This window comes from Paenibacillus sp. J22R67, from assembly GCF_059692175.1.
Genome location: NZ_JCAUAX010000011.1, coordinates 111,746 through 227,088 on the forward strand (window position 1 = coordinate 111,746; position 115,343 = coordinate 227,088).

The 115,343-nt window shown below is 47.0% G+C and carries 96 protein-coding genes and 1 riboswitch (2 of these 97 running past the window's edge); of the genes, 73 read left to right on the forward strand and 23 right to left on the reverse strand.

The window, feature by feature from the left end:
* From ureB to AC58VC_RS30850, 7 genes are all read left to right on the forward strand, one after another.
* Window positions 1–92, forward strand: partial view of an urease subunit beta gene (gene ureB / locus AC58VC_RS30820; protein ID WP_497374726.1) — the 3' portion only. The gene continues 277 nt to the left of window position 1, outside the view; the window shows 92 of its 369 coding nt (coding positions 278–369); its start codon lies beyond the left edge, outside the window; the stop codon is at window positions 90–92.
* Window positions 89–1,804: an urease subunit alpha gene (ureC, locus tag AC58VC_RS30825; protein WP_497374543.1), complete on the forward strand. Its 1,716-nt coding sequence runs from the start codon at window positions 89–91 to the stop codon at window positions 1,802–1,804. Before ureB ends, ureC begins: the two co-directional genes overlap by 4 nt.
* Window positions 1,805–1,816: 12 nt before the next feature.
* Complete coding sequence (locus tag AC58VC_RS30830) at window positions 1,817–2,557, forward strand: urease accessory protein UreF (RefSeq protein ID WP_497374545.1); 741 nt, start codon at window positions 1,817–1,819, stop codon at window positions 2,555–2,557.
* A gap of 23 nt (window positions 2,558–2,580) precedes the next feature.
* Window positions 2,581–3,240, forward strand: coding sequence for an urease accessory protein UreG (gene ureG, locus AC58VC_RS30835; protein ID WP_161408661.1), 660 nt, complete (start codon window positions 2,581–2,583; stop codon window positions 3,238–3,240).
* On the forward strand, window positions 3,233–4,087 hold the full coding sequence (locus tag AC58VC_RS30840; RefSeq protein ID WP_497374548.1) for an urease accessory protein UreD: 855 nt from the start codon (window positions 3,233–3,235) through the stop codon (window positions 4,085–4,087). Before ureG ends, AC58VC_RS30840 begins: the two co-directional genes overlap by 8 nt.
* Window positions 4,088–4,749: 662 nt before the next feature.
* Entirely contained in the window at window positions 4,750–5,700 is a 951-nt protein-coding gene (gene cyoE / locus AC58VC_RS30845) for a heme o synthase (protein WP_497374728.1), read from the forward strand.
* A gap of 21 nt (window positions 5,701–5,721) precedes the next feature.
* Window positions 5,722–6,354, forward strand: a complete 633-nt coding sequence (locus AC58VC_RS30850) for an SCO family protein (RefSeq protein WP_497374550.1) — start codon at window positions 5,722–5,724, stop codon at window positions 6,352–6,354.
* 14 nt (window positions 6,355–6,368) lie between these two features.
* On the opposite strand, the gene AC58VC_RS30855 is transcribed toward AC58VC_RS30850, so the two are convergent.
* Together AC58VC_RS30855 and AC58VC_RS30860 are read right to left on the reverse strand one after the other, a co-directional pair.
* The gene (locus AC58VC_RS30855; protein WP_497374552.1) at window positions 6,369–6,722 is read right to left on the reverse strand and encodes a toprim domain-containing protein; all 354 of its coding nucleotides are present in this window, start codon (window positions 6,720–6,722) and stop codon (window positions 6,369–6,371) included.
* Window positions 6,723–6,889: 167 nt separating this feature from the next.
* Window positions 6,890–8,056, reverse strand: coding sequence for an MFS transporter (locus AC58VC_RS30860; protein WP_497374554.1), 1,167 nt, complete (start codon window positions 8,054–8,056; stop codon window positions 6,890–6,892).
* Between the two features lie 104 nt (window positions 8,057–8,160).
* Here AC58VC_RS30860 and AC58VC_RS30865 point away from each other — a divergent pair, with 104 nt between their 5' ends.
* The 6 genes from AC58VC_RS30865 to AC58VC_RS30890 all read left to right on the forward strand — a co-directional run bounded on the left by AC58VC_RS30865 (window position 8,161) and on the right by AC58VC_RS30890 (window position 15,180).
* A complete protein-coding gene (locus AC58VC_RS30865) occupies window positions 8,161–8,316 on the forward strand; it encodes a hypothetical protein (RefSeq protein ID WP_497374556.1) in 156 nt (51 codons plus the stop codon).
* Between the two features lie 55 nt (window positions 8,317–8,371).
* Window positions 8,372–8,803 (forward strand): hypothetical protein, encoded by a 432-nt coding sequence (locus AC58VC_RS30870; RefSeq protein WP_497374558.1) that lies wholly within the window; start codon window positions 8,372–8,374, stop codon window positions 8,801–8,803.
* Window positions 8,804–8,833: 30 nt separating this feature from the next.
* Window positions 8,834–9,982, forward strand: coding sequence for a transglutaminase domain-containing protein (locus AC58VC_RS30875; RefSeq protein ID WP_497374560.1), 1,149 nt, complete (start codon window positions 8,834–8,836; stop codon window positions 9,980–9,982).
* A gap of 138 nt (window positions 9,983–10,120) precedes the next feature.
* Window positions 10,121–10,846, forward strand: a complete 726-nt coding sequence (locus tag AC58VC_RS30880; RefSeq protein ID WP_497374562.1) for an HAD-IA family hydrolase — start codon at window positions 10,121–10,123, stop codon at window positions 10,844–10,846.
* A 17-nt stretch (window positions 10,847–10,863) separates the two neighbouring features.
* Window positions 10,864–12,942 carry a peptidoglycan D,D-transpeptidase FtsI family protein gene (locus AC58VC_RS30885; RefSeq protein WP_497374564.1) on the forward strand — a complete coding sequence of 693 codons (2,079 nt, stop codon included), beginning with the start codon at window positions 10,864–10,866 and terminating at the stop codon, window positions 12,940–12,942.
* A 171-nt stretch (window positions 12,943–13,113) separates the two neighbouring features.
* Window positions 13,114–15,180, forward strand: coding sequence for a peptidoglycan D,D-transpeptidase FtsI family protein (locus AC58VC_RS30890; RefSeq protein ID WP_497374730.1), 2,067 nt, complete (start codon window positions 13,114–13,116; stop codon window positions 15,178–15,180).
* A gap of 92 nt (window positions 15,181–15,272) precedes the next feature.
* On the opposite strand, the gene AC58VC_RS30895 is transcribed toward AC58VC_RS30890, so the two are convergent.
* Window positions 15,273–17,273, reverse strand: a complete 2,001-nt coding sequence (locus tag AC58VC_RS30895) for a glycoside hydrolase family 127 protein (protein WP_497374566.1) — start codon at window positions 17,271–17,273, stop codon at window positions 15,273–15,275.
* Window positions 17,274–17,407: 134 nt separating this feature from the next.
* Between AC58VC_RS30895 and AC58VC_RS30900 the strand changes: the two genes are divergently transcribed.
* The 5 genes from AC58VC_RS30900 to AC58VC_RS30920 all read left to right on the forward strand — a co-directional run bounded on the left by AC58VC_RS30900 (window position 17,408) and on the right by AC58VC_RS30920 (window position 23,456).
* On the forward strand, window positions 17,408–18,274 hold the full coding sequence (locus tag AC58VC_RS30900) for a helix-turn-helix transcriptional regulator (RefSeq protein WP_497374568.1): 867 nt from the start codon (window positions 17,408–17,410) through the stop codon (window positions 18,272–18,274).
* Between the two features lie 276 nt (window positions 18,275–18,550).
* Window positions 18,551–20,425, forward strand: a complete 1,875-nt coding sequence (asnB, locus tag AC58VC_RS30905) for an asparagine synthase (glutamine-hydrolyzing) (protein WP_497374570.1) — start codon at window positions 18,551–18,553, stop codon at window positions 20,423–20,425.
* 27 nt (window positions 20,426–20,452) lie between these two features.
* A complete protein-coding gene (locus AC58VC_RS30910) occupies window positions 20,453–21,190 on the forward strand; it encodes a Cof-type HAD-IIB family hydrolase (RefSeq protein WP_497374572.1) in 738 nt (245 codons plus the stop codon).
* A 47-nt stretch (window positions 21,191–21,237) separates the two neighbouring features.
* Window positions 21,238–21,717: a DUF456 domain-containing protein gene (locus AC58VC_RS30915; protein ID WP_497374574.1), complete on the forward strand. Its 480-nt coding sequence runs from the start codon at window positions 21,238–21,240 to the stop codon at window positions 21,715–21,717.
* A gap of 47 nt (window positions 21,718–21,764) precedes the next feature.
* Window positions 21,765–23,456, forward strand: a complete 1,692-nt coding sequence (locus tag AC58VC_RS30920; RefSeq protein ID WP_497374576.1) for a putative polysaccharide biosynthesis protein — start codon at window positions 21,765–21,767, stop codon at window positions 23,454–23,456.
* Here the strand turns inward: AC58VC_RS30920 and AC58VC_RS30925 are convergent.
* The gene (locus tag AC58VC_RS30925; protein WP_497374578.1) at window positions 23,437–24,609 is read right to left on the reverse strand and encodes a DUF2515 domain-containing protein; all 1,173 of its coding nucleotides are present in this window, start codon (window positions 24,607–24,609) and stop codon (window positions 23,437–23,439) included. The two genes, AC58VC_RS30920 and AC58VC_RS30925, sit on opposite strands and share 20 nt — an antisense overlap.
* A 301-nt stretch (window positions 24,610–24,910) precedes the next feature.
* Between AC58VC_RS30925 and AC58VC_RS30930 the strand changes: the two genes are divergently transcribed.
* Together AC58VC_RS30930 and AC58VC_RS30935 are read left to right on the forward strand one after the other, a co-directional pair.
* Complete coding sequence (locus AC58VC_RS30930) at window positions 24,911–25,168, forward strand: DUF4183 domain-containing protein (protein ID WP_497374580.1); 258 nt, start codon at window positions 24,911–24,913, stop codon at window positions 25,166–25,168.
* 30 nt (window positions 25,169–25,198) lie between these two features.
* Window positions 25,199–25,615, forward strand: coding sequence for a DUF4183 domain-containing protein (locus AC58VC_RS30935; RefSeq protein WP_497374582.1), 417 nt, complete (start codon window positions 25,199–25,201; stop codon window positions 25,613–25,615).
* Between the two features lie 53 nt (window positions 25,616–25,668).
* On the opposite strand, the gene AC58VC_RS30940 is transcribed toward AC58VC_RS30935, so the two are convergent.
* Together AC58VC_RS30940 and AC58VC_RS30945 are read right to left on the reverse strand one after the other, a co-directional pair.
* On the reverse strand, window positions 25,669–25,857 hold the full coding sequence (locus tag AC58VC_RS30940; protein ID WP_497374584.1) for a type II toxin-antitoxin system antitoxin: 189 nt from the start codon (window positions 25,855–25,857) through the stop codon (window positions 25,669–25,671).
* 12 nt (window positions 25,858–25,869) lie between these two features.
* Window positions 25,870–26,709, reverse strand: coding sequence for an SPFH domain-containing protein (locus tag AC58VC_RS30945; protein WP_161408681.1), 840 nt, complete (start codon window positions 26,707–26,709; stop codon window positions 25,870–25,872).
* A gap of 186 nt (window positions 26,710–26,895) precedes the next feature.
* On the opposite strand from AC58VC_RS30945, the gene AC58VC_RS30950 reads away from it, so the two are divergent.
* From AC58VC_RS30950 to AC58VC_RS30965, 4 genes are all read left to right on the forward strand, one after another.
* On the forward strand, window positions 26,896–27,240 hold the full coding sequence (locus AC58VC_RS30950; RefSeq protein WP_497374586.1) for a thioredoxin family protein: 345 nt from the start codon (window positions 26,896–26,898) through the stop codon (window positions 27,238–27,240).
* Window positions 27,241–27,480: 240 nt separating this feature from the next.
* Window positions 27,481–28,380 carry a COX15/CtaA family protein gene (locus AC58VC_RS30955; protein WP_497374588.1) on the forward strand — a complete coding sequence of 300 codons (900 nt, stop codon included), beginning with the start codon at window positions 27,481–27,483 and terminating at the stop codon, window positions 28,378–28,380.
* 156 nt (window positions 28,381–28,536) lie between these two features.
* On the forward strand, window positions 28,537–29,247 hold the full coding sequence (locus AC58VC_RS30960; RefSeq protein WP_497374590.1) for a Cthe_2314 family HEPN domain-containing protein: 711 nt from the start codon (window positions 28,537–28,539) through the stop codon (window positions 29,245–29,247).
* Window positions 29,248–29,254: 7 nt separating this feature from the next.
* Window positions 29,255–30,043, forward strand: a complete 789-nt coding sequence (locus AC58VC_RS30965; RefSeq protein ID WP_497374592.1) for an SDR family oxidoreductase — start codon at window positions 29,255–29,257, stop codon at window positions 30,041–30,043.
* 54 nt (window positions 30,044–30,097) lie between these two features.
* Here the strand turns inward: AC58VC_RS30965 and AC58VC_RS30970 are convergent, their stop codons facing one another.
* Window positions 30,098–30,343 carry a NifU family protein gene (locus tag AC58VC_RS30970; protein WP_161408686.1) on the reverse strand — a complete coding sequence of 82 codons (246 nt, stop codon included), beginning with the start codon at window positions 30,341–30,343 and terminating at the stop codon, window positions 30,098–30,100.
* Window positions 30,344–30,440: 97 nt separating this feature from the next.
* Here AC58VC_RS30970 and AC58VC_RS30975 point away from each other — a divergent pair, with 97 nt between their 5' ends.
* Window positions 30,441–30,695 carry a YuzB family protein gene (locus tag AC58VC_RS30975; protein ID WP_497374594.1) on the forward strand — a complete coding sequence of 85 codons (255 nt, stop codon included), beginning with the start codon at window positions 30,441–30,443 and terminating at the stop codon, window positions 30,693–30,695.
* Between the two features lie 8 nt (window positions 30,696–30,703).
* Here the strand turns inward: AC58VC_RS30975 and AC58VC_RS30980 are convergent, their stop codons facing one another.
* Together AC58VC_RS30980 and mqnE are read right to left on the reverse strand one after the other, a co-directional pair.
* Entirely contained in the window at window positions 30,704–31,768 is a 1,065-nt protein-coding gene (locus tag AC58VC_RS30980) for an NAD(P)/FAD-dependent oxidoreductase (RefSeq protein WP_497374597.1), read from the reverse strand.
* Window positions 31,769–31,813: 45 nt separating this feature from the next.
* Window positions 31,814–32,914, reverse strand: coding sequence for an aminofutalosine synthase MqnE (gene mqnE / locus AC58VC_RS30985; RefSeq protein WP_497374603.1), 1,101 nt, complete (start codon window positions 32,912–32,914; stop codon window positions 31,814–31,816).
* 389 nt (window positions 32,915–33,303) lie between these two features.
* Here mqnE and AC58VC_RS30990 point away from each other — a divergent pair, with 389 nt between their 5' ends.
* The gene (locus AC58VC_RS30990; protein WP_497374732.1) at window positions 33,304–33,468 is read left to right on the forward strand and encodes an aspartyl-phosphate phosphatase Spo0E family protein; all 165 of its coding nucleotides are present in this window, start codon (window positions 33,304–33,306) and stop codon (window positions 33,466–33,468) included.
* A 145-nt stretch (window positions 33,469–33,613) separates the two neighbouring features.
* Window positions 33,614–33,985 carry an iron-sulfur cluster insertion protein ErpA gene (erpA, locus tag AC58VC_RS30995; RefSeq protein ID WP_145666784.1) on the forward strand — a complete coding sequence of 124 codons (372 nt, stop codon included), beginning with the start codon at window positions 33,614–33,616 and terminating at the stop codon, window positions 33,983–33,985.
* 554 nt (window positions 33,986–34,539) lie between these two features.
* Here erpA and AC58VC_RS31000 read toward each other — a convergent pair.
* Both AC58VC_RS31000 and AC58VC_RS31005 read right to left on the reverse strand, forming a co-directional pair.
* On the reverse strand, window positions 34,540–35,223 hold the full coding sequence (locus AC58VC_RS31000; protein ID WP_497374605.1) for a class I SAM-dependent methyltransferase: 684 nt from the start codon (window positions 35,221–35,223) through the stop codon (window positions 34,540–34,542).
* A gap of 74 nt (window positions 35,224–35,297) precedes the next feature.
* Window positions 35,298–36,344 (reverse strand): methyltransferase domain-containing protein, encoded by a 1,047-nt coding sequence (locus AC58VC_RS31005; RefSeq protein ID WP_497374607.1) that lies wholly within the window; start codon window positions 36,342–36,344, stop codon window positions 35,298–35,300.
* A 149-nt stretch (window positions 36,345–36,493) separates the two neighbouring features.
* Between AC58VC_RS31005 and AC58VC_RS31010 the strand changes: the two genes are divergently transcribed.
* Entirely contained in the window at window positions 36,494–37,174 is a 681-nt protein-coding gene (locus tag AC58VC_RS31010; RefSeq protein ID WP_497374609.1) for a glucosaminidase domain-containing protein, read from the forward strand.
* A 46-nt stretch (window positions 37,175–37,220) separates the two neighbouring features.
* Here AC58VC_RS31010 and AC58VC_RS31015 read toward each other — a convergent pair whose 3' ends face one another.
* Complete coding sequence (locus tag AC58VC_RS31015) at window positions 37,221–37,382, reverse strand: mechanosensitive ion channel protein MscL (RefSeq protein ID WP_497374611.1); 162 nt, start codon at window positions 37,380–37,382, stop codon at window positions 37,221–37,223.
* 340 nt (window positions 37,383–37,722) lie between these two features.
* Between AC58VC_RS31015 and AC58VC_RS31020 the strand changes: the two genes are divergently transcribed.
* Entirely contained in the window at window positions 37,723–37,878 is a 156-nt protein-coding gene (locus tag AC58VC_RS31020) for a sporulation histidine kinase inhibitor Sda (RefSeq protein WP_145666794.1), read from the forward strand.
* A 355-nt stretch (window positions 37,879–38,233) separates the two neighbouring features.
* Here AC58VC_RS31020 and AC58VC_RS31025 read toward each other — a convergent pair whose 3' ends face one another.
* Window positions 38,234–39,235, reverse strand: coding sequence for an NAD(P)/FAD-dependent oxidoreductase (locus tag AC58VC_RS31025; RefSeq protein WP_497374613.1), 1,002 nt, complete (start codon window positions 39,233–39,235; stop codon window positions 38,234–38,236).
* 429 nt (window positions 39,236–39,664) lie between these two features.
* Here AC58VC_RS31025 and AC58VC_RS31030 point away from each other — a divergent pair, with 429 nt between their 5' ends.
* Together AC58VC_RS31030 and AC58VC_RS31035 are read left to right on the forward strand one after the other, a co-directional pair.
* On the forward strand, window positions 39,665–40,855 hold the full coding sequence (locus tag AC58VC_RS31030) for an NAD(P)/FAD-dependent oxidoreductase (RefSeq protein ID WP_497374615.1): 1,191 nt from the start codon (window positions 39,665–39,667) through the stop codon (window positions 40,853–40,855).
* Window positions 40,856–40,882: 27 nt separating this feature from the next.
* A complete protein-coding gene (locus tag AC58VC_RS31035) occupies window positions 40,883–41,164 on the forward strand; it encodes a hypothetical protein (RefSeq protein WP_145666801.1) in 282 nt (93 codons plus the stop codon).
* 91 nt (window positions 41,165–41,255) lie between these two features.
* Here AC58VC_RS31035 and hemQ read toward each other — a convergent pair whose 3' ends face one another.
* Window positions 41,256–42,002, reverse strand: coding sequence for a hydrogen peroxide-dependent heme synthase (hemQ, locus tag AC58VC_RS31040; protein WP_497374617.1), 747 nt, complete (start codon window positions 42,000–42,002; stop codon window positions 41,256–41,258).
* 179 nt (window positions 42,003–42,181) lie between these two features.
* On the opposite strand from hemQ, the gene AC58VC_RS31045 reads away from it, so the two are divergent.
* Together AC58VC_RS31045 and AC58VC_RS31050 are read left to right on the forward strand one after the other, a co-directional pair.
* A complete protein-coding gene (locus tag AC58VC_RS31045) occupies window positions 42,182–42,466 on the forward strand; it encodes a YuiB family protein (RefSeq protein WP_161408695.1) in 285 nt (94 codons plus the stop codon).
* A 72-nt stretch (window positions 42,467–42,538) separates the two neighbouring features.
* A complete protein-coding gene (locus AC58VC_RS31050) occupies window positions 42,539–43,423 on the forward strand; it encodes an alpha/beta fold hydrolase (protein WP_497374620.1) in 885 nt (294 codons plus the stop codon).
* Window positions 43,424–43,510: 87 nt separating this feature from the next.
* Here the strand turns inward: AC58VC_RS31050 and AC58VC_RS31055 are convergent, their stop codons facing one another.
* The gene (locus AC58VC_RS31055) at window positions 43,511–44,548 is read right to left on the reverse strand and encodes a zinc-binding alcohol dehydrogenase family protein (RefSeq protein ID WP_497374622.1); all 1,038 of its coding nucleotides are present in this window, start codon (window positions 44,546–44,548) and stop codon (window positions 43,511–43,513) included.
* A gap of 124 nt (window positions 44,549–44,672) precedes the next feature.
* Here AC58VC_RS31055 and AC58VC_RS31060 point away from each other — a divergent pair, with 124 nt between their 5' ends.
* The 3 genes from AC58VC_RS31060 (at window position 44,673) to dnaI (ending at window position 47,740) form a co-directional block, all read left to right on the forward strand.
* Complete coding sequence (locus AC58VC_RS31060) at window positions 44,673–45,035, forward strand: winged helix-turn-helix transcriptional regulator (RefSeq protein ID WP_497374624.1); 363 nt, start codon at window positions 44,673–44,675, stop codon at window positions 45,033–45,035.
* Between the two features lie 182 nt (window positions 45,036–45,217).
* The gene (locus AC58VC_RS31065) at window positions 45,218–46,726 is read left to right on the forward strand and encodes a replication initiation and membrane attachment family protein (protein WP_497374626.1); all 1,509 of its coding nucleotides are present in this window, start codon (window positions 45,218–45,220) and stop codon (window positions 46,724–46,726) included.
* Window positions 46,727–46,786: 60 nt separating this feature from the next.
* A complete protein-coding gene (dnaI, locus tag AC58VC_RS31070; RefSeq protein WP_497374628.1) occupies window positions 46,787–47,740 on the forward strand; it encodes a primosomal protein DnaI in 954 nt (317 codons plus the stop codon).
* Between the two features lie 301 nt (window positions 47,741–48,041).
* Here the strand turns inward: dnaI and AC58VC_RS31075 are convergent, their stop codons facing one another.
* Both AC58VC_RS31075 and AC58VC_RS31080 read right to left on the reverse strand, forming a co-directional pair.
* Window positions 48,042–49,046 carry a protoglobin domain-containing protein gene (locus tag AC58VC_RS31075; protein WP_497374630.1) on the reverse strand — a complete coding sequence of 335 codons (1,005 nt, stop codon included), beginning with the start codon at window positions 49,044–49,046 and terminating at the stop codon, window positions 48,042–48,044.
* A gap of 116 nt (window positions 49,047–49,162) precedes the next feature.
* Window positions 49,163–49,306 carry a YqzM family protein gene (locus tag AC58VC_RS31080; protein ID WP_161408702.1) on the reverse strand — a complete coding sequence of 48 codons (144 nt, stop codon included), beginning with the start codon at window positions 49,304–49,306 and terminating at the stop codon, window positions 49,163–49,165.
* Window positions 49,307–49,516: 210 nt separating this feature from the next.
* On the opposite strand from AC58VC_RS31080, the gene AC58VC_RS31085 reads away from it, so the two are divergent.
* The 3 genes from AC58VC_RS31085 (at window position 49,517) to uvrC (ending at window position 52,379) form a co-directional block, all read left to right on the forward strand.
* Window positions 49,517–49,900, forward strand: coding sequence for a MerR family transcriptional regulator (locus tag AC58VC_RS31085; protein WP_497374734.1), 384 nt, complete (start codon window positions 49,517–49,519; stop codon window positions 49,898–49,900).
* 137 nt (window positions 49,901–50,037) lie between these two features.
* Entirely contained in the window at window positions 50,038–50,352 is a 315-nt protein-coding gene (gene trxA / locus AC58VC_RS31090; RefSeq protein ID WP_161408703.1) for a thioredoxin, read from the forward strand.
* A gap of 95 nt (window positions 50,353–50,447) precedes the next feature.
* Window positions 50,448–52,379, forward strand: a complete 1,932-nt coding sequence (gene uvrC, locus AC58VC_RS31095) for an excinuclease ABC subunit UvrC (protein WP_497374633.1) — start codon at window positions 50,448–50,450, stop codon at window positions 52,377–52,379.
* Here the strand turns inward: uvrC and AC58VC_RS31100 are convergent.
* The gene (locus AC58VC_RS31100; protein ID WP_497374635.1) at window positions 52,339–54,003 is read right to left on the reverse strand and encodes a CPBP family intramembrane glutamic endopeptidase; all 1,665 of its coding nucleotides are present in this window, start codon (window positions 54,001–54,003) and stop codon (window positions 52,339–52,341) included. The two genes, uvrC and AC58VC_RS31100, sit on opposite strands and share 41 nt — an antisense overlap.
* Window positions 54,004–54,204: 201 nt before the next feature.
* Between AC58VC_RS31100 and AC58VC_RS31105 the strand changes: the two genes are divergently transcribed.
* Genes AC58VC_RS31105 through AC58VC_RS31120 form a run of 4 tightly spaced genes read left to right on the forward strand, consistent with a single transcriptional unit; the run spans window position 54,205 to window position 58,273 of the window.
* Window positions 54,205–55,557 (forward strand): TrkH family potassium uptake protein, encoded by a 1,353-nt coding sequence (locus AC58VC_RS31105; RefSeq protein WP_497374637.1) that lies wholly within the window; start codon window positions 54,205–54,207, stop codon window positions 55,555–55,557.
* Window positions 55,558–55,571: 14 nt separating this feature from the next.
* A complete protein-coding gene (locus AC58VC_RS31110) occupies window positions 55,572–56,234 on the forward strand; it encodes a potassium channel family protein (protein ID WP_497374639.1) in 663 nt (220 codons plus the stop codon).
* Window positions 56,235–57,482 carry a cation:proton antiporter gene (locus AC58VC_RS31115; protein WP_497374641.1) on the forward strand — a complete coding sequence of 416 codons (1,248 nt, stop codon included), beginning with the start codon at window positions 56,235–56,237 and terminating at the stop codon, window positions 57,480–57,482.
* A 53-nt stretch (window positions 57,483–57,535) separates the two neighbouring features.
* Window positions 57,536–58,273 carry a response regulator transcription factor gene (locus tag AC58VC_RS31120; RefSeq protein WP_497374643.1) on the forward strand — a complete coding sequence of 246 codons (738 nt, stop codon included), beginning with the start codon at window positions 57,536–57,538 and terminating at the stop codon, window positions 58,271–58,273.
* 49 nt (window positions 58,274–58,322) lie between these two features.
* Here AC58VC_RS31120 and AC58VC_RS31125 read toward each other — a convergent pair whose 3' ends face one another.
* Window positions 58,323–59,219, reverse strand: coding sequence for a LysR family transcriptional regulator (locus AC58VC_RS31125; protein ID WP_497374645.1), 897 nt, complete (start codon window positions 59,217–59,219; stop codon window positions 58,323–58,325).
* 285 nt (window positions 59,220–59,504) lie between these two features.
* Here AC58VC_RS31125 and AC58VC_RS31130 point away from each other — a divergent pair, with 285 nt between their 5' ends.
* Genes AC58VC_RS31130 through sdhB form a run of 3 tightly spaced genes read left to right on the forward strand, consistent with a single transcriptional unit; the run spans window position 59,505 to window position 62,708 of the window.
* Window positions 59,505–60,161, forward strand: a complete 657-nt coding sequence (locus AC58VC_RS31130) for a succinate dehydrogenase cytochrome b558 subunit (RefSeq protein WP_497374736.1) — start codon at window positions 59,505–59,507, stop codon at window positions 60,159–60,161.
* 16 nt (window positions 60,162–60,177) lie between these two features.
* A complete protein-coding gene (gene sdhA / locus AC58VC_RS31135) occupies window positions 60,178–61,941 on the forward strand; it encodes a succinate dehydrogenase flavoprotein subunit (protein ID WP_497374647.1) in 1,764 nt (587 codons plus the stop codon).
* A 2-nt stretch (window positions 61,942–61,943) separates the two neighbouring features.
* Window positions 61,944–62,708, forward strand: coding sequence for a succinate dehydrogenase iron-sulfur subunit (sdhB, locus tag AC58VC_RS31140; protein ID WP_145666837.1), 765 nt, complete (start codon window positions 61,944–61,946; stop codon window positions 62,706–62,708).
* Window positions 62,709–62,769: 61 nt separating this feature from the next.
* Here sdhB and AC58VC_RS31145 read toward each other — a convergent pair whose 3' ends face one another.
* Window positions 62,770–62,952 (reverse strand): hypothetical protein, encoded by a 183-nt coding sequence (locus tag AC58VC_RS31145; protein WP_497374649.1) that lies wholly within the window; start codon window positions 62,950–62,952, stop codon window positions 62,770–62,772.
* A gap of 156 nt (window positions 62,953–63,108) precedes the next feature.
* A riboswitch (guanidine-I (ykkC/yxkD leader) is annotated at window positions 63,109–63,216 on the forward strand.
* 65 nt (window positions 63,217–63,281) lie between these two features.
* Here AC58VC_RS31145 and AC58VC_RS31150 point away from each other — a divergent pair.
* From AC58VC_RS31150 to AC58VC_RS31165, 4 genes are all read left to right on the forward strand, one after another.
* On the forward strand, window positions 63,282–64,304 hold the full coding sequence (locus AC58VC_RS31150) for an ABC transporter substrate-binding protein (RefSeq protein ID WP_497374651.1): 1,023 nt from the start codon (window positions 63,282–63,284) through the stop codon (window positions 64,302–64,304).
* Window positions 64,305–64,337: 33 nt separating this feature from the next.
* Window positions 64,338–65,144, forward strand: coding sequence for an ABC transporter permease (locus AC58VC_RS31155; protein ID WP_497374653.1), 807 nt, complete (start codon window positions 64,338–64,340; stop codon window positions 65,142–65,144).
* 3 nt (window positions 65,145–65,147) lie between these two features.
* Entirely contained in the window at window positions 65,148–65,966 is an 819-nt protein-coding gene (locus tag AC58VC_RS31160) for an ABC transporter ATP-binding protein (protein ID WP_497374655.1), read from the forward strand.
* 149 nt (window positions 65,967–66,115) lie between these two features.
* The gene (locus tag AC58VC_RS31165; RefSeq protein WP_497374657.1) at window positions 66,116–67,174 is read left to right on the forward strand and encodes a LacI family DNA-binding transcriptional regulator; all 1,059 of its coding nucleotides are present in this window, start codon (window positions 66,116–66,118) and stop codon (window positions 67,172–67,174) included.
* 59 nt (window positions 67,175–67,233) lie between these two features.
* On the opposite strand, the gene AC58VC_RS31170 is transcribed toward AC58VC_RS31165, so the two are convergent.
* Window positions 67,234–68,208 carry a cation diffusion facilitator family transporter gene (locus AC58VC_RS31170; RefSeq protein WP_497374659.1) on the reverse strand — a complete coding sequence of 325 codons (975 nt, stop codon included), beginning with the start codon at window positions 68,206–68,208 and terminating at the stop codon, window positions 67,234–67,236.
* A gap of 560 nt (window positions 68,209–68,768) precedes the next feature.
* Between AC58VC_RS31170 and AC58VC_RS31175 the strand changes: the two genes are divergently transcribed.
* The 3 genes from AC58VC_RS31175 to AC58VC_RS31185 all read left to right on the forward strand — a co-directional run bounded on the left by AC58VC_RS31175 (window position 68,769) and on the right by AC58VC_RS31185 (window position 73,321).
* Entirely contained in the window at window positions 68,769–72,224 is a 3,456-nt protein-coding gene (locus tag AC58VC_RS31175) for an S-layer homology domain-containing protein (RefSeq protein ID WP_497374661.1), read from the forward strand.
* A 169-nt stretch (window positions 72,225–72,393) separates the two neighbouring features.
* Window positions 72,394–72,810 carry a hypothetical protein gene (locus tag AC58VC_RS31180; RefSeq protein ID WP_497374663.1) on the forward strand — a complete coding sequence of 139 codons (417 nt, stop codon included), beginning with the start codon at window positions 72,394–72,396 and terminating at the stop codon, window positions 72,808–72,810.
* A 34-nt stretch (window positions 72,811–72,844) separates the two neighbouring features.
* A complete protein-coding gene (locus AC58VC_RS31185; protein WP_497374665.1) occupies window positions 72,845–73,321 on the forward strand; it encodes an NUDIX domain-containing protein in 477 nt (158 codons plus the stop codon).
* Between the two features lie 437 nt (window positions 73,322–73,758).
* Here the strand turns inward: AC58VC_RS31185 and AC58VC_RS31190 are convergent, their stop codons facing one another.
* Window positions 73,759–74,808, reverse strand: a complete 1,050-nt coding sequence (locus AC58VC_RS31190; protein ID WP_497374667.1) for a LacI family DNA-binding transcriptional regulator — start codon at window positions 74,806–74,808, stop codon at window positions 73,759–73,761.
* A 141-nt stretch (window positions 74,809–74,949) separates the two neighbouring features.
* Between AC58VC_RS31190 and AC58VC_RS31195 the strand changes: the two genes are divergently transcribed.
* The 8 genes from AC58VC_RS31195 to AC58VC_RS31230 all read left to right on the forward strand — a co-directional run bounded on the left by AC58VC_RS31195 (window position 74,950) and on the right by AC58VC_RS31230 (window position 85,318).
* Window positions 74,950–76,353: an FAD-dependent oxidoreductase gene (locus tag AC58VC_RS31195; RefSeq protein ID WP_497374669.1), complete on the forward strand. Its 1,404-nt coding sequence runs from the start codon at window positions 74,950–74,952 to the stop codon at window positions 76,351–76,353.
* 138 nt (window positions 76,354–76,491) lie between these two features.
* Entirely contained in the window at window positions 76,492–78,108 is a 1,617-nt protein-coding gene (locus AC58VC_RS31200; RefSeq protein ID WP_497374671.1) for a response regulator, read from the forward strand.
* 15 nt (window positions 78,109–78,123) lie between these two features.
* Window positions 78,124–79,944 carry a cache domain-containing sensor histidine kinase gene (locus AC58VC_RS31205; RefSeq protein WP_497374673.1) on the forward strand — a complete coding sequence of 607 codons (1,821 nt, stop codon included), beginning with the start codon at window positions 78,124–78,126 and terminating at the stop codon, window positions 79,942–79,944.
* Between the two features lie 144 nt (window positions 79,945–80,088).
* On the forward strand, window positions 80,089–81,054 hold the full coding sequence (locus tag AC58VC_RS31210) for an ABC transporter permease (protein ID WP_497374675.1): 966 nt from the start codon (window positions 80,089–80,091) through the stop codon (window positions 81,052–81,054).
* Between the two features lie 15 nt (window positions 81,055–81,069).
* Complete coding sequence (locus AC58VC_RS31215; protein WP_497374677.1) at window positions 81,070–81,945, forward strand: carbohydrate ABC transporter permease; 876 nt, start codon at window positions 81,070–81,072, stop codon at window positions 81,943–81,945.
* A 76-nt stretch (window positions 81,946–82,021) separates the two neighbouring features.
* Window positions 82,022–83,575, forward strand: a complete 1,554-nt coding sequence (locus AC58VC_RS31220) for an extracellular solute-binding protein (RefSeq protein ID WP_497374679.1) — start codon at window positions 82,022–82,024, stop codon at window positions 83,573–83,575.
* Between the two features lie 88 nt (window positions 83,576–83,663).
* Window positions 83,664–84,659, forward strand: a complete 996-nt coding sequence (locus AC58VC_RS31225) for a glycoside hydrolase family 130 protein (RefSeq protein ID WP_497374681.1) — start codon at window positions 83,664–83,666, stop codon at window positions 84,657–84,659.
* 35 nt (window positions 84,660–84,694) lie between these two features.
* Window positions 84,695–85,318 (forward strand): SGNH/GDSL hydrolase family protein, encoded by a 624-nt coding sequence (locus AC58VC_RS31230; protein WP_497374683.1) that lies wholly within the window; start codon window positions 84,695–84,697, stop codon window positions 85,316–85,318.
* A gap of 259 nt (window positions 85,319–85,577) precedes the next feature.
* Here the strand turns inward: AC58VC_RS31230 and AC58VC_RS31235 are convergent, their stop codons facing one another.
* A complete protein-coding gene (locus AC58VC_RS31235) occupies window positions 85,578–87,035 on the reverse strand; it encodes an S-layer homology domain-containing protein (RefSeq protein WP_497374685.1) in 1,458 nt (485 codons plus the stop codon).
* 207 nt (window positions 87,036–87,242) lie between these two features.
* Between AC58VC_RS31235 and AC58VC_RS31240 the strand changes: the two genes are divergently transcribed.
* From AC58VC_RS31240 to AC58VC_RS31295, 12 genes are all read left to right on the forward strand, one after another.
* Complete coding sequence (locus tag AC58VC_RS31240; RefSeq protein WP_497374687.1) at window positions 87,243–89,252, forward strand: response regulator transcription factor; 2,010 nt, start codon at window positions 87,243–87,245, stop codon at window positions 89,250–89,252.
* Between the two features lie 165 nt (window positions 89,253–89,417).
* The gene (locus AC58VC_RS31245; protein ID WP_497374689.1) at window positions 89,418–91,232 is read left to right on the forward strand and encodes a cache domain-containing sensor histidine kinase; all 1,815 of its coding nucleotides are present in this window, start codon (window positions 89,418–89,420) and stop codon (window positions 91,230–91,232) included.
* Window positions 91,216–92,838, forward strand: coding sequence for a response regulator (locus AC58VC_RS31250; protein ID WP_497374691.1), 1,623 nt, complete (start codon window positions 91,216–91,218; stop codon window positions 92,836–92,838). The genes AC58VC_RS31245 and AC58VC_RS31250 overlap by 17 nt, the downstream gene beginning before the upstream one ends.
* Window positions 92,839–93,696: 858 nt before the next feature.
* On the forward strand, window positions 93,697–95,091 hold the full coding sequence (locus AC58VC_RS31255; protein WP_497374693.1) for an ABC transporter substrate-binding protein: 1,395 nt from the start codon (window positions 93,697–93,699) through the stop codon (window positions 95,089–95,091).
* Between the two features lie 79 nt (window positions 95,092–95,170).
* Complete coding sequence (locus tag AC58VC_RS31260; RefSeq protein ID WP_497374695.1) at window positions 95,171–96,067, forward strand: carbohydrate ABC transporter permease; 897 nt, start codon at window positions 95,171–95,173, stop codon at window positions 96,065–96,067.
* Window positions 96,068–96,085: 18 nt separating this feature from the next.
* The gene (locus tag AC58VC_RS31265) at window positions 96,086–96,976 is read left to right on the forward strand and encodes a carbohydrate ABC transporter permease (protein ID WP_497374697.1); all 891 of its coding nucleotides are present in this window, start codon (window positions 96,086–96,088) and stop codon (window positions 96,974–96,976) included.
* Window positions 96,977–96,991: 15 nt separating this feature from the next.
* Window positions 96,992–99,097 carry a heparinase II/III domain-containing protein gene (locus AC58VC_RS31270; protein WP_497374699.1) on the forward strand — a complete coding sequence of 702 codons (2,106 nt, stop codon included), beginning with the start codon at window positions 96,992–96,994 and terminating at the stop codon, window positions 99,095–99,097.
* Between the two features lie 335 nt (window positions 99,098–99,432).
* Window positions 99,433–101,853: a hypothetical protein gene (locus AC58VC_RS31275; protein WP_497374701.1), complete on the forward strand. Its 2,421-nt coding sequence runs from the start codon at window positions 99,433–99,435 to the stop codon at window positions 101,851–101,853.
* A 567-nt stretch (window positions 101,854–102,420) separates the two neighbouring features.
* The gene (locus AC58VC_RS31280; protein ID WP_497374703.1) at window positions 102,421–103,263 is read left to right on the forward strand and encodes an ABC transporter ATP-binding protein; all 843 of its coding nucleotides are present in this window, start codon (window positions 102,421–102,423) and stop codon (window positions 103,261–103,263) included.
* A 212-nt stretch (window positions 103,264–103,475) separates the two neighbouring features.
* Window positions 103,476–108,578: an Ig-like domain repeat protein gene (locus AC58VC_RS31285; protein WP_497374705.1), complete on the forward strand. Its 5,103-nt coding sequence runs from the start codon at window positions 103,476–103,478 to the stop codon at window positions 108,576–108,578.
* Between the two features lie 66 nt (window positions 108,579–108,644).
* Window positions 108,645–115,022 (forward strand): S-layer homology domain-containing protein, encoded by a 6,378-nt coding sequence (locus AC58VC_RS31290; RefSeq protein ID WP_497374707.1) that lies wholly within the window; start codon window positions 108,645–108,647, stop codon window positions 115,020–115,022.
* 125 nt (window positions 115,023–115,147) lie between these two features.
* Window positions 115,148–115,343, forward strand: the 5' portion of a protein-coding gene (locus AC58VC_RS31295) for a protein kinase domain-containing protein (protein ID WP_497374709.1). The gene runs 1,565 nt beyond the window's last position; 196 of the gene's 1,761 nt are visible here — the first part of the coding sequence; its start codon is at window positions 115,148–115,150; its stop codon lies off the right edge, out of view.

Sequence of the window (115,343 nt, forward strand, 5' to 3'; positions counted from 1 at the left end):
TCAATAATTTGAGCGAAGGATCGGCAGTTAAAGACCAGATGTCCGACGAGACGAGAGCAAGATGGCAGGCATGGGAGGGGAAACGCGTGTGAGTCAAATAGATCGTAAGAGCTACGCGCTGATGTTCGGGCCTACGACTGGCGATGCTATTCGTTTGGCGGATACGGAATTATGGGCGCAAATTGAGCATGATTACACCGTCTATGGAGACGAGTGCAAATTTGGCGGAGGGAAAGTAATCCGGGACGGCATGGGACAGTCCAGTGGTGCCACCCGGGATCAAGGCGTACTCGATACGTTGATCACGAATGCTGTCGTTATCGATCATTGGGGAATTGTGAAAGGCGATATTGGCATCAAGGATGGACATATCGTCGGAATTGGCAAAGCCGGCAACCCCGATATTATGGATGGCGTGCATCCGAATTTAATTGTCGGAGCAAGCACAGAAGTCATCGCTGGCGAAGGTAAAATCGTGACAGCTGGGGGAATTGATGCCCACATTCATTATATATGCCCTCAGCAGATCGAAACGGCGCTATCCTCCGGAGTGACAACAATGATCGGCGGCGGTACAGGACCGGCGACTGGCACGAATGCGACAACATGCACACCTGGCGCATGGCATATGCGGAGGATGTTAGAATCCGCGGAAGCGTTCCCGATGAACCTGGGGTTCACAGGGAAAGGGAATTCCTCATTCTTGGCGCCATTAGTTGAACAAATTGAAGCAGGCGCCATCGGTTTGAAGCTGCATGAAGATTGGGGAACGACACCGGCGGCTATCGACACATGCTTGACAGCAGCCGATCAATTTGACGTTCAGGTCGCCATTCATACAGATACATTAAATGAAGCGGGATTTTTGGAGGATACGCTCGCAGCCATCAAAGGCCGTACCATACACACGTATCATACGGAAGGAGCAGGCGGAGGACATGCGCCGGATATCATTCGGGCCGCTGCAGAATTGAATATCCTGCCGTCTTCGACAAATCCGACACGTCCTTACACGATCAATACAATTGAAGAGCATCTGGATATGCTTATGGTTTGCCATCACTTGGACAGCCGAATCCCTGAGGATGTGGCATTTGCCGACTCGCGGATACGCCCGGAAACGATTGCTGCGGAGGATATTCTGCATGATCTTGGGGTGTTCAGTATGCTGAGCTCGGATTCGCAGGCGATGGGCCGGGTTGGAGAGGTCATCATCCGCACCTGGCAAACGGCGGATAAGATGAAGAAACAGCGGGGACCACTCGCTCCGGATACAGAGGATGGGGACAACTTCCGCATCAAGCGTTACATTGCGAAGTATACGATTAACCCTGCGATTACGCATGGTGTTTCGCACTTGGTTGGTTCTATCGAGCCGGGTAAATTCGCGGATCTAGTGGTTTGGAGCCCGATGTTCTTCGGGGTTAAACCTGATCTGGTACTCAAGGGCGGCAGCATTGCCTACGCACAAATGGGAGATCCGAATGCGTCCATTCCAACACCGCAGCCCGTGTTCGGAAGGCCGATGTTTGCCGCTTTCGGCAAGGCTTTGACACAAAGCTCGATAACGTTCGTTTCTCAAACGGCTTATGACAATGGCATTGCGCAGAGGCTCGGTTTACAGAAGAGAATTGAGCCAGTGAAAGGCTGTCGTGAGATCTCGAAGAAAGACATGATTCATAACAATGGCACTCCTTCTATAGAAGTGAACCCGGAAACGTATGAAGTCAAAGTAGATGGGGAAGCCATCACTTGTGAACCAGCGACGAAGCTTCCGATGGCGCAATTATATTTCCTATTTTAGAAAATGCGGGTGATGCTCATGGATGGGATGCAGCGGGCAGCGGCCACGCAACAAGAAGCAATAGGCCCAAAGTTTCACTGGCTTGCCTACCAGCAGCTTCTAGATTCAGCACTTCCGATTGGGGGCTTCTCACACTCCTTCGGCTTGGAAACGTTGGTTCAGCAAGGACGTTTGGAAACCGTCGATGAGCTTGAGGCTTATATCAGCACCATGCTCCTCCACAACTGGTCATCGTCTGATGCGATGGTGATCAAAGCAGCCTACACTCATATTCCCAAAGGGGATTGGGATCAGCTTTGGGCAGTCGACCACATGCTGCATGTGCAGCGGGTATCAAGTGAGGCGAGAAGCGGCGTTCAAAAGATGGGACGCAGGCTGTTGCAGTTATCCCGAGCTATGTATCCCGAGCTGGATTGGAGGTCCTTAGAGGAAGCCGTGAAGGATGGGCGCTGCAGTGCCAACCATCCGGTTGTGCATGGATGGGTAAGTTATCACCTTGGCGTGCCGCTGGAACAAGCGGTGGAAGGATATCTGTACAGCTGTGTGATGACCTGTATCAATAGTGCTTTAAGGCTCATGTCCATGGGGCAGACGCAGGGCCAAACGCTGCTTTCTAAGGTGATTCCGTTGATCGGAAGGCAGTGGCAGCGCGTAGCTCATTTAGATCCCATGGATGCTTATACGAATTCACCCTCGGCTGATCTAGCGATGATGCAGCACGAGACCTTATATTCGCGATTGTTCATGTCTTAACTCAAATACAAGGAGGAATGACTATGTGTCAAGGACAAGGTCATCATCATCATCAATGGGAGAAACCATCTGTCGATCGGAGCCGCCCGATGCGCATCGGTATCGGAGGGCCTGTTGGCTCCGGCAAAACAGCTTTAGTGGAGCGTCTAGCTCGGAAGCTGAAAGACCGTCTCAGTATCGCGGTAATTACGAATGATATCTACACGAAGGAAGATGCTCGTATTCTGATCAGCTCGGAGGCATTGCCCGAAGAGCGCATTATCGGAGTGGAGACAGGCGGATGTCCACATACGGCGATTCGAGAAGATGCCTCTATGAATTTCGAAGCGATTGAAGAGTTGGAGCAGCGGTTTGAGCATCTAGATATCATTTTCATCGAGAGCGGCGGCGATAATTTGGCTGCAGCATTCAGTCCGGAATTAGTGGATCGCTTCATCTATATTATCGATGTTGCCCAAGGGGAGAAAATTCCGCGTAAAGGCGGCCCTGGTATTATGAGATCCGATATGCTGATCATTAACAAAATCGATTTGGCTCCGTATGTCGGCGCCAGCTTAGAAGTCATGGATTCGGATACGAAGAAAATGCGCGGCGACCGTCCGTACATTTTCTCCAACCTGATGGGCGGCACAGGACTTGATGATATTGTGACATGGGTGGAGCAGGAGTTCAGCCATGCCTAAGGTGACCGGGGAGATCAAGGCAGCATTTGCGGTGCGCAGCGGCGTCACGCAGCTGGTTCACAAATATCACGCCTCCCCGCTCAAAATCGCCAAGACGTTCCGCTATGAGAACGAATCGTTCACCGGAGACCAGCCCGTGGAGCAACTGGGTGTATATATGATGGACTGCTCCCCGGGATTGATGTCAGGGGATCATTACGAAATTAACGTGCGCCTTGCAGAGGGTGCACGTGTTTTTCTAACGAACCAATCGTTCACGAAGGTTCATCCTTCCTTGGGAGATCAAGGAAGCACGCAGCACCAGTCGCTGCATGTGGAGGCGGATGCGCTGCTGGAATACATCCCGGAGCCGCTCATGTTGTACAAAGATGCCCGTTTATTCTCCGAGACGGAAGTGTATCTTGCCCCAGGTGCTGCGTGTATATTCTCTGATATTCTCTGTCCGGGACGAACGCAGAGGGGAGAGATCTTTCAGTACTCGCGTTATACCAATCGCATGAAGGTTTGGTACGGCACGGAACTGATTTATTATCAGAACCAGAGAATTGAGCCCCAAGATATGCTGCTCACAGCTCCTGGGAGTTGGGAGCAGGAGACGCATCTGGGGAATTTGTATATCTTCTCAGATCGGCTTGGGCAGCGGCATCTAGATGGCCTGATGGCTTGTCTGGAGAAGATTAATGGCATTGAACAAGTACGTATCGGAGCTAGTCTCTCGTATAAACACGGGATAATCGTCACCGTAATGGGACGACATGCCTGGCAATTGCAGCATGTCCTTACCCAAGCCTGGCATGAACTGCGCCGAAGCTTACTTGCCTTAACCCCATTAATGGTTAATAAATAGGATGGAAGGAGCCCTGAGGGCTCCTTTTTTGATGCGCCAGAATTTATATGTTTTGGGGGTAAGCTTCGCTTACCCTTATTGATGTTCGTTAGCGGAGTAACTGGTCAAAGTCGAAGTCGAAGGCTTGTGCTGCATTTTATACAACGTAATGGCGTAGTCTGACCACGAATGCAGTCTTTCGTTGCACAATATACATCCATTTGTTGCAAAAGGGTAGATGTAAGCGGTTTAGTGTCATGAATCGTTGTATGAAGTACAATATAGAGGTGATCTGAGGTCCAATCCAGCCTAATGGTTGCACAAAGTACAACATAGAATGCTGTTGCAGTCGCAACTTGGTGTTGAGTGATAAATGGTGTGAGGTGACGAAGGGACGTCTGAGCAACAAAGTCGAAGTTGAAGTCGAAGACTATCGTTGCATTTTATACAACATAATGGCGTGGTCTGATCACGAATGCGGTCCTTTTTTGCGTTGGGAGAGAATGGTAAGTTTATTTTCCACGCATACTGGTAGGAGAATCGACAATATCATGACAACTGCCCCGACTTCATTGTCAAACTGTGTAGGGGTTGGTATGATAAATGAGATTATAAATAAGTTAGCTCGGAAGTTCGATATAGAGGAGGGCAATGACGTGGAAAATCAAGCTAGCTACGAAAGCATTTCTAACGATTCGACACAAGGTTCCGCTCGGAACGAAGCCATAGATGCAGTCAATAAGTCAACATCTGCAGAGCCTGTGACGTTAAAAGATTTCTATCGCTTGGTGAAGCCGGGGATTATTTATTCAAACCTAATGACGGCTTTCGCTGGATATTGGATGGCCGCACGCTGGGACGTAAGTTGGGCCCACTTATTTTTTACAATGCTCGGAACAGCTCTTGTCATGGCTGGCGGTACGGTGCTGAACAATTACCTAGACCGTGAGATGGATGCCAAAATGGAACGGACGCAGAACAGAGCGCTGCCTAGTGGAAGACTCGGTCCCAATGTCGTTTTATGGTACGGCATTATTCTAGGAACGATCGGACTAGCTGTCCTCTATTTTGGAGCAGCTTCCCCGCTTGCAACGTTGATTGGGTTAATTGGATTGTTCTTGTATGTATGGCTCTATACGGCATGGTTCAAAAGAACCTCAGTCTGGAGCACATTCGTAGGCGCATTCTCTGGAGCGACGCCACCGGTCATCGGGTATTGTGCAGTTAGCGGGACGGTCGATTTAGGAGCTATCCTGGTATTCCTTTTCTTATTCCTATGGCAGCCGCCGCATTTCTGGGCACTTGGCATTCGCCGCATGGAAGAATATCGCGCAGCTGGATTCCCGCTTTTACCAGTGGTCAAAGGATCTTACGTGACTAAGATTTCCATGGTCCGTTATGTCGTATTGCTTGTTCCGGTTACCGTTATGTTGACAGCTTACGGATATGTAGGTTACCTCTTTTTGATCGGCTCCACGATTCTCGGATTAATCTGGATGTTCATGAGCGTGAAGGGTTTCAAAGCAACAGGTGAGGCAGAAGTCGTATGGGCGAAACGCATGTTTCTTTTCTCGATTATGTATCTAACCCTCTTATCGATCCTCATGGTCATTGATACGGTGAAGATTAGCTAAAATGAAGGACGGATGACGAAGATGAGCACATTTTTTGAAAAAAATTGGTTCAAGCTGGCGCTGGGCGCTATCTTGATTGCGATGATTGCTTCTTTTGCCTATAAGCTTTGGGTCAACAGCAGTGAACCGGATCAACGCTTAACGGCGATGAAGCAGTCTCCGTCTTTTCAACTGCAAGACTTGGATGGGAAGACAGTTGCTTCTGCGGATACAGATGGCAAAGTAAGACTCGTTTATTTCTTCTATTCTTTTTGTCCGGACGTCTGTCTGCCGACAACATTTTTGTTGACACAAGTGCAAGATGAATTGAAGAAAAAAGAACTGTTCGGTACAAAATCCGAAATTATCTCCATCACCGTTGATCCAAACCGGGATACACCGGCTGTACTTAAGGAGTTCGGAACCAAGTTTGAGTCCAAGCCTGATCCAACCGGATGGATGTTCCTCCGTGGTGAAGAAGCGAAGATTCACAAGCTTGCCGAGGATTTCGGCATCATGGTCATTAAGGAGAAAGACGGAAACTTCTCTCACTCCAATGCTATTTTACTTGTTGATAAAAAGGGTAAGTTGCGGAATTATTATGATGCGAGCAATCCGGAACTGGACGCCGACCATATTGTCAAAGATGTGGTGACTTTGTCCAAAGAGAAATAAGTTAACTACATAAACTAATCAAGAGCAGGATCTGGTGAAGGGTAGATAATATACTCCTCCAGACCTGCTTTTTCTAATTGCTGAATAAGGTATTCCTCAGGTGTTCCCTCAACCCCGGCATACCCTCTGCGCGTATAAATTTGCTCGGCATCCGGGAAAGTGTCCCGCAACAGAAAACGTATCCTTTTTCCGGAAGAATCATTATCTGTAAACAAATAGACTTGCTTGTCTCCTGCCTTTTTCTGTAGTTCCTCCAAGGTTTGTGAGCTAGGTGTTCCGAAGGTGCAGAGAATCTGAACGCTATCATCAACGACGCGCTTTAAGCGGCTTTTGTCGTTTTTGCCTTCTACAATGATTGTGATCGACATGGGCTGGCCTCCATCAGGTTTTTTTGTAGTATAACCTGTTTTTGTAAGCGATCCAAGGATTCCATTCGACGTTTGCTCAAATAATACGCTGCCATTTCCCGGGAAATGACAGAGATTGACAGCACAAAGACGGCTTGAACATCTCAAGCCGCCTTGAGTAGAAGGCGTTATGTCGTAACAGGCGTTTTAAACGTACGCAATGGTAAAAGCGAAAGTGCCAGCATGAGGACGAAAAAGGCGATGAAATAAGAGGAAATATGGTCACGAAGCTGTCCAGCCATCATAGGGCCGATAAAAGCGCCAATGGAGTAAGAAATCGAGAGTAAAGAGAAGACTCGTCCGTAACGATTGCTGCTGGTAATGCTGGCAAGCAGTGCAGCTAAAGCGGGATAGATGATACCTTTAGCCATTCCGATCAGGAAGAGGGAAACAGACAAGGGGATGGGCCACTGGATGGCTAGGCCAAAGAAAACAACGGCTAACGACAAGCTCCCGCAGACTGTTCGGATAAATGGCGGCACTTTATTAAGGAACCAGAGCGAGATACTTAGCAAAGCACCCAAGCTGATCAATGTGAAAAATACGCCAGAGGTGAGTATGGATTCTCGAGCAGATTTCATAAGCGGCAGTTCAAAGAATAAAATGCCTTGAGAGCAGGAAAGCGCCATGGGGATAAGGAAAAATAGCCAAGGGACTGACACGCCGACAGGCAAACCCGATTCCTCGTCTGGCATCCCGTGGCCGTGATGATCCAGGGCTTGAAGTTTGCCAGCGGATTGGCCCAGCAACTGTTTTTCTTTGACACCAAAAATAGCCAGAAATCCCGTTACAATCAGAATCCAGCCGAGCACGGAAAAAGCGGTTGTAAAGCCGATTTTGGCAACTAAGATGGCTCCAGCTGCAGGAGAAACCACAGACGCTAGCGTGTGGATTAGGCCGTTCCCCGCCATCAGTTTACTCTGCTGGATGCGGTCTTTCGCGATGCGAGCCAGCAGTGACAAGCAGGCCGGAGATAAGAAGGCAAGGACAAATCCGCTTATGGAACGAATGTAGAGCAGATGCCATGGATCTGTGACATTAGATTGAAAAAGTAAGATGATCCCTGCTACAATCAGGCTAAAGACAATGAAAAATTTGCTGCCGTATTTGTCCACACCATAACCAGCGATGAGATTGCCTGGCAAGTGCGTAATCGAGTATACGCCCATGATTAGCCCTATAAAGGAAGGAGCGGCCCCTAAGGATAAGGCGAAAGGTGACAGAATCGGGTACTGTGCGTGCAAATCAAAAAAAGCCACAAACATAAATAAGTACAGCCAAAGGGCTGTTCGCATGTGCTCACCACCTTGATTAGACTTGTCTCTTCTTAAGATGTACGCCGCTCGTCCGATGGATATGACCTTTCTGTATAATTGACACAATTCTGATGGAGGAAGCTATGGATGCTTATGTGATTCTTTTGCTTGCTTGTGTCGCTGTTTTTCTAGTATTCCGGCTCAGGCAGTCCTTTCGCAAAACGAGAGGCAAAGCCGATCAAACGGATGAAATTCAACGAAAACTAGCGTTGTTAAAGAAAAAAAGGGATGAAGACTAAGGATTCCCTGTAGTATGATAGGGATGGACTTTTAGATAAACAGGAGGGGTTCTTTTTGGATCAGTGGATTTCATTTGCACAGGACCGTTGGTATTTACTAGTTGCTGCTATTATTATTTTATTTATTGTCATTGGGATTGTGAAAACAGTCATTAAATGGCTTGTTGTCATTGTAGTTGTCGGTGCGCTCATCGTTTATGGAGCAAGTTATAAGGATAAAATAAAGGATATTGGGACAAGCGTGGTAACCCAGGTTGGCGATGAGGTCAAAGACAAAGCAATCAGCACGTTGACTGCGGAAGCGAAAGAAGCCCAATTCAAGGCCAATCCTGACGGGTCCTTTATCGTTTCTACGAAGAGTCTGAAAGTGGAAGGCAAAGCAGGAACGGATGAAGTTCAGGTTACTTTTCTTGGCAAAACTTTTAAAATGAGTGCGAATGCCGCAGTGAATGCTTTCATTGAGCAAGCGAAGAAAAACGCAGGCTAGTAGAAATATGAGTAAGGATGGTGAGCAGTCATGACGGATATTACCTGGTTCAAAGCCAATTCAATTAATTTCATATCCATTGTGATTGTACTCACTTTCGCAGGCTCTGTCCTTCAAGGATTTTTCCGAGGCGGCTCTGGGTCCGCGAAACATCTTCTGTCCATGCTCGTGGAAGCGGTCGTCGTCATTGTGTCCATGTTCATAGCGTGGAAGGGTGTGCAGCTCATTTCGCCTTTGATTCAAACCTGGCTGAAAGGTCAGAATCTGCAAGTGCCATCCGTAGAGATTACTGCTCTTAAGCAAGCGTATTATACAGCTTTAACTAGCATTCGGGATTTCCCGCTGCTGCGTTTCGGCGTGTTGTTTCTGCTAGGCTATATGATTGTGAAGCAGCTCTTGAACCTGCTGATTGACCCGTTGATCGGACATTGGCTGGCGCATCGCGACCCTTATAGGGAACGCAGCAAATCGTTGATCTCTTCGGTTTCTGGAGGGGCTATCGGCTCTGTAGCCGGTTTTGCGCGAGCGCTCATTCTTATTGCCGTTTTGTTCATTTATGTAACTTTATTCCCGCATTCCATGGTAACCCCGTATATCGAGTCCTCTCAGATGTATCAAAAAGGGGCGAAGGAAGTCATTTCCCCGTTCACTGGAGATTTCATAGCCGATAAGGTGCCGGTGTTTACCCGGGCGGTGGAGCAGGAATTTACGAACATTTTACAACGAAAATATGAAGTTCTGGATGCGAAGGTCCCTGGCAACATCGTAGATGCAGCCAAAGAGGTAACCGCCAGTGGAACGACAGACGAAGAGAAAGCGAAACTGCTGTACAAATGGGTGGGGAGCCGGATCGAATACGATTGGGATAAAGTGAAGTTGTACGAAGAACAGCGTATCTGGAAGGAACAGACACCGGAGGATACGTTCAACACTCGAGAAGGGGTGTGCATCGATTATTCAAGATTATACGCTCAAATGGCTAGAGCTGTAGGTCTGGATGTTAAGGTTGTAACTGGCCTTGGATATGACGGCCAGGGCAGCTACGGGCCTCATGCTTGGAACGAAGTGTATCTGAAAGAGTCCAAAATTTGGGTGCCTTTGGATTCTACTTGGGTAGCCAGCGGGGGCAACTGGTTCAATCCGCCAAACTTTGACCAAACGCATATTAGAGATGTTTAATCAGGTTTAAAGTTAATAAAAGGAAGTAAAGTGCCTTCACTCGGAGATCCGGGGGGAGGCTTTTTTGTGATTTTTCTCATCCATTCGTAAATGTGGTAAACTAATAAGGTGCTATTTTGAGAACATGAAGGAGTCCGTATGTCGAAATCCATTCAGGAATATCCAATGATTTACTTAGATGCCGGAGATACGCTGCTAACGATTCCGGCAGCCCAAACGATTTTGAAACAGTACCTGGAGCTGCGCTCCGTGGAGCGGGACGAGGCTCATATTAGTGAACTGTTTACAGAGGCTTTTCGTCTATTTTATTATGTGAATAAACAAGATAACTTCATTGTGTGTTCGCCAGAGTCAGATCGTGAATTCTGGGTCAACCTATATAAATATGTGCTGCATAAACTGGGTATCCATGAGGAATGGACGGAGGAAGAGATTTTCAAGTGCTGTCACGAGCTTTACGACATCTATACGGCACCTGAGTACTATGAATTGTTTGATGATGTTAAGCCTTTTCTCGAACGTCTTCAGGCTCAGGGCTTTAGAATCGGGATTATTAGCAATTTTGCACCAACGTTGAAAGCAATTTTAGAAGATAAAGGGATTCTTCATTATTTTGATCCTGTCCTTGTGTCGACAGAGGTCGGTCTTGAGAAGCCGGATCCGGCAATTTTTCAGCTAGCCTTAGAGCGTGCAGGTGTAGCTGCCAAAGATGTGCTTTACATCGGCGATCACGAAACGAACGACGTTTGGGCGCCGAGTCAAGTCGGCATCGATGCGGTTCGCATTATCCGTTACGACTACCATACCGGGGAGGGTATTCGATCCCTGCTTGAGCTTTTTGATGATCAGCAAGCTATTGTGTAAGAAAGGATCTGAGTGTGATGAAACCATCCATAATGGATGATCCAAAGAAAAGAGAAATTACCAAGAAGCGGCATTTTTCGTTTCGGATCAATATCTTTTTCTTTATAACGTTCTTATTATTTTCCGTACTTATCGTACGTTTGGCCATTTTACAATTCGTTCAAGCCAAAGATTTGAAGGCAGCAGAGAATACGAATACGAATCAGACGAATAAAATTGCTCCGATCCGAGGCAACATTTATGACTCTACGAAATCACCTCTTGCCTATACCATCCCAGTGCAGTCCTTATTTTTCCGGATTGAGCCTTCCCAGCAGGATAAAGATGAAGTCATTCGCATGGCGAATAAGCTTAAGACAGACGTTTTTGATAAATACGGCAAACCGGATTCCAAGAAGCTGGAGCCCGCGGATATCGTGCTAGCCATGGACTTAGGCTATGATATCAATAAAAACAAAGTAAAAGACCCGAGTTATTACTGGGTTCCGCGTAAAATCAAAACCGATTTGTCCAATAAAGAAATCGCTTATTTATTAGAGCACAGGGATGAGTTCAAGTGGCTGGAAGTTACAGAAGAGAGCATCCGGACTTACGAATTGGACGATATGGACACAGACGGAATACCGTCAACGATCGCTCCGCAATTAATTGGTTACCTCAAAAGCTATTCGACAGAAAAAGCCAAGGAGATGTACCAAGATAATGAAAACAGTAAGGAATATCTCGATACCGAAAATGTCGGTTTCGATGGCATCGAGCGAATGTATCAGGACGAGCTTCGAGGGAAAAATGGGTATAAAATTTACCCCGTAAATGCCGCAATGAAAATTATCGGCCGCGCGACAGTAACGAAGCCGACTAAGGGTAACAACTTGTATCTGTCGATCAATAAAGATATTCAGAAAACGGCTGAAAAGGCGATCGCCGATCAGATTGCTTTTTTACATACCCCCTATGCGCGGAATGATGCCTTTATCAAATATGGGGCGAATGCGCAGGCCGGTTATGCGGTTGCTATGGAAGTAGACACGGGGCGCGTCGTAACGATGGCGAATTACCCTGACTACAATTCCAATGAATGGACAGGCGGCATCTCGCAAGCGACATTAGATGAAGTGGGTTCCTATATTGCTAATGGTTCGATTACAACTGCGTACCCAAAATACACTGATAAGGAGCGACCAAAACATCCGTCTTCGATCGTGTTCATGGGTTCCACAATCAAACCATTGTCCGTTCTGATTGGTTTAACTGAGAAATTGATTACACCTTCCAATCAATACTATTACGATTCGGGTACCTTCACGTTCGGTAAGGCGAATTCTACAAGTTCAATTTCCAATTCAGGGAGAACGGCTTATGGAAACTTGGATGCCTCCAGCTCTATCGAACACTCGTCTAATACGTATATGTCGGCGAAAGTCGGGATTCCGTTTTATCAGAAATATGGCGGCGAAAATCCCGTCGTAACGGACAAATGGGCGGAATATTTGGCGAAGTTCGGCTTAGGCGTCAAAACGGGAAGCGGCTTACCTGGCGAAATTGCAGGTTCGAATGACTTTAGTAAGAACGCCAAAAAAGATAGTTATCAATCTGCCATGGTGTATGCTTCATGGGGACAGAACGAGAAAACGACAACGCTGCAGCTCGCGCAATTCGCTGCCACACTGGGGAGCCGCGGTAAACGGATGAAGCCGTTGTACGTAGATGAGATTCGAAGCTTTGAAGGTGAACTAGTCAAAAAAGTGGAGCCTGAAGTGCTGGAAGATTCGAGCGCTTTGTTCGCCAAAAATGACTGGAACACCATCATCCATGGGATGAAGAGTGGCGCGGAAGGCATTGATGAGCTTCCGTATAACGTAGCTCGGAAGACAGGGACTTCGACGCAAGCCGTCGCAGGCGGAACCATCGACAACGCTGTGTTCATCGCCTTCGCGCCGGTCGAGAATCCGAAGCTCGCTATTGCGGTCGTCGTGCCGGAAGGCGGCTACGGGCGTTATGGCGCATCCCCGATTGCTGCCAAAATCTTTCAGGCTTACGATGCAGCCAACGAAGGTATATTGACCAAGCTTGGCGGCGGAAAGAGGCCTTGGTAGAAGTAGTAAAGCGTAAAAAACCTTCAAATCCACTTCACAAGTGGGCTTGAAGGTTTTTTTATATGCTTGTTTTGAGAAGTGAACCAAGTTTTCCAAAATTTAGTGAACTAAGTTGATGGCCACTCCGTCTGTATCAGGATACATCCTGATACAGAAGGGGGCTTTACAGTGATGAAATCGCCGATTGCGGATGATCCGAAGAAAAAAGAGTTGGCTCAAAAGAGGCATTTTTCGCTGCGGATCAATCTTTTTTTCTTTGTAACCTTTGTCTTATTTTCCATACTGATCGTGCGACTGGCTATGCTGCAGTTTGTTGAAACCAAAATACATAAGGCCGCAGAGAATAGAAATGGCACACAAACGATTCAAATTGCTCCCATCCGAGGCAACATCTATGATTCCTCGAAGTCTCCGCTTGCATATACCATTCCTATGCAATCCTTATTTTTTCGAATTGATCCCAGCGCGCAAAAGTTAGATGACTTAATTGCAATAGCGGATCGTCTTAAGTCCGATGTTTTCGACAAGTATGCCAAACCCAACTCGAAAAGCCCGACCCCGGAAGAAATCATTCTAGCCATGGACATTGGCTACAACTACCATAAGGTTGAAATCAAAAAACCGAGCTATTACTGGGTTCCACGAAGAATAAAGGCAGATTTGTCTAGCGATGAGATCGCCTATATTTTAGAGCACAGGGATGAATTCAAATGGTTAGACGTAACGGAGGAAAGCATTCGCACTTATGAAATGGATGATGACGGTAAGACTACAATTGCTACGCATTTAGTGGGGTATACGAACTCTTTTACTTCACCGACAGCCAAAGAAATCTACAAAGACAGCCCTATGGTTCAGGAATATTTGAGCTCAGAAAATGTGGGATTCGATGGCATTGAACGCATGTATCAGGATGAGCTGCGCGGCAGAAACGGCACTAAGACATACCCTGTTGACGCCGTTAACAAAATAATTGGGAGAGCCGATGTTACGGCTCCGGTTAAAGGAAATAATTTATATTTGACCCTACATAAAGATATCCAGAAAGCGACAGAACGAATGCTGGAGGAGCACATTAGTTACTTGCGCAGCCCATCGCATGCCAATGATTTGTATTTGAGTCTTGGGATGCAAGCAGCTTCCGGGTTTGCCGTTGCTATGGAGGTGGATACGGGACGCGTGGTTACGATGGCGAACTATCCAGATTACGATGCAAATGCGTGGACCGGTGGTATGTCGGCAAACGTCTATAAAGAAATCGAAACCTTTATTCCCAATGGCAGCATTCGAACGGCTAAAGCTAAGTATCCAGATGAAAAAGAAAATGCGAAACATCCATCATCCATTGTGTTCATGGGGTCCACGATCAAGCCTATGTCCGTGTTGATAGGGCTTAAAGAGAAATTTTTCAGCAGGTCTGGCAAGATTTATTACGATACGGGGTCGTTTAGCTTTGGAAAAGGAGGCAATAGCACCATCACCAATTCGGGGAAAGCGGCTTACGGGGATATGGATGCTGCAGGGGCCATTGAACATTCCTCTAACACGTTCATGTCTGAAAAAGTCGGTATTCCTTTCTGGGCCAAATTCGGCAGAGAAGATCCTGCTGTGACTGCCAAATGGGCAGCGTACATGGCGAAATTCGGAATGGGGATCAAAACAGGAAGCGGGCTGCCAGGCGAGCTTGCAGGATCGAATGATTTTATCAAAAATGCTGTAAAAGACAGTTATCAATCCGCAATGGTCTACGCATCATGGGGACAAAATGAGAAAACGACAACCTTGCAGCTTGCTCAGTACACAGCTACTTTGGCTAGTCGCGGGAAGCGGATGAAGCCGTTGTTCGTAGATGAAATTCGCGACTACCAGGGCCAATTGGTTAGGAAAGTAGAGTCTGAGATCCTGGAAGATTCCTCCTCAGAGTTTGCCAAAGAGGATTGGAACACCATTATCCATGGGATGAAAAGCGGCGCAGAAGGGATTGAAGAGTTACCGTTTAATGTGGCACGCAAAACAGGAACGTCCACCCAAAGTGTATCGGGAGGTTCGGTTGAAAACGCGGTCTTCATCGCCTTCGCACCCGCCGAGAACCCGAAGCTTGCTGTCGCGGTAGTTGTGCCGGAAGGCGGCTTTGGGCGCTATGGGGCAGCCCCGATTGCCGCCAAGATCTTTCAAGCTTACGATGCTGCCAATGACGGCGTTTTGACGAAGCTTGGCGGCGGAAAGCGGCCTTGGTAGTCTGCCGAAATAGCGGTCCATAGTTCCGTTAACCGCACGAAAAAGCAAGAAGAGAGAGGCTGCCTCAGACAGCAGCCTCTCTCCTCATGCTTTTACTGGCGTACTCGAATCCACACCGCCATCTCACCAACCCCACGATTTCCCCATTGGAAATAGGGAACAGCGTGTAAGGCGACTGGCTCAGCCGATGGCGCCCAACGGCGGTACGGCTCAGCCGAATCCGAATCTGAATCCGAAGCCCATGCCTCAGGTGTGGCATCTCGAAAGCCCTCGGCTTCAATCCTCACTGTGCCGCCAAGCACATCTGCGTCAGCCTCGACCTTCAGCCTCGTTCCGCTCTGGAGACTAAGGCTAGCCAGTGGAGTCCCATTGTCGGCCTGCTCAACGCAGTACACAAGCGGCCCCCTTTGGATCGCGGCTTTCCCGGCATTGCTGCGGATGAGCGGATTAGCTTGGATGAGATGTGCCTCCATCGGAAGCAGCCAAGTGACGATGTCACCGTCTGTCCAAATTCGCTCGATAATGGCGTAGCCATTCTGAGCCGTGTACGTATCCTCTTTCTCACCGTTGATGAGCAATTGTGGTTGGCCGTCGCACCAGTAGGGTACGCGCAACGCAAGTGTGAACGAACGCGGTTGAGCCAAGCTTAACGCAAGCGAGGCCTCCCCTTTCCAAGGCAACGAGCATACCTGCTTCAGTCCAACTTGTATCGCATCATCCAACATAATCGTGCTTTCGCTGCCGATAAACAAATGGCAATTGATTCGTCCTGCTTCTGTCGTATAAATGTACTCTCCAAGCGAGGAGAGAATCCGTGCCAAGTTAGGAGGGCAGCAAGCGCACCCAAACCATTTCTGGCGCTCAGCTTTGACATGACGTTTACCGGGATTCTCCGCTGAAGCTTGAGGCCAAACCTCGAGCGGATTCACATAAAAGAAGCGTTTGCCATCTTGACTCATACTGCCGATGATAATGTTATATAGCGCTCGTTCGATCACGTCGGCATACTCACTTCGTGTTTCAATACGCAGCATACGCTGTGCAAAAAACACTAAGCCGATGGAAGCGCAAGTCTCGGCATACACCGTATCATTCGGCAGATCATAGTCGAACGAGAACGCCTCCCCATGGTGCGTCGAACCGATGCCGCCAGTTATGTACATTTGCTTCTGCGTCATGTTCGCCCACAGCTTCTTGCAAGCAGCAAGCAGCTTCTCGTCCCCAGTCAGCCTAGCCAAATCAGCCATTGCCGTGTACATATATACGGCTCTAACCGAATGTCCGATTGCTGTATCTTGTTCACGAACAGGCAGATGGCTTTGATTATATATACTGCTCAGACTCGGCGCTGGGGTTTGACCAGCGCGATAGATTGAGGTTTTGCCCCGGCGCTCCCATTCGCCATCGAAATAATCAGGTTGCTGTCCTCGCTCATCGATGAAATAGCAGGCAAGCTGGAGATATTTCTCCTGCTTCGTTACCGTATACAATTTGATCAGGGCGAGTTCAATTTCTTGATGCCCGTCATAACCTCTTAGCTTCCCGTCCTGGGGTCCGAAAACATCATCAATATAATCCGCAAAACGGCACATCGCATCAAGCAGCTTCCTTTTCCCTGTAGCCTCAAAGTAAGCAACTGCAGCTTCAATCATATGGCCTGCGCAATACAATTCATGGCATTCATACAAGTTTGTCCAGCGCTTGCCGGGTTCCTTGATCGTATAGTAGGTATTCAAATAACCATCACTTTGCTGTGCCTGGACGATGAGGTCGATTGTCTCATCAGCTGTCTGCTCCAAAGCTGCATCAGGGTGCTGTTGAAGAGAATAGGCGACGGCTTCGAGCCATTTGGCGAGATCGGAGTCTTGGAACACCCAGCCATGGTATTCCCCTGTTTCCAAGCCTGCGGCAATTCGGAAATTATGGATCGCATGGCTTGGTTCAGCGTCCGGAACGCGATCATTCAGCGCTTCCCATTGATACGGAATGACGGTATTTCGAACTAGGCTGACGTAGTGATTCCAGAAGTCGTCGTTGATTTGGACTTGATTCAGAGACAATTTGTGTTTTTCAGGCAGCAGTGTATTTGACATGAAGCAACCTCCCGAATTTGCGAATAGGCTTTACTTACTCCAATTATATGAGGGATAATGGGGAAGAAATAGGTGGGAATGCAACTAATTATTTATAAAATTTCACACAATTTATTAAAGGAGTCCGCCGCCTGATGAAAGAGATATCGCTAGCTGCACCGCCTCTGCCTTATTATTTGGAAAGCGGATTTAGCACCTATACGGCAGGGGACACGCACCCGGATCGTGCAAGGTTAGGGATGTATGATCTTCTTTTCATTACAAAGGGTACACTTCATTTGGGGGAAGAGGAGCTGACATGGCGCTTGACCGAGGGCCAGTATGCACTGCTGCTTCCTGATAAATATCATTATTCTGTGAGGCCGTGCGATGCGGACTGTCATTTTTATTGGCTGCATTTTCAAACCGTGACCCCGTACATAATTAGAGAGAGCAAGGCTCTTCCGCTCAGCGAGTTCGTTTTACCTCAAAAAAATGAAATTACGCTGCATCAACAAGGGGCGGTGTCGGACCCTGAACGGCTTGAGCTGCTTTGGCGCCAACTTAAAGAGATGTCCGTCTCTGAGAGATCGTTATCGTTCTGGGAAGAACAGCGTATTTTCACGGAGATCTTGCGTACGCTAGACATCGGAAATAAGCCTGATGAACAGTCCAAAGTACATAGGTTGGCTGAGCGTATCGAAGCTTATATTAAGCAGCATTACTCGGATGATTTGACCAATGAGAGGTTAGTTGAGGAGTTTCATTTTCATCCGAATTACTTGAGCCGTTGTATGAAAAGTGTGTATGGCTGCACGCCATTAGAATATCTGGTTGCCTATCGAATCGAACAATCCAAGCTGCTGCTGCTGAAAACGCAATGGTCTATTGAGCGCATCTCTGAGGAGGTGGGCTTCCATCATGCCGCTTACTTCTCGAACTGTTTTCGGGCCAAAATAGGACTTTCACCGCTCGCCTACCGGAAGCAATATATAAGAGGCGGAACCCTTTTACCTACCTAAGCATATGGTGATGTAAGGAGGAAAGCCCTCCTTTACGCCAAAAGTTGCGCTAGGTAAACTTTTGTGCACAGAGAAAAGAAAGGTGGGGGACAGCATGAAAACAACGCGATTAACAGCATCATTAAAAAGACTGATCATTACCTTCATTTTCCTATGATAGACAGCTGAATGCGTACTTTCATCCTATTTCCAGTATGGCGGACGGATATGGTATACTAATGTATCGGTAGTCGCGAGAGATAGTTTGATGAATGGTACGGAGGAGTGAGTTTCACCATGTGTGGTATTACGGGTGTGATGTATTTTGAAGATAGAGAACCAACGGTTGCAATGCTGCAGCAAATGACAGATGTGATTGTGCATCGGGGACCGAACGATTCCGGTTTTTGGACGGATAATCGGATTGGTCTTGGGTTTCGACGGTTGTCCATTATTGATATTCAAGAAGGACATCAGCCGCTAGCCAATGAGGATGATTCCGTTTGGATCATTTTTAACGGAGAAATATATAATTACAAAGAATTACGCGGAATGCTGCAGGAACGCGGGCACCAATTCCGCACGCATAGTGATACGGAGGTTATTGTTCACCTTTATGAGGAGTTTGGAGAGGAATGCGTCAAGCATTTGCGCGGCATGTTCGGGTTCGTGATCTGGGACAAGAAAAAGAAGCAGCTGTTCGGAGCGAGAGACCATTTCGGCATTAAGCCGTTTTACTATCATGTCAACGACCGTCAGTTCTTGTTCGGCTCTGAAATTAAGAGCTTGCTCGCTGCGGACGGCATGAACCGGTTGATCCATACGGACAGCTTGCTGAACTATCTGACCTTTCAATATGTGCCAGAGCCGAATACGATGTTCCACGGCATCCACAAACTGCCGCCAGCCCACTATGTAAAGGTAACTTTCGATGGTGAAATGACGATACATAAGTATTGGGATCCGATGTTCGAGCCGGAAGAACGTCCTTTTGACTATTATGTGGAGCAAATCCGCGAAACGTTGAAGGACTCCGTCAAGCACCACATGGTCAGTGATGTGGAGCGGGGATGCTTCTTGTCCAGTGGGATTGACTCCACGGCCATCGCCACCCATATGCGGAACATCGAACCGATCCGCACGTTCTCCGTTGGCTTCGAAGGCGCCAACAACGAAACGCCGATCGCCGCCCAGACGGCTGCGACGCTTGGCACAGAGCACTACGATAAAGTCATCACGAAGGATGACTTCTTCAGTACGATGCCGAAGGCGATCTGGCACCAGGACGAGCCTGTCGCCGATCCTTCGGCCATTGCCCTCTACCACGTGGCGCAGCTTGCGCGCGAACACGTGACGGTTGTGCTGTCCGGCGAAGGCGCGGACGAGCTGTTCGGCGGCTATCGCATCTATCGCGAGCCGCAATCCTTGCGGCCGATTGATCAGCTGCCGCATTCGATCAAGCGCATGCTGAATCGCTTCGCCCGGATGCTGCCAAGCAGCGTGAAGGGGCGCAATTATGTCTTGCGCGGCACGACGCCGCTCGAGGAGCGTTTCCTCGGCAACGCGAAGATTTTCACAGAGGATATGAAAGCGGAAGTACTGCGCCTCGATACGGAGATGCTGCGGGCTTACAAGAATCCGGTGCAGATTGCTGGAGATTATTACAACAAGACCAAACATCTCGATCCGGTCAGCCGGATGCAATATATCGACATGAATCTGTGGATGCCCGGTGATATCCTTATGAAAGCCGATAAGATGACGATGGCGCATTCGCTTGAACTGCGTGTTCCTTTCCTAGATAAAGAGCTGTTCGAGGTGGCACGCCGCATCCCGGCGAAATATCGAATTGCGAATGGAACAACCAAATATATTTTCCGCAAAGCGATGGAAGGCATCATCCCGGATCCGATTCTGAATCGTCCGAAGCTGGGCTTCCCAGTACCTCTGCGCCAATGGATTCAAGGCTCGATGGGTGATGTGCTGCTTGAGCAGATCAAAGCCAGCGGGATTGAAGATTACATTAACATGAACACGGTAGAACGCATGCTTCAGAAGCACCGGAGCGGTCAGGGCGATTATGCGCGCCGGATTTGGACGATCTATATTTTTGCCCTCTGGCATATGACTTTTATGGAAGAGCTGCCTAAGAAAGTACTCGCTGCTTACTAGGTCTATGAAGGACAGGAGATGGGGAACGTGGGAACTTATAAGTTAATAGCCCTCGATATGGACGGTACCTTACTGGATGAGGAGAAGAAAATATCTCCGGAAAATCAATCCGCCATTCGTCAAGCGACGGAGGCTGGCAAAATAGTCATCATGTCGACCGGCCGCGGAGCCATAAGCGCCATGCCTTATATTCAGGAGTTGGGGTTGTCTACACCTATGGTTATGGTGAATGGCGGCGAAGTATGGGAGTCGCCGGATAAATTGCTTCGGCGGACACTGCTTCCTGTGGAAACCGTGAGCCGCTTGCATGCATTAGCTGAGGAGCATGACTGCTGGTGGTGGGCTTACTCTGTCGAAGAAGGGGTCTTCAACCGCGAGCGTGAAGGCTTGGATATCCCGAACAGCGAATGGCTAAAGTTCGGTTTCTTCACGGAAAATGCGGAGAAATTACACCGAATTCGCGAAATTGCCGAGAGCTGGGGAACACTTGAAATCACCAATTCCCATCCCTCGAATATTGAATTAAACCCGCTTGGGATTAGTAAAGCGAGTGGTGTGGAGGCCGTTTGTCAGCTTCTGGGGATTCAGATGTCGGAAGTCATTGCGATGGGAGACAGCCAGAATGATATCACGATGATTCGTGAAGCGGGTCTTGGTGTAGCCATGGGCAATGCACAGGATGAAGTTAAACAGATTGCAGATATCACGACGGTTACCAACGAAGAAAGTGCGGTCGCCAAAATCATTCATGCGTATATGCTGTAAAAGCTATAAGACTTTTAGCCAGTACAATAACGGATGGAGATGAGTCCATGATCACGTTAGCCTGGAGCTTGGTCATTCTTTTGTTTGTTGTAGGTATGGTAGGCGCGGTATATCCAGTGCTGCCAGGTGTTTTGGCGATATATGCAGCATTCTTCCTGTACGGGTGGTTGATTAGCTTCGAGCCGTTCGGCTGGGTGTTCTGGACGACACAAACCCTGATTGTCATCATTATTATGGTTGCTGATTATGCGGTCAGCGCGATGGGAGTCAAGAAATTCGGAGGTTCGAAGGCGGCTGTGATTGGGAGTACTATTGGCCTCATTATTGGGCCCTTCGTCATTCCGGCCTTCGGATTAATCATAGGACCTTTCTTAGGTGCTGTGATTGGCGAAATCATCATCGGCACCAAATGGCAGAATGCGATCAGCGCGGGGATTGGCTCCGTGATCGGTTTCTTTGCCAGTAGTGCTGTCAAAATCGTACTGCAGCTTGCGATGATTGTTCTCTTCTTAATTTGGGTTTTTTAATTGAACAGGATGTTGTTTGAATACGGGATTAGAGAGTAGGAACACATTTGACGAAGGAAACCAAAGATTCTCTTGTAAAAGGGACGCTCATTCTCACCGTAGCCGCGCTTGTAGCGCGGTTTCTCGGCGTTTTCCAGCGTATTCCGCTGGTTCACCTGCTGCATGAGGGTGGAATGGGCAGTTATTCGATTGCTTTTAATCTGTACTCTATTCTTCTTGTTGTAGCAACGGCAGGGATTCCCAGCGCGTTAAGCAAAATGGTGTCGGAGAAATACGCAATCGGACGACCTGCCGAGGCAGAGCGAATCTATCGCGCGGCCATTTTATTTGCTATCGTTGCCGGTGCGCTCATGACCGTGCTGTTATATGTATTCGCACCGATTTATGCCGAACAAATTTCACGCGGGGGACCCGACGCTACGCTGGCAACTCGCGCTATCGCGCCGGCCATGCTCTTCTTCCCGCTAATTGCGATTATGCGCGGCTACTTCCAAGGCAGACAAAACATGATGCCTAACGGGGTATCGCAAGTTGTGGAACAAATATTCAGACTGGTCACCTCGATTGGTCTTGCCTTTATTCTATTAAACATTAGCTTGGCCTGGGGTGTAGCAGGTGCATCATTCGGTGGAGTCATGGGGGGAATTGCCGCTCTAGCGGTTATGCTCTACTATGCGATGAAACTCAAACGCAGGGATGCTCAAAGGTTGAAAGAGCATGTGTCTCACGCGGCGGCTAATGAAACTGCAGCCGGACATTCCTCGGCTTCAGCAACAGCGCCGGCAAAGTATAGGGACATTTACCGCAGCCTGCTGAAGCTGTCGATTCCGATCGTCATCTTTTCGGTGACGGTTACGTTGGTCTATGCGATCGATACATCGATCATTATTCCCCTATTGGAGGGAACAATTGGCAGCAGCGAGGCGCTTGGGTTGGTCGGTATTATCGGAGGCCGCGCGCAATCTCTCGCGGGTATCCCGATTATCTTGGCGATTGCGCTCAGTCAATCTGTCGTGCCAATCATCTCAGCGGCTTACTCCCGCAAAGATCTGAAACAGGTGGGGCACCAAACAACCAGAGTGCTGCAGTTGTCTATTCTATCGGGACTGCCTGCGGTGCTTGTGATCGCAATTGCTGCGCGTCCGCTCGATTTCTTCATGTTTGGACATGAGGATACAGCTTATGGTATGAGTCACGGACCCTACATGATCTCCTTGTTAACTTTAGGTGCTATGTTCCAAATTATCATGCAGACCTCCGGTGCCGTATTGATGGGCATGGGCCGTATGAAACCGCTGATGCTGCATGTTGCTGTTGGTATTGCGGTTAAGCTGGCAGGAAGCTTCTTGCTTGCTCCATTGTTCGGCATTTATGGCATCATCGGCTCCACAGGACTTTGCTTCATCGCCATGTCATGGCTCAATTTGCGCACGCTGCGCAAAGAAGTGAAGTTCACCATTCTTGGACGACGCTTCATCGGTTTAATGATTTCGATTGTGGTCATCGCCGGCTTAGGCATCGCAGCAGAGCGATTGACCCATACATATCTGCAACCAACGAGCTTGTACAGGATCAACGAAGGAATCAACGCTGTGCTCGTTTGCGGCTTCACGGCAGCTTTATACCCGCTGATGCTAATGGTGACGCGAGTTGTTACCAAGGACGACGTGAAGAATTTTCCAGCGCCTGTTCAAAAGCTGATTGGCAAAGCAAGTCGCCTTACCGGACGACGTTCATAGCCTGCGCAGCAAGTATGGCAAGCTCAATGCTATTAAGCCCTTCGCTCATGGCGGGGGTTAGATCAATGGTCTGTGGCACTTCGATCGGGCGCAGATGCTCCATTGGTGCTTCGATGTCCTGAAACCAGTCGCCAGGTTCCACGGGCATAAGCGGCCTATCCGGCCATACAGTTTCAAGTGTAGGACTATACAAAGGCGAGCTTCCTTGCTTAAGGAAGCAGCCATCCAGCCTCTCCTGATAAAGATAATCAGGGGGGGCTTTTTGTATAGAGGAAAATAAGTGGGGCCAATAGTCCGCGCGTGAACCCGTGTGAGGCGTCGATGTGGCGAAGCGGAGAACGCCCTGCAGAACTTCAGGTACTCCGAATAGAAGAGCATAAAGGTTTTTCCCAAGGCCTATGCGTTCAGCTAAGTTGGCAAAATTCTCGAGAATAAGTCCAGCCAGACGGGGCTGGGGGGAATCGGTTTCGGTGGACTGGGACCAAAAGGGGAAACCGACTTGATTCATTTGCAGCCAGCCTTGGGCTTTGAAAAGTGCCTTATTTAGCACGGTTTGTTGGAACTGTCCCTTTTGGACAATACGCTGTTCGATATAATTTTGTTCATTCACAATAAGAGCAATCGTTAGCGCGGCGGAGTCTGTGCCAGTCCAAAATTCATGCCAGACAGGAACCATCCACATAGAAATATCTAAATGGGGAAGCAAGTGAAACAGATTCTTCTTGCACTTCTTACTAGCCTCATAAAGCAGCAATTGCGGATAAGCATCTTGAAAAATAAGAGCGTTCGCGCGCTCTAGAAAAGCAAACAGGTGCTCAGCTTGATCAGTGTCAACGAGACGTGGTAAAAGCTCGCCTTTCAGGTCGGTCATGTTCCAGCCGCCGTTGCGGGAGACCATATGGGCAAGCAGAGCCCAGTGAAGCTCAGGATACGCTTGGTAACAAGCCCAATAGGCCATTGTACGCGTTACGTTATTCCGGTTCTCCTTCTGGGTTCTTACCCGGATAGCCTCCACTAGCCCACTCTCCTCCAATGTAAGAGGGAAAGGCTGAACACCGCCTCGAAGCAGTTCTAATTGCTGGACGAGGCCCTTTTCTAATCTTTCAGCAATGTTTGTTGATAAAGGGATAGTGTCCAAACTTATTGATCTCATAATGACCTCCTCGACCGAACCCGAATCATCTCCTTATTGTTGGCCTTTTTCCCGTAGGTATGTGCGGATTATAGGTATTTAAGGCTACTTTTTTCCATAAATGGGGGAAGAACCTGATAATAAAATCCAATTACTGGCATGACTTTATGCATAAAATGAACTAACAGAAGTCAGCGTTGGCGGGGTGATTTACATCAGTATCAACATGCATGTGGCAAGTTGTCGTCCATGTCCTAAGAAGGCGTCCAAACGACGAAAAAAGAAGTCCAGGCATAGAATCAAACGTCTAAGAGTCAAATATTTGGCGCAGACTTATTTCTTCTATGCCATTTCCGATGGGGAGAAAAGGATATATACCAATGAGGATCAGGTTCCTGATTATGGGATTCAATCTATTCCGAGCCCGAAGATCATCTCTTATCGACAAGTTTTTGTGAACGGTGTGCTTCAGCCGCGAACGTTATATCGCATACGGGAAGGTTCTTTAACTTTGACCTCAGAGGATGTTCCAGAAAAAGGAGTCCCCATCATTGTCCAAAGTATTCGCATCTATAGATAGCTATTGTGAATTAGGGAAGGGGGTGAATTTATGGTAGCGTCTCTGATTAAACTTCATTTGACCGCAACAGCTACGGCACCAACGGCTAGTGGAACTGAAGTTGAAACAACGGTCGACCCAGTTGTAACTAGATTTAACGCATTTCTTACATCAGGTATGATAACAACGAATACAACGATTCCCGCAGCAAGTTTCTTAGATGACAATGGCGAAGCGATTACAGACCTTCCTGCACCGCCGACAGACGGTTACTACAACGTATATGTCAACGGTGTGCTGCAAGAGGGAGGATTGTCCACGCTTACAACAGCATCTCTGGTTTTAGCCACAATAGATGCAGCAGTTGGTACTCCAGTCGTTCTCGAAGTCTCCGATTTCTCAACTACGACTTCTACGGTTACCATACAGCCGATAATTACTGAACCGACAATTACGGTTTTTGCGTAATACAAAAAACATCCCTCTAGCCTAGGCTAGTAGGGATGTTTTTTTTACAGCATTCAGTCCGATTCCTCCGGTTGGGGCTGACTGATGTTTGGCCGAGGCAACCGCCCCGCACGCTGCATCGATTCCCGAAGCAAATACTCAATATGGCTGTTGACGCTCCGGAACTCATCCTCCGCCCAGCGCTCCAATGCTTCATAGAGCTTGGGATCGAGTCGGAGCGCGAAGTTTTTCTTAGAAGCCATAGCGGTGCCCGTTTAGTAAAGCGAGCCGGTATTGATGACCGGACTCGCTGAGCGGTCCGATACAATGGCTACTAGCAAATTGTTGATCATGGCCGCCTTTCTCTCTTCATCCAAATGCAAACCTTCGGCTTCGAGGCGGGAGATGGCCATCTGAACCATGCCGACAGCTCCGTCCACAATCGTTTGGCGGGCGGATAGAATCGCTGAGGCTTGCTGACGCTGAAGCATCGCGCTTGCGATTTCCGTTGAGTAAGCAAGGTGAGTGAGACGAGACTCCATGACTTCGACACCTGCAACGGAGAGACGATGCTGAAGTTCAAGGCTCAGCTCAGCGGCTACTTCATCGGCATTCCCCCGGAGCGAATAACCTTCGCTGTCGAAACGGTCGTAAGGATACTTGCTAGCTACATGGCGGAGCGCTGTTTCACTTTGAATTTCAACGAACTTCTCATAACTGTCCACATCAAAAAGCGCTTTGTACGTATCGACCACTTTGAACACGACGACGGCCGCGATTTCGATCGGATTGCCCTCGATATCGTTAACTTTCAGCTTGACGCTGTTAAAATTGCGAACCCGTAAGGAAATTTTCTTTCTATTTGAAAATGGGACAATGAGCCACAAGCCGCTCTTCCGGATCGTGCCTAAGTAACTGCCGAAGAACGTAACAACGGAAGCTTCGTTCGGCTGAACGGCCGTAATCGTCGAAACAAAGATAATGCCAAGTATGATTAAAATGATACCTGGCGCAATTCGTTCTTGTGTAAGGAGTAAAACCCCTAATCCTCCGCCAATAATAAATAACAAAATACCTAGAAATCCGTTAATGGACCAAGCTTGTTTTTCGTTCATGTAAGCAACACCCTTTCAAGTTGGAGTAGCGATTTCATTTGGATATTATCTTGATATAATAATGATATCACTTTTTACTAATAATGTAAATATAACTGAAAAGGAAGATGATGTCATTCGTATATCTTGACACACTATTTGGGGCATGCTATAAGTTAATAAATTCTTAGCAGTGAGGTGCTCATGATGTTGAAAATTTCCAATGAACAAGTTTTTCAAGAACAAATCTCGCAACCCGGATTGACGGTTGCTGTATTTAAAGCTACTTGGTGCAAGGACTGCCACTTTATTAATCCCTTCATGCCAGCTGTAGAAGAGGCTTATGCGGGGCGAATTACTTTTGTTGAGCTCGATCGTGACGAAGTGCCGGATTTGTGTGAGCAGCTGAACATTCTTGGTATTCCAAGCTTTATCGCCTTCCGCGATGGCAAAGAGCTTGTACGTTTCGTCAGTAAATTACGTAAAACACGCGATGAAATTGAGCAGTTCCTTGATCGGGCTCTCGAAGTATCCAGTGCGCTTGCTCCATAAATAAAAGCAAAAGAAACGGCTCTAATCAGAGCCGTTTTTTTAGCTATGTCAACCATTACAGTCCTTACAAACCGCGTGAAAATCACAACTTCGCCACGAGTTTAGCCGAACATGCTTGGTTTCGGAGCTTTGTAACAATTGCGAATGGATTTGCCAACTTTTTAAAGATATAATTGAAAACGAACCAAACATAATTTCGACAATATTCACAGAAGTCACGACGTAAAAGTAGGTGCAATCATGCAAAAACTGATTCAAAGGCTAGCGAATTTGTCCGCCATAGGCATGTTTCTCATTCTCGCAATGGGCGCCTTGGTTACAAAGGCCGACGCAGGCAGAGGCTGCGGAGACGAGTGGCCGCTATGTCATGGGAAATTCGTCCCAGCGCATACGATATCATCGTTTATCGAGTACAGTCATCGACTGGTCGTCGGTATCGTGACGCTAATCCTGATTGCCACATTCATTCTAGTGTTTCGTTATGTCAAACGAAAAGATGCGAAATACTTCATCACTGGAACCGTTGTTATGACATTGGTACAAGCCGTAATGGGCGCACTCGCCGTCGTTTGGCCGCAATCTTCACTTGTACTGGCACTTCATTTTGGCTTATCGCTGCTTGCATTTGCATTTTCCTTGCTCCTTGCGCTTGTGTTTACACCTTGGGGCCAATTTCAAAGAGATACAGCCATTCGCAGTTCCTTTAAGGCGTTCGTATGGATAACAGCGATTTACAGCTATATTGTTGTTTACTTGGGTGCTTTCGTCCGTCATACAGTCTCCTCAGGCGGATGTTCAGGCTGGCCATTGTGCAATGGAGAAGTCATCCCTGAACTTAGCGGCGCGACTGGCATTGTTTTTACTCATCGGATAGCGGCTTTACTGCTGTTTCTGTGCATTCTGTTCCTTTACTTACAAGCCAAACGTTACTACCAGAGCTCAGACAAATTGCGTTTTGGCAGCAAATGGGCACTGATCCTAGTTTCCCTGCAAGTTATCAGCGGAGCTGTTGTCACTTGGTCAATGGGGAATGAACTTGCTTATTTATTGACTGGCATGGTGCATGCTGTAATCGTTTCTTGTATGTTTGGATTCCTGTGTTATTTATGCGTACTTACGCTATATGATCGCAAAGCATAAGGCCCGGATGGGGCTGGCTTCTGGCAACATGACAGAACCGTTTTGTGGGAGAAGAGGCCTTCCTATTTATAGAGAGGGCTATTTCTTTTTATTTATGCCTATACTTACTTCTATTGTTGTTCATACGTTAAGCTTACTAAAAAAGGGGGTGTACCCATGCTGCGAGTATTGTTCAATGAACCAAAACGGGTAGACAGCGGACTTCTGCTGGAGGCTGGCAATGCGGTAAGAGTGTTTATCGAACATCTGGAATCGAAGGAACATCACCACACAGCTTCAGACTACCCGAAGTACCACCGGCAAGCGATCTGGAGTAAAGGGTTCATTGATGCCCTAGATGAGCTTGAGCAGAGCAAATACTGCTGTGAGCGTTACGCTGAGCATATTGATAAACTGTTCCTGGAGGATATGAACGCGCAAGAGATGGAAGCCTACCGTCTTTTCGTCTATTTTTTCAAAAATGCGTTCATTCGTCTATTTTCCATTTTGGACAAATTGGGTACATTCATGAATGATTTATTTGAGCTAAAAACTGAGGTGCTGAAGGTGCGGTATTCGTACTTTACGGTATTGCGCAGGATGCATGAGAAGAAAATTCACGAGGCACTCGAAGTTCAGCTATATACGCTCAAAATGGATTTTAAATCTCCGCTCGATCGTCTGCGTAATCAACGCAATATGGAGATTCACTATATTAATGCCGAGATGTTGGATGATCTCATGCAAAAGGAACCGTATCCTGGGGATCGGATTCATGTCGAGAATGTAAAATCAAATGTGGCTGATCTCCAGCAGGGATTTGATATGGTTTGCCGAACCTTAACTATAGCATTCTCTTATATTACGGCTAGTATTGCAAAGGGGTAAGGGGACCATGGAATTAAGAGGCCGAACGGTTCTTATTACAGGCAGTGCGAAAGGACTCGGCAAAATGACCGCCATCACCATGGCTAGACAAGGCTGTCAGGTGGCTGTTAATTATGTGAATAGTGAGAGGGAAGCCGCTGAGCTTGTCCATCACTTACAAGATCTTGGTGTTCGTAGTATTGCCGTCCAAGGCGATGTCGCTAAGCGCGAAGACATTACACGCATGGTGGAACAAACAACGACGCAGCTTGGCCCGATTGATATTCTCGTGAATAATGCAGGACCTTTTTTCCGGGAGCGGCGATTCTTTGCTGACTATGGTGTCGATGAAATTGAATATTTAATGCGCGGCAATTTGCTTGGCGTTATGGAGCTTGATCAATTGGTATTGCCAATGATGAGGGAGAAACGGTGGGGGCGCATTATCCATTTTGGATTTGGAAAAGCTGCCGAAGCCAGGGGCTGGACACATCGCGCCGTATACGCGGCAGCCAAGGTAGGCCTTGTCTCCTTCACGAAGACGCTGGCTGAAGAAGAAGCCAGCCACGGGATCACCGTGAATATGATTTGTCCAGGCGACATTCGAGGTAAAAATAAAGAAAGAACGATGCAGGAGGCCCGGCTGGAAGTTGATGGGGAAACGCCGGTTGGAAGACCGGGGACTGGCGAGGATGTGGCCAGAGTCATCGAATTTTTATGCTTGCCAGCTTCTGATTTCATCACAGGCAACATCATGGATATATCTGGTGGGCTCGACCCGATTCAGCCATTGCCGGTGCTTAATCAGCGCAAATAAATGAACAAAAAGAGCTTACCATGGAGGTAAGCTCTTTCTTATGATATAGTCGTATTAGAACACTTGCACGACTTCAGTTATACCTTCAACTTCTTCAACAAGTGCGCGTTCGATACCAGCTTTCAACGTAATCGTTGAACTCGGGCAGCTTCCACAAGCACCCATCAGTTTCAGCTTCACAATACCGTCTTCTACGTCAACGAGATCCACGTCACCGCCATCGCGTTGTAGAAAAGGACGAAGTTTATCTAAAACCTCAAGGACTTCATCATAAACAGCTTCTTTTGTTTTTTCAGACATTTGATTCATCTCCTTTCTTTTAATATTATATTACAATAATGATTAAATGAAAATGGTTTTCAACTTGAATATATCGACATAAGGTGGAATTTTTATTATGAGACCAATCATAGAGTTTTGCGCCAGCAACATGCACAATGGAACAGAGAAAGTCATGAAAGCACTAGAACAAAATCCTGACTATGATGTCATAGAATATGGCTGTCTTGGTAATTGCGGACAGTGCTACATGGAGCCCTATGCGCTGTTGAACGGCGAAATCATTGCCGCAGAGAACGCGGATCTGCTTCACGAACTCATTCTAGCTAAGATCAAAGATATTGAAGCAATGTACGATCTGCTAAGCGATTGAGCCTAAACTTACCCGAAGTGGCGTTTCGATTTCCAGAGAACGCCACTTTTTAGCATACGGGCAATTTTGCCAGTCATTAGTGTACGTTTGCCCATGATACCAAACCCGCTTTTTTTACCGAGTGAACCTAGTGTGCCTCTGAGCTTAATTTCACCAAGCCGCGGCGTTTCGCCTTTCCAAATCGCTTGCATGACTTCAGCAATCTGCTTGCCTTGCGCTTGTGCCGCTTGCGCACTTGGAGAGAAGGGCAGGGAAGCACAGTCGCCGACAACATACACGTCTTTATGATCTGGAATTTGGTGATACTCATTTAACAGGATACGCCCTTGACGGTCTTTAGGTACGTTCAGAGCTTCAACAATTGGATTCGGCTGAATGCCTGCTGTCCAGATTGTCGCATCTGTTTGAATGATCTCATCCCCGTTGTGCAAATCTCCACCGTCCAGACGACATAGCGATACATTTGGACGAAGCTCAATATGATGCTCAACCATCCATTCCCGCACATATTGCTGCAGGTTGCTTGGGAAGGCAGACAGAAGGCTTGGACCGCGGTCGATGAGTCGAATGTTCAGATCTGACCGGCTTTCTCTTAACTCCGCAGCCATCTCGACACCGCTTAGACCGCCACCGATAATGGTAACTTGTCCGTAAGGGACAATGTTATTAATGCGTTGGTACGTAGCGCGAGTTTGGGCCAACGTTTGAATGCTGGACGAGAATTCTCTTGCACCCGTGATGCCATGATAGCTATCTACACAGCCTAGACCAATTACAAGCCAATCATACGTAATAGGTTCTCTATCTTCAAAAAGAATTTCCTTCTTCTCCAAATCAACCGAGGAGACTTCTCCGTAAGTTAGCAATAAACGAGGATCATCCGGATAAGCCACTCGAATATGTGTTTCTGCAATTGTACCTGAAGCAAGCGCGTAATATTCCGTTTTTAGTCCTTGAAAAGGACTGCGATCGATCATTTCCAGTATGGTATCTTCCGGCAAATCTTTCTCCAACATGTTTAAGGCTATGGTCAGACCGCCATAACCTCCTCCGAGAATCACAAATTTTTTCATTACACTCCGTATCCCTTCTTGACTATTCTCTCTTCTCTAGTATGACTAATACACTTTAATTTCATTATAAAAGGTGTCGCGTTCAACGGCTGTACGTCCAGCACCTTGAATTAACCAAACAAGCTCGTCCCTTGTAAGACCTTCTGGGGATAATGCGCCGGCTGCGTGTGAAATTTTCTCTTTCACAATCGTTCCATGCGCATCAGAAGCACCGAATGTGAAGGAAAGCTGAGTCAATTTCGTACCAATATTAATGAAGTAAGCTTTGATATGAGGGAAATTATCCAGCATCAAACGGCTAATTGCGATGGTTTTCAGCTCGTCCCATGCGGGTACACGTCTTTTGAGGCCCGCGGTTTTGCTAGCAGGTTGGATGGAGTTCGGAATGAATACCAGGAACCCGTTCGTTTCGTCTTGCAGTTCGCGTAAAAGCATCATATGGCGAATGCGCTCTTCCTTCGTTTCAATCGACCCGTACAACATCGTTGCGTGAGTTTTCATACCAAGCAAATGCGCGTTGCGATGAACATCGAGCCATTCTTCCGAAGAGGCTTTTTCGACCTTCATTTTGGACCGGTAGCGCTCCGTTAGAATCTCGGCTCCGCCGCCTGGAAGTGTGGACAGACCTGCATCCATCAACGTTTTCAAGACATCTCGGTAGCTTAGGCCACTGATGCGTGAGAAAAATTCGATTTCTGCCGCGGTATGCGCTTTGATGGTCACATCAGGGTAGGCATTTTTCAATTGGCGAATACAATCAACGTAATATTCAAAAGGCAGATGAGGATTATGCCCTTGGCTAATATGGAACTCTCTAATTTCTGGGTTAAAATGTTCAGCTACATAGTCTAACATCTGGCTTGGCGTAAGGGTGTATGCACCATCTTCGCCTTCATCGCGGCGGAAATGACAAAAAGCACAATGCTCCTCACACACATTCGTGAAATATAAACTCATATTTTGTACAAAATAAACCTTGTTTCCGTTCAATCGCGTATTTACTTTGTTTGCCATTTGTCCTATGCTCAGAAGATCATCCGATTCATACAAAAACAGTCCATCTTCCAAGGAAAGACGTTGACCGTGCTCAACTTTGTCGGCAATTTCTGCCATCCGTTTGATCGGGTCTGTGGTAATTACACTCATCTTTATTCCTCCTATGAAATTAAAATAAAGCACATAAAGAATCGACGCATCCATCAGCAGATGATCTCATGCGCCTTTTGCGGTGTGAGTGGCTCGCCTACCTGTCAGCCAGTTCGGTTCAGGAATTCACACATATAGGGAGCTTTGAGTTTGGCTCAAAGGCTCTCTACGGTTTTTCAATATACGTACAACCCATCGTAATCATTATAAACCTCCATGTGGGAGGGGGCAATATGATGAACATGGACATAAATTGACAATCTAGGAAATCTACAAATTTTGCTATCAAATTCGTAAAAAGGTTATTCCCAATATTAACAAATTCCTGTATACTATTGCAATGTGATTACGTAGGGCTAAAAGGTGATTATATCGTGCCAACATATTTCGTGACCGAATTGCAGGAACGATTAGATATAGCAATCGAACAGCTTCGAGGCCAAATGGTGACTTTAGGCACTGAATATGGTTTCCTGCATCCTGAAGTGCAGCGGTGTAGTCGAGAACTGGATCAGTTACTATTGCAATATTATGCAACACAACGCAAGCAGTAAGCCCGTGGAAACAATGCCTAGTCATGTATGCGCACCTGCCCTTGAGCAATGCACCGAATAGGAGTATACTTGATAGTAAGCATTACGAAATTTATGGATAATGCCAGTTTTCTACGATGGGAAACATTAAGGAGGGATTTCCGTTATGATCAACATTAGCGAATCAGCGAGTGATAAAATTAAAGAACTTTTGGCTTCAGAAGAGTCACCGAACCTGTTCTTGCGACTAGGTGTTAAAGCTGGTGGTTGCAGCGGCTTTTCTTACGGTATGGGCTTCGACGATGATCAGAAGGATGACGATAAAGAGTTTACCATTCACGGCGTGAAGGTTGTGGTGGATTCAGATAGCTCCAAATATTTGTACGGCGTCGAAATCGACTTCGAGGACAAAGGGATGGGCGGCGGTTTCACCATCAACAACCCAAATGCGGTAGCATCGTGTGGTTGCGGATCTTCCTTCAAACCGGCGGATTATGAAGGAACACCTGAGCCTTGTGATGACAAGGTTGAAGCTTAATAAGGATGAGAGCGGCTTGTAGCTGCTCTCTTTTTTTTACCCTTTTTTGGACGAGCTTTGAAAGATTTAATCTTATTTTCATAAAACTCTGCTGACAAAGGAGTATAATTGAAGAAAGTTCACAATCTTGACGAATTTAGATGGGAGTGATTTTGGTGAAACTTTTCAAAAATTTTCTGCAAGGATTTTTTTATGCTTTTATCTCCATTGGCGCGCTTCCGTTCTTATTGGTAAAAAGTATCCTGGAATCATTTTAAGGTTAATGTATAGAAGCATCCGGTCTTCTTCATTTATATAAGCTAAGAAGCAGCAGATTTTGCTGCTTCTTTTTTTTGCTTTACGGTACCGCACTCTGAAGAGTGGGAACTGTGGTCCTCTATTTCCTGATTTTTCAGCCCCAATAAGGGTCACAAAGACAATTAAAGCCCTGTAGTTCCGCACCAAACGAGAAAATGGCCAATTTGTAAAAATAGCGCCCTGTAGTTCCCCAACAACCATCAATCGCAATCGCGCAGTATGGCTCGAAGAACTGGATATTATGCTGTGTTTGACTTCTAGCGCAGCCACCAAATTCCCGCGCACTCCGGAAGTTGTGTCCATCCTTCACTAACAACCTGCTGAGCTAGATCATCCCCAAAGAAAAATCTACTCAACCGCTCAGCCTCTGCTAAGCTGTCAAATTGATAATCAGTCCGAATCCACGTATGGGACATTCTATATTCATTTTCAAGCAAATCGTAATAGGCGCGCAAAAAACTCGGAGGATTGGGGACGGTGGATCCCGTTCCGAAATTCTCGAAAATAATAACGCTGCCGCCAGGGCGAAGTACTCGCCTTATTTCCGCCATGACCTGATGAATGTTTTCTTTCCAATTTGGAATGTTTGAACTCCCTAAATAACAGATACTCCAGCCGGATACGATTAAATCGTAGCTGTTATCATGGACAGGGAGCTTTCGGTGGTCGGCAACCTGTGTAGCCCAATTAAGTAAACCGGCTTCTTGCAGCTTATCTGCTGTTACTTGTAACATGGCTTCTGATGCGTCAATGGCCAAGATTGATTTGGCTGTTGGGGCAAGCACACGGGTCAATCTTCCTGAGCCAGCACCTAGATCTAAGATGTCCAGACCTTCAACGGGTTGAATGCTTTCGATTACATCAAAGAGACTTGGCTGCTTAGAAATAAGCAAATCATAAGTTTCCGCTTCTGATTTGTAAATAGAATCATGATCAGGCATTGGTCAAACTCCTCCTTAGGTTAACGATACACATCCATCGTAAGGAGTGACGTTAGGAGAAGGTCAACATTTATTTAGCGGATTGGAACCGCATAAACCATAGTGAGCAGCTCATTCAGTTGTTTATGTTTGGTGATATAACCGTTCTCGTCAAACCAGCTGAGCAGCGCAGAGCTCATTGCGTAGTACTCATTAAGAATCAACTGTATGTCGTCGGTTCTATTTTGGTGCTCTAATTCAGTTATGTACTGCTCCTTATGACATTCATTTTCGAACATTAAATCCGTAAGGCAAATTCGACCGTGTGGTTTCAATACGCGGCGCATTTCGCTTAGAGCCAATACTTTTTGTTCATCTGAAATGTGGTGCAGGGCAAAGCTAGTTACAATGAAATCAAATTGACCATCTAGATAAGGGAGCGCAAGAAAGTTCCCGAGCTTAAGCTCCATCTGCGGATACTTGCGTCCACAGTGCTTCAGCATTTCTTTGGATTGATCAATCCCAGCCATTTGAATACCCTTATTCAGAAACTTCCCAGCTAAATTCCCCGTACCTGTTCCAATATCGAGTCCCCGTTCACCAGCCTTTGGGGCAACCCAGTCTACTGTAGTTTGAAGGGCTTTCTCGTAGTCCTTATATTCTCTATCATTATTAGCAACATTGTTGTCATGTGTGATGGCTTGATGGTCGAAATTCCATTTATCGTTCCAATTTTTTCTGGTCTCTCTTAATCGTTTGGACCCTTCGGCGAGCATGAAAATATCGTCTAATGGAAGTGTTGGTTGATATTTTAAAAGATCGATCATCGTATCCGTAGTTTCAATAATTTGTTTTAACTCCAGCCACTGGGAAAAGATGATTGACCGCTGCATTTCCAAATAATACTGAAGCTGCTCGGTATCCTCGTCATCAGCTTGAGGTAATGCTTTTTTAATATCCTCAATTGTCATCCCAGCTTCTCTCAGAGAAATAATCGTTTGTAACCTCCATACTTCCTTTTCCGTAAATGTTCTATATAAATTGTGCTCCTGTTTGTGAGGAGAGATCAGCCCTTTTTGTTCATAAAAGCGAATCGTTCTTGGAGAAATGTTAAGCTTCTCTGCTAATTCTTTAATTTTCATCCTAAAATCAACCCTCCTTCCCCTACTAAACCTTAACCTAAGGTAAAAGTAAAGAGGGCTTGAATCCTTATTAGGGGAACCTTTTGCTCATAGAAGAATAAAATAGAATGAAAGAGTACTAGCTTGAACTAGGAGAAGGGGGTGAGTACATGGCAACTAGACAAGCATTTATCGAGCTGATTGCTCCGATTGCTGTAAAACTTCGTTTGGATAATTCTCCGATATTCCCATCAGTACGTATTGCTCAGGCAATTCTGGAGACAGGCGGGAAAGTGAATGCGTGGAACAACTTGGTAGGTTACAAGGTGGGCAGCGGTGTGCTTACGCCTTATTGGTCTGGTGACAGAGTATCGGCCTTGACGTGGGAGATGGTAAACGGAGTGCGTTACGATAATGTGCCTAGTGATTTCCGCGCGTATCCGACGATTGAGGCAGGTTTTCGGGATCAAGATCTCCTCTTTCAGTTCCCCCGATATGTCCGTGTAAGGAATGCCACAAGCCCAGGAGAACAAACACAAGCTTTGCAAAGCAGTGGATACGCTACGGATATCGCTTACGCAAGTAAGCTGAATAATTTGATACAAACAAATGGATTAACGAGATATGATGAGGAGGTTGTGAAAATGTTAGAGCAGCTGCAGGCGCAAATAGCAGCCTTACAGACCAGAGTGAGCGCATTAGAGGGACAAGCGGCGCTAAAGGAAGTGCCCGTATGGGCCAAAGCTGCGGTTGATGCGGCGGTTAAGGCAGGTCTGATCGATACCCCCAAAGACGGAAGCTATGATTTTTACCGATTGTTAACGGTGCTCCATCGCAAAGGAATTATCTAAACCACATAGTCGAAAAAAAAGAGCCGCATGTGACGGGGAATCATTCCTAGTACACGATGCGGCCTTTAATTTTTACGTTCTCGCCATATTTGGCTTTCATAAGTTTTGTTTGATCTAGCATATACGAATAGATTTCTTTCAAGCGGTTCTTTTTAGGTTTAATCGTTTCTTTGATTTCACCATTCAATACAATATCGTAGACGATCATGGGCTATCTCTCCTTTAATTAACGTTCTAGTCCTATTATATGCAATGAATATTAACGGGCGATTAAAATTTCTTTTCAATTTTGTGAACTTCGTTAAGGAAATATTAAGTATTCCGCGGATTTTTACAAAATAAGCGATCAATTTTTTTTATCGATATTGGAGTACTCTAGCATGTGTATAACTTTATACACAGTATCCCCCAAGCAATCATACCGTTTAGGGGGGATATCAACAATTTACCCACAGGATATACACAACTTTCTGTGGATAACGGAACAGTTGTTCTATTTTTAACCCCATGATAATATAATTACAAATTATAGAATAAAGGTGATTTCAGTGAGACAAATTAGCGACGAAACATTGATCGACTCTTATTACAAAGCACTGGATTTGAGACTAGAATCAGATTTTGTTGATCTATTGCTCGCCGAAATCCAGAGACGGAACTTGAAGCTGCAGGTCTACATCAGGGATGAAGCTCCGCTCAACTAGCGTATTTACCTTTTACTTCATCTACGAGAGTTTATGCTCATAGATTTGGTATCTGAATGGTTAAACTGTGCATACAATCGGGGCAATTGAGCAAATGAAGGCATTTACCACCATGACCTGACAACATGCCATCCGAATCAGACATCGAGTACTCATCAATCTCCCGATAGGGGGAGTAGGGACCAAGGTAGTCGCTTAGTCTGCCGCCATCACACATAGCATGTGAACACACGGGGCATTCGGTGGTTAATTCCTGCAGGCCATTGCAAACCGGACATATAGATGACAAAGGGGTATTCCTCCTAATCCGAAGATTAGGTATAGAATACCCCTTTTTATGTAGAAAGATTAAGAATTAAAATTTCAAATTCGAGCTGTGTCCTGGTGAAAGCTTAGCAGTCGGGTCAATATAAACTTTGGCGTTATTAATTGCCGTAGGTGCTTCACCGAAGCCAACAGCAATCAATTTCAATTTGCCCGGATATGTTGTGATGTCTCCTGCAGCGAAGATTCCCGGAATGTTCGTTTCCATTCTGGAGTCTACGACGATCGAACCGTTCTCAATGTTAAGACCCCACTCAGCGATCGGTCCAAGGGAAGATACGAATCCAAAGTTAACAATTACAGCATCGACATCATGAACGGTTTCTTCGCCCGATTTGATATCTTTCAGTGTAACTTGCTCGATACGGTCGCTGCCTTGAAGCTTCGTAATTTCTGTAGGTGTTACGATGTTTACTTTGGAGTTCATCAGGTTTTCCACACTGTGCTCGTGAGCACGGAATTTATCACGACGGTGGATAAGTGTAACTTTCTCAGCAATTGGCTCGAGCATTAGCGCCCAGTCTACCGCGGAATCCCCGCCACCGCTGATCAACACTTTTTGACCGGCAAAAGCATTCAAATCGTTCACGAAATAGTGTAAGTTCTTTTTCTCGAATTGCGCTGCTTCCGGAAGTTCTAAGCGACGCGGTTCGAATGCGCCAACTCCGCCTGTGATAATGACGGCGCGGCTAGTGTGCGTACCTTTGTCCGTTGTGATTTCGAAGAGACGCTCTTCTTTCTTAACTACTTGATGTACTTTCTCTTCTAGGCAAGCATCTATAGGAAAGTGTTTCATTTGAGCTAGTAAGTTATTGACTAAATCTTGCGCCGTTACTTTCGGGAATCCGGCTACGTCATAAATGTACTTCTCAGGGTAAAGCGCGGCAAGCTGTCCACCTAGTTGCGGCATGCTTTCAATAATTTTCACGGACGCATGGCGCATTCCAGCGTAGAAGGATGCGAACATCCCAGCAGGTCCCCCACCGACGACGATAATATCGACGATGTCTTGATTAGTTTCTTTCTCGATCATTGTTAAACTCCTCCGATTCATTTCCTTTGATGTGGCATTATTCTGAGAATTGCAAGAATTGCCACAATCATTATTCCATTATAAACGTCTCTTCTATTGAAGGAAACAGAAAAGTGTGATTTCTTTATATAAATCGCTTATAAATATGATAAGTAATGCTTACAATGGTTGGACACGCCAGAAGCGGCTGTAAGCTTGATTTTAAGCCAAAATAGCACTTGATCTTTACTAATTTAAATTATATTATATCATGAGAATCGGTTTACCATGTTTAGACTAAATTTGTGTTTTTTGATGCTTTTTGATCATAAATCACTGCGTGTGAGAGCAAACTAGAGGCAGTATACCACTTTCGAAGCTGTTTGTGTAAATTTTCACAAGATAGAGAAACCATGGGACAATAAAATCGGATATGGAAGTGAGAGAGACATGAGTAGAATACCAAGAATCGTTATTCTAGGAGCCGGGTACGGCGGGATTCTTTCTGCAATTCGATTGCAAAAGGAATTAAATTACAACGAAGCTGATGTAACACTCGTAAACAAGCATGATTACCACTACATTACCACGCATCTCCATATGCCTGCTGCTGGGACAGATAATCCTGAAAATGCACGCGTGAACATTCTGAAATTAATTGATGAGTTCAAAGTGGATTTCGTGAAATCGACTGTTACCCAAATCCGTCCGCATGAGAAAAAGGTTATTCTCGAAGACGGTACGCTTTCTTATGACTACCTAGTTATCGGTCTTGGTGGCGAAGCTGAAACATTCGGTATCCCTGGACTCAAAGAAAACGCGCTGAATATCCGCAGTATCAACAGTGTTCGCTTCATTCGCGAGCATATTGAATATCAATTCGCGAAATACAAGCGCGAGCCGGACCGCAAAGATTACCTGACGTTCGTTATCGGTGGAGCTGGATTTACTGGTATTGAATTCATTGGTGAGCTTGCAGATCGTATTCCACAGCTTTGCAAAGAGTTCGACGTCGATCCTTCCCTTGTGAAGATTTATAATATTGAAGCTGCTCCAACAGCGCTGCCAGGCTTTGATCCTGAACTGGTTGAGTATGCAATGAAAATTTTGACAGACAAAGGTATCACGTTCAAAATCGGCACAGCGATCAAAGAATGCACGCCGGAAGGTGTTCTTATCGCAGGCGATGAGTTTATCAAAGCTGCAACGGTTGTTTGGACAGGCGGTATCCGCGGTAACCACATGCTGGACGAGGCTGGATTCGAAACGATGCGCGGCAGAATTAAAGTAGATGAGTACCTGCGTGCTCCTCAATTCGATAATATCTATGTGGTAGGTGACTGTTCGATCGTCATGAATGAGGAAGGCAGACCGTATCCTCCAACAGCACAAATCGCGATGCAGCAAGGGGAAGCAGTAGCTCATAACCTGATTGCTTCCATTCGCGGTTCGCAGATGAAAACATTCAAGTTCTCCAACAAAGGTACAGTTGCTTCCTTAGGTAAAGGACAAGCCATCGGTATTGTTGGTTCTCGTAAACTCAAAGGTAATGTAGCAGCCATGATGAAAAAAGTGGTTGATATGAGATACCTCTACATTATCGGCGGAATTCCGCTCGTTATTCGTAAAGGGCGTTTCTAGTCATCATTCGTAATCGGGGGGATCGTTATGCGGCACTGCAGTGTCCAAGTAAGAGGACTTCTTACCCGGGATGAGCTGGATCGTTACAATGGACTGATTGAAGTCGGTCATTTTCTGGAGACGGAGAAACGTTACGATCATGTAGCTGTTGTACAAAAGGAAATTGATATTCTCATCCTTCCAGCCATCGAACGGTTGAAGGAAAAGAGTCGTCAGCGTGACCGTGATACCGAGGCGTATCTAGCACGCAAAGCGCAGATGGAAGCCGAACTTGCAGCTGCGCTGCGCGACGACGATGATGAGGAATAAACCATAAAGAAAGCTTGCTCTCAGAGGGCAGGCTTTCTTTTTTTTACTATAAAAAGAAGGACAGACACGAGGTCCATCCTTCTGCATGATTTTAAATCGTAATGAGTTTAGTAAACTTCTCAGGTGTAAGCAGGTTACCTACATAGAAATCACCGAATTCACCGAAACGTGCGCTCACTTCGTCAAAACGCATTTCATACACGAGCTTTTTGAAATGCAGAGGATCATCGGAGAACAGCGTTACGCCCCACTCCCAATCATCCAGACCAACAGAACCCGTGATGATTTGTTTCACTTTACCCGCATATGTACGGCCAATCATGCCATGACTGCGCATCATCGTTTTGCGATCATCTGCAGGGAGCATGTACCAGTTGTCATTGCCTTCGCGACGTTTATTCATCGGATAGAAGCAGATATGCTTCGTTTTAGGCAGCGTTGGCTTCAACCGAGCTTGAATCTCTGGGTCTTCCGCAGGATCAACCCCAGGTTTAGCCAGGTAACTGCTTAATTCTACGATAGAAACATAGGAATATACCGGGATTGTAAAAGCAGCGAAGCTGGATTTATTAAAAGCATTTTCCAAATCATTCAATTCTTCTAACGTTTCGCGTAATTGCATGAATACAAAGTCAGCTTTCTGTCCAACGATGCTATATACGGCAGTGCTGCCTAATTTATCGTTTTCAATTTGCTGCCACTCGGACAGGAATGTATTCAGCTCTTCCGTTGCATATTTACGCTCTTGCGGGGTTGCGGCATGCCATGCGTTCCAGTCAATCATTCGGAAATCATGGAGCGCATACCAGCCTTCCAGCGTTTGTACGGCTTCACTCATGAGTGTTCCTCCATTCAAGGCTAATATCCCCTACATTGTATCCAATTCATGGGGAAAGGGCAAATGAACAAAGGGTGAATTGGAAAATGTTCAATTTGTGTACACTTTACCTGTGCGATCTCGTGGATTACAATGAAAAGAAAGCGGAAGTTGAGTTTCATAATTAGGGGGATCAGACATTGCTGCAGATGATTATCGCCACTGTCTTAATGATGGTGTTATTCTTTGGAATCGGTTTTATTTTGAACATGCTGATGAAGACCACTTGGTTTCCACTCTATGCGTTTATCGCTCTGGTCATTGGAGTCGTGATTTACGGGTCAATGGGGTCGGCCTCTTTTCTATCAAGCGGGGATAGCTTTACGATTGTTGATATCGTTCCGGCCATCGGCGGCTTGGTTGGCGCTATTCTTAGCGGATCAGCCATCAAAACATTACGTATCAAAGGATTTAAAATGTTCTAGTGTAATAATAAAAGGCAAAGCGGGCTACGATAAAGTGAAGTTCTTGAACTTGACCTTACGGAGGAGACGACTTTGCCTTTTGCCCATTTAAAAGGGACGATTCTGAATTATGAGATTTCAGGAACCGGCACCCCGATCGTGTTTATTCATCCGCCTCTGTTGACTTCGGAGGCTTTCTTTTATCAAAAAAAACAGTTATCTCAGCATTTTCAGGTGATCACTTTTGATATTCGTGGGCATGGAGCCAGTCAAGCTTCCGAACGCCCGCTCAGCATTGAGTTAATGGCAAGGGATGTTCGCATGCTGCTGGATGAAATAGGGATTGAACAGGCTTACCTTTGCGGATATTCAACTGGTGGGATGATCCTGCTGGAAGCGCTTCTAGCTTATCCTGAGCGTTTCCTAGGGGGAATCGTGGTGAGCGGTATGTCGGAAATGACTGATGTGTATAACAAAATCAGGGTGTGGATGGCGTGTAATATGACCGGCCCGAATTTACTTATGAATCTGTTGAAAAAAGCGATCACGAATGGAAACGCAGACAATACGGCAACGTATCAGCAGCTGTACGAAAGCTCCCTGAAAGACACGTCCGATGATGTTTGCATGTATTTTAAGCAAGCCCTTAACTACACATGCACGCATCGACTCCGCAATATTAAGCATCCGATCTTGTTGATGTATGGTACGAAGGATCGTTCTTTTCATCGGTATGCGAATTTGCTTCACCAGGGTCTCCCTCATAGCTCGCTCTATTTCTTAAAGGATGCGAAGCATCAAATTCCGATCAAAAGCGCAGCCAAGATGAATGATTTGATCCGTTTGTGGGTAGAAAGTCTGGAAGATCAGCACACAGATCGGGGGCTACTCGACTTGTCGATTGCGCAGAAGATGAATCCTGCCATGTACGGAGAGGATACCCGTGGAAATGAGGAGCCGGTGATTTCACCTGACTGAATCGGGTACGTCTGAATAAGCAAAGCTTCTTATAGACAAGGGGTTGTCCAAAGGTCGTAATCAGACCTTGAGGCAACCCCATTTCTTTTATTCAAAATGATCCAGAACAATTTTGCCTATCGTGTGGCCTTCCTCAAGCATGGCATGCGCCTTGCGCAGGTTTGCAGCATTGATTGGCGTTAACCTCTGAGTCACTGTGTTGCGCAGAGATCCGCTATCGACTAGCCCGGCTACTTCATTAAGCAGCTTGTGCTGTTCGATCATGTCCGATGTTTGAAACATCGCACGCGTGAACATCAATTCCCAGGCGAATGTGACGCTCTTGTTTTTCAATAGATTCATATTCAGCGCTTGATCGGTTTCTACAATCGAACAGATTTTCCCTTGCGGAGCGATCGCGTCAGCCATATTCTGCCAATGCTGAGCTGTGCTATTTAAGCAGAGGATATAGTCAACGTCAGTTAGGCCGATCGCGTTTAATTGAGCTAAGAAAGCATCATAGTGGTTAATGATATGATCGGCCCCCATCTCCTTCACCCATTGCGTGGATTCAGGGCGTGAAGCAGTACCGATGACAGTTAATCCGGCAAGTTTCGCGAACTGCGTGGCGATAGAGCCCACACCACCAGCTGCTCCGATGATCAGTATGGTTTTGCCGGCGTTGTCATGTGTATGTCGTGACACACCAAGCCGGTCATAGAGCGCTTCCCAAGCGGTGATGGCTGTTAACGGAAGCGCGGCGGCATCGGCGAAGGTCAGCGATTTCGGTTTCTTCCCAGCGATCCGTTCGTCAACGAGGTGGAACTCGCTGTTGCCGCCGGGGCGTGTTATACTGCCGGCGTAATAGACCTCATCACCCGGTTCAAACAAGGTGCAATCCGGTCCGGTTTGCTCCACAATACCCGCGACGTCCCAGCCCAAAATGCGAGGTGCGTCTTCTGTTTTCTCTTTCGGAGCACGTACTTTCGTGTCTACGGGATTCACTGAAATGGCTTTGACCTTGATCAGCAGATCCTTGCCAGTGGGCAGCGATTTCTCGATGTCAACGTGAATAAGGCTTTCAGGATGATCAATAGGAAGATAACGGAAAAGTCCTACGGCTTTCATAGTTTCTTGGGAAGTCATATGCTCATCTCCTATAAATGATAGTTATAATGTTGTCAGTGTAGCTCATTCATTCTAAAATAGGAAGTACGCACATTCGTGTGGTATAGTATCAATTTGTATACTAAGGAGGTGCCAAAGCATTATGCGCGATCGCGAAACCGGCTATGGCAGCACAGGAGATCGAGAAGGCTGCCCTGTAGAATATACATTAGATGTTATCGGGGGGAAATGGAAGGGCGTACTCCTCTATCACATGATCGATGGCACCAAAAGATTCAATGAATTCAAACGAATTTGTCCATCTATTTCACAAAGAATGCTAACCTTGCAGCTGCGGGAGTTGGAGGAGGACGGCATCGTCCATCGCGAGGTGTATCACCAAGTGCCTCCCAAAGTGGAATATTCATTGACGGAATTTGGTCAAACCTTGACGCCGATTATTTTGTTAATGAAAGAATGGGGCAGTAAGTTTCAACAAAATTCGGAATGTTCCATCGAAAGCTGAGAGGCATCTAAGAAGCTAATCCAGCCAGCCGAAAGGTTGGTTTTTTCATTTTAGGTAATATTATCTTTCTCTAGTAGATACCAAGCATGTCGATTTTTGTGGTAGACTAGTAGAGAGAAACCGAGATGCCGGCAGAATGGCAGGCAATCGGTTGAGCCTAGGCAGGATGGTGCTGTAATCGGATGAGAATGACGAATATGCTGCATTTCACGGAGAATCACAGGTTTTGTGTAGGCCGTGAATTTTCTTTAAGCAGTTTGGATTTTAAAATGTTGGCGATGATGTATCAGCCAATGATCGGTGGTTTGGCTATAAGCCTCTATCAGGCTCTCTACCAGCAGATGAGTGCGGAAAAGGTCGGATTTTCGCCGTTAGAGCAGCAGCGCAAGCTATTTCTGCTGCTTGACCTTGAGCAGGGAGAACGAGGCCGGAAGTATTTGATTGAGCAATCTTCCAAGCTTGAGGCCATTGGCCTCTTGCAGACAACTCGCAAGTTTTTGGCGGATGAAGAAGATTATATTTTTGTTTACACGTTGTTCGCGCCGCTTGGCCCCAATGAATTTTTCCGGAATCAGCATTTGACACTGCTGCTCCGCGACAAGGTCGGGAAGTTCATGCTGCTCTCTCTTCGGGAAGATTTGCTGGCGCCGGAGCCAGAAGAGTGCCGCGAAGCAACGGAAGAGAATCTATCAGTTCCCTTTTATGATCTATTCAGGCTTAATACCCAAGTGGTTGATTATGAGTTGGAGCAAGCGCTATATGAAGCTTCTGCCAGCAAACAGGGTGAGGCTCGAATGGATGTCACGACCAAAGGCTTCCAGTATGCAGACATTATCATGAGGTTCCCGCGTGGAGCGAGTAATCGGATTTTCGTCGAAGCGCTCAAGCATAAGCCAGATCAGATGGCGGCCATTAATATCGTGGCCAAGAAGTATAATCTTTCCCTGCAGGAAACATGCCGATTGCTCGATGAAGATGGCGTGTTTAGCGAAGAAGGCGAGCTGCAGATGGATCTCATGCAGTACAACGCGAACCTCTTTTATAGGCAAAGCAAGAAGCGTGATGAGGAAAGAGAACGAACAATATCCAGGTCGGAAGAGGCTGGAGCCGAGGACTCAGTCGAACAGACTGACGAGAAATCAGTTGAGATGGCGTATTATTTGGAAGTACCGCAGCAGCTGCGCGGCGAATGCACGGATCATCAATACAACTACATTATGCGTAACGAGCCGTATACAGCAGTCCTGAAAATGTTCTTTACACAGGGCTCTATTCCTGACGGCGTACTTAATATATTTGAGAAGATTGATTTGAATTATAAGTTAAACGAAGAAGTCATCAATGTATTGATCCATTTCCTGCACATCGATCGCCGCTCTTGGGCGAAGTCTTCGATTGAAGCGGTTGCTTCGGATATGCTCGGCAAGCAAATTATCACGTACGAGCAAGCTGTGGAGTATGTGCGCGAGAAAATCAGCTATAAACAGAAAGCTGCATCCAAAGTTGAGGCTGCCAAGGCCGGTGGAGGCTCCGTGACCAGAGGTCGGCAAGGCAAGACGCAGAAGCCGCACATCCCGATTGTGGTCCCGGATGCAGGCGCTGCAGCTTCTTCCAGACTGTCCGAAGAAGAGCTGGAGGCTGCAAGAAGGATGGCGCAGAAGCTGGATGAGCGCTTTAATCGGAAGAACTGACGAGCACTTGTAGGGCCGTAGAGTACCAGGAGATAACACAATGTAGGAGGTGCCGCAATCATGGAATCGCTGTCGCACATTCTTAAATCCATGCCTAATTCGGAATGGAGACGAAAGGCGGAGGCCAAAATCAAGGCTGTCATGGATGACGCCTTAGTTCATAAGTTCCGTCAGAAGTATCCGTTTGTCGATGATTATACAGTCAAGATTAATATGAATAAGCTGTACCAATACGTGACCGAGTACAAAAGTTGTTCCAACTGCCCAGGTTTGGAGAACTGCCCGAATGATATGACGGGTCACTATACGATGCTAACTGCCGATACGGATAACGATAAAGTGTACATTCACGAAGAAAAAGTAGCGTGCAAGAAGTTTACCTCCAAGCAGTTGCAGGACGCGATTTCCTCACGAATCCGGACCTTCCACGTAGATCCGCGTATGATTTCGCGCAGCTTCTCGTTTGGTGATATCCTTGAAGCGGATTTGGATCGGGCGAAAGCCGTGATGCAAATCAATGACTACGTTAGCCAAACCATGGAACTTGGCCTGCAAGCTCGTGGGCTTTACTTAAGCGGATCGTTCGGTACGGGAAAAACGTTCCTCATGGGCTATATGCTGCATCAGCTCGCCAAAGTCGGTATGACGGGGGCTATCGTCTATATGCCGGATTTTGCCGAGGATTTGAAAGGCATGTTCCAAGAGCCTTATAAGTTGAAAGAGACGATCGATCTTCTGAAAGAAACAGATCTGCTTGTTTTTGACGATATTGGCGCTGAAAACCTGAACCCATGGCTCCGTGACCATGTCATTGGGGCGATTGTGAACCACCGGATGAACCGGAAACCGACCTTCTTTACGTCGAACTATGCGCTGCATGATCTGGAGAAGCATTTCAGCTTCACGAACAAGGATGGCGACGAGGAATACAAGGGACAACGGATTATGGACCGTATTCGTCCTTTTGTTGATGTAGTTGAAGTGACCGGTACGAACAAACGAGGAAGATCGTAAAGTTGGGCTGAAAGTATCCTTTGCAAGATAAAAGTGTAAAAAGTACAGCAAACTGAGGAGTCAGTTGTGAATTTTGAAGTGATCCTGCATTTCATACATCAAAATCGCTCCATTTGGCTGAAAAAGAGTGAATATCCTATATTTTGATGTGCTTTATGCAGGTGTTTGCTCACAAAGCGAAATAAAGCTTGAATTTGGTGTAGTTTTTACACGATTCGAGGTCTAACACCAGTTCCAACGAACAAAGACCCTTCAACCACTGGAAACGTGGATGGAAGGGTCTTTATTTTATCAATGAAGGTTATGATTTCTTTAAACGTTCCAATTGGGTGGTTACGCTCTCAATCATTTGAACAAATGAAGTAAGTTCCTGCGCACTGGCTGCTTGTGTACGAGCGAAGTGAGTCGTTTCCTCGGAGCCCTTCTGCACGAGCTCAAGCTTCTGAGTGATCAGCTTCAGCTTCTTCTGGATAGTGTCGAGCGCTTCACGTGAATGCGTAGCTAGCTTACGCACTTCATTGGCGACAACTTCAAAGCCGCGGCCATGCTCGCCTGAGCGTGCAGCCTCGATAGCTGCATTAAGGCCAAGCAGATGTGTCTGGTCGGAGATTTCTTTCATAACGGAACCCATTTTGGAGATATCTTTGATCTCATGTTGGAGTTCGTCAATGCGATGATTGGATAAATCTTGCGATTCCGCTGTTTTTATCGCCGTATCGGCTACTGTTTGACTGCTGCCGCCTAGCTCTACCATCATGGAAGCAAGGTCCTGCACAACACTGGAGATCGTCGTCAGCATGATGTCCTGCTCGTCCACCAGTGTTTGAATTTTCAACTTCTCATCCTGCTCGTAGGCTTCCAAAACAAGTTGGCTGTCCAGATTGAACATTTTACTTAACGCATGGAGCACTTGCGTCCACTCATCAGGCATAATTTCTTTGAAATGCTGTGTAGCGATGTCGGTATATTTCAAATACGTGCCCAAATACCAGGAGGTTGTCAGGCCGATACGGGAGTGAACTTTTCCAATATATAAGCGCTTCATTATGTATTCATCATCAATAAGTCCGGATGCCATGGATAGAAAGTACCAACGCTGCGTCTCTTTTAGGCGCTCGATTGTACTGTGCTGCTTAATAATCGCTACGAGCTCAGGAATTTGGATGATATCGGCATACAATTGGTCGACCAGTTGTTCTACAACACGTTGGAAAGCTTCTTCTTTGCTTTTTAATAATCGTAAGTCTGCGTCCGTTAAGCCGATAAAAGAAATCAGTTTTTGACGTTCTGGATGAACTTTAATCATTTGAATCGCAAGTCTCCTTTGAAAATAGGAATGATCTAATGAAATGAAGGCTGATCTAATGAAAAAACCGCCCTACACAACAGTGCAAAGCGGTTGACTTATGGGCTTGTACAAGCCTACTTCATGACTTGAATAACAGTTGCAACGGCTGCAATGATAAACAAGATGCCAAAGAACGCGCCAAATCCGATACCAACATCCATGAAATCGTTGCGCGGCTCTTCATACACGTGAAGCTCAGGGTGTTTAGGATCGCTCATGTGGTTACCCCCTAACGTCCGACATTCTAAAGTTTAAACTTAGTATACCCAAATTCGTCGAAACTTGTAAAGCTAATGGAAGTGACAATTATGCAAACAATAACAGACAGAAGCGGAAAGAATAAAATAAGTCTTGACTCTAACATTAGTGTTATGGTTTACAATAAAGTTATCCTTACTTGATCAAGGAAAAGGAAAAAGGTGAAAGCCATGCGGATTAGTGAATTATCCAAGCTTACAGGTGCCAGCATTCGTTCTTTGCGGTACTACGAGGCCAAGGGGCTTATCGCAACGCAGCGTGAAGAGAATGGCTATCGGGTTTTTAACCAAATGGCTGTTGAACGCGTGAAAACCATTCAGTTTTATTTGAGCCTGGGCTTTACGACCGAACAAATTGAAAGCTTTCTAAACTGCGTCATGAAAAATCAGGAGTCGCAATGCGATGATCTGCTGCCACTCTACACAGAGAAGCTGCAGGACATTGAGCGGCAAATGGAAATGCTGCAGATGCTGCAAGCGAATTTGAAGGATCGTATTGCTTATATTGAGCAGCAAAAGCTTCAGGGGCTGCCAGTAGGCATGCCATCCAAGTAGGTTCCAGTGCCTGCCAGATTGCTAACTTATGGTTTGGTTGAAATGGCCTATGGGTGTGGTATACTTTACATGTTGACGTTCATCGGTAGCAATTACTACTTGATGTTATAAATCCATTCTTAGAAGGAGGAACTATCATGGCAATCGTGAATGTTTCTGATAACAGCTTTAAAGCTGAAGTTGAGAGCGAAGGTACAGTACTTGTAGACTTCTGGGCACCTTGGTGCGGACCTTGCAAAATGATCGCTCCTGTTTTGGAAGAGCTTGATAAAGAAGTAGAATCTTTGAAAATCGCAAAAGTGAACGTGGATGACAATCCAGAGTCCGCTGCGCGTTTTGGCGTAATGAGTATCCCAACACTGATCGTTTTCAAAGACGGACAGCCTGTTGATAAAGTGGTTGGTTTCCAATCCAAAGAAGCTTTGAAAAATGTTGTAACTCGTCATCAATAAGTTGTTTCAAATTAGAAACAATTGTTCGTGTGAAAAAACTCATTTTCTGCTATGCTGAAAATGAGTTTTTTTGTGCACGAAAGGAGATAGGAATCATGACGGAGTTTGAACATGAGCAGGAGGACGCGGCCGTCCGTGAACAGCGTCTAGAAACGATTAAACATAAGCTTTCCTTATTACCGGATAAACCTGGTTGTTATATTATGAAAAACCGCGAAGGTACGATCATCTATGTAGGAAAAGCCAAAGTATTGAAGAATCGTGTGCGCTCCTATTTTACAGGAAGCCACAGTGCGAAGACGCAAAAACTAGTCAGCGAAATCCGCGACTTTGAATATATTATCACCTCCTCCAATGTGGAGGCGCTCATTCTTGAGTGCAATCTGATTAAGCAGCATCATCCACGGTATAACGTACTCCTCAAGGATGACAAGACGTTCCCTTACATTAAGATTACACATGAAGCGCAGCCGCGCCTGGAAGTCACGCGGCGGGTATACAAGGATAAGGGGAAATACTTCGGCCCTTACCCGAATGCTTTCGCTGCCCAGCAGACCAAGAAGCTGCTGGACCGGTTGTATCCACTGCGCAAGTGCAAGACGATGCCCGATAAAGTATGCCTATATTATCATATCGGGCAGTGTCTGGCGCCTTGCGAGTATGACGTATCCGCTGAGCAGAACGAGCGGATGGTGCAGGAGATCACCCGTTTCCTGAACGGGGGACACGATGTTATTAAAGAAGAGCTGACGACCAAGATGCTCGCGGCAGCAGAAGAACTGAACTTCGAGCGCGCGAAGGAGCTGCGCGATCATATCATGAGCATCGATGCTTTGATGGAGAAGCAGAAGATCAATGCCGTTGATGCGCAGGACCGTGACGTGTTCGGCTATGCGGTAGATAAGGGCTGGATGGCGGTACATATCCAGTACATGCGTCAAGGCAAGCTGATCGAGCGGCACGTCTCGCTGTTTCCGTATTATGGTGATGAATACAGTGATTTCATCACCTATGTCACGCAGGTCTACATCGACAATCCTGCGCTGCCGAAGGAGATCTTCCTGCCCAGCATGCCTGAGGCCGAAGCGAGCCTTGCCACTGAGGCAGACGTTGCCTCGGCTGAGCAACCCGAGCAGTCCTCTGCGCAAGCGGAGGCTGAAATGAAAGATGTCCGCGAGGCGATGGAATCGTGGCTGAAGGTCAAGGTCCATATCCCGCAGCGCGGACTGAAGAAGCAAATGGTCGATATGGCCAAAGATAACGCCCGCAATGCGCTGGATGAGAAGTTTCGTCTCGTGGAGCGGGACGAAAGCCGGACAACCAAAGCCGTGGAAAACCTCGGCGAATGGCTCGGTATGGGCAAGATTCGCCGGATTGAAGCGTTCGATAACTCGAACATTCAGGGGACGAATCCGGTCTCCGCAATGGTCGTCTTTGTGGACGGGAAGCCCGACCGCAAAGAGTACCGCAAGTACAAAGTGAAGACCGTCGTTGGCCCGGATGATTACGAAACGATGCGCGAGGTCATTCGCCGCAGGTATGAGCGAGTGCTTAAGGACAATCTGACGATGCCGGATCTTATCGTCGTCGATGGAGGCAAAGGGCAAATTTCCGCCGCGGTCGATGTCTTGGAGAATGAACTAGGGCTGTTCATTCCGATTTGCGGTCTAGTGAAGGATGCGAAGCATAAGACGGCGCAGCTCATGATGGGAGATCCTGCAGAGATCATTCCTTTGCCGCGGGACAGTCAGGAATTTTACCTGCTTCAACGGATTCAAGATGAGGTTCATCGCTTCGCCATCACATTCCATCGGGAAACGAGAGCGAAGTCCATGGTTGCCTCACAGCTCGATGCCATCCCTGGTATCGGGGAGAAGCGCAGGAAGGCTCTCTTGAAGCATTTCGGTTCTGTGCGCAAAATAAAAGAGGCCGAAGTACAAGACTTCAAGCCTCTGGGTATAGGTGAGAAATTAGCAGGCGAGATTCTTAAAGCGCTCCAAGGTGAGGCGGCGGTTCCCCAGGAATAAGGGGACCCCGCCTTTTTCCATGCAGCCACGTAAGGAAGTATCCGACGATTGCTGGAAGCAGGAGATATAGGATCCCGCAGAGCACATCGTTTACATGTCCTAAGGAGAAGAGCGACATTCCCATCAGGATGCTGTCCATGCAGGCATGGGCGAAGACGGCGGTAATGAAGCCATACTTGAGGAACACATAACCGAGAATAATGCCAATAATGGTTACTTCGATTAGCCGTGTATAGACCGGATAGATCGGATATTGGGTGTGGCTGGCAGCCCAAATCACACTAGGAATGAGAATCGCAATAAAATTATTGCGGAACAATTTTTTGAATAATAGGATGCCGAGCAACCGGTAAGTGGCTTCTTCCGATATCGCCGCAACCCATGCCATCAAAGGAAAGAGGCGGGGCTGCACCATATTGAGGACGGAATCGGTTGGATCATTCACTGCCCAAACATCAAATTTGACATCCCCTGTATAAAAGAGGACCTGCTGAATGCCGAGGATGAAAAGCGCTAGTAAGTAGCCTCGCCCCATGCCATAAAATACATCTGTCCCATAAGTGTGCTCCTTCCAAGTTGGCCACTTGGGCTGCCCAATCGAATTCCATAGGCCGTTGCCGGCTACTAGAGAAAAGTAGAGCGAAATGGCGAGCCCAACCGCCAGCACATTCATGAAAATGATAGTTGCCCACGTGGTAAACTCATCATTCGGGCCTCCTCCGCTAATTAAACGGAAGGCAGGGTACATATTGAAGTTATTGATGATATAAATGGCTAAGAAAATGGCGGTCAGCAGCAGTCCGCTGCGAAATCTCATTTGTTTGCGATAAATGATAACAAGAACGATGGCGGCAATGGTCATAAGGATTGAGAAGCCCATAGAAATCCAGGTCATCACGGAAGCCGAATGATCCTGGGCATCAAGCCAATCCAGATGTGTTGCCGGTAAGCTGAAGAGAACGGTGTAGCCGACCAAGCTCTTCTCATCATATTGGGTGCGAACTTGTAATTTCGATTCTCCCATAGGCTGAGATTGTTGTTCATAGTATAGAACCAAGCCGGAGTCTTGTTGTTCTCCCTCTTCCTTTTTATCAATCGCCTTCATGTCATCCGGATCAATACCGCGGGCTCGCATTTCCTGCTTGGCCATAATGTCAGCCTTTTGCTTGCTGATAAGCGCGCTTTCGCCTTCAGCATGATAGACCTCACGCCAGCCGATCACGGCGCCGTCCGTGTAGTTGATTTCAACTTCAAACTGACGGTTCTTCTTGGAGTCACTTACGTTCACTTGATAATAGTCTAACGGATAGCGTTTGCCGTATGCCGCGTCATAGCTTTCGGATAAATGCTCCTTTTGCAAATAGCCGCTGCGTTCTTTTTTGGACTGGTACGCTACAAAAGTGTTGGCCCCCTTGATCGCATAGCGCTCGTTAATAAAGGTAGAGGCATGTTCTGCGGCCTGCTGTTTGGTGAGGGAAGGGTTCTCGCCCGCTGGCGCTTCTTCCGTTTGTAAGCCATACAAAGCGGTTATGCCCACATAAAGGGCTATGCCTATACAGGCTAAGAGGATGAGAAATCGGTTTAATTTCGGCCTTGGCATCATTAAGTTCCCTTCTGAATTCACGAGTATGAAACCTTAATTCCACGTTACCATGAGTTTTAAAAGAATGCGAATTTTAGGTGGAAATACAAACCAAACAGTTATATAATACGTATATTTGCATGTGAAGCCGAATGACTTTAGTCTAGCTGGGAACGCTACCGTTGGCAGCATTTGGACATATCGTTTCTATTGGTTCTTACGTATCATATACTAGGAGGTCCTATGCGTAAAAAGTTAAGAGTTTGGCAGATGACACCACCACAAATTCTAGTTCTTGGGTTTGCCATTATTATCTTTATCGGAGCAGGGCTCCTCATGCTACCGATTGCATCGGCGACCGGCCAATCTATACCTTTTATTGATGCGCTTTTTACTTCGACTTCTGCGACCTGCGTGACAGGACTAGTTGTGGTCGATACGGGAAGTACGTATACGATGTTCGGTCAGATCGTTATTGTCTCCTTAATTCAGATTGGCGGACTAGGTTTTATGACGATGGCGACACTGCTTGCCCTTGTTTTCCGCAAAAAAATTACGCTCAAGGAACGATTAGTGCTTCAAGAAGCTTTTAATCAAGGGAGCATGGAAGGCATTGTCCGTTTGATCCGTAAAGTGATTATTTATTCCTTGTCCATCGAAGCGATTGCTGCAGTGATTTTCACGATCCGTTGGAGTTTTGACCTCGGTTTCTCTCAAGCGCTGTACTTCGGCATTTGGCATGCGATATCCATGTTCAATAATGCAGGATTTGATTTATTTGGGACTGTCGATGCTCCTTTCGTTTCCTTAACAGGGTATGCGAATGATTTTGTTGTTAACTTTGTTGCAATGGCCCTCATTGTCTTAGGAGGGCTAGGGTTTGTTGTTCTGTCGGAAGCGATGGATTATCGCAAAACTAGGAAGCTTTCCTTGCACTCCAAGGTTGTACTAAGTACGACTGGCATTCTTATTGTTGCAGGAGCTCTTATCATTTTTATATTCGAATATACGAATAACAGAACTTTAGGTTCTCTTGATTTAGGTGGCAAAATACTTGCTTCCTTCTTTCAATCCGTTGCGCCGAGGACTGCAGGGCCCAATACGGTAGATATTGGCGCGCTTCGTCAGGCATCGCAGTTTTTCATGGTTATTCTGATGTTCATTGGGGCTTCTCCAGGTTCCACGGGTGGCGGTATCAAAACAACGACATTTACCATCCTGATCGCTGCCATAATTACGATGATTCGTGGAAAAGAGGACATCGTTATTTTCCGCTATCGCTTGGCCAAGGACCGCATTCTTAAAGCGATTACCTTAACGATGATTGCCTTATTTCTAGTTATTATTGTTACCATGCTGTTATCGACTACGGAAGATTCGCAGCTGCTCAAAATATTGTTTGAAGTCACTTCCGCGTTCGCGACGGTAGGACTAACGATGGGATTAACGCCAGATTTAACGCTCTTCGGTAAAATTCTCATCAGCTTGACGATGTTTGCCGGGCGTCTCGGCCCGATCACGCTCGCTTATGCGCTTCAGCCGAAACAAGAAAAAGAGCTATATAGATACCCAGAGGGTAAAATCACGATTGGATAGGGGAAGCAATACAAATGAAAAAAACACAATATGTGGTTGTCGGGCTTGGGCGATTTGGATCAAGCATTTCCAAAGAACTCGTTAAGCTGGGCAATGAGGTGCTAGGCATTGATAAGGATGAGGAAAAAGTAGACGAGATGAGCCATACGCTTACGCATGCCGTTGTAGCAGATGCCACAGATGAGGATGTGCTGAAGTCTTTGGGGGTGCGTAACTTTGATTGCGCAGTCGTAGCGATTGGGGACGACATTCAGTCCAGTATTTTGACAGCAATTGTACTGAAAGATTTAGGGATCAAGAAGGTTGTAGCCAAAGCACTGTCTGAATTGCATGGGAAAGTTTTGCAAAAGCTAGGGGTTGACCGCGTTATCTATCCCGAGCGTGACATGGGAATTCGCGTAGCCCACCAGCTCAATTCACCGAACTTATTAGATTATATTGAAATTTCTAAAGATTATACGATTGCCGAACTCTCCGTTCCGAAAAGGCTGTGCGGGCGCACGATTAAACAATTAGATCCTCGTGCCAAATACGGCTGCAGTGTTGTAGCGATTAACAAGCAATCTGGCGTTATTATTGCGCCTACGGCTACCGATGTTGTGAATGAAAATGATGTCATGGTAATCATCGGAACGAACGATCAAATTGAAGAATTCGAAAGTGAAGTTATCCGATAAATGGAGAATTCAACTTCCCATCTCATTGAACATGTCATTGTGCTGCTCGTGCTCATTTTCGGATTAGGAATGTTGTTCGGTAAGGCGGCAAACTGGCTTAAACTGCCTGATGTTGCTATGTTTCTTGTGGCAGGGATGATTGCGGGACAAACTTTTCATTGGATTTATGAACCAAGCACGTCTTTTACGAATCAATTCATTCTCGTTATCGGTTCTGCGCTAATTCTCTTTGACGGGGGTCGCAACATTAAGCTTACTGGTTTGCGGCAAGTCTGGCTTACTGTCGGTATGCTGAGCATTCCGGGAGTGATTATTACCTGCGTAGCAGTTGCAGCGGCTTCGCATTTCCTTCTGGATTTGCCATGGCTGTATGCTTTGCTGCTTGGTGCGATTATTGCTTCAACAGATCCAGCAACGCTCATCCCCGTGTTCAAACAAGTCAAAATCCGTACTAAAGTTAGAGAGACTGTGGAAAGTGAATCGGCATTTAATGATGCGACAGCTTCCATTTTGACTTTTTCGCTAATTGCTATCATCTTAGGCACGAAGGAAGTTTCCTTGCTTTCAGGCACGCTCGATTTTGTTAAAACAGCACTTGGAGGCCTGCTGCTTGGAGCAATTATCGGCTATGTGATGACCTTTCTAACAGCCCATTTGAAACTTGGCATGCTGAGGGATTACGCAACTATCGCGATGGTCGTTACATCGTTAGGAGCTTATATGGCAGGAGAAGTCCTCGGCGTTAGCGGTTTTATGGCGACCTTTACAGCGGGGCTGATCTGGGGGAATGCCGGTACCTTCAAACTCGATATGGAAGATAAACGGCATGAAATGGAGCATTTTTCCGAAAATATAACGGTTATCATGCGGATGCTGATCTTCATTCTTCTAGGCAGTCAAGTGAATTTCCCAGTGATTCTCGAGCATTTTTGGACGAGTCTGGGTGTCATCTTCGTATTTGTCTTTATTGCGCGTCCGCTGACGGTACTGATCTGTACGTGGCCAGACCGTAAAGCGAAATGGAAGTGGAATGAAATCATCTTCATGTTCTGGGTTCGTGAAACAGGTGTAATTCCGGCGGCGTTATGCGGGATGGTGGCAGGTATGGGGATTGCACACAGTGACCTTATTGCAAGTGTTACTTTTATGGCTGTGCTAATCACCATCCTTATCCAAGCAAGCACAACGGCTTTTGTGGCGAAAAAGCTGGGACTTGAAGTCAAGTCGGACGGGCCGGAGAGCTCATAGGTCCGTCTTGTAGGTCTCAACGAGAGAATTTCGAGGCGAAGGTGGACTCTGACATGTATAAAGTATTAATAATCGAAGATGATCCTATGATTGGCGATATGATCTCCATGTATTTGGGCGAAGAAGGCTTTGAGGTCATTCGGATGGAGACGGGGCAAAAAGGGATTGAAGCCGTCAAGCAGTTTGCCCCTGACGTTATTTTGCTGGATCTGATGCTGCCAGATATGGACGGACTTGAACTGTGCAGGCAGGTGCGAACTACGTCGCGTGTCCCGATTATGATTGTCTCGATGAGGAATAAAGTGGTTGAGCGGGTGGCTGCTCTGGGGGCTGGAGCGGATGACTACATGTGTAAGCCGTTCAGTATGCATGAAATGAGCGCTAGAGTCCATGCTTTGATCCGCCGCTCCCGTTTTTATCAATATGCTAGTGAAAACGCACGGGTGAACCCACCGGCACGCCAAGATGTAAAATCAGAAACAGATGAGGCGCTGCTGGCGGATAAAAACAAGATTATCCTGGATATCCAAACTCGCTCCATGATTGTTCAGGGGCAGCTTGTCGAGACGACCTATTCGGAGTTTGAAATCATGAAATGTTTCGTCAATCATCCTGGCCGTGTCTATACGCGTGAGGATTTACTGCAAACCGTCCGGGGCTTCGATTCCTATGTCACCGATCGCGCAATTGATGTGCATATTGCCAATCTTCGCAAAAAAATCGAAGATAATCCCAAAGAGCCTAGACGGATCCGAACGGTATGGGGCGTGGGTTATAAGTTTGTTTATTAGTTTGAAAAGAACCTCTAACTATGCTCGAGAACCCGAGTAAATTAGAGGTTTATTTGTGGCCAGCAAAATAGCCGATCGTTTGTTCGATGAATTTAAGGGACTCCGGGTTATCTGTCGCTTGGTCGGAGTAGATCAGCGAGGTAGTTCGTTTCGTTTGCTCCAATTCCACTAGATAGCGCAAAATTAATTCATTATTCTGAATTAAATCTTCTCGCAGATATGACTTAGGAAGCAGCGTCGCTGTTTTGCAGGTAGACACGAGTCGGATGATCGCCTCGAAGGAATCGATTTCCATTTGGACATTAGGAAGAATCGTATACCGATGGAATAGCTCATCCATCAAGATGCGATACCAGGTGCCTTTGGAGAAGAGGATCATCGGCAGATCATTCAAATCACTCATCGTAATCTTGGCCCGATCGATGAATGGGTGCCCCAGCGGAAGAACCAGACAAAGGTGATCATCGAACAACGGCTCGCAGTGCAGGCTCGATGCATTGATTTGGGATGCGACAATACCGATGTCGACCTTATTTTCCTTGACTAAGGTCACAATTTCATGCGTTTTGCCCGTTAGCAGTTTAATCTCCGTGAGTGGGTAAACCTTCAAGTAATGTGTAATCAGATCCGGCAATGTAGCTTGCAAGGTTGTTAAACTGGCCCCAACCGTAATTGAAGAATGGGTGCCTGCAGATTTGTACATTTGAAGGGTTTGCTTAAATTTTCGTTCCAGATGGCGAAGCTCGAGCGCATGGTCGTAGCAGATCTGCCCTGCTTTGGTCAGCTCAAGACGCTTCCCTTTGCGGATGAATAGTTCCACGCCCAGCTCTTCTTCCAGCTTCATCATTTTGCGTGAAAGAGCGGGTTGTGAGATATTAAGCAGCTGAGATGCTTTATTCAGACTCACTTGTTCGACAACAACAGCGAAAACATCCAAGAGTTCCATGTTTTTTTCAACTCCGCATTCATTTGTATATGCAAATTTGTTATAAGTATATATAAAAAAACGGCACTTCCATTATAAGCGTATTAGAGGTACGATGTACATGTCACTTTTTATTCACATTTATTGGACGACAGTGTATATTCGCTCACTAATTAGGCGTAAAATAGGCGTGGATGAATATGGGTTGACGCTCGTTTGCGGCGAGAGTAGAATGGTATGTGGCTTGTTTTGTCAGAACATGTCGGATCGTATTTATGAAATTTTGTTGAGGGGGGAATTGGTTACATTATGAGTAATTCGTATTACTTTCGAAAGATCCACTCTTTGCTTGGTGTAATTCCGGTGGGCTTCTTCCTTATTGAGCATTTGCTCACTAACTATGAAGCAACGAAGGGTCCTCAAGCATTTGTAGATCAAATTAACTGGTTGAACGGTCTGCCGTTGGTCCTGCTGTTAGAAATCGTGGGAATCTGGCTTCCGCTTCTTTATCATGCCGTTTATGGACTTTATGTGGCTTATCAAGCACGTAATAACGTCTCGAACTACAGCTACTTCCGTAACCAAATGTTTATGCTTCAACGGGTAACTGGCGTTATTACATTCCTGTTCATAGCTTGGCATTTGTTCGAGACTCGTCTGCAAGTTGCACTAGGCAATGTTGCACACGAAAATCTCGGTATGACGATGCATGACATTGCGACGAATCCAGTTGTGTTTACGTTATATGTAATTGGTATCGTTTCAGCAACATTCCATTTCTGCAATGGTTTATGGTCATTCCTAGTTAGCTGGGGAATTACAGTTGGACCTCGCGCACAACGTTACTCTTCCATTATTTGGATGGTGTTGTTCGTGGTGATGTCCGTGATGTTTATTATGTCTTTGACTGCATTTACAGATACTCAATTTCAAGTTCCGGTAGAAGCGAGTACGGGGCATTAAGGGAGGGTGAACAGAAGTGGCTAATTCGAAAATCATCGTCGTTGGCGGAGGCCTTGCGGGACTCATGGCGACAATTAAGGCAGCGGAGGCCGGGGTTCACGTGCAATTGTTCTCCTTGGTACCTGTTAAACGTTCCCACTCCGTATGTGCGCAAGGCGGCATTAACGGTGCGGTGAATACAAAAGGTGAAGGGGACTCCACATGGGAGCACTTTGACGATACAGTTTATGGTGGGGATTTCCTAGCGAATCAACCGCCTGTTAAAGCATTATGTGATGCAGCACCAGGCATCATTCACTTGATGGACCGTATGGGTGTTATGTTCAACCGTACACCAGAAGGTCTTCTTGATTTCCGCCGTTTCGGCGGAACGAAATATCACCGTACGGCATTTGCGGGTGCAACGACAGGGCAACAGCTTCTGTATGCACTTGATGAGCAAGTACGCCGCTGGGAAACAGCAGGTCTCGTAACGAAGTTTGAGCACTGGGAATTCCTCGGTTCCGTTCTGGATGAAGAGAATGTCTGCCGTGGTATTGCGGCTCAAGATCTGCGCAGCATGGAAATTCAAACATTCCCGGCTGACGCTGTTATTCTGGCAACAGGCGGCCCTGGTATTATCTTTGGTAAAACGACGAACTCCGTCATTAACACAGGTACGGCAGCAAGTGCTGTTTACCAACAAGGCGTTAAATATGCGAATGGTGAAATGATTCAAATTCACCCGACGGCGATTCCGGGCGATGACAAGCTTCGCTTGATGTCAGAGTCCGCACGTGGTGAAGGCGGTCGTATTTGGACTTACAAAGACGGGAAGCCTTGGTACTTCCTTGAAGAGAAATATCCGGCGTACGGAAACTTGGTGCCTCGTGATATCGCAACGCGCGAAATTTTCTCCGTATGTATCGATCAGAAGCTTGGTATTAACGGTGAAAACATGGTTTACCTTGACCTTTCTCATAAAGATCCAAAAGAGCTTGATATCAAGCTTGGCGGTATCATGGAGATCTACGAGAAGTTCATGGGTGATGATCCACGTAAAATCCCAATGAAAATTTTCCCAGCGGTTCACTATTCGATGGGCGGTATGTGGGTTGACTACAACATGATGACGAACATCCCAGGCTTGTTCGCTGCGGGTGAGTGCGAGTATCAGCATCACGGTGCAAACCGTTTGGGCGCGAACTCCCTTGTTTCGGCCATCTATGACGGTATGGTTTCCGGTCCTAAAGCGGTTGAGTATATTCGCGGCCTAGAGAAGCATGCGGATGATACCTCTTCCATCGTGTTCGATCGTGAGAAGAAACGTCACCAAGATCGCTACGAGAACTTGCTCAAAATGAACAACGGGACAGAAAATGCTTATGTTCTGCACAAAGAACTAGGCGACATGATGAATGCGAATATGACGGTTGTTCGTTACAATGATCGTCTTGAAGATACAATCAGCAAAATCAAGGATATGAAAGAAAGATACAACAACATCAATATCACAGATACAGCTCGTTGGAACAACCAAGGGGTTGCGTTCACACGCCAACTCTGGAACATGTTTGAACTTGCTGAAGCAATGACGGTTGGTGCATTAATGCGTAACGAAAGCCGTGGCGCGCACTACAAACCTGATTTCCCTGAACGTGATGATGATAACTTCATGAAAACAACGATTGCCGATTGGACGCCAGAAGGTCCGAAAATCAGCTATGAAGAAATTGATGTATCTTTGATTGCACCGCGGAAACGTGATTACTCCACGGAGAAGAAAAAGGGAGGACATTAATCATGGCTGAGACACTAAGCGCACAGAAAACCGTGAAGTTTATCGTGACTCGTCAAGAGAGTCCGGATTCTAAGCCTTATACAGAGGAATTCGAAGTTCCTTATCGTCCCAATATGAACGTCATCAGCGGTTTGATGGAAGTGCAACGTAATCCTAAGAACGCACGTGGTGATAAAACAACGCCAGTATGTTGGGAATCCAACTGTCTGGAGGAAGTTTGTGGAGCTTGCTCCATGGTTATTAACGGCAAGCCGCGTCAAGCTTGTTCGGCTCTGATCGACAAGCTGGAGCAGCCAGTACGCGTAGCTCCGATGAGCACGTTCCCTGTTATGCGTGACCTTGTCATCGACCGTGGACGCATGTTCAACGCTTTGAAGAAGGTCAAAGCATGGGTTCCGATTGACGGAACGTATGATCTTGGACCAGGACCGCGTATGGCGGAGTCGAAGCGTCAATGGGCATACGAGCTGTCCAAATGTATGACATGTGGTGTATGTCTAGAAGCTTGTCCGAACGTGAACGACAAGAACTCTTTCATCGGGCCATCTGCGCTTTCCCAAGTTCGTTTGTTCAATGCTCATCCAACAGGTGAAATGAACAAAGACGAGCGTTTGGATACGCTGATGACAGATGGCGGTATCGAAGGCTGCGGTAACTCGCAGAACTGCGTACGCTCTTGTCCGAAAGGCATTCCGCTGACGACTTCCATCGCAGCATTGAATGCAGACACAACGAAACATTTGTTCAAGAAATGGTTAGGCGTGTAAGAGTAAGAATAAAGCCCGATACCCTGAGCGACAGGGTGTCGGGCTTTTGTGCATACAGGGGTTAGTTTGCTGGGGGAAGCGCGTTCGTCTCCGCCCAATCAGCGTTATCTATAGGGGAAGTCTGGAGAGGATGGTGGGTTGCCGGCTGTTCCTGGCTTGATACCGGAGAAGGAACTGTTCCTGTTTTTGACGGAGCAGCCATGCTAATATCTAACATACTCAAGTGGAAATGAATCGAATACATCGTCTGCACCTCCATAACAGTTGTTATTATGTAATATATTATTACACAATTGAGTGAATTGACAACAAAATAATTATTTGTGTTATGTATATTGACATAAGTCTAGGATGTAAGTATGATAAAGACAAATGTAAGAGTTGGTTACAACCTCATAGCAAACTTGTTTTCTAGGGTTCCGCGGCAGATGAAGGCTGTCGGTCTGGTCCAAGAGAAGACACACGGTGAAGTTCATCGTGCACACGGAGGGATAAAAGCCCGGGAGGATATCAGAATATGATATCGTTCCGGGTTTTTCTTTTTACCAGTTTAAATGGAGAGGGAGAATCAGAATGAGAAAAAAAATGGTATTTCTGATGATGGCGTTGTTACTCGCTTTTACGGTAGTGAGCGGATGCACGAGCAAGGAGGCAGCAAGCACGGCAGCAGGTGGCAGTGATCAGCCCATTAAATTGGCGCTCAGTCCATGGCCGGGTTGGTTTGTTTGGTATTTGGTGAAGGAAAAGGGGTTCTTTGAGAAAAATGGCGTGAAGGTTGATCTTGTTTGGTTCCCTGTCTACAGCGACTCCTTATCCGCCCTTGCGTCAGGTAAAGTCGATGCGAATAGTCAAACCTTAAGTGATACGCTTGCTCCTGCAAGTAAAGGGATTCCACTCAAGGCGGTGCTTGTGAATGATAACTCCAATGGTGGAGATGGCGTCGTAGTAAAGCCTAACATCAATTCCTTACAGGAGTTAAAAGGGAAGAAAGTGGCAACGGAGCTAGGGACGGTTGATCATCTACTCATGCTAACCGCGCTGGAGAAGGCGGGCCTCGCTGAGAAAGACGTCTCTTACACCAACATGACGGTTAACGATGCAGGACCTGCTTTCATCTCAGGCAATCTGGACGGTGCCGTGCTGTGGGAGCCATTCCTGAGCAAAGCGATTCAAGAGGGCAAAGGCAAGCTGTTATTTTCCTCCAAGGATACACCGGGACTCATTCCTGATCTGCTCGTATTTAAGGAAGAAATCACCAAAAATCGTCCGGAAGACGTAAAGAAAATTCTTAATGCCTGGTTCGATGCGCTGGACTACTGGAAAGCTAATCCGGAAGAGTCTCTACAAATTATGGCGAAGGCGGCAGAAACGCCAGTTGATGAATATAAAGCTGGAGTCGACAGCGTGAAAATATTTCAGCTGGAAGATAATGTGAAAGCTTTCCAAAAAGGTGACTCCTATAGCTCCCTGCATTATACATCCCAGAAAACAGCCGAGTTCTTGAAAGGCTTGGAGATGCTGACAACCATACCGAAGGCTGAAAGCTTCTTGGACGGACATTTTGTCGAAGAAGTGATGAAGGAACGCAAGAAATAACAGGTGAGTGAGAGGTGCTCTATGGAAACGGCTATGAAAAAAAGACGCAAATCCACGTTGTTTGCCATACGAGGCGACATCAATCGTAAAACGTATGTTTCAGGCATTGTTCTCATCATATGTTTGGTAATAGCTTTTTGGAGTGTGCTTAGCTATGGCAATATGGTTAATCGAACATTTTTGCCTACACCGGATCAAGTGCTTCGCCAATTTGCCATTCAGCTGCAGAGCTCCGTATTCTGGCATCATGTCGGTATGAGTATTTTCCGTGTTGGGGCGGGTTTCTTGCTTGCTTGTTTGCTGGGTATACCGCTTGGTATTCTGGCGGGTACCTTTCGCTTTGCGGAAGCGCTGCTCGTTCCTCCGACCGAATTTATTCGCTATATGCCGGCAACGGCGTTCATTCCTTTAATTATGGTTTGGGCCGGAATTGGGGAATGGGCGAAGGTCATCGTCATCTTCATCGGCTGCTTCTTCCAGCTCATGCTGATGGTGGCAGACAATACGCGATCGGTTTCTAACGATTTGCTGCAAACCTCCTACACCCTTGGCGCGAATCGCTGGCAAGTCATTGAGAAGGTGCTCATCCCGGCATTGCTGCCTGATTTGATGAACACCTTACGTCTGATCATTGGCTGGGCGTGGACGTATCTCGTCGTGGCAGAGCTGGTTGCGGCGAGCAGCGGGCTTGGGTTCTCCATCATGAAGGCGCAACGGTTTCTGAATACGGATCAAATCTTCGTGGGCATTATCGCGATCGGCTTGCTCGGATTGATGACGGACCGCACGTTTGCTTACTGTCACCGCCGATTTTTCCCATGGCTGGAAGGAGGACGTTAACTAATGCGAGTACAACAACAAGCCCTACATATCGAACCTTCGCATGAAAAAGAAATGAAAATGAGCAAGATTATGGCTTCCGATGTTACGAAAGTGTACAGTTCGAAGAAGTCGCAGTTCGTTGCGCTGGATCGAGTTTCCTTCCATGTTGATGCCCATGAGTTTGTGAGTTTTGTTGGTCCATCGGGCTGCGGGAAGTCTTCTCTCTTGCGAATCCTCGCAGGTTTAGAGACGATGACAACGGGATCTCTGAGCATTTCGGGGCATGAGATTGATGGTCCTGGCGCTGATCGCGGAATGGTGTTCCAGTCCTACACGCTTTTCCCTTGGCTTTCTGTGCGGGAAAACATCGAGTTCGGACTGACGCTGAAGGGTGTTCCTATTTTCGAAAAAAGAGCCATATCCGATCACTTCATGGAGCTTGTCGGCTTGCATAAGTTCGCCAGAGCGCTGCCGAAGGAGCTCTCCGGCGGGATGAAGCAGCGGGTGGCGATTGCAAGAGCACTCGCCAACAATCCGGAAGTACTGCTGATGGATGAGCCCTTTGGGGCGCTCGATCCGCAGACCAAAAATGCCATGCAGGAGCTGCTGCTGCGCATCTGGGAGAAAGAAAAGACAACCGTCGTCTTCATTACGCACGATATCGAGGAGGCGATCTTCCTTTCCCAACGTGTATATGTGATGCAGGCGCATCCGGGCACAATTCGCAAGGAAATCGTAATTCCACCCGGTTTACGGGACGTGGAAGATGTGAAGGATTCCGAGTCTTTCCTAAAGTTGAAAAAGCAGATTATTTCCCTGATTGGACATCATGAGGAATGAATAGAAACTTGGCCGTTATAGCGGTCAAGTTTTTTTGTTGGACGGATAGCTGGACATTCTCTGGAGAATTTACTTTTACTGTTCTAATTGACGAGAGATTGGCTTATCGATAGAATAAATGAAAGTGATTCATAAATGAGGGAAATTATGTGAACAGAAGTAAGCAGCCCACAATTGTCGATGTAGCCTCGGAAGCCGGCGTTTCCATTGCTACCGTATCGAATGTTATTAATCGCAGAAAGGTGCCAATGGCGCCCGAAACGATTCGCAAAGTGGAAGAGGCCGTTGTTCGGCTAGGCTACCGCCGGAATGTGATGGCGACGAATTTAAGCCGTCGCAGGTCGTACGAGCTTGGGCTAATCATTCCGCATTTTGGCGGCTATTATGGCCGTTTTGCGGAGAAGCTGGAGCAGAAAGTGCATCATTTTGGCTACCATTTATCCATCTTTTCGGCGGCTGGCATGGATCCGGAGATTGAGCAGCGCCATCTGGAGCATTTGTTGCAGCGCAGAGTAGACGGCTTGGTGAGCCATGGATTGGCGATGAGCATGCATTCTACGCAGCAGTTGGTCGGAGAGGGCACCCCCCTTGTCATCTTCAATGGGTGGGGATGGCCGAGTGAAATTGTCAAATTGGCGGTTAATTTGGATTTTGCAAAAGCGTCTTCTGAAGCCGTACAGCATTTTCTTAAGAATGGCTGCCGTTCTGTGATTTATGCAGGCAGAAGCAAGGGAATGGGAGCTAACGAACAGCGTATCGAGGGATTTATGGCAGGGTTAAGCGATCGTGGAGAATCCACTGTGCATGCGCTTTTGGATGCTGGCGAGCTTGGAATAGCCGGTACGCTTGATGAGGCGCTGCGCTTAAGCGGTGATTTAAGGCCAATCGGAATCTATACGTTTAATGATGCGTTAGCGCTTGAATTGTTGGCTGTGTGCCATGAACGAGGGATCTCTGTACCTGAAGAAATACAGCTCATCGGGATGGATAATGAGTTTTATTCGAGGTCAAGCTTCCCGTCCATTACCAGCTTTGAGATGCCGGTTGATTTGCAAACCAGCCTGGTGGCCGCTTTCCTCATGCGACAAATCGGGGAAGATTTGGACGAGGAGAACACGCAGCTGCTTGAGGAATATTTGCCTCGTGTGACGGGGCATGAGCTGTTTATTGATCTAGAGATGATCGAACGGAAATCTTCAGGAAAATAAGAAAGACCATTGATCACTTGGTGTGAGGGATCGATGGTCTTTGTTTTTTGTTTTATGGATTAGAGGAGTGGCAAGGAGCTGGAAGATGAGTTAATGCGGTTCTGATGCATCAAGAACGCTTTGCCATACTCCCCATGCGGATTTATTTCGGCATGCTCAATTTGAATAGTGGCATGCTCGATGCCGTATTTACTTTTGAGCGTTTCATTGATGGCCAGAATCACGCAGAACGGTTGAATGTTGGGACTGATGAACACATGGGCTGTTAAAGAGTAATGGTCTGTCGAAACGGCCCAAAGATGCATTTCATGCACATCCTCGACGCCTTCCACAGAGGCAATCTGCTTGCGAATTTCGTCCAGGTTATAACGCTCCGGCACGGATTCCATTAGAATCAGATAGGATTCACGAATGATTTTGCTGCCACCGATGAAAATAATGCCGCCAATCACCATGGAGATGAGAGGGTCAAATATGAGCAATCCAGAATAGTAAATAATAATGGAAGATACAATGACGCCAACCGAGCTGAGCAGATCGCCAAAAAAGTGCCAAAGGGCGCTTTTGACATTCAGATTATCCTCTTCCTTCACGCTGTTATGGAGCACCAAAGTGAGCACCAGATTAACGATGAAACCGATCGAAGCAATCCCTAACATGAGGCCAAGCTGGATCGGCTGGGGATGAATCATGCGCTGAATGCCTTCAAAGAAGATTCCTAAGGCGATTACGCAGAGGGCGAGGCCGTTAAGGAAAGAAGCGATAATCTCAAACCGAAGGAACCCAAACGTGAATCGTGCATTCGGCTGCCTGGTTGCAAGGTGCAGGGCAATCATACTTAAACCTAGAGCGATGACGTCCGAGATCATATGGGCGGAATCCGAAAGCAGCGCGAGTGAATTCGAGAGCACCCCGCCGACAATTTCTACAATGGTGAAAAAGGCAGTCAACAGGAGGGTAATCCACAATGTTTTTCTAGATTTTGTCTGTACTTTTACGTGATCAAGATGGTGGTAGTCGTATTCCGTATTCATACGATCCCTCCTTATTTATAATAATTCTAATTTAATTATTATTATATGCTAGGGAGAGGGAAGGTGCAACACTTTTAGGTTTATTTACACATTAAACACAATTTCTGTGGAGAGTATAGAATATATAAAGCGTTTTCTATTTTGTAACATAAATGAAATATTCCTGTTATGGTTTCATAATGTTTGGCGGGTATTATAATAAGCAAGACCCCCTTTTTAATATAAACTTTTTGAACCCGGCCCCGTTGGCTGGGTTCCTTTTTTTTTGTTTGGGCATGAATCTAACCACCCCAAAAATTACAAGAAAAAGCTAATGTGGCCAACCCAGCTAAATTTAGTTTTGAAGTATCATTGACAATCCCGTCATTCCGAACTATATTGTTAAATACAGGTAATGATTCCAAAGAACTATATCTCAAGTTACTTTAATAACTAAGTGATACTTTTGGACTATATGTGCAAAAAGTAGTTTGGGTTATTAACACATCTCTTTTTTTATTTATTTTGTAATATTTATATTACATTTTTAACAGATGAAACTCAGGAGGAAACAAATCAACATGAAAAAGATTCTACCAACAATCGTAACAGGCGCACTTTTACTATCTATGGCAGTACCAGCAATGGCGGCAGAAACAGCTAATAATCCATTCTCAGACATTAGCGGCTCGTTCGCTAAGGACGCAATCATTCAACTTCAAAAAGAAGGCATCTTAACGGGTATGGACACTGAGCACTTCGATCCTAAAGGCTCACTAACTCGTGCCCAATTCATCGTAATTATGGTTAAATCCTTAAAACTTCCAATTGATAATAACGCCGTATCAAGCTTCACGGACGTCGAAGGATGGGCAGTTCCGTACATTGAAGCAGCTAAAAAATACGGTATCATTGATGGTATGAGTGATACAACGTTTGCACCAAACGCTACACTAACACGCGAACAATCAGCAGTAATTATGGTTAAGGCATTGCAAAAACAAGGTAAAATCGAAGATTCCGCAGAGCTTACAATCCCTGATGCAGATAGCGTTTCGGATTGGGCTAGGAAATACGTAGCTCTAGCATTCAAATACAAATTGGTTACAGGTAATGAAGACGGTTCTTTCAATCCGCAGGGTACAGCGACGCGTGAACAAGCTGCACAAATGGGGTCAAACTTCATTCAGAGTGCTGAGCAAGTTAAAAAGGATAATCCTGAAACAAAACCAGAGCCTACGCCAACAGTAACACCTGCACCAACAACAACTCCTGCTCCTGTAGTGTCTGGTGGTGGAGGCGGCGGTGGAGGTAATTCAACAACAGCTTCTAGTATTGCAATTTCGGCTGCCGATATCTCTAACGCTGTGGCAGGAACAAAATTTGATCTCAATGTGAAAGCTAAGGGTACAGTAGGTACGGATCATTCTGCTGATAAAGTAAGATATTATGTTAGCATTGCTGGTTTGACTTCGCATGACATTACAGTTAGTGGCGTATCAACTGTAGTTATTCAAGAAGGCACAGAAACGCTTCCTTTAATTCTTGGTGTAGGTGAATCCGCAGGTTTTACATTGGGAAGTTTGACTAGCCAGTACGCTGCAGGTATTACAACGGCATACCCTTTAACAATTAACAAAGTAGGCAGCTATACGTTTAATTATAGTTTGAAAACAGTAGAAACTAACTCCGTTACAATTTCGACTGGTGCAAGTACGATTGCGGTTGCTGCTGCAGAAACAAATGATACCCTTATTTCTGTAGTTACTTCTGGTGTAAGCATTACAAACCTTTCACAAAGTGAAACGTTAGTGTATGGTGATAGCTTTATTGGTGGAATTAAAACTACTGTCACCAATCTCGATCTGCCTGACTCCGTTAAAGATTTCAAATATTTTGCTGTTCGTGGTTCTAGTAATAAAAGAGAGAATCTTAGAGTGGAAGATGTACGATTGAGCGAGAATGAATCTACTGTTGAACATGGCGAAGGCGTATCGTCTTCTGTTTGGATGATCTCAGTTCACAGCTATGATCAAGCCTGGAGACAAGTTATTTTTTACGATGAAGACAAAAATCCAATTGGTTACTATCAAGAAAGTCCAGAATTCAACTTTAATCCAGCAAAACTTTATGATATTAAACTATTAGAAGGAAGAACTATTGTTGATGAAGATTTCATTAAAGATGTTAACGCAGCTCGTACATTATACGATAGTCTTAGCCCTGAACAACAAATGCTTGTAACAAACTACGAAGCACTAACAGCAGCAGAAGCTTTGATTAATGCACCTGCCGTTGATCCAACGGTTGCAAATGTAACAACACCAGATGAGCTAACGGCTGCATTAGCAGATACAACTATTAAAACAATCAATGTCACTGGTACACTAGGATCAGTTGACGCTTATGGTATCTACAATGTTGACAGACCTGTAGTAATTAACGGTGTGAATACTGGCTCTGCAAAAGCAACTATTTACGGATCAATCTTGATTTCGGTTGATGGCGCTACGGTAAATAATCTTTCAATTAATAACAAAGGATTACGTCACCCCGACAAGAATGCGATTAACGTACTTGGTAAACAAGTAACCATCACAAACAATGATATTACGATTGGTAACGGATCAGCAGAAGGTGGCGTTGCTAATGGCGTAGTAGTTTGGGCGCATGGTGACAATGCTGTCAACTTGAATATCTCAGGAAATACATTTACTGGATACGCTCTGTCAGTGCCAGATTGGTCATCGAGTGCATTATTAATTGTTGAGGATATTGCAGCAGCCCCGTTTGCAGGGACACCAATGGCAACACCTATTGATATTCCAAATGAAGAATCGTTGATTGCAGGCAATATTTATGTTGGTAATACTTATGATTACTCACACCAAAATTGGACAAATAACGAAAGTTTTATTAAATTGAGCAAGGTTACTGGATTGGCAAACTTAAACAATGCATTAGAGAGTGCCTCTAACGGCTCAACAGTGTTGGTGAGTGAAGATATTACATTAGGCTCTGACGATATGGTTACAGTAGGTTCAGGAGTTACTTTGAAACTGTTGAATGATGCAACGATAACAAACGGAGGAACGATTCAAAATAACGGTACAATTATTGGTAACGTTGAAGGCTCTGCACCAATAGTAGGCGGCGGTACAGGAACACCAACTCCACCTATTCCAACAAGTCTTACTATTACTGCGCCAGATACAAATGCAATTGCAAATCAAAATTTTACTTTCCCTGTAACGATGAAGGGCATCATTGGTAATGATTTTGCTGCCATTGCAAATGTAAGACTTTACGCAACAATTGATGGACTAACAAGTAGCGATATAGATGTTAAAGAACTTGCAGGATTAGGCAAGCCAGAAGTTGTTAGCCTTGGAACTGAGCCGCTAAAATTTGCATGGGGTCCCACAGCAGGTTTCCCACTGAGCATGAACAAAGCAGATTATGAATCTGCAAATGGTGCGTTGACTCCATTTCCTGTAGTAATCAGCAAAGTAGGTAACTATCATGTGCATATCACACTAGTTACTATTGATGGTGTTGAAATCACTCATAGCGATGCAAATATCAGTATTGCATCAGAAGTTGTTGCAACAAATCTTCATATCACTGCTAATCACGTTGATGCAATAACAAACACACAATTTACTCTGCCTGTAACTACGCAAGGTGTAGTTGGCAACGATTATGTTGACAGCAAATTCAGATTCATTGCTAGTATTAAAGGTTTATCTGCAGCAGATGTTGATTTCCAGGTCATTCCAAACGCAGGATCACCAGCGGTTGTAAGTAACGGCGACGGCGCGAATGATCCATTAATTCTGGCATGGGGTTCTGACGCTGGATTTAGCTTAGAGGATCACAAGGCTATGTATGGAGAAACCAATGGTTTGACAACGTACTTTCCTGTAACAATTAAAAAAGCAGGTAATTACACAGTTAACTACAGTTTGAATAAAGTAAGTGCAACTGATATTGTAGCTAACGGTCAAAGTACAATTACTGTTTCTGATCAGTATTAACACCACCTTTTAGAACCATAGCTGCGAAGCTAAATAACAAGCTCAACAAAAAAGCCCATGAATGGGCTTTTTTCGTTATCCAAACCATATATCTAATACTGTTCCTAGTTGGCCGCGCGACTTACGCTTGAGAAATTGCACTCAGCATACGGGAGGAGCAATCCATGATATGTTAAATTCTTTCTTCACAAAGATCTATATGGCGATGACCGGTTTCAAAAATAACGTACTGCAATTATCTGGAAATCCTGATATTCTAGAGGATGAAGCCGTGGCTGGGACGAGGATCGAAATGGATGAGTTCCCAGATTTACTGCACGATATTTCGTCCATTTTCGAAAAAGGGTTAAGTGAGCAGGAGATTACGATTGCTCAACATACAATTGAAGGCTTAAGTATCAATGGAACAACGAAGTTTCACTATATTGTGCGTATGAATGCCGAAGTCTTGGGTATGACCATTATTGCGGTGCGGGATCAGCCGACGAGTGCTGTCGTGTGTTTTGTTACAGAGGAGAAGGTTGCTTATCACATTCAAGGGGTTATTTCCGTCTTCCATTTGCCAGAAAATCAAGTTCTGCAGTAGTTGGTACGATACCTATCGAGAGGCGATGATCAGATTGACTTATCCTATCCGGGTAAGAGCGTGTGCGCTTATTATCGAAAATGAGGCTGTTTTACTTATTGAGTTTGAAGAAAATAACGGTATTCATTACAATCTTCCGGCAGGTGGCGTTGAGTCTGGGGAGTCAGTCATGGAGGCAGTGAAGCGGGAGGCCTGGGAAGAAGCGTCTGTGGATGTGGAAGTGGGTCCGCTCGCTTTTGTTTCCGAGCATGTCCCGCATTTGATTACAACTTACGAAAGTCATTCACCGCACGGTTTAAGTTTGATGTTCGATTGCAAGATAAAAGAAGGTTCCAAGCCGTCCCTCCCAGCGAATCCCGATGTGAATCAAGTAGGTGTCAGATGGGTTGCATTGTCTGAGCTGGACAGCATTGTACTTTATCCGAATATCAAGCAGCTTATTAAGGATTACGCGAGGGATCGGAAGAGAAATATTGAACTGATTGAGGAGTACAAGCTTGCGTTAAATTGATGAAGCAAGCGGGTATATTGTACAAGTCAGAGATAAGAATACGTTTGCTCCGCAAGCTAACGCAGGCGTTGTTTATTAGTAATCCATCCACTCAGCCTCCACGTTCCAAGGGGGACGATGCATGTAGCATCCACAGCTGATATAGATGGAAAAACTACCGTTATTCTACGCTGTTTTGTGCCAGGGAATGAAATAGCGGTAGAAACTCCAGCTAAAACATCGGTAGCTGCACGGAATCTGCTAAATCTAGTGAAATTAACATTAGAAATTCCAGTTATTTGGAAAAATGGATGATTTGCTAAAATAGAGGAAAAAAGTATTTCCCGTTAATCTGAAGAGACTCCCGGTAAGTTCAACAAAGAGGCTCTCCCTCCGTCACTGGATGACATTGGGAGAGCCTCTTTGTCTCGCCCGTAGAAATACACGAACTGGCATTCCTATCTATTAGATCCCAAATTCTCAGCCGTCGTCCCTCCAATCCACAGCTCCCCCTGGATGCGAATATGCTCACACGGCAGCGTGGGATTCGCGATACGCCAGAGCATGCGATCAGCTGCCCGGTAGCCGGTTTCGCGAACGGACAGCAGCGGCCGGGTGAACTCCGGCAGGGAAGGTGGCTGCTCATTGAGCATGCCGATGAGAGAGATGTCCTCCGGAATGCGGAGCCCGAGCTCCGTGCAGAGCTGATAGACAGCCGGGACCTCGCCATCGACGCCGCAAATCAAGGCGGTGGGCGCATGGCGAAGCAGCTTGGCGCGCAGGTCCTCCAGCCAATGCGGATTCGTATTCCGCGCATCAATGGAATGCAGCCGGGGATCGATAGCCGCCTCAAATTCATTCATGGCATGCTGGAATGCCTGCCAGCGCAATATAAATCCTCGTTGTTGATGCGTATCGCCAACATACATGATATTGACATGCCCGATGGACCGCAGGTAGGCAACGGCTTGGAAAGTCGCTTCATAGATATCCCAGATGACGCTGTCTACTTTGGTGCCGAGCGGTGGATAGCTCAGCAGAATCTTGGGGATCGGCAGCTTCAGGAGCTCATCCTCCCAAGACTTGGGCGTCAGGCTGGGCGCGATGAAGATGCCGTCGGTGTAGGCGATTCCACGCTCTTCCAACCAGCCAGACATTTCGCTGCTCCGGATGGAAGTCGGCAGCATACAGACTTCGATGTGGTGGCCAAAGGAGGCGAAGCGATCCTGCAAGCCGCCAATTAAACGCGCATGATAGTTCAGGGATGCTTCTGTTTGAGCAAGCAGGAATCTCATTTTCTCCACAGGGTAAGGAGAGATATGCTCAGCGCGCAAGCTGCGAATTTGATCCTTGGTAAAATAACCTCGCTGCTCCATCGTTTCGAGGATGAGCTGGCGGGTCGTCTCGGACATGCCGGGCTTGCCTTTCAAAGCTTTGGAGACGGTTTGTACGGTTAGTCCAAGCTCTTTGGCTATTGTTTTTTGTGTTACGTCTTTTCGTATAGGCACGTGATTCCACCTCGTAGTTGGCATGTTGCATCTTGGTTTCTATCGTACCATGATCGCTTTTTTGATTAAACTAAAATTAAACTAGTTTCACTTTCAGGCCAGACTATAATGAAGGTATTAGATCATATGGAGGTAGAGCAAATGGCTAAACATACGACACAAACCATTACAATTTCATCTGAACTTCCGATTTCCTATACACCGGACGTCGTCGTTGTCGGAGGTGGGGCAACGGGTGTTGCCGCTGCCATGGCAGCAGCACGCAATGGCGCAGACACACTGCTGATCGAGCAGCGGGGCTATCTGGGCGGCATGGGGACTGCTGCATTGGTGCCTGCATTTTGCCCATACTCGGATGGCGAGAAGCCAATCATTCGAGGGATTGGATTGGATCTTTTGAACGAGATGAAACGGGCAGCAGGAGACGCGTTCCATGAGCGTTTTAGGGAACAATTGGACTGGGTGCCTATCGATGTTGAAACGCTGAAGCGTGTGTATGATCAGCAAGTTTTGGAAAGCGGTGCCAAAATCTTGTTCCACACCGTTGCGGATCAAGTGCTGCTCGAAGGCGACCGCATTAGTGGACTAGTGATCAGCAACAAATCCGGACGCTCTGTCGTTCAAGCTAAGCTATACATTGATGCGAGCGGGGACGCGGATTTGGCGGCGTTAGCCGGAGTACCGTTCCAGTCGGGCGGTGAAAATGGCGAGCTTCAGCCGGGAACGATGTGCTATCTCGTGTCGGGAGCAGATAAAGCACGTTTCGATCAGTTCTGCCAAGACTCGGGGCAATCCAAGCAGCTAGACAAAACGATTGTAGAAGCGCAGCAAAACGGAGATCTGCCAGAAGGCCGCAAACGTGTATCCGGTATCGCATGGATTACAGATTCTATTGCCGGATTTAATTTTGGACATATTTTTGGCATAGATGGTACGAGTGCAGAAGATTTGACATATGCAGCTATCGAAGGGCGTAAGCTGATCGATGTACAAATTAAATTCCTGTGCAAATATGTGCCAGGGTTCGAAAATATCCATCTGGTACACTCCGGTGATCAAATAGGGATTAGAGAAACGCGCCGCATAGCGGGGGATTACACACTTGTTGTGGATGATTTCATCTCCATGCGAACGTTTGAAGATGATATTGCGCGTAATGCCTACTTTATCGATATTCATCTTGCCAATGCCAGCAGTACCATGGTTATTAAACATTTGCCTAAAGGGAAATCGCATGGTGTTCCGTACCGCTGTATGCTGCCACAGGGCAAATCCAACCTTATCGTTGCTGGTCGTTCTGTTTCGTCGGACCGCCCTGTTCAAGGTTCGCTGCGCGTAATGCCGAACTGCTTTGCCATGGGGCAAGCGGCTGGTACAGCTGCGGCAATGGCGAGTGTGACAGGCGCCGGTTTCCGTGAGGTGAACATTCCAGAGCTTCAGCGCAAGCTGGTAGAGCAGGGGGCATGGCTTGGCGAAAACCCTGGAAAAGTAGAAGCTGTTACAGTGGCCTCCGGTCACATTGATTACGATGAGGAAAGCAATTAAATCGAGGAGAACATCATCTAGAAGATCGTCCCAGACCTGCCTTTGGCAGTGGGGGCGATTTTTTTTGATCACGGTCTATTTCGAACAAGCAGACTAGCAAGTATACTAGAATAATAGGATAAGGGAGGCGCATACAACATGTTTCGACTCGTAATCGTAGATGATGAACCTACTGTGAGGCATGGATTAATGTCATATTTTGAATGGGATAAATATGGCATTGAGGTTGTTGGTGAAGCTGATGATGGGGACGTAGGTCTGGAAGTGATTGAGAGCCTCAAGCCGGACATTGTTTTGACGGATGTTCGTATGCCGCAGATGGATGGGATTCGTCTCTCGCACGCCATTAAAGCGCGTTTTCCGACGATGAAAATTGTGTTTGTGAGCGGGCATGACGATGCGGATTATTTAAAATCAGCACTCAAGGTTAATGCGGTGGATTATATATTTAAACCTGTCGATAGGTTGGAACTGGCTGCTGTTGTCGAACGGGTCGTCAATGAACTTAAGGAAGCGGAGCAAGAACGGACCTATATCGTTGATATGCAGGTAAAACTAACCCAAAGCATGCCTTTGCTGCGTGAAAAGTTTCTGATGTCATTAATTCGGGACGGAATTCCGCACCCAGGCAGAATCAAGGATCGGCTTGATTTTCTAGGGCTTGTGCTGCCTAGCGAAGCGGCTTATTGGACAATTGTTGTGAAAATTGATGATAGCGATCAAGTTGTCGCGACACGCTCCGAGAGGGATCAGCAGCTGCTATCTTACTCGATTTTGAATATTATCCAGGAAATTATCGGGAAATATATGCAAGGTTATGCTTTTGAGAATCGCAATGGCGAGTATGTTGGTATTCTGAGAATGGGCGAAGAGGATACCCAGGAGGAGATGCTGCTTGGTGTTGCAGAAGACATTAGGGATAGCTTGCTCAAATGGTTGAAAATAAGTGTTACGATTGGCGTAGGCGAGCGAATCTCAGAATTGGCTGCTTTACCGCAATCGTATAATCAGGCACAAGAGGCTGCTGACCACCGCTGGTATTTGGGGAAAAATCGCATTATTTCCATTGACCATTTGGAGCATGATAATGAAAGCGTATACCGTTTTGATGCTGCGCAGGGAGAACGTATTGTGTCGGTGGTCAAATCATCGGATAAAGCAGCGCTGCATGCCGAGTTGGATGATGTGTTCATCCCGCTTTCTCAGAACCGCAGATCAGGATTCTCGAACGGGCGAAACGTGAGCTTGCAATTAATTTTGCTGACAAGCCGGTTATTGCAAGAGCTGAATATGCTCGGACCCGACATGGAGAAGAAGGAGAGAGACTTGTGGGAACGCATTTTTAAACAGGAGCGCATGGCAGATTTGCGTCAAATTGTGGAAGAGCACCTTCTACAGGTTTGTGAAAGCATCGAGGAGAAGCGCAAAGGGAAGCCGAAAAATGTCATTGAACGCATCCACGCCTTAATCGAACAGCGTTATGCGGAGAATTTGCAGATTGGCGATATTGCCAAAGAGGTATATTTGTCATCCACCTATATGTGTTTGCTGTTCAAGCAGGAGACAGGGGAGACGATTAATGAGTTTCTGACCAAGGTGAGAATTGAGAAAGCGAAGGAGCTGCTCAGTGATCCCCGCAATAAATTTTATGAGGTTTGTTTTATGGTAGGTTACTCGGACCCCAGTTATTTCAGCAAGTTGTTCAAAAAATACGTCGGACTTACGCCAAGCGCATACCGTGACCAGATGATATAAAGAAGGTGCCAATCGATGAAACGGCTGCTTATTAATTGTTGGAATTATGTGCTGCTGCTCGCAAACGGTGTGATGGCTGCAAAATATTGGCTGCTAGGTTATGTGCTGTTTATCCTCATTCCTGCGGCTGTTTTGCTTGTCGTGCATACCCAGAGGTCCTCGCACATCTTAGAAGAGGAAGTAACGAATACGATGCTGCAAACGCTTAAGCAAGCGAGCATCAACTTGGATTTTCAATTCGATTCCGTACGAGATACGTCCAATACGTTATTTATGAATCCAAAGCTGGCGGAATATTTGAATCGCAAAGCCACGATAGATCAACAGCTGGATTCCCTGAAAGAGCTGCGCTTTCTGGTAGATAGTTCGGAGACGAATACCAATGTATTCCGGGTTCGTTTGTTCGTAAATGGGGAGCGCTTGTTTACGGGGGAGCAGATTAACTTTTTTACACAGGAAAGTCTGGAGAGCTGGCCTTGGTATGAAAAGGTAATGAATTCAGGAGGCGCAATCGTGTGGTCTGGCGCTTATTTGGAGTCATTCATCGATAGCGGTCCGTCCTATGTCTTCTCCGCTGCCCGCATGCTCAGGGATTTGCATGATTTCGATCAAATTTCTGGCGTACTGCTGATTGATGTGGCCGAGCAGACGATTACCGACATTTTGAATAAAATTAAGTTAACCAAAGAGGGCAATATTTATTTGATTGCGGACGATGGCCAAATTATTTCACATAAGGATAAGTCGCTGCTCGGTAAAAAAATGATGGAAAGCGAATCCTTGACCACAATTGCACATAATGATGAAGGTGTCGTTCGTCTGCTAGATGATAAAAATCCGAGGTTTGCCATTTATACAAAGGTGGCCTCAACCGGGTGGAAGCTTGTTGCCGAAGTGCCGCAATCAGAGATCAGCTCGCGGGCTGTAGCCTTGAACCAATTTTCTGGTGTGGCGACGATTTCGACAGTGACCATTTTATTTCTTCTGCTCGTGTTTATCCTTCTGGCAATGATCGTTCGCAACATGAATCGGCGCATTCAAACGGTCATTAGGACGATTAAACGAGGCGGCATTGAAAGTCTGGATGACCGTACGTTTAATGCTGGAGGGGACTTTAAGCTGCTTGAAAATAGCGTGGATCATCTCATCCACAGAGTTCATGGTTTGATGGAGGAAACCTATCAATCCAAAGTGCAGGAGCGGGAAGCGCAGCTTCGAGCCTTACAAGCGCAGATTAATCCGCATTTCTTGTACAACACACTGGATACGATTAATTGGATCGCCATCGGTCATAATGCGCCAGAGATTTCGAATATGATTAATGGTTTGGCCAAATATTTCAGGCTTAGTCTCAACAAAGGCAGAGACCTGGTCAGTGTGACCGATGAACTCAATCTGGCTAAAGTTTATTTGGAAATCCAGCAAAGCCGTTTCCCTAAGAGCTTTGAGGTTCACTTCGTCATCGAAGATGGGCTCGATGACTTAGAGATGCCAAAGCTGACGCTGCAGCCGATTGTCGAGAATGCGCTTCTGCACGGGATTCGCAAATCCAAGGGCAAGACCGGCAGTATCCTCATTGGAGCGAAAAAAGAGGACGGGGTTCTGGTTCTTTCCGTCACGGATGATGGCATCGGCATGGATGAAGAGCTCGTGCAGAGCTTGCTGACGAAACCTCGTCCTTCCATGAAATCGGACGGTTCCGGCAGCTCGTACGGACTGTACAACGTCAACGAAAGGATTAAACTGTTCGCTGGCGATCACTATGGACTGGGTATTCACTCCACGCTGGGGGAGGGAACGACCGTTACGGTGCGCATCGCGTGCCAGTCGTCATGAAGGAAGTCGCCTCTTTGGGCGGCTTTTTTGGTGTGTGGTGAGCGAAAACCATAAGATTGCACCAGAAACAGAAATATTACCATCTACATTTCATTTGTGCCCACCGATATAATTGTCCTATAAGAACACGGAGGTGAGCCATTCATGCGTACAACACGAGCAGAGATAGAGCTGCAAACAGCTCACGCCAAGCCTATTACCAAAGGTAGTGGCCGTTTGAAGCTGATCCTGAGCAATTATGATATGTACCTGCTGCTTGTACCCGGATTGATATTTTTGCTGCTGTTCAAATATGCGCCGATGTACGGCATTGTGATTGCTTTTCAGGACTTCAATATCTTCGACGGGTTTACCGGGAGTAAATGGGTAGGGCTCGATCAATTCGAGAAGCTGATTCATTCGGAAGAGTTTTATCAGGTTTTCATCAATACGCTGCTGATCAGTTTGTATAAGATCGTGCTGCTATTCCCGATACCAATTATCATCGCGCTTTTCTTAAATGAGGTGCGCAAAGTCTTTTTCAAAAAGACGATTCAGACCATTATTTTCCTCCCGCATTTCTTATCATGGGTCATCATTTCGGGGTTGTTCATTAACATTCTGTCTCCAACAGGCGGTCTGGTGAACAATGTGATTCAGTGGTTCGGGGGCGAACCGATATCCTTTTTCCTGGACAATCAGTTTTTCCGCAGCGTCGTTGTGTTTACAGCAGGTTGGAAGGAATCAGGATGGAACGCCATCATCTTCATCGCTGCAATCGCAGGAATCGAACAAGAGCAGTATGAAGCAGCTTCTATTGATGGTGCGGGCCGTATTCGACAAATGCTTTACATTACGCTGCCTGGCATTTTGCCAACCATCATCTTGATCTTGATTTTACGCCTGGGGTACTTGCTTGAGGCGGGTACAGAGCAAATTTTGACCATGTACAATTCGGTTGTTTATTCATCTGGCGATGTCATTGGCACTTTCGTGTACCGGCAAGGTCTCGGTCAGCAGGACTATAGCTTTAGTACAGCGGTCGGGTTATTCAACTCCGTTGTTGGGTTCATCCTGATCGTAGCGGGCAACGAACTGAGCAAGAAGTTAATCAAGCGCAGCATCTGGTAGGAGGCGTAAACAAACATGCACAAAAAGACGATTGGTGATTGGTCGCTGGACTTCTTCATTTACCTCGTATTACTAATTTGCGGTTTAGCAACTCTGCTGCCGTTAGCCAATATTTTATCCAAAGCCATAAGTGATGAATCAGCCGTAGTTTCCGGCAAAGTAGGTATTATTCCCATTGGCTTTCAGCTCGATACGATGAAATATGTCGTTTCCTCCAGCCAGTTTCTGCATTCGATTGGGATTTCGCTGCTGATTACGATTGTGGGTACGTTTCTGGCAATTCTGATAACAGCATTAACAGCCTACCCATTGTCTAAAAGGCACCTGCCAGGCATCTCCTTCATTATGCTGCTGTTCATCTTCACGATGATGTTCAATGGTGGTATCATACCGAACTACTTGCTGATGAAGCAGCTTCATCTGATTAATAGCCTTTGGTCCATCATGCTGCCGGCCCTGATTAGTGTCTTTAACATGCTGGTGATCAAAAGTTATTATGAATCTTTGCCGGAAGCTTTGGAAGAATCGGCCAAGATGGACGGCGCCCGCAACTTTACGATTCTTTTCAGAATCATCATTCCGTTAAGCGTTCCTGTTATTGCGACAATCGCACTTTTCTATGCGGTGTATTTCTGGAATGATTACTTCCATCCGATGCTGTACATCAATGACGCAGGTTTGAAGCCCTTGCAGCTATATTTGCGCGATATCGTTATGGATGCGGACAGTTCCAATGCCGTGAACAAAAGCGTAGACGACATGATGAACGCTTCACCGGAAGGCATCCGTGCGGCAACGGTTATCGCTTCTATTATTCCGATGTTGTTAGTGTATCCGTATCTCCAAAAGCATTTTGTCAAAGGGGTTCTAATCGGTTCTGTAAAAGGATGAATTTGCATTAATGCCCTTGCTGCTAGCATCAAGGGTTTAATGATATAGTATATACAATTACTAGGGAGGTTTGCACATGTTAAAAAGACACAATAAAGTCATGCTTTTAACGCTCGCAGCAAGCTTATCGGTTACTTCACTTGTCGCTTGTTCTTCCAAAAGCAATACGCCAGCGGGCAGCAGCGCAGCCCCAGCAAGCGCAGCGCCAGCCGCAACAACTGCTGGACCAAAGCCAGAATTGAAATCGCTTCAAATTTGGCAAAAGGATGATTACAACACGTACCCGGTTGCGAAATTCCTTGAAGAGAAAACAGGCTATAAAGTGCAATATGATATGCTCCCTCAGGATAAAGCAGCAGACAAGCTAAATATTCTCATCGCTTCCGGCGAACCCTATGATGCTATTACTACAGGTGGAACGACAGACTTCAAAGCACTATTCGCCGATTATGCGAAAAAAGGCGCGTTAACAGATCTAGGACCTCTCATCGATAAATTCGGACCGAACATTAAAGCATCGGTTGATCCAGCTGTTTTGGAAGCGGCCAAAGTAGACGGTAAACTATATGCTATTCCAACTAAAACGATTTCCTTCGCAGGTGAGAGTTTGTATGTGAGACAAGACTGGCTCGATAAAGTAGGTATGAAAGCTCCGACAACATTAGATGAGCTGGTCGCTGTTTTGAAAGCGTTTAAAGAGAAAGACCCTGGAGGCAACGGCGATAAAAACATTCCATTAACGATCAAAAGTGAAGCTATGTTTATTAATAACATCGTCGGAGCCTTCGGTATGTCGCTTTTCTGGAACGATGTGAACGGCAAGCTGACGCCACGTATACTAGATCCTGCTTACAAAGATTATGTGACATTTGTGGGCGATCTTTTCAAACAAGGCTTGCTTGATAAGGAATTTGCTGCCAACAAAGATGCTACAGCCAAAGAGAAATTTTCAAGCGGTAGAGCGGGGATGATCATGATTCACTGGGCTGATGTTCCTGTGGTTACCGATGCCTTAGTGAAAAATAATCCTAGCGCAAAAGCGAACTATATTCCTGCCCTGAAAGGCAAAGACGGCAAAGTCGGCTTGAGCGCTGCGACAGGTTTTGACCGCATTACCTTCATTCCTAAAGCGTCTAAACATGCGGAAGATGCGATCAAATGGATGAATGCGAAGCTGGAACCCGCAACGTTTAAAGAGATGGCGATTGGCCAAGAAGGTAAACATTACACGTTCAAAGACGGCGCATATACGCCAATTCAACCGATTTTTACGGATGAACGCAACCAAGCGAACAACTTCTTAATGGGTACTGATGATAAAAACTATCCGACTTACTGGCAAGCACGTGTACGTAAAGATATGCGTTTGTTTGATGCTTGGAACTTCATGAATACGATTGAACCGGCGAACACAAGAATCAAAGATCCATTAGGTCTTGCTCCATACCTGCCTGAGTTCTCGAAAAACTTCCAGCAATTAAACACCATGGTGGGAGACTATACGACCAAGCTGATTTTCGGGGCGGAGCCTATTAGCGGAATTGAGGCTTTCCAAGCGAAATTCAAATCGTCCGGCGGAGATGCCAGCTACAAAGAAGTCAATGATTGGTATGCGACGGCAAAAAAATAAACTAAGCTGAGCCCAGAAGAGAACGTGCCTTGCATTCACTTGCTGCATGTTCTCTTCTTTTATAAACAAAATGACGGAGGTAATCATCGTGTCAATCACAGGAGTGCTCAAATCTAGTTCAGTTATCACACGTTATCCAGGGAATCCGATTCTTAAAGCCTCGGATGTTCCATATGCGCCTGCGCTTGTTTTTAATGCGGGTGTTTCGAAGTATGAAGGCAAATATGTCATGATGTTCCGCAATGATTATGGCGACGTAGCAAATGAAACACTGCTGCCAATTTCAACAACCAATTTGGGGCTGGCTTACAGTGATGACGGCATTCATTGGGATGTTCAGGAGAAGCCATGTTTTGGCATTGAAAACGACGAGATTCTGCGTACTTATGATCCGCGTTTGACCGTTATCGACGGGCGCTGCTATCTGTGTTTTGCAGTAGATACGAAGCATGGCGTACGAGGCGGCGTAGCGGTGACGGATGATTTCGTTAACTTTGAAATTTTGAGCATGTCAGCGCCGGACAACCGCAATATGGTATTGTTCCCAGAACGCATCGGGGGGAAATATGTACGATTGGAGCGACCATTCCCAGTGTATGGCAAAGGCGGGAAGGACAGCTTTGATATTTGGATTTCCGATTCGCCTGATCTGAGATATTGGGGGAATACAGAGCTGTTGATGGGTCTAGAGCACGTTCCTTTCGCTAATGATAAAATAGGTCCGGGAGCGCCGCCGATTCGAACAAGCAAGGGCTGGCTCACTACGTTCCATGCGGTCGATATCGATGCGTCCCGTGGGAAAAATGGCTGGGAACCTTACTGGAAGAAGCGGTATTCGGCAGGCATTATGCTGCTTGATTTGGAGAATCCGTACAAGATCATTGGGATGAGCAAGGAACCTTTGCTTGCGCCGGAAGCTAGCTATGAAACAGATGGAGGCTTCCGTAATGATGTGATTTTCCCTGGAGGTATGATTTTGGAGGACACAGGTGAGGTTAAAATTTATTATGGAGCAGCAGATACGGTGGAGTGCTTGGCAACTGCCCATGTTGATGATTTAATCCGATTATGTTTATCTAAATAGCTGGTAATTAGAGCGCGGATCATGGAGGAAGCGAAATGAGATTCAAAGATCAGCCCAAATGGCAGGGAAAAAGCTGGTGCACCTTAGGAGACAGCATTTCAGCTGCAGGTGGTTATCAACCAATGGTAAGTGCAGCGCTTGGGTTCTCCGCCGTTCTGAATGAAGGCAAAAGCGGATGCCCGCTCACAGCGGGAGGAGACCGCGATTACGGGGCGACCGTGCACGTCGGAAGGCAGATGGAGCCCGTGTATGATTGTGTGACCATCTTTGCGGGAACGAATGATTTTCGGCTGGATAAACCCATTGGACGCAAGGCAGAGCGGGATATTCATACATTTTATGGAGCGTATGTTACCTTGGTGGAGGATATTTTAAGCAAAAACCCGGCTTGCCGCCTCAATTTATGGACACCGCTGCAAAGGGATAAAGACGGTTTCAACATTGATTCCGTGAATGTGAAGGGCCACCGCTTAGCTGACTATGTCGAGGTCATTCAGGCGATTGGCGTTGAGTATGCGCTTCCTGTGCTGAACTTATACGCGGAGAGCGGCTTCAATCGCTTCACGCTGGGCTTTCTGAGCAGTGATCGGCTGCATCCGAATCAGGAGGGATTTAAGCGAATTGCCGCTATGGCGATTCCTTTTCTTGAACGTATTTAGCGTTTTCATTAACGCCGATTCCTCCTGCTATTTTCCGCTATTGTTCCACTTTTCCCCAAGTAACTGGATTAACTACTGCTAATTTCGCCATATCTGGCAGATTTCATCCTGCCACCGACGATTTAGCTGGAGCAACTACCGCTATTCCTCCCTGCCACTGAGCAGCGTAGATTAACGGTAGTTTTTCCATCTATCTCAGCCGCTGAGGCGAACAGGTGAATTACTCATCATTAGCGCCGAACGGGAGAATTCCGGCACCTTATTTATAAGCGTCAAACGTCCGCTTGACGAGAAGGATCGCCTGCTCGCGCGTCGTGCTCCCAAGCGGGTCCATGCGCCCTCCGCCCACGCCATTCATGATGGCGTGGTTGACGGCGAATCGGACCGCATCGAGCGCCCACGGCGCGATTAAGTCGCTGTCGGCAAGGCCGCCGGAGCTGCTGATGTTCAGTATGGCGGCAGGCTTCGCCGCCTTCACAGCACGCATCAGCATGACGCAGAGCTCTTGCCGTGAAATGCTCGCGTCCGGCGAGAAGCTGGTCGCGGATACACCCGTGACTATGCCCAGCTGGAACGCTTTCAGCACGTCGACGTTCACCGTATCCGTGAACGGATTCGGCGAAGCCGCTGCAGCCGGCTTGCTGCTGAGCGCTTCATAGAGCTTCACGGCGATGCCGGCGAACTGCTCGCGAGTGATAGACTGCTGATAGTTGCCAAGCACCGACGGTGTCGTGAGCGAAGCCGCGATGGCCAGCTTGAGATCAGCTTTGGCCCAATCGCTGGAGCCTTTGACTGCCTCTTCGAGCAGCGCCTCGATACTCGGCTGACCGGCGTCGCCTTGCGTGCCGCCTTTGATGATCGGCCCCAGTCCATCGGGGATCTTCACGCCTACGGCCGGCTTAAGGTCGATGACGGAAACCTTGGTAATCACTTTATTTTTACCAACCAGAACAGGGATTTGAACGACAGGATCAATTTTATCAACAATAACTAGGCCGTCACGAGGGGCTTTATTCCAAATGAAGACCGTCTCCATACCAGGTTTGACATTGTCCGGCAGCGTGTACTGATCAATAACCGGCGTAACGGTATAGGCATATAACGTATTTTTATTTTTATTCGTCGCTTTATCAATGGTTGCCATAGGCCCGAAATCACCCGCTGTATTTTGCACATTAAAATATTTGGTGCCATCAGGACCATCGCGTTTGATCACATAGGAAGATTCCATGTTGGAGTTATCGTTCCAGGTGAGTGTCACCGAGCCGTCATCATTGGCGGAAGCTTGGAAATCGCTGGTTTCCCCCGGCTGCATGACCTTGAAGGGCCCTTCGGTCCGTTCCAAATAAGTGTCGGAGCCCAGGATGGGGACATAATGCACATTAATTCGAATTCTTACTGTGGTGATGGAAGGATCGATCGGTAGTCGGAAATGGGAGTTAGGCAGGGTGTACTGCAGATTTAGCACGTCATACCAATTAATGTTATCTGTAGAATAAGAAATATCAAAAGATTTAATCTTCGTTCCAACGGCGCTATCATCGCTATAGCTGAAACCAATATCTGCGCCAGCTACCAAATAAGGATCACTGCCTCCAATAAAGAAATATTGCATTTGGACCTGCGCATGAGCGCGCGGGGTGGGCAGCACGAAACAGAACGCCAAAATAAAGACGGCCAATAAGGAAATCATTTTTCGCTGAAGACGCATAGACATGAGCTCTCCTCCACCAATTGTTGATTATTTTCTAACCACGTTTTCCCAGACACATTTCATCTCACTTACTTCTTCCAAACTCCGCACTCAGGTGCATGGCATGTGAACTAACGATATATCAATAGGAATATTGGCACTACTATCCAATGGTATATTTTGGTACGATACCATCGTATAAAAATTCTAACGTTAAATGGGTGGGTAGCGATGGTGGAAATAAACGGCAGATCGGTCGTGGGCAGACAGCGGGAATTACAGATGTTTAACGAATTTTTGCAGAGGACTCACTCAGGCATTCGATTGCTGAACATATACGGCACAGGTGGTATTGGCAAAAGCTTCCTGATCGATGAGTTTCGGCAAATCGCTGCCAAACAAAGTGTTCAGATGATTTCGCTGGACAGCCGTGATATCGTACATAACCCCTCCTCTTTATGTAATCATCTCGTTCACTTATTAGAGCGACTTGTCGGCAAAATCGTCTCCATACCTAATAAACCCATTTCCACCGTAGAAAGCATTGAACTATTTAATCGAGCGGCGGCTGAGCATAGATTGGTTTTAACCTTCGATACTTACGAAGAGATGGGTGAGCTTGACCACTGGCTACGGGAACATTTGATCAAAGAGCTGCATCCTTCTATTTGTATTGTGATTTCAGGTCGTTATGCTCTGCAGGGCGCATGGAAATTGTCCGCTGCATGGCGACAGAGTACGATGCAGATGCCGCTCTCGGATCTGTCGTTTACAGACGTCAGAGCCTACTTACATAACTTATCGATACTTGATGAAAATACGGTTTACTGGATTTGGAACCAAACAAAGGGGCATCCGCTGACGCTCTCTTTAACCGCTCAAACTGCCTCCATACGAGAACTCATTCACCTGCAGGAGGTTGAAGTGCTGCCTTTAATTACGAAGCAATGGTTAAAAGAGGTTACTCAGCCTGCCCTGCGCAAAATGGTGGAAGCGGCTTCCGTGTTAAAGCATTTTAATCAGGAGACACTTGCTCATGTGTTAGAAGAGCCGGTGACTGTGGAGCAATTTCAGCAGCTTACCGAATTGTCGTTTGTCAGAAGAGTGAAGCGGGGATGGCTGCTTCATGATTTGGTTCGCTCGGCCTTCAGCCAAGAGTTTAGTGCAAGGTCGCCTGACTACTATGCGACTTTGAGGCGAAGATGCATGATGTATTATTATCATCGAACGATTCGGAGTATTGGGAAGAACTACGATATTTCGCTCGAAGCCAGTGATTTCTTCCACTATTTCGGGGATGAGCTTATTCGGCAGTTTTTCAATCAAGACACCGCTGCCAACTATTTGGAGCCGATGGACGAAGCGAATTTGGCAGATGCCGAGCGATACATCAAGCGTCGCTACGAGACTGCCCAAGAGTACCGAATTCCTTATGTCGACGGCACCACGAATCAAACCGGGGAGTTCGTTATTACCCGTGAGCAAAATCTATTTAATCTCAAGCATGTGCATTTGCGGGAGCTTGCCGAGCTGGGACCAGGCACCGTCCGGCTGCTGCGCAAGCCGCAAGGGGAAGTTGTCGGCTTAACAGCTGTCATTCCGATCAATGGCTCAACGATTGACTACCTACTAAACAAGCCGCTTTCGTCGGCATATTTTCGCAGTTTGTCCCAGGAACAACTGGACGAATTTGCTGTGCCATCCGAGACGTCTATCGGTTACTACATACAAACCATTGATGTAGTAAGCTATGACGATGTGAGCTTATTAGCGGACACGGGACATTACTTCATCACGCTGCTGCTTACTGGCGGCTTTGTCGCCGGATCTCCGCCTCCGATTCCGTTTTCTACAGAAATCCATCACCGTTTAGGTTGCGAAATGTCGTCTGTCGTCCACTACGATTATGATCAGGTTACGCCGACGCACACCTTCACAACCGATACGAGAGGACATAAATTGCAAGCGTATCTGCGAAAAATGATGCTGAAGCTTGGGATGGGCGAGTTCATTGAGAATGACCCGACAGTAGAGCCTCCACCGGTACAGCTAACGGATATACAGCGCAAAATCACTGATTTGTTAATTCAAGGCATGACGAACGCCGAAATTGCCAAGCATCTTTTTCTAAGCGAGATTACGATCAAGAAACATCTTACGGCGATTTTTCATAAGCTTGAAGTGAAAAACCGCACACAAGCGGTAGAAAAGCTGATCCGCAGCCGCAAAGCTACTGTATAAGGTTAAGCCTCCTTCGCCAAACAGCGAGCGGGGCTTTTTTGCGTATGAACATAGAAAAAGCTGCCCTTCATCTGCAATTTTGCACATGTCGAACAATGTCATCCTGCTCTATAATAAAATAGGTAGAGTCTATATTCACGCAACAGGAAAGGTGCTAAGCCGCCTATGAATACATTGTGGTCGCTGTTTCCACGCCTATTTCATTCGTTTTCTTTGAAGCAAAGAATTTGGTTAACGTTCGTCGTGCTGATTACGTTAGGACTGATGGCAACGGGCAGTATCGCATACTTAATCGCATCCAAGGAGATTCAGCAGAGTGCGCTTCAATCCAGTCAAGATACGGTGAATCAATCTTCGCAAATCGTGAACGAAAGGCTGAAAAATATCGGAATCGCCATCAGAGCCCTGATGTTCAACGATGCCTTCAAGCAGCTAATGAAGGATGTTCAGAATAGAGACACCAGCAGCTACTATAAGTCGCTGACCGCGTTGCAGTACGTTTTTTCCCAAGTTAAATTTAATGATTCGATGATCGATAGCATCCTGATCGCTACGCCGACAGGCGATTTTTACCCGACCTCCAGCGTGCGAAATACGACCAATTCCTTTTATCAGTCTGAGATGTATGAGCATTTTCAGAAGTTGAATCGGGGGTTCTGGAGTAAAGGGCATGTCGACCCGTTTTTCACAGGGAATCAAAAGGTGATTTCGCTCGTTGTAGAGGGCGTAAGCGAATACTCCTTTATGGGCTATGAGCCGACCAATGTGTATGTGGTGGTCAATGTGAAGGAAGAAGCGCTGCGCGATCTGTATATGGCCAATTTGTCCAAAACGAACAAAAGATACGCGTTTATCGACGCTGCCGGCGAGTCCGTTATTTTCGGGGATCAAACGGGGGAAGGGAGCTTTAATCGGGACCCTGCCTTCATGGCGCAGTTCAGCGATGAGAGGAAAGGCTCCTTTTTCTATAGTCATGATAACAAGGATTTCTTAGTGAACTATTCACGACTTGATGTGAAGGACGATTGGATGATGGTCTCTATTCAGGCGAAAGATGACCTTCTGGCCAAGCTGACCAATATTAAGAAAGCAACGACGTATACTATTCTTGGATTCATTCTTGTCTCTTTATTTATCGCAAACAATTTAACCCAACTGCTGCTGAAACCTTTGTTCAGACTGCAAAAACTGATGAAAAAAGTGGAGGAGAATGATCTGACGGTTCGTTTTGAAAGCGCATATAAGGACGAAGTGTCGCAGGTAGGGTTCCGTTTTAACCGGATGCTCGATGAGATCAAGCAGTTGATTGAGGATGTCAAAAACCGCGAGCGCGATAAAAGGAAGGCGGAAATCAAGGCGTTGTCGGCCCAGATGGACCCGCATTTTTTCTATAATACGCTCAATACGATTTATTGCAAATCAGTCCTAGGGGAAAATGACGATGTGAATGAAATGATTCTCGCGTTGTCACAAATGTTCCAATTAAGCCTGAGCGGAGGACGAGACGTAATCACACTGGGTGACGAACTGGAACATGTGCGCCAATATTTGGCGATTCAGCAAAGGTCGTATGAGAACTTATTCGAATGCCGCATTGAAGTGGAGGAAGCACTGCTGTCTTGCTTGGTGCCCAAAATAATGATTCAACCGTTGGTTGAGAATAGCATTTTGCATGGATTTAAAGATATGACCTCCGGCGGGGAAATCGGACTGACGATTCGAACAGACGGGGACTGGCTCCATATCGCTGTGGAAGACAACGGGCATGGACTTGTTCCGGAGAAGCTTCGGCAGGCCATGACCTCTACGACGACGTCTAAGCATGGCTACGCGCTGCGCAATATTTTCACGCGATTGCAGCTGTATTACGGGGATAGGCAGCGAATGGAGATTACGAATAATGATCGGGGCGGAGCCTGTATTGAGCTATGGCTGCCCTGCTATGGAAGTGAGGAGGAGTTTCATGAGTCGACTGGTTAAAATGTGTGTGGTTGATGACATCCGCAGTGTTGTCGATATGATTACAACCAAAATTGCGTGGCAGGAGCACGGAATCGAAATCGTGGGCAGCGCGACCAATGGAGAGGAAGGTTTGGCAGTCATTCGCAAGAGCCTGCCAGATCTTATCTTAACGGACATTCGAATGCCGAAAATGGATGGTTTAGAGATGACGCGCTCTATTCTAGAGGTGCTGCCCAATAGTAAGGTTGTCATTCTTAGCGCTTACACGGATTTTGATTATGCGCAGAAAGCGATCCAATATGGTGCATTGGACTACGTGAAGAAGCCTTTTTCCATCGATCAGATTATCAAAGTCGTTGTCAAAGCCAAAGAGGTGTGGGAGCAGGAAAATTTGAACCGTATCCATGTCCTCGCCTTAGAGCAGAAAATGAAAGAAAGCATGCCGGCTCTGCGGCAGGAATATTTATCTCTGCTTGTTCATCATCAGACGAGTGAAGCTGAATTGGCGAAGCGATCGAGCTTTCTGGATATTCATGCGCTGAAGCCGCCATTTGTGGTAATGACGATTCAGATTGATCAATTTACGGATAAATACGGCGAAGTTCCGGTAAAAGAGCTGGAGCTGGCCCGTTTCTCCTTGCAAAATATTGTGGAAGAGACGATTGCTTTCTCTACGACAGCTGTTGTTTTTCGCGAAGCTTTTAACCGGTATATTTGCATCCTGAATAGGCCGGAAAGTGAGCCTCCGATTGCGATTGCGGACAAGTGCTGCGCCAATATTGCGAGGCATACGAAGTTTACCATTTCCATCGGTATAGGCTTGGAAATCGCTACCGTGCAGGAGCTGCCCAAGAGCTATCAGCAGTCGCTCAGCGCATTGTCTTATCATTTCTATACGGGTGGAAACGGGGCATTCGGCTTTAACGCGGATTCTTCCGAATTGCCGGCGCAATGGATTTATACCGAAGATAGTGAAAATGAATTTTTATTCGCGTTTCGCTCCGGTAATGTGGAGAAATGTTTGTCCTGGATCAGGGATATTTTCATGGAGATGGGCAAATCTGAGGTTCGCCCAGAGCCTGGCGTCGTGGAGCGCTTGCTGCAAGGACTTGTACTGCGTATGCTGCGCGTGCTCTGTGAGAAATTCCCGCGGGCCAGTCTATCGGCATTCGAGGCGAAAATGCATGCGATCCGAAGCGATAGCGGGGCGGATTTGCTGGAGTATCAAGAGTGGTTCATACAGCTTTGTGAGCTTGGTTGTGGCATGATTCATCAGGAGCGCACTAGCGAGTCGCAGAAGATCATCTACCGTTCAGCGGAGTATATCAAAGCGAATTTGTATTTGGATTTGACCTTGGAGCATTGTGCGAAGCAGGCTAATCTGAGCTGGGGGTACTATTCTAATCTGTTTAAAAAGGTTACGGGAACCGCTTTTCAGCAGTTCGTTACGCAAGCGAAGATCGAGCGTGCCAAAGCGATGCTCATTGAGGATTTTCAAGTGCAAGAGATTGCGCAGCAGCTTGGTTACGAGCATAGGCGCTATTTCAGCGAGGTGTTCAAGAAGCAAACCGGTTTGACCCCGACGGAGTTTAAGGAGATGTCTTTGGGCAAGTCTTCTCAGTGAGGGCTTGCCTGTTGTTTTAGAGTTCTTGATCGCCTCGCGGGAGGGGCAGGCTTTTTCTAGCCTGTAACGATGGAAACATCGTTACAGGGAGCGAGAAACGCGGCTGCGTCCCCACAACGATGAAAAACATCGTTGGAGGCCTCGCCTCGCGGGAGGCGCAGGCTTTTTCTCGCCTGTAACGATGGAAAACATCGTTGGAGGGAGCGAGAAACGCGGCTGCGTCCCCACAACGATGGAAAACATCGTTGGAGGCCTCGCCTCGCGGGAGGCGCAGGCTTTTTCTCGCCTGTAACGATGGAAAACATCGTTGGAGGGAGCGAGAAACGCGGCTCCATCCCCACAACGATGAAAAACATCGTTGGAGGCCCCGCCTCGCGGGAGGCGCAGGCTTTTTCTCGCCTGTAACGATGGAAAACATCGTTGGAGGCCTCGCCTCGCGGGAGGCGCAGGCTTTTTCTCGCCTGTAACGATGGAAAACATCGTTACAGGGAGCGAGAAACGCGGCTCCATCGCCACAACGATGAAAAACATCGTTAGAGGCCCCGCCTCGCGGGAGGCGCAGGCTTTTTCTCGCATGTAACGATGGAAAACATCGTTACAGGGAGCGAGAAACGCGGCTCCATCGCCACAACGATGAAAAACATCGTTGGAGGCCTCGCCTCGCGGGAGGCGCAGGCTTTTTCTCGCATGTAACTCGCAGTACGCAAGCCGCAGCAAGATGTAGAAAAACCTGCCCTCGTTCATGAGCCCACCACATTATCAGATCGATCGAATTCTTTTAGTATAAAAAGTGTAAAGAGAAACGTTTCCGAAAGCAAGAAGCAACAACGTCGTGTTCAAACAAAGGGAGGCTTACACATGGTAAAAAGATTAGGGACGGTCACATTAAGCGTACTACTCGCAGGCAGTTTGGCAGCGTGCAGCAGCGGTAACAACGCAGCTTCCAGTCCTGCGGCATCTACGAAACCTGCGGAAGGTGCAGCCAGCGCAGCGCCAGTGAAGAAAGATAAAACAAAACTCGTTTACTGGACCGGCGACCGCCATGATATGGACTATATCAAAAGCGTTGTACAACAATTCAACGACACGAACAAGGATAACATCGAAGTCGAGATGGTCGTCAAAACAGAGGATTTCAACCAAGCCATTGATCTAGCCTTCGCTTCTGGCCAAGCGCCTGACATTATTCGTGTGAAGGAAAATACGATTCAGCCGTTTGCGCAAAAGGGTTACCTGAAGCCAATCGATTCGTACCTGAATGATGATATCAAGAAGAAATTTCCAGTCATCGACGACTTCAACCGCATTGACGGTAAAATGTACAGCCTCCCGAACTACGGATCAACGCTGCGCCTCGTGTACAACAAAGAGCTATTCACGAAAGCGGGCATTACCGCTCCTCCGAAAACATTGAAAGAAATGGTTGAGGACGCGAAGAAAATCACGGCGGTCGGCAAAGCATCAGGCTCCTATGGTTTTGCGCTCAACTTCAAGAGCCCGGAAAGCGCGCTTGGCCGTTCGGCACGCGTGATTGCGGAAGCAAGCGGCTTTGGCGGGCTTGGGTTTGATTTTAAAACTGCGAAGTTCGATTTCACAGGCTATAAAGACATCATTCAATCGTTTAAGCAAATGGTCGATGACGGCAGTACACTGCCAGGTATGGAGTCGCTGGACATTGATCCGCTGCGCGCGCAATTCGCGGAAGGCAAAATCGGGATGTACATCTCCTTCTCCTCGGAGCCAGGTGTGTATGCGAATCAGTTCCCTGCCAAAATGGAGTGGGCAGCAGCACCGGTGCCAACGATTGACGGCACGATCAAAGGCGCTACTTCCTTCTTAGGCGGTCAATGGTTATCCATCAGCAACACGACCAAAAATGCGGACCAAGCATGGAAATTCATGCAGTTCATGTATGACGATAATGTACTCAAAACGTACCATGAAAAAGGTTTCGGATTATCCATGGTGCCATCCATCTCTTCCGCAGCGAAAAAACCGGAAATTAAAGGGATTGAAGGCTTCCTTCCGATCGGTAACGACGGCACATGGCCGCTGCAGCCTACCGTGACAGTTGAAGGCATGAAATACTTCGATGCTTTCTTCAAATACATGGTGAGCGGCGGAAACCTTGATCAAACGATCCAGGATGTGAACAAACGCTATAACGATGCTCTTGATAAAGCCGTGGCCAAAGGAACTGTGAAGGTACAGCCAAATCCAAACTTTGATCCAATGAAATTGATGGCCAAGTAGCCTATAGCCAATACCGCGAGGGTGGAGTGACTTACTCCACTCTCACTCGCTAATAACAGATGTTACAGGAGGAAAAGGGATGAACCGGACTCGTCAGATCGGGTTTTCATATTTGTTTTTATTTCCGAGCTTTTTACTGACCATGGTGCTGGGCGTCTATCCGATTGCATGGGCAATCCGTTATATGTTTTATGACTATAAAGGCTTTGGTGGAGCAACATTTATTGGCTTGGACAATTTCAGAAGGCTTTTTCAGGATTCGGAGTATTGGCATTCCGTTATAAATACGTTCATCTATGCAGGCGGTAAGCTCATGATTACGCTGCCCTTATGCTTAGTTCTAGCCGTTATTCTTAATTCAAAGCTCCGGGGGCGCAACTGGCTCAGAGCGATTTATTTCATGCCGACGATTATTAGCTCAGCTGTGATGGCCGTTGTGTTTTTCATTATTTTCAACTCCTATAACGGGATCTTGAATCAATATTTGCTGAAGTTTCACATCATCTCTGAAAGAATCGACTGGCTAGGGCCTAAGCACGCCTTGCTGACGACGATCATTATCGCCGTGTGGGGAGCTGTGGGCAACTATATGCTGTTGTTTCTGGCCGGTCTTCAAAATATTCCAAACGATGTGTATGAAAGCTCGTCTCTGGACGGCGCGAATAAATGGCAGCAATTCTGGTACTTAACCATTCCGATGCTAGGGCCTGTGCTGCAGATTGTGATCATGCTGGCGATTATCAACTCGCTGAAAGGGTATGAAAGCATCATGGTACTGACGGAGGGGGGGCCAGTTGGCAAGACAGAAGTTATGTATTTGTACGTATACAAGCTCTTTTTCCCAACCGCTTCCGGGAGCCTTACGGATCAACAGTTCGGCTACGGCAGCGCGGTCGGTTTCGTTACGGCCGTTATTGTAGGCATCATTACACTCGCTTATCATGCGATGTCTAGACGTCTGAACAAACTTCAATAGGGGGAGGAAGCTGGCATTATGGAAGTTAGGGAAACGATATCTCATCTTCAAATCAAGAAACAAACCCGATCTTTTTCAGTTGGAAAAATAAGCGGCGCCGTGCTGCTCTGGATCTTTTTGCTGGTCACCGCTATCCTGATTGCTTTTCCAGTCATCGTGACTTTTCTGGGTTCGTTCATGTCCAATATTGAGATTACAAAAGGGGGAACCATCTTCCCCTCCTCCTGGCACATCGAGAACTATAAGGAAGCTTGGGTGCAGGCCAATTTCGCGAGGTTTACGTGGAACTCCTTATTCTTGAGCGGTATGACAACGTTAGGAACACTGATTGTCGCGTCGATGGCAGCATACGTCGTGGATCGGATGAAGTTCCCAGGCAAAGCGCTTTTCGTCGGCATTCAAGCCTCAACGATGTTCATTTCTATCGGTGCGGTCGTCATTCGGCCGCAATTTGAGCTGATGGTCAAGCTGCATCTGCACACGAGCTTATGGGGAGTCGTGCTCATTCTGGTGAGCGGGCATGCGTATATTTTCTTTATCCTGCTTAGCTTTCTGCAGGGTATTTCCCGGGAATTAGATGAGGCTGCGCGCATTGACGGCTGCTCTAGCGGCGGCATCTTCTGGCGAATTATTTTGCCATTGATGCGTCCCGGGTTGGGCGTAGGGGCTTTGTTTACTTTTTGCGGAGCTTGGAATGAGTATTTACGACCGCTTGTGTTTACAATGACGAATCCTAAACTTCAAACATTGACAGTAGGATTATCGTATCTCAGGTACGGGGCATCTGCTGCGGTGCAAACCCACTATATGCTGGCAGGAGCATGCCTATCGATTCTCCCATTGCTGGTTGTATATATGCTGGCGAATAAATCGTTTATGCAAATGACGGCAGGATCGCTAAAAGGATAGCGGGGAGGAACAGACATGGATATGAAACGGCTGGAACGGCTCCGCACTAACGCGGGACAGCCGGAGTTTCGTGAAGCGCTTACGCTGCTGCGAAAGGAAGCGGAAGAAGCTTCACGCATTACGTATACGATCCGAGTTAACGAACACGGGCAGTGGACTCACTATTATTACTGTCATGAAGATGGGACTGAGTTAAGTTTTCAGTGGGATCTCCCATTCAGCCATCGGTGTCCGACCTGCGGCAAGGAGCGAACCGGCGAACCTTTCGATTCCGCATGGACATCGATAGCTCATACGCAAATAGGACACGCTGTCTATCACATGGCGTTATTAACCTTGATCGAGCCGGATACACAGCGTATCGACAGGGTGAAATCCTATCTCATGGCTTATGCGAACCACTATGAGACTTACCAGACACACGGCGACATTCCGTACAATGGCCCAGGCAAATTGTTTGCTCAGACGCTGGATGAGGCGCATTGGATCACTGATCTTGCCATGGGTTTTGAGGCTATTCGGGGATTCTTGACTCCGGAAGAAGAAACACTCATTGGCAGAGGTTTGCTGGAACCGTGCGCTCGTTTCCTCATCGAGCACAAGGAGAAGCAGATTCATAATCATTCTGTGCTGATCACCTCTGCCATTGCATCTATCGGAATCCTGCTTGGCGACGATGAGATAATTCGAGAGGGACTTGAGGGGGAATTCGGCCTTCTGGACCAAATTGCGCGTGGCATTTTTGAAGATGGATTATGGTATGAAGGCAATGTCCACTATCACTTTTATGCTTTTCAATCGCTGCTGCATTATGCCCTAATCGCAGAAGGAACGCAGTGGGATGTGTGGAGAAATAAGGCGTTGAAGGCGATGTTTGACTTTCCTTTGCATGCTGCGCTACCGAGTGGCGATATGCCCACGTTGAATGACGCGCGATTGGGTCACAACTTAGGGACGTATACGCGCTATTACGAAATTGCACTTGATATTTATGGCGATGACATTTACCGCTCATTGCTGAATACGGCATATGGGACAGTATGGGCGGATAAGCAGTTTATAGATGTAAAGACGGTCAATAGAGACTCCGTATATGCTTTGATGTTTGGGCGGTGCCTTGAGCCGGCAGAAGGGAATGGCATTTCCTTGTGGGACACAGCGCACCGGACGCAATCGCTTCCTGCAAGCGGGTTAACAAAGCTAGTTAACCATACCGGTTGGCAAGCGATCATCAAGCACAGCCGCTTCGGGGGCGAGCATGATCATATGGATCGGCTTGGGTTATCGGTCGTTTGCGGCAGCGTTCCTTTATTCGTAGACCCAGGGACCACCGCTTATGGCATCCCTGCGCACTATGGGTGGTTTAAGCGCACTTATTCGCACAATACGGTTAGTATTGCCGGGGCTGATCAGCCTCCTCGTGACGGAAACTTGATTCAACTCTCCGAGCAGCCATGGGGCGTTTGGGTGGAGACGGCAGTAGACTGGCTTGCGGATGATTTTTATATGAAGGATCGTATTATTTTGCCGCCAGAGCTTAGTCCATGGGACACGGAAGCTTACAACGGGGTACAAATCCGACGTATTAACGTGCTGGCCGAGGATCACTTGCTGGATATCGTTAGCGTGACGGTGCCCGAGCGCCGCGATGTGCATTTGAACACTCACTTCAGCGGTGAGATATGCCATGCTGAAGCTGCGTCTTGGACGCCTACAGATGAACGACTCGGCACGCTAGATCAGAAATGGCTGAAGCACAAGCGGCGTTTGCTTGCCGGCGAGCGCTCCTTCAGTTATCAAATGCGCACAGGCTCGCTGGAGCAGCTGACCTGGTGCTCACAACCAGCGGATGTTTACTCGGCGATAACGCCAGATAATCCGCCAAGCGGGAATCGAACCACCTTAATCCAACGGGTGGATGTGGCGAACACCGTCCTGTTCATGCAGGCGCTGATCTATGACCCTAACAAAAACTGTGGCTCGCGCTACATCGCTTCGGCCAAGCTCGTCGTAACTGAGCTTGAAGGCGATCGTTATTTGATCGAATTGACGAAGCAGGAAGAGCGGCTTCCGTATGTGCTGGACCTCAGCCGATCTGTGGCTGAACTCAGTCGGGAGTGATCGCTGGGAGCAGCGCAATCATGACTGAATTCAGCGCTAGGTAGGTTCGTCGCCTAGCTGCATAGCTATGTTGTACGTTGTACAACATTTTTAGCCTGTTATAACGCGATAAGCTTGTCTTGGTTGTACAATGTACAACCTTTTCGAGCGTTTCAGGGCAAAACACTCGTTTCTCAGTGAAATGAGTGTATGAAATACACTATAGGCGTGCTGAGGCCGCCATTGAAGGGCAATTCGTTGCACATTGTGCAACGGGGAAGTTTCCCGTTTGACCGTACAAGGCACGACCATCCTAGAAAATACGGCCCCACCTGCGGGCAAAGGTGTGAACTTGAATGAATAGTCGGTTGTCATTTCTTAGTTTGTGGTCCATTAATGACGCTTTGAATCTGAATGCGCTCAAAAAACAGCTCGACGAGCTTCGCCTCGCAGGCTTAGAGGGCGTGATCTTTCACCCGCGATTCTATCCGAACGTTCCGGTCTATATGAGCAATGATTATTTGGAGATTGTTTCTGACTTGATTCTCTACGCCAAAGCGACAGGGATGATTTTCTGGATTTATGATGAAAATGGTTGGCCCTCCGGCACAGCCAGCGGCGAAGTTATAAGGAGACTCCCAGATGCCACCTGCAAGTGGGTGGAATGGGTGCCGACGCCAGATCACGGGGGCAGAATCGAGTTTGGCTCGAAAACTGCCGTGTCCTCTTTAGATCCGGTAACGACCCAGATGTTCCTGGGCATTACTTACGAAGGGTACCGCCAAGGACTTTCGCCTGAAGCATTCGATTATGTTACGGGTTTTTTCTCGGACGAGGTGGCGTTTCTCGATGGTCATGGGATTACGGTCAAAACTGGCGCTATCCCGTGGGATGACCGGTTTGTGCAGCAGTACGAAGAGCGGTATGGCGAAGCCTTGCTGCCGCGGTTGCCCCTACTATTCACAGAAGGCGAAGGTCATGAAGACTTTCGGGTTCAATACTGGGAGCTTCTGACGGATGCTATCGTTGAAGGTTTCTATCAGCCTGTTGCGGCATGGTGCGAGACATACGGTAAAAAATTCACAGCCCACTTAAAGGCGGAAGAAAGTCCATTCTTTCAATTATCCTACAGCGGCTCTGGGTTTCAGGTGTTAAAAGGTGTAGAAACACCTGCGATCGATGCGCTGGAGCGCAATCCAGGCAACAATTTCTACCCGCGAATTGCGCATTCCGTTGCTATGCAGCAAGGTCGGAGCGGTTCGCTCGTGGAAGCTATGGGCGGGAGCGGCTGGGGCATAAGCCCCGAATCTTTCACGAAATATTGCCTGTGGCTGGCTAGTCACGGTATCGAGCATTTCGTGCTGCACTTGAACCAGCTGAAGCTGAATACGAAAGCTGTGCAGGACTGGCCGCCTTCCATGCCAAGCCATTTGACATGGAAGGACGCTTTCCCGGCGCTGCTGACTTCCATTAAGGCGCAGGCGACTCATCTTCCGGATATGAAAGCGAAGCCGGATGTTCTTATTGTGACGCCGACTCGGGGCATTATGGCGGCTTTCGATCCTAAGGAAGGCATGCAAATGAATGAGCATGATGGCTCCAATATCCCGGCATCCTCCGCCGGGGTGGTCAATGAGAAACTGCTAGCGCTTGTAGAAGCTTGCTATGCAGCCGGTCTGCACTACGAATTAACCGAAGAGCGGGTCATTGAGGAGGATGGTCTGATCGAGAGCGGTTTGCTGCGTATCGGAAAACGTGATTATGATTGTGTACTTGTGGCCGAAGGGTGCAGGTGGAGGGATGCGGGCATGTTGGAAAAGCTGTGTGCCGCAGGCGTTAACGTGTGCGAAACGCAGAATTGGCAGCGTATACTCGCTGAGAAAATACATGTTGAATCGAACGAAGAGCACCCTGTTGCAGCTGGATCGGCTGCCGAACAAACGGATTGGTCCATTCTGCCTCCTACTACGAATCAAGTCTACGTTGAGCTTCAAGCTGTACAAGAGGACAAACATGAAGCGCAGATATCGGTTGAGCAGCCCGGAACTATAGGTGGCTTATCTTTCGTTCTTCTCGATCCGGTGAAGGAGGTTCGAATAAACGGGGAGGCACTTCCTTTGCATTTTATAGATGGCGGTGTTGAAGTTCTAATTCCCGTTGAGTGGGTTGGACTAGACCAATTGCTGTCTATTGAAGTAACGCCTATCTCTGGAGGAGAAACCTGTCCGATTGCTTTTCTACGCGGACGATTTGCAGTTATGAGTAAACGGCCTCTGCGCGAGAAGGATGAGCGGCAATGGATGGCAGACGGACCGTTCCACTTAGTCTCCATGCCGGCTGTTATTGATGCAGCTAACCTAATCTCCGCGGGATTTCCATACATGGGGACGCCAGTCATAGCGAAGAAGACCCTCACGCTGCATGAGGATCAACAAGCTGGATGTACCGGCTTACAGCTTACGGATGTTCAAGGGGATGCGGCACAGGTTTGGCTCTCTGGTGAGGAGTTGGGCTGGTGCTGGGGACCACAATGGACCGTGAATTTGCCGAAGGATCTTGAGGCAGGCTCATACGAGCTGGCAGTCGCGCTGTACCCGAGCACGTTTAATGTCTATGGTCCTCACCATCATTATGAAGGTGATCGCTACTTAACCAGCCCTGATCAATACGTGGGGATCAAAAATTTCGCTGATCACCCGGGCGCCCCGGAACAAACGAGGGTTCAACATGCACATTTCGTCAAATGGGGGATATCTGGGGATGTTCGGTTTGTATGAGTCGTGCTTGCGTGACTTGGAGCGGGCGGCAGCCGATTAAAGGAACTGCAGGGCTTTATTTTGCTAGAAGTCGGTGTTCTGACACACGAAAGGGAACTATGATCCGCTAATTTGTCATTTTGAGCTTCAAATGGGAGGATGTCGGTCAGATAAGACCCTGGAGTTCCTCTGCCCTGGCTCACTTGGATGATTTTCCGAAAATAGTGGACCCTAGTTCTCTTCGGGTTGACACATCTTGCGAAAAAGGCGCATCGTGCAGCAAAGTTAATTTCAGATGGATTCGGTTGTAGGTCTTTCTCAGCGGGTTATTAATGACCTGGGGAAGTCCTTTTTTATGCAGACAAACGAGATCCTACGAACAGAGGACTCCCCTCCCATTCACGGAATGGATGAAATTGGTGCTTGCATATTGCATATTGTTGAAAATGATTCTCAAAATCATTGACAATGGTTATCATCGACTATACACTTAGTAAATAAAGTTTAGACTCTACTTAACTCAAATACCAAGACGAATATACACAAAACGATTGTTTGAATATATAGCCAAGGAAGGATTGATGACCGATGCACGCCATCGAGGCCCAACATTTAACGTTAACTTATGGAGATAACAGTATCTATGAAGATTTGGATATTGCCATCCCCAAAGGGAAGATCACCGTGTTTATCGGCAGCAATGGCTGCGGTAAATCAACGTTACTTCGTTCATTGGCCAGATTGCTGAAGCCTACTAATGGCAGCATCTTGCTCGATGGGCAGGCAATCGCCAAGCTTCCGACGAAGGAAATTGCGAAACGTTTGTCCATCCTGCCGCAAGGACCGGTTGCTCCGGAAGGATTAACGGTACTCCAGCTTGTCAAGCAAGGGAGATATCCTTACCAGAGCTGGCTGCAGCAATGGTCCGCAGAAGATGAAGAGATGGTAACGAAAGCGCTGAAGGCTACGAATATGCAGCAATATGCGGATCGTACCGTAGATTCCTTATCAGGCGGGCAGAGACAACGAGCTTGGATTGCCATGACGTTGGCACAGGGAACGGATACGATTTTACTCGATGAGCCGACAACTTATTTGGATATGTCACACCAAGTTGAAGTGCTTGACCTGTTATTTGAATTGAATGTCCAGCAACAGCGCAGCATTGTTATGGTCTTGCATGATATTAATCTAGCTTGTCGCTATGCTCATCATATCGTGGCTATTCACAACAAGAAGATCGCCATCCAAGGGACGCCGGAAGATATTATCACCGAGGATACGATCCGGACCGTATTTAATATGGACTGCCAAATTATTCAGGATCCGTTATTCGGTACTCCGCTTTGCATTCCTTTCGGCAAAGGCAGGAAGGTTAATGGGCAGGAGCAAGACTCCAGAAACCTAGAAACAGCAGCATTGGTTGTTTAAGTTTTTACATAAGTAACTAAAGCCTCTATGTACGCTTTGAGCGTATGTAGGGGCTTTTTATGTTGTCCATGTTGGTGTTCATCGAAATATACCCCATTTGGGGTATGGTGCTTTAGTCGCATTTACGGGTATTTTTAAAAGGTGAAATTGTGGTATTTTGTCGTAATCGATACATTCTCATAGAAACATGTCATCAGTAAATAGGAGGTACCATGAAAAAAATAAGTTCATTGATTTTGGCGCTTATCCTCAGCTTTGCGGGAATTGTTCCGTTCGCTAATCAGGCTCAAGCGGCTGCGACTTTAGTACCAGCTGCCATGATGCAGCCAATTAGTGTTCGGTTTTTGGGCTTTAGCGCAATCGATCCGCAAACGAATCGGTATTTTGTCAAAGCCGGAGACATGGCTATGTTGCGGATTGGTTTTGAAGCAACTAACTCATCTTATGTATTTTGTCACAGAGACAGCATAGTCACTGCGGAGTCCGTAGGCAGCAAGACGACGGGGGCTGTATTTCGAATTCAGTCCCAACCGGAATATTACAAGGACTATCTCCCCGATTTCTTTTACACAGTTGGAGCTGCGGACGCTTCCGGTCGAATTGTCCTCAAACAAGGCCCGGAATTATGTTATACGAACGGTAAGTTGGATAACTTTTGGCACTCTTTTTCAAGTTTTAGGACGTATTTCAGCGATGGAACTTCTATGGATAACGTGACGTATTTCAAAAGCTTACTCAAAGATGAAGTTTATATTGACAATGACGCACCAATCATTACCTTCAGCCAAACCTCGAATCCAAGCTATAAAAAAAGTCATGCCGTAACCATGACGACGTCAGACTTGCCCGCGGAGGGTAAGGTAACGACGTACTACAAATGGACGCAAAGCGCAGCACCGCCAGCCGCGGCGGACATCAAGACGAGCATCACGAGCGGATCGGCTGCTCCGGATCCCGATGGGAACGGAACGTATTACCTTCATGCTCGTGCCGTTGATATTGTGGGCCATGAAACAATATCCACGGCGGGGCCTTTCAACTACGATCATGAGCCTCCGACGATTTCGTTTGGACAGGATTATAACGATTTGTATAAAAAGAGTCATGCTGTGACCGTGACGGCAACAGACACGCCTTTCAATGGGAATACCTCGCTGTATTATGCTTGGACGCAAAGCTCAACGTCGCCTCCCGCGGCTGACATTGTGACGAGTATGTTAAGTGGCGCTCCCGCGCTCGATCCGCTGGGTTCAGGTGCGTATTACCTGCATGCCAAAGCGGAAGATAGTGCTGGGAATGTGACCGTTAAATCCACGGGACGCTTTCTATACGATAATGACGCGCCTGAGCTAACGCTTTCGCCTCTATCCGGAGTTGCCAGAACAAGTCATGCGATTTCCTATACGTCTAAGGATAATGCTTCGATCGCCAAACTGAGCTATGAGTGGTTCAAAGATGGCATCTCTTATTCAACGGGTACGGCTGCTTCCAGCACAGGAACGCTCAATGTGCCAAATAGTGTAGAGGGCAGCTATAAGTTAAAGGCGACCGCAACGGACAGCTTAGGCAACACAAAGACCATGGAGACATTGGCATTCATCATCGATAAGACCCCGCCTGCTGTCACCTTCTCAGAGCTCGGAAGCAACACGCCGGCAGCAAGCCGCCAAGTGAAAGTGACCTTGCAAGAAGCGAAAGGGACCCTCGGCGAGTCAAGCTACATGTGGTCTACCAGTGTCTCTGTGCCATCCGCCAATGCTTCACAGTGGACCTTGTTTGCAGATGGAGGGGGCAACAAAACGTCACAGAGCGTAAATCTTTCCACGCCAGCTGGCGCAAATAACACACAGTATTTGCACATCAAGACTACTGATAGCGCAGGAAATGTGGGTTATGCCAGCACAACACAGGGCTTTGTGCTGGATAACACGAAGCCTGCAGTAGCTTTTAGCAATCCTAGCACGGCTTCTTATAGTAAATCGGTAACGACAAGCCTGAGTCTATCCGATAACATCACCACATCGCTCGGGAATTATGTCATCAAGTATCTCGTCACGGATCAAGCAACAACAGACGGCAATGACGCAAGCTGGGGAAGCTCACCGAGCGGCGTGTTTACCATCGCTAATAAATCAGGCATTTACTACATTCATACCAAAGTATATGACCAAGCCGGAAACTGGCAGCTGGCCAGAGGCGGTCCTTATCTGCTAGATGACCAAGCACCTACTGGAACCATACAGATTCCGGCTCAGCAGACAAACAATAAATCGGTAGACGTGGAGCTCTCAGCCGCTGATTTGCACGGACCGATTGATATGAGGCTATCGGTGAACGGCGGCTCCACTTGGGGCAGTTGGGAAGCTTTCACTTCTTCCAAAACAGTCACGATTCCGGAAACAGAAGGCACACGAACGATTGCTGTGCAGTACCGTGATGCGGCAGGCAACATCAGTCCTACTTATTCGGACACGGTCATCTACGATGTAACGAAGCCAACAGCCGTGAAGATCGCCTACAGTACCGGGCAAACCACGAATCAGTCGGTTATAGCGACCTTGACAGCCTCTGATAATCTAACCGCTGCAAACGATATCGACGTAGTTAACCTCAGCGGTTTCAGCTATGAATTTCAAGCTAACGGCACGTACACATTCGTTTTCCGGGACAAAGCAGGCAACGAGAATACGGCTGTCGCAACGGTGACGTGGATCGATAAAACGAAGCCGCTAATTCAGTTCAGTGTCGAAGGCGTTTCAGATAAAAAGAAAACGGCAAGCTCCATCATTACGGCCATAGATAATGTATCGGGGGCTAACGAATTAACCTATGCGTATTCATGGTCCATGAACGCAAATACGGCACCAACCGAATGGACGGAACTTCCCGCTAATCGACAGGCAGATCTGAGCGGGACGAACGGTATCTGGTATTTATGGGCGAAGGTCAAGGATAAGGCGGGAAATGAGGCGATTCGCCGAACGAATTCACTCTTTCAGCTGGATAACATCAGCCCGGTAGGGACGGTCACTTACAGTCCTCCAGGCCGCACGGCTAGCGATGTTAAGGCGACGTTATCGACGAATGAATCAGTTCGGGTAACGAAACCAAGCAGCGGAAGTAAAGAGTATCTGTTTACGGATAACGGTACATTCGAGTTTGAGTTTATAGACGACGCAGGCAACATCGGAAAAGCGATGGCGACCGTGCAAGGCATTGATCGAAGTTTGCCTTATGCAGCGGTGACTCTATCGCCAAGTGGATGGACGAACGGCCCTGTCCGTGTAACGGTAGATGCGTCCAATAATGCTGCGCTGTCGTTAGGACAAATAGTGGTACCGGACGATGCGATACCTGTCTCGCAGACCGTGCAGAGAGTGGTCTATGACTTTGTATCCAATGGATCACTCAAGTATTCAATACTGGATCGAGTGACTTCGTTAACTAGTGAGGAGGAAGTTGTCGTTGACCATATCGATCTGACTCCTCCGACCGGCGTACTGGTCTACAGTACGCAAAGCAGGACGAACGAAGATGTCACGGTTACTTTGATAACTTACGATAACAATCAAGGTGCCGTATCAATTGTTGGCGACAATACGTACACCTTCACAGAAAACGGCACGCATACGTTTGTTTTTGAAGATGAAGCCGGAAATGTCTCGCAGATGACGGCAGTCGTGAACTTTATCGATAAAACAGCGCCAGTGCCAGTCTTAACCTATAGTGCGAATGCTTGGACAAAAGATGATGTTACGGTCACCTTAGCTTTCACGGGTGAAGATGGTCCAGTAACGATTGTGAACAATGAAGGCAGCTCAAAGTATGTGTTTAAAGAAAACGGAAGCTTCGTATTCTACTACCGCGACGAGGCCGGCAATGAAGGCGAAGTGACGGCACAGGTGGCCGTAATCGACCGTACGCCGCCGACAGCGACGATCCAGTATAGCGAAACCGGATGGACGAATCGCGATGTGACCGCCACACTGGTTGCTCAGGATAATTCCGGTCAAGCGCCAACGGTCGTTAATAACGCAGGACAAACGGCACATGTTTTTACGCAAAACGGCACGTTTACCTTCGTGTATCAGGATGCGGCAGGCAATCAGCGCGAGATGCAAGCAAGCGCAGATCGGATCGATAAAACAGCGCCGAGCGCTACGATTCAATATTCAACCGCGATGTCCATGAAGACGAATGCGGATGTACGCGCTACTGTGGATGCGGATGAACCGATTACCGTTTTCAATAATAACGGCAGCGCGTCCCGTGATTTTACGGCGAATGGCACCTATGGATTCCGGATTGCCGATCGTGCAGGCAATGAGACAACCGTCACAGCAAATGTCTACAATATTGACCGCACGCCGCCTAGTCTAACGCTCACGTACAGCACGACAGCACCGACTAAGGACGACGTTATTGTGACGGTTAATAGCGGAGAAGCGATTCAAGTGCTGAATAACAACCGGGCGAAGCAGGCTGTATTCAAGGAGAACGGCACGTTCACCTTCCTCGTTCAAGATTTAGCCGGCAATATGGCTGAAGCGGTGGCGACAGTAACCAATATCACGAAGGCTACTGCAAAAGTAACCTATACGTTCAGTGAAACCTTGCCTACGCGAAACAATGTAAATGTCACTTTAACGGCGGATCGTCCGCTTACCTATTCTGGGTTTGCCGGTAATGTCGTAACCTTCACAGAGAACGGCACCCGCTGGATTGAAGCGGCTGATGCGCTGAATAACAAATACACGCTGCGCATCGATGTTAGCAACATTGATCGAGTAGCGCCTAAGCTGAAGTTTCTCAGTGGTGAGCAGCTGCTGTACGCGGTCGGAGAATCGGCCATTAACCCTGCGGCTGATGTTGAAGTCACGGATAACCTGGACGGCAATCTGACAGATAAGCTGACGGTTACTCACACGATCCAAGCGCAAAATCCTGGCGAGTATGAAGTCACCTACAAGGTGACAGACCGTGCCGGCAATCAAGCGGTTGTGGTGCGCAGAGCGGTTGTCATAGCGCGGGCGGAATTTACGGTGTTCGTTAATTCCAAGCAGCTGCAAGAAACGGAAGCGATCGTCTATGGTGAAGCGATCCAGCTCAAAGTATTCGGCGAGCAAGGCGACAGCGTCGTCAAATGGGCACGCGGATTCAAGAACAAAGGGGATTTCAAAACGCTTCAACAAGAATTAGTAAGCGGTAATTTACCTGTTAAGGAATATGGACTATATACCTTCTACCTACAAGATCAGGAACGTCATACGAAGCTCGTTCATGTGTACATTTTACCGGCGAAGGCTTCAGAATAAACGAGGTAAGCATCAACTGGACTAGGTGAGTTGATGCTTTTCCTTCTTTTTAGAGGAGAGTGAGTTATGAAGAAGACGTTAGGGACTACATTTTGGAAAAAAATAGTACTTATGTTGATGATACTCGTGCTTTGCCTGCCTTATGGCGGCGAGCTCGCTTTGGCTATCGACGCGGAGACCCAGCCGCTCACGGTTGCCAATGATTTCTTGGATGTCAGCGTCAATAAGCAAACCGGCAGATTCAGTGTCATGACGAAGATAGGATCTCCGCTCAAAACAAGTGATGATCATAAGCCGCTCCTTTTCCGGGACAAGCTCCCGGAGACATCATTTACGACATTTCGCATTAATGGCAAAGATTTTATTTATGGGAATGGCTACGGATTTTTGGGGTCCAATGGGTATTTCACCTATTCGCCTGAAAATAAAGGCTTCTCCAACCAATCTGTCTGGAACGTCGAGGGCTTGGAAATCATTCAGACGTTAACGCTGGTGGATGATCAAACGAACCCGAATGCAGGAAACATCAAAATTTCCTATAAAGTGAAAAATACAACCAAACAAAATCAAAATGTGGGCTCACGGATCCTGCTTGATACGATGCTGGGGCCGCAAGATGCTTCCCCGATATCTTTATCTGGCGGCACGACATATATCCGCAATGAAACGAAAATTGAAGGTTCGCTTCCGTACTACTGGAGAGCAACGGATAACCCGCTAAACCCTAAGGTCATGTCCTACGGTTTCTTGCAGGGGTGGGGAAATACCGTTCCGAATCGAATGATTATCGCCCATTGGAATGGCATTTCCGAGACCAAATGGGATTATACGGTGAATCCTCAGCTGGATTTTACCTCTACGCAAAATAGTTATGGTTCAGCAGACAGCGCAGTCGCGATGTACTGGGACCCTTCCAATCTTGCTCCAGGATCGGAAGCTGTATATGAAACGTATTATGGACTGGGAAGCTTCTTCACCTCTGAAAAAGAAGCGGCTTACGGCCTGCAAATCGGTGCGCCGAAGCAGCTGAAGATCAATGAAAACGGGACGGGGTATAAGGAATCGCCGTTTGAAATTCGCGTGGATATCGATAATTCCATTGATCGATCCACAGCGCAGCAAAGTGTCCAAGCTGTCTTGGGCTTACCTGCGGAGCTTGAACTCGTCGATGGCGAGCGAGCGACGAAAGCGGTGGGCACTATGCAGGTCGGAGAAGTGAAGACGGTCACGTGGAAAGTGAAGGCTAAACCGCAAAAAACGGTTAAGGCAGCCCAATTTCAAGTGATTGTCCAAGCAGCCGGAGGCGAAGAAAACATTCAAGCCTCCTACGTCGTTCTGCCTGGTTTATCAGGCAAAATACCTGAGGTGCAGCTCCTTGAAGCACTACCCAAAAAGCTGTATATGAAGGATCAGAACCCGTCCATCGCCTTGCAAGGCAAAGGGTTCGAGGTCCTGAAAGGCTCATCGGACTGGCAAGTGCAAATGATCAGAGCGCGCGATGGGGCTGCAGTGGCTGTTCCGAGTGCAGATGTCGTTGTCGTCGATGATAAGCAAATCACGGTGCGTTTGGATGATGCCCTATGGCCGTCTCTGAAGGATGAGCCTGGTACATATCTCGTTCGTGTCAATGCCGGCGTTGTCGGGACGTTTGAGAAAAAGATTGAATTGACATTAGATAAAAGCTATCAAAGTAGAGATTATGGCATTTTGCTCGTTGTTGGCGAAAATATGGAGCAAGAAGGGAATGAGACCTACACCCTTGTTCCGGTTGAAAATGAGACGAAGCTCGCTGAGTTGAAACATCAGTATGCGAGCGCCTCGAAAGAAGCGCTGCTAGAGTTCCGTGGGCCGATCCGCTCGCTCGATACAGGTAACTCTTATTTTGAAATTGGAGCGGGAGCGACGATCAATTCGGTCATTCGTCATGATACATCGAAGGAATTAAGCGCGATTTTTGGACAAGCTTCGCAAAAAATGGTTATCCAAAAAAATGTGCAAGACTTAAACCATGAGGGCGATTATATCGAGTTAAAAGGAAATGGCGTGCTCTCGATTCCCGGTTTTCCTTTCTCTTTCGGTCCATTTCGTATCGAGCTGGTGAACGGCAGTCATTATTCCCTAGATGCTAATGAAGATGACGGGGAGAAGCCGATTGAAATAAACTGGGAAGTCCTGAAAGGATTATCCGTCATCCAGCATATGTCATTCTTCCAAGTTGAGATTAAGAATGCGGTTATCGGGGACGAAAGTGTATCCTTCGGCGGTTCTGTTTCGATGATTTTTAATCCGGGTCAGAAAGCGGAGGACGAAGAAGATGATACGGGGCAAAATGGTCAGAATCCACCACCACCTCCGCCGCCAAATAACGGTGGTCAGCAAGGAGACGGCGCTGAGAAAGACCAGACCGACGACATGCTTCAGCTGGGCATAACGCTGGATGAAGCCAAGTTCGGGATGAGGAAAGAAACGAACATGTTCGGAAGGGCGAATACCTTCGGTTTCATGGGACTTCGCGCAGAGGGCGAGGCAGGTTTGCCTAAGGGCATGGTGCCAGGGCTTGATTTCGGTGCAAGCGGAAGGGTCCTGCTGGACACGTTCGATCGTAAGTTCGAAATCGAAGGGCATGTCCAGTTTCAGGTCGTTGAGCTGGACGGCCTCCTGACGCTGCGCTTTACGGAAAGCGGCGTGCCGATTCCGGACAACTTCGTCTTCGTTGTCGGCGGGGAGCCAGGCATTCCGTTAATTCCTGTCGCTCCAGTGGCATTTATCACCAAAGGCGGCGGCGGTTTCCGCAATCTGTATGATACAGTGACGGGTAATTTTAATATTTTGCCTCCGCTGAAAGTTGTTATGATTGGCGGACTGAGTGTCGCTAAAGTCGTTACCGCCGATAATGTTACACTTGGTTTATCGATGCAAGGCCTAGAGTTTTCCGGCGAATTTGAAATCTTGAAATTCCCTATCCTCAAGGAAGTTTATGGCAGCATCAACTTTAAAGATTCTTTAACGAGCTATGGCGTGGCTTTGAAGGCTGGCGCTAGGCTTGAAGTTTTTGATGCAATTATTGGTGAGGTTTATGTTGTTTTTGAATATGATTCATCCAAACATGGTTTGTTAGGTCCTGTGTATATGGCGGGAGGAGGCTCTCTCACAGTTCGCATACCGCGAGCCGTGCCGATTGTCGGCGGTAAAGAAATTGCACAGGCTTCTGGTGAGATCAGCTCTGAGAAGGTTTGGGGCAAAGTTCGAATTATCGGTATTCCATTCGGATACCAGTATGTATGGGGCAGTCGCAGGCCAACACTAGCTTCAGCGCGCTTGACGGCCGATATGCTGCCTGAAGCGGAAGGGCTGGCAGAGAAGGATTACATCGATGACTCCGGCAACGTCTCTACGATGACCTTCGGAACGAACATCAAGCGAGTCGCGAGCTCCAAATCAGCTGCAGCAGATAAGAAAGCGGATGATCTTGTCCGCACGTTATCCAGCTCCAATGATTATGAAATCCCAGTCACAGCTGATCAAGAAGCAGCACTATTTGAGCTGAAATATACGGGTGACACGATCCCGCACCTGCAAGTTACAGATCCTAGCGGCAATGATTACCCGCTTGTTCAAGACGAGAATTATCTGGTTCAGGAAATTTCTCCGGAAGACTCGGTGTCTGGAACGCTAGAGAAGCGAGTGTACGTGTCCATCCAGAAGTCGCTTGTGAGCAGCATGAGCGGGAATTGGAAAGTGAAGTCCGATCAAGTGCTAGAATGGTCTTTAATGGACGTATCGATGCCTGCTACGTTAACGGATGTAACGGCATCGGTCGATTCGGCAAGTCCGAACAAAGTGAAAGTGAACTGGCAAGGAGATCATGCGACGAATGAGAAAGTGGCGCTCTTCCTGAGCTCGAATAACGTCAATGATCCTGGCCGTCTAGTAGCCAAAGATATTTCCGTTCAAGATGGGACAACGGAGATTACACTGCCTGAGACGATGGCAAGCGGGTCCTATTATGTTAAAGCCATCTTATCTAACGGTGATACGAATTTGGATAGTAAATATAGCAGTGGGGCAATTACTTTTGTAAATCCTCATCAGCCTGTGCAGCCGCAAGAAGTCAAAGCAGCGCCAGTTGGCAGCGGTTTGCTCGGCGTATCCTGGAAAATGTCAGAGGCCGTAGACGGTTATACGATCCAACTGCTGGATGCAGATGATAAACCGGTAGCGGGCATTGGGACTGTGGATGTAGCAGGTGACAAGAAGGAAACGATCCTTGGCGGTTTGATTAAGGACGACACAGGCGCAACGGTTGGTCTAGTTCCAGGCTCATCTTACAAAGTGTCTATCGGCGCGTTTAAGAACGTCGACGGAGGTAAGATTTACAGCGAGCCTGTGCTCTCTGCATCAGCGTACATTCCGGTGCCGAACCCGGCGAGTGTTCAGTTGACACATTTGAAGATGAACGATGAGCCAATTACCAATGCCTACGCGGATACTGAGATGAGCAATCAGAAGACATATGTGGTGAATGAATCTTCTTTCCAATTACAACTGCATGCAGATCAATCTGTTTCGACAGAAGTTCTTGTGAATAACAAAAGCGCAGGCACCTTCTCTGGAAGCGATTGGAAGAAAACACTCGCGCTAGACGAAGGGGCGAATTTGATTGAACTTCTGTCCACTAACGCGAATGGCGATCAAACACGAACAGGCACTAGAGTGTTCTCCGATATAACGTCACCGGATCTCAAAATAGAACGTCTAGGCGCTATCTCTACGGATAAAACGGTGCTCGTCAAAGGAGTTGCAGAGCCGGGAAGCACCGTCCGCATCAATGGGCAAACGGTTTCTGTCGAGTCGGACGGAGCCTTTGAACATGCCCTGCCAATGGAAGGGCGTCTGTCCAAGAACATTGTCGTTACCGCTGTGGACGATGCCGGAAACGAGACGACGGCAAGCTCCGAGGTTATGAATCCCGCTGTAGACGGGTTCAAGAAAGTGGAGCTGCGGCCTGTTGATCCTGCTCCAGGCAGCCTGTCAGCTGATGGCGAGGAATTGAGCCTTACGGCTGGCAGTCAGGCAGCTTTAGAGCTGGTAGCTACGGATAACAACGGCGTCTCTACAGTCCTTGATGCTAGTCAGGTGGGTTGGAGTGTAATCCTTGGCGAGACGAATGGATCTGTTTCGGAGCAGGGGCAGGTCGGTGCGGATCAAGAAGGTGAGCTTGTGCTCAAAGCTTCCTATGCGGTAACGACAGAGTTCGCATTTGAGGATACGTTGATCGTAAAAGTCGGTAAGACAGGAAATGGCCCTGAGCCGTCAAAGCCGAACTATGATGACTGGTATATTCCGCCTGCGCCACAAAATCCGGGCGGAGACAGCTCGACAAGCGACGGGAATGATCAGGTACAGGTGGATAAAGGGGTAGAAGAGACGCTCCAGAACATTTTGAAAAGGCTTATTGAGCAAGAGCAAAATGTGGAATTCGTCACCTCCGTCAAGCTTATCCCAAACCAAGTGGCGATTGTGAAAATTCGCGATCGGGCGGCTCTTCGTATTGCAGCTCAGCCGTTGAAGGAGAATGTAGGACTTGGCATTGGCGCTGTGCGAAATCCGAAAGTGTTCGAAACAAATGGCTTGAAAGTCATCGGAGATATTTATGAATTTAAAATGGATAAGCCAGTGAAGCTGAAGGAGCCAGCGGAGCTTACGATCCGCTATTCGCAAGATGAGGTTCAGGACCCAAGTAAAGCAGGTATTTACTGGTACAATGAGCGAACGAAGAAGTGGGAATATATCGGTGGCGCAATTCAGCCAGTTGCAGGCACGATTACAGCTAAGCTGCCTCATTTCAGCAAATATGCGCTCTTGTACAATGCGGATATGATGGACTTCAAAGATATGAACAATCGTTGGTCCCGTGATGTGGTTTATCGCCTTGCTTCCATTGGCGCAGTGAACGGCGTAAATCAGGGGGAAGATCTCATTTTTGATCCACTGCGATCGATTACACGGCAAGAATTTGCCAAGATCGTTGTTGGCGCTTTAGGCTCAGATATGTCTTCCATGGCGCTGCCGGATGAATTCGTGGATCGCGATGATGTCGCCGCATGGGCGGAGCCTTACCTCCGTACGGCTCTGGCGAATCAATGGTTGCGAGGTGCTTCCAGGGGGAGTGAGCTGTACCTTCATCCTGCAGCACCAATTACAAGAGCTGAAGCGATTGCTATGATCGGCCGCATATTGCGTACGGGGGAGCCGCAAACTGCGAGCTCGAAAGGTTCTTTCCTTGATGAAAATCAAATCCCAGCATGGGCAAGCGAGTATGCAGCTGATCTAACCCAGCAAGGAGTCATAAGCGGCTATCCGGATGGAACCCTGCGCCCGAACGTGGAAATTTCGCGTGAGGAAGCGGCAGCTATGATTAGTAGAATGATAGATTTGAAATAGAGGAAGGATCGACTGGGAGAGCTTCCGCTTCCCGGTCGGTTCTTTTTGATATGTAAAGGTTATTTGTCATTGAATATGATACTATTATGAAGGAATTGACCTTAGCATTAAAAGGAGCAGACTTCATGATTACAGTGCCGGGCTATCAAATTCAGCAAGTGATATTTGAAGACCCAACGATTATCGTTTGCCATGCATTCTCGGAGGAACAGGCTTGCGAGGTGCTTTTAAAAATAGTCAAAGAAGGCCATAGAGCCATTATTGAAAATGCGAAAGTTATTAATGAATATGAAATAGCCGGGAGTTTACATATCCCAGGCA

What these genes read in the sequence shown, in the direction of transcription:
- AC58VC_RS30830 (WP_497374545.1), top strand. Translation starts at nt 1,817, where the DNA reads ATGCTCATGGATGGGATGCAGCGGGCAGCGGCCACGCAACAAGAAGCA.
- ureG (WP_161408661.1), top strand. Translation starts at nt 2,581, where the DNA reads ATGTGTCAAGGACAAGGTCATCATCATCATCAATGGGAGAAACCATCT.
- AC58VC_RS30840 (WP_497374548.1), top strand. Translation starts at nt 3,233, where the DNA reads ATGCCTAAGGTGACCGGGGAGATCAAGGCAGCATTTGCGGTGCGCAGC.
- AC58VC_RS30850 (WP_497374550.1), top strand. Translation starts at nt 5,722, where the DNA reads ATGAGCACATTTTTTGAAAAAAATTGGTTCAAGCTGGCGCTGGGCGCT.
- AC58VC_RS30855 (WP_497374552.1), bottom strand. Translation starts at nt 6,722, where the DNA reads ATGTCGATCACAATCATTGTAGAAGGCAAAAACGACAAAAGCCGCTTA.
- AC58VC_RS30860 (WP_497374554.1), bottom strand. Translation starts at nt 8,056, where the DNA reads ATGCGAACAGCCCTTTGGCTGTACTTATTTATGTTTGTGGCTTTTTTT.
- AC58VC_RS30865 (WP_497374556.1), top strand. Translation starts at nt 8,161, where the DNA reads ATGGATGCTTATGTGATTCTTTTGCTTGCTTGTGTCGCTGTTTTTCTA.
- AC58VC_RS30875 (WP_497374560.1), top strand. Translation starts at nt 8,834, where the DNA reads ATGACGGATATTACCTGGTTCAAAGCCAATTCAATTAATTTCATATCC.
- AC58VC_RS30880 (WP_497374562.1), top strand. Translation starts at nt 10,121, where the DNA reads ATGTCGAAATCCATTCAGGAATATCCAATGATTTACTTAGATGCCGGA.
- AC58VC_RS30885 (WP_497374564.1), top strand. Translation starts at nt 10,864, where the DNA reads ATGAAACCATCCATAATGGATGATCCAAAGAAAAGAGAAATTACCAAG.
- AC58VC_RS30890 (WP_497374730.1), top strand. Translation starts at nt 13,114, where the DNA reads ATGAAATCGCCGATTGCGGATGATCCGAAGAAAAAAGAGTTGGCTCAA.
- AC58VC_RS30895 (WP_497374566.1), bottom strand. Translation starts at nt 17,273, where the DNA reads ATGTCAAATACACTGCTGCCTGAAAAACACAAATTGTCTCTGAATCAA.
- AC58VC_RS30900 (WP_497374568.1), top strand. Translation starts at nt 17,408, where the DNA reads ATGAAAGAGATATCGCTAGCTGCACCGCCTCTGCCTTATTATTTGGAA.
- asnB (WP_497374570.1), top strand. Translation starts at nt 18,551, where the DNA reads ATGTGTGGTATTACGGGTGTGATGTATTTTGAAGATAGAGAACCAACG.
- AC58VC_RS30915 (WP_497374574.1), top strand. Translation starts at nt 21,238, where the DNA reads ATGATCACGTTAGCCTGGAGCTTGGTCATTCTTTTGTTTGTTGTAGGT.
- AC58VC_RS30925 (WP_497374578.1), bottom strand. Translation starts at nt 24,609, where the DNA reads ATGAGATCAATAAGTTTGGACACTATCCCTTTATCAACAAACATTGCT.
- AC58VC_RS30935 (WP_497374582.1), top strand. Translation starts at nt 25,199, where the DNA reads ATGGTAGCGTCTCTGATTAAACTTCATTTGACCGCAACAGCTACGGCA.
- AC58VC_RS30940 (WP_497374584.1), bottom strand. Translation starts at nt 25,857, where the DNA reads ATGGCTTCTAAGAAAAACTTCGCGCTCCGACTCGATCCCAAGCTCTAT.
- AC58VC_RS30945 (WP_161408681.1), bottom strand. Translation starts at nt 26,709, where the DNA reads ATGAACGAAAAACAAGCTTGGTCCATTAACGGATTTCTAGGTATTTTG.
- AC58VC_RS30950 (WP_497374586.1), top strand. Translation starts at nt 26,896, where the DNA reads ATGTTGAAAATTTCCAATGAACAAGTTTTTCAAGAACAAATCTCGCAA.
- AC58VC_RS30955 (WP_497374588.1), top strand. Translation starts at nt 27,481, where the DNA reads ATGCAAAAACTGATTCAAAGGCTAGCGAATTTGTCCGCCATAGGCATG.
- AC58VC_RS30960 (WP_497374590.1), top strand. Translation starts at nt 28,537, where the DNA reads ATGCTGCGAGTATTGTTCAATGAACCAAAACGGGTAGACAGCGGACTT.
- AC58VC_RS30965 (WP_497374592.1), top strand. Translation starts at nt 29,255, where the DNA reads ATGGAATTAAGAGGCCGAACGGTTCTTATTACAGGCAGTGCGAAAGGA.
- AC58VC_RS30970 (WP_161408686.1), bottom strand. Translation starts at nt 30,343, where the DNA reads ATGTCTGAAAAAACAAAAGAAGCTGTTTATGATGAAGTCCTTGAGGTT.
- AC58VC_RS30975 (WP_497374594.1), top strand. Translation starts at nt 30,441, where the DNA reads ATGAGACCAATCATAGAGTTTTGCGCCAGCAACATGCACAATGGAACA.
- AC58VC_RS30980 (WP_497374597.1), bottom strand. Translation starts at nt 31,768, where the DNA reads ATGAAAAAATTTGTGATTCTCGGAGGAGGTTATGGCGGTCTGACCATA.
- mqnE (WP_497374603.1), bottom strand. Translation starts at nt 32,914, where the DNA reads ATGAGTGTAATTACCACAGACCCGATCAAACGGATGGCAGAAATTGCC.
- erpA (WP_145666784.1), top strand. Translation starts at nt 33,614, where the DNA reads ATGATCAACATTAGCGAATCAGCGAGTGATAAAATTAAAGAACTTTTG.
- AC58VC_RS31000 (WP_497374605.1), bottom strand. Translation starts at nt 35,223, where the DNA reads ATGCCTGATCATGATTCTATTTACAAATCAGAAGCGGAAACTTATGAT.
- AC58VC_RS31005 (WP_497374607.1), bottom strand. Translation starts at nt 36,344, where the DNA reads ATGAAAATTAAAGAATTAGCAGAGAAGCTTAACATTTCTCCAAGAACG.
- AC58VC_RS31010 (WP_497374609.1), top strand. Translation starts at nt 36,494, where the DNA reads ATGGCAACTAGACAAGCATTTATCGAGCTGATTGCTCCGATTGCTGTA.
- AC58VC_RS31015 (WP_497374611.1), bottom strand. Translation starts at nt 37,382, where the DNA reads ATGATCGTCTACGATATTGTATTGAATGGTGAAATCAAAGAAACGATT.
- AC58VC_RS31025 (WP_497374613.1), bottom strand. Translation starts at nt 39,235, where the DNA reads ATGATCGAGAAAGAAACTAATCAAGACATCGTCGATATTATCGTCGTC.
- AC58VC_RS31030 (WP_497374615.1), top strand. Translation starts at nt 39,665, where the DNA reads ATGAGTAGAATACCAAGAATCGTTATTCTAGGAGCCGGGTACGGCGGG.
- AC58VC_RS31035 (WP_145666801.1), top strand. Translation starts at nt 40,883, where the DNA reads ATGCGGCACTGCAGTGTCCAAGTAAGAGGACTTCTTACCCGGGATGAG.
- hemQ (WP_497374617.1), bottom strand. Translation starts at nt 42,002, where the DNA reads ATGAGTGAAGCCGTACAAACGCTGGAAGGCTGGTATGCGCTCCATGAT.
- AC58VC_RS31055 (WP_497374622.1), bottom strand. Translation starts at nt 44,548, where the DNA reads ATGACTTCCCAAGAAACTATGAAAGCCGTAGGACTTTTCCGTTATCTT.
- AC58VC_RS31060 (WP_497374624.1), top strand. Translation starts at nt 44,673, where the DNA reads ATGCGCGATCGCGAAACCGGCTATGGCAGCACAGGAGATCGAGAAGGC.
- AC58VC_RS31065 (WP_497374626.1), top strand. Translation starts at nt 45,218, where the DNA reads ATGAGAATGACGAATATGCTGCATTTCACGGAGAATCACAGGTTTTGT.
- dnaI (WP_497374628.1), top strand. Translation starts at nt 46,787, where the DNA reads ATGGAATCGCTGTCGCACATTCTTAAATCCATGCCTAATTCGGAATGG.
- AC58VC_RS31075 (WP_497374630.1), bottom strand. Translation starts at nt 49,046, where the DNA reads ATGATTAAAGTTCATCCAGAACGTCAAAAACTGATTTCTTTTATCGGC.
- AC58VC_RS31080 (WP_161408702.1), bottom strand. Translation starts at nt 49,306, where the DNA reads ATGAGCGATCCTAAACACCCTGAGCTTCACGTGTATGAAGAGCCGCGC.
- AC58VC_RS31085 (WP_497374734.1), top strand. Translation starts at nt 49,517, where the DNA reads ATGCGGATTAGTGAATTATCCAAGCTTACAGGTGCCAGCATTCGTTCT.
- trxA (WP_161408703.1), top strand. Translation starts at nt 50,038, where the DNA reads ATGGCAATCGTGAATGTTTCTGATAACAGCTTTAAAGCTGAAGTTGAG.
- uvrC (WP_497374633.1), top strand. Translation starts at nt 50,448, where the DNA reads ATGACGGAGTTTGAACATGAGCAGGAGGACGCGGCCGTCCGTGAACAG.
- AC58VC_RS31105 (WP_497374637.1), top strand. Translation starts at nt 54,205, where the DNA reads ATGCGTAAAAAGTTAAGAGTTTGGCAGATGACACCACCACAAATTCTA.
- AC58VC_RS31110 (WP_497374639.1), top strand. Translation starts at nt 55,572, where the DNA reads ATGAAAAAAACACAATATGTGGTTGTCGGGCTTGGGCGATTTGGATCA.
- AC58VC_RS31115 (WP_497374641.1), top strand. Translation starts at nt 56,235, where the DNA reads ATGGAGAATTCAACTTCCCATCTCATTGAACATGTCATTGTGCTGCTC.
- AC58VC_RS31120 (WP_497374643.1), top strand. Translation starts at nt 57,536, where the DNA reads ATGTATAAAGTATTAATAATCGAAGATGATCCTATGATTGGCGATATG.
- AC58VC_RS31125 (WP_497374645.1), bottom strand. Translation starts at nt 59,219, where the DNA reads ATGGAACTCTTGGATGTTTTCGCTGTTGTTGTCGAACAAGTGAGTCTG.
- sdhB (WP_145666837.1), top strand. Translation starts at nt 61,944, where the DNA reads ATGGCTGAGACACTAAGCGCACAGAAAACCGTGAAGTTTATCGTGACT.
- AC58VC_RS31145 (WP_497374649.1), bottom strand. Translation starts at nt 62,952, where the DNA reads ATGTATTCGATTCATTTCCACTTGAGTATGTTAGATATTAGCATGGCT.
- AC58VC_RS31150 (WP_497374651.1), top strand. Translation starts at nt 63,282, where the DNA reads ATGAGAAAAAAAATGGTATTTCTGATGATGGCGTTGTTACTCGCTTTT.
- AC58VC_RS31155 (WP_497374653.1), top strand. Translation starts at nt 64,338, where the DNA reads ATGAAAAAAAGACGCAAATCCACGTTGTTTGCCATACGAGGCGACATC.
- AC58VC_RS31160 (WP_497374655.1), top strand. Translation starts at nt 65,148, where the DNA reads ATGCGAGTACAACAACAAGCCCTACATATCGAACCTTCGCATGAAAAA.
- AC58VC_RS31170 (WP_497374659.1), bottom strand. Translation starts at nt 68,208, where the DNA reads ATGAATACGGAATACGACTACCACCATCTTGATCACGTAAAAGTACAG.
- AC58VC_RS31175 (WP_497374661.1), top strand. Translation starts at nt 68,769, where the DNA reads ATGAAAAAGATTCTACCAACAATCGTAACAGGCGCACTTTTACTATCT.
- AC58VC_RS31180 (WP_497374663.1), top strand. Translation starts at nt 72,394, where the DNA reads ATGTTAAATTCTTTCTTCACAAAGATCTATATGGCGATGACCGGTTTC.
- AC58VC_RS31195 (WP_497374669.1), top strand. Translation starts at nt 74,950, where the DNA reads ATGGCTAAACATACGACACAAACCATTACAATTTCATCTGAACTTCCG.
- AC58VC_RS31200 (WP_497374671.1), top strand. Translation starts at nt 76,492, where the DNA reads ATGTTTCGACTCGTAATCGTAGATGATGAACCTACTGTGAGGCATGGA.
- AC58VC_RS31205 (WP_497374673.1), top strand. Translation starts at nt 78,124, where the DNA reads ATGAAACGGCTGCTTATTAATTGTTGGAATTATGTGCTGCTGCTCGCA.
- AC58VC_RS31210 (WP_497374675.1), top strand. Translation starts at nt 80,089, where the DNA reads ATGCGTACAACACGAGCAGAGATAGAGCTGCAAACAGCTCACGCCAAG.
- AC58VC_RS31215 (WP_497374677.1), top strand. Translation starts at nt 81,070, where the DNA reads ATGCACAAAAAGACGATTGGTGATTGGTCGCTGGACTTCTTCATTTAC.
- AC58VC_RS31220 (WP_497374679.1), top strand. Translation starts at nt 82,022, where the DNA reads ATGTTAAAAAGACACAATAAAGTCATGCTTTTAACGCTCGCAGCAAGC.
- AC58VC_RS31230 (WP_497374683.1), top strand. Translation starts at nt 84,695, where the DNA reads ATGAGATTCAAAGATCAGCCCAAATGGCAGGGAAAAAGCTGGTGCACC.
- AC58VC_RS31235 (WP_497374685.1), bottom strand. Translation starts at nt 87,035, where the DNA reads ATGTCTATGCGTCTTCAGCGAAAAATGATTTCCTTATTGGCCGTCTTT.
- AC58VC_RS31240 (WP_497374687.1), top strand. Translation starts at nt 87,243, where the DNA reads ATGGTGGAAATAAACGGCAGATCGGTCGTGGGCAGACAGCGGGAATTA.
- AC58VC_RS31245 (WP_497374689.1), top strand. Translation starts at nt 89,418, where the DNA reads ATGAATACATTGTGGTCGCTGTTTCCACGCCTATTTCATTCGTTTTCT.
- AC58VC_RS31250 (WP_497374691.1), top strand. Translation starts at nt 91,216, where the DNA reads ATGAGTCGACTGGTTAAAATGTGTGTGGTTGATGACATCCGCAGTGTT.
- AC58VC_RS31255 (WP_497374693.1), top strand. Translation starts at nt 93,697, where the DNA reads ATGGTAAAAAGATTAGGGACGGTCACATTAAGCGTACTACTCGCAGGC.
- AC58VC_RS31260 (WP_497374695.1), top strand. Translation starts at nt 95,171, where the DNA reads ATGAACCGGACTCGTCAGATCGGGTTTTCATATTTGTTTTTATTTCCG.
- AC58VC_RS31265 (WP_497374697.1), top strand. Translation starts at nt 96,086, where the DNA reads ATGGAAGTTAGGGAAACGATATCTCATCTTCAAATCAAGAAACAAACC.
- AC58VC_RS31270 (WP_497374699.1), top strand. Translation starts at nt 96,992, where the DNA reads ATGGATATGAAACGGCTGGAACGGCTCCGCACTAACGCGGGACAGCCG.
- AC58VC_RS31275 (WP_497374701.1), top strand. Translation starts at nt 99,433, where the DNA reads ATGAATAGTCGGTTGTCATTTCTTAGTTTGTGGTCCATTAATGACGCT.
- AC58VC_RS31280 (WP_497374703.1), top strand. Translation starts at nt 102,421, where the DNA reads ATGCACGCCATCGAGGCCCAACATTTAACGTTAACTTATGGAGATAAC.
- AC58VC_RS31285 (WP_497374705.1), top strand. Translation starts at nt 103,476, where the DNA reads ATGAAAAAAATAAGTTCATTGATTTTGGCGCTTATCCTCAGCTTTGCG.
- AC58VC_RS31290 (WP_497374707.1), top strand. Translation starts at nt 108,645, where the DNA reads ATGAAGAAGACGTTAGGGACTACATTTTGGAAAAAAATAGTACTTATG.